At 64.2% G+C, this 112,164-nt stretch carries 104 protein-coding genes, 2 tRNA genes and 1 pseudogene (1 of these 107 only partly in view); 66 read left to right on the forward strand and 41 right to left on the reverse strand.

What is annotated here, in order from left to right:
* Nucleotides 1-238 precede the first annotated feature (238 nt).
* The 3 genes from HOP58_RS08000 to HOP58_RS08010 are packed head-to-tail and all read left to right on the forward strand — an operon-like array spanning nucleotide 239 to nucleotide 2,674.
* Entirely contained in the window at nucleotides 239-883 is a 645-nt protein-coding gene (locus HOP58_RS08000) for a hypothetical protein (protein ID WP_234260043.1), read from the forward strand.
* Nucleotide 884: 1 nt separating this feature from the next.
* On the forward strand, nucleotides 885-1,334 hold the full coding sequence (locus tag HOP58_RS08005; protein WP_234260044.1) for a hypothetical protein: 450 nt from the start codon (nucleotides 885-887) through the stop codon (nucleotides 1,332-1,334).
* Nucleotides 1,328-2,674 (forward strand): hypothetical protein, encoded by a 1,347-nt coding sequence (locus HOP58_RS08010; RefSeq protein ID WP_234260045.1) that lies wholly within the window; start codon nucleotides 1,328-1,330, stop codon nucleotides 2,672-2,674. Before HOP58_RS08005 ends, HOP58_RS08010 begins: the two co-directional genes overlap by 7 nt.
* Before the next feature lie 160 nt (nucleotides 2,675-2,834).
* On the opposite strand, the gene HOP58_RS08015 is transcribed toward HOP58_RS08010, so the two are convergent.
* The 3 genes from HOP58_RS08015 to HOP58_RS08025 all read right to left on the reverse strand — a co-directional run bounded on the left by HOP58_RS08015 (nucleotide 2,835) and on the right by HOP58_RS08025 (nucleotide 4,313).
* Complete coding sequence (locus HOP58_RS08015) at nucleotides 2,835-3,272, reverse strand: VOC family protein (RefSeq protein WP_010629822.1); 438 nt, start codon at nucleotides 3,270-3,272, stop codon at nucleotides 2,835-2,837.
* Nucleotides 3,273-3,353: 81 nt separating this feature from the next.
* Nucleotides 3,354-3,803, reverse strand: a complete 450-nt coding sequence (locus HOP58_RS08020) for a WYL domain-containing protein (RefSeq protein WP_234260046.1) — start codon at nucleotides 3,801-3,803, stop codon at nucleotides 3,354-3,356.
* A 12-nt stretch (nucleotides 3,804-3,815) separates the two neighbouring features.
* Nucleotides 3,816-4,313, reverse strand: coding sequence for an HTH domain-containing protein (locus HOP58_RS08025; protein WP_234260047.1), 498 nt, complete (start codon nucleotides 4,311-4,313; stop codon nucleotides 3,816-3,818).
* Nucleotides 4,314-4,428: 115 nt separating this feature from the next.
* Here HOP58_RS08025 and HOP58_RS08030 point away from each other — a divergent pair, with 115 nt between their 5' ends.
* Complete coding sequence (locus HOP58_RS08030; protein ID WP_010629820.1) at nucleotides 4,429-5,136, forward strand: glutathione S-transferase family protein; 708 nt, start codon at nucleotides 4,429-4,431, stop codon at nucleotides 5,134-5,136.
* 201 nt (nucleotides 5,137-5,337) lie between these two features.
* On the opposite strand, the gene HOP58_RS08035 is transcribed toward HOP58_RS08030, so the two are convergent.
* Together HOP58_RS08035 and HOP58_RS08040 are read right to left on the reverse strand one after the other, a co-directional pair.
* On the reverse strand, nucleotides 5,338-7,659 hold the full coding sequence (locus HOP58_RS08035; protein ID WP_158409665.1) for an autotransporter domain-containing protein: 2,322 nt from the start codon (nucleotides 7,657-7,659) through the stop codon (nucleotides 5,338-5,340).
* A gap of 450 nt (nucleotides 7,660-8,109) precedes the next feature.
* Complete coding sequence (locus HOP58_RS08040; protein ID WP_234260048.1) at nucleotides 8,110-8,472, reverse strand: antibiotic biosynthesis monooxygenase; 363 nt, start codon at nucleotides 8,470-8,472, stop codon at nucleotides 8,110-8,112.
* Between the two features lie 126 nt (nucleotides 8,473-8,598).
* Here HOP58_RS08040 and HOP58_RS08045 point away from each other — a divergent pair, with 126 nt between their 5' ends.
* Nucleotides 8,599-9,318 (forward strand): winged helix-turn-helix domain-containing protein, encoded by a 720-nt coding sequence (locus HOP58_RS08045; RefSeq protein WP_234260049.1) that lies wholly within the window; start codon nucleotides 8,599-8,601, stop codon nucleotides 9,316-9,318.
* On the opposite strand, the gene HOP58_RS08050 is transcribed toward HOP58_RS08045, so the two are convergent.
* Entirely contained in the window at nucleotides 9,294-9,713 is a 420-nt protein-coding gene (locus HOP58_RS08050; protein ID WP_234260050.1) for a VOC family protein, read from the reverse strand. The two genes, HOP58_RS08045 and HOP58_RS08050, sit on opposite strands and share 25 nt — an antisense overlap.
* 171 nt (nucleotides 9,714-9,884) lie before the next feature.
* Nucleotides 9,885-10,703: an alpha/beta hydrolase gene (locus HOP58_RS08055; protein ID WP_234260051.1), complete on the reverse strand. Its 819-nt coding sequence runs from the start codon at nucleotides 10,701-10,703 to the stop codon at nucleotides 9,885-9,887.
* A 273-nt stretch (nucleotides 10,704-10,976) separates the two neighbouring features.
* Here HOP58_RS08055 and HOP58_RS08060 point away from each other — a divergent pair, with 273 nt between their 5' ends.
* Nucleotides 10,977-11,390 carry a DUF2000 domain-containing protein gene (locus tag HOP58_RS08060; protein ID WP_234260052.1) on the forward strand — a complete coding sequence of 138 codons (414 nt, stop codon included), beginning with the start codon at nucleotides 10,977-10,979 and terminating at the stop codon, nucleotides 11,388-11,390.
* Between the two features lie 66 nt (nucleotides 11,391-11,456).
* Here the strand turns inward: HOP58_RS08060 and HOP58_RS08065 are convergent, their stop codons facing one another.
* Nucleotides 11,457-12,227 (reverse strand): SDR family oxidoreductase, encoded by a 771-nt coding sequence (locus HOP58_RS08065; protein WP_234260053.1) that lies wholly within the window; start codon nucleotides 12,225-12,227, stop codon nucleotides 11,457-11,459.
* A 241-nt stretch (nucleotides 12,228-12,468) separates the two neighbouring features.
* On the opposite strand from HOP58_RS08065, the gene ada reads away from it, so the two are divergent.
* Nucleotides 12,469-13,578, forward strand: a complete 1,110-nt coding sequence (gene ada / locus HOP58_RS08070) for a bifunctional DNA-binding transcriptional regulator/O6-methylguanine-DNA methyltransferase Ada (protein ID WP_234260054.1) — start codon at nucleotides 12,469-12,471, stop codon at nucleotides 13,576-13,578.
* Nucleotides 13,579-13,585: 7 nt separating this feature from the next.
* Here ada and HOP58_RS08075 read toward each other — a convergent pair whose 3' ends face one another.
* Nucleotides 13,586-14,128, reverse strand: coding sequence for an Lrp/AsnC family transcriptional regulator (locus HOP58_RS08075; protein WP_267963352.1), 543 nt, complete (start codon nucleotides 14,126-14,128; stop codon nucleotides 13,586-13,588).
* A gap of 67 nt (nucleotides 14,129-14,195) precedes the next feature.
* Between HOP58_RS08075 and HOP58_RS08080 the strand changes: the two genes are divergently transcribed.
* Entirely contained in the window at nucleotides 14,196-15,365 is a 1,170-nt protein-coding gene (locus HOP58_RS08080) for an MFS transporter (protein WP_234260055.1), read from the forward strand.
* Nucleotides 15,366-15,388: 23 nt separating this feature from the next.
* Complete coding sequence (locus HOP58_RS08085) at nucleotides 15,389-15,784, forward strand: VOC family protein (RefSeq protein WP_234260056.1); 396 nt, start codon at nucleotides 15,389-15,391, stop codon at nucleotides 15,782-15,784.
* Between the two features lie 78 nt (nucleotides 15,785-15,862).
* Here HOP58_RS08085 and HOP58_RS08090 read toward each other — a convergent pair whose 3' ends face one another.
* From HOP58_RS08090 to HOP58_RS08100, 3 genes are all read right to left on the reverse strand, one after another.
* A complete protein-coding gene (locus tag HOP58_RS08090) occupies nucleotides 15,863-17,827 on the reverse strand; it encodes a tripartite tricarboxylate transporter permease (RefSeq protein WP_010629809.1) in 1,965 nt (654 codons plus the stop codon).
* An 85-nt stretch (nucleotides 17,828-17,912) separates the two neighbouring features.
* Nucleotides 17,913-19,028 carry a tricarboxylate transporter gene (locus tag HOP58_RS08095; protein WP_234260057.1) on the reverse strand — a complete coding sequence of 372 codons (1,116 nt, stop codon included), beginning with the start codon at nucleotides 19,026-19,028 and terminating at the stop codon, nucleotides 17,913-17,915.
* 58 nt (nucleotides 19,029-19,086) lie between these two features.
* On the reverse strand, nucleotides 19,087-20,220 hold the full coding sequence (locus tag HOP58_RS08100) for a 4-oxalomesaconate tautomerase (protein ID WP_010629807.1): 1,134 nt from the start codon (nucleotides 20,218-20,220) through the stop codon (nucleotides 19,087-19,089).
* Nucleotides 20,221-20,364: 144 nt separating this feature from the next.
* Here HOP58_RS08100 and HOP58_RS08105 point away from each other — a divergent pair, with 144 nt between their 5' ends.
* A complete protein-coding gene (locus tag HOP58_RS08105; protein ID WP_010629806.1) occupies nucleotides 20,365-21,273 on the forward strand; it encodes a LysR family transcriptional regulator in 909 nt (302 codons plus the stop codon).
* Here the strand turns inward: HOP58_RS08105 and HOP58_RS08110 are convergent.
* Entirely contained in the window at nucleotides 21,268-21,846 is a 579-nt protein-coding gene (locus HOP58_RS08110; protein WP_010629805.1) for a TetR/AcrR family transcriptional regulator, read from the reverse strand. The genes HOP58_RS08105 and HOP58_RS08110 overlap by 6 nt on opposite strands.
* 128 nt (nucleotides 21,847-21,974) lie before the next feature.
* Between HOP58_RS08110 and HOP58_RS08115 the strand changes: the two genes are divergently transcribed.
* Nucleotides 21,975-23,003 carry an NAD(P)-dependent oxidoreductase gene (locus tag HOP58_RS08115; RefSeq protein WP_234260058.1) on the forward strand — a complete coding sequence of 343 codons (1,029 nt, stop codon included), beginning with the start codon at nucleotides 21,975-21,977 and terminating at the stop codon, nucleotides 23,001-23,003.
* Entirely contained in the window at nucleotides 23,000-23,998 is a 999-nt protein-coding gene (locus tag HOP58_RS08120; RefSeq protein WP_234260059.1) for an NAD(P)-dependent oxidoreductase, read from the forward strand. The genes HOP58_RS08115 and HOP58_RS08120 overlap by 4 nt, the downstream gene beginning before the upstream one ends.
* A gap of 106 nt (nucleotides 23,999-24,104) precedes the next feature.
* On the opposite strand, the gene HOP58_RS08125 is transcribed toward HOP58_RS08120, so the two are convergent.
* Nucleotides 24,105-25,004, reverse strand: coding sequence for a helix-turn-helix domain-containing protein (locus HOP58_RS08125; protein ID WP_234252634.1), 900 nt, complete (start codon nucleotides 25,002-25,004; stop codon nucleotides 24,105-24,107).
* A 196-nt stretch (nucleotides 25,005-25,200) separates the two neighbouring features.
* Between HOP58_RS08125 and HOP58_RS08130 the strand changes: the two genes are divergently transcribed.
* The gene (locus tag HOP58_RS08130; RefSeq protein WP_234260060.1) at nucleotides 25,201-26,196 is read left to right on the forward strand and encodes an EamA family transporter; all 996 of its coding nucleotides are present in this window, start codon (nucleotides 25,201-25,203) and stop codon (nucleotides 26,194-26,196) included.
* Here HOP58_RS08130 and HOP58_RS08135 read toward each other — a convergent pair.
* Nucleotides 26,183-26,974: pseudogene (locus HOP58_RS08135) on the reverse strand (helix-turn-helix transcriptional regulator). The gene HOP58_RS08130 and the pseudogene HOP58_RS08135 sit on opposite strands and share 14 nt — an antisense overlap.
* Nucleotides 26,975-27,095: 121 nt before the next feature.
* Here HOP58_RS08135 and HOP58_RS08140 point away from each other — a divergent pair.
* Nucleotides 27,096-28,685, forward strand: a complete 1,590-nt coding sequence (locus HOP58_RS08140; RefSeq protein WP_234252637.1) for an MFS transporter — start codon at nucleotides 27,096-27,098, stop codon at nucleotides 28,683-28,685.
* Here the strand turns inward: HOP58_RS08140 and HOP58_RS08145 are convergent.
* Complete coding sequence (locus tag HOP58_RS08145; RefSeq protein ID WP_234260061.1) at nucleotides 28,678-29,280, reverse strand: TetR/AcrR family transcriptional regulator; 603 nt, start codon at nucleotides 29,278-29,280, stop codon at nucleotides 28,678-28,680. The two genes, HOP58_RS08140 and HOP58_RS08145, sit on opposite strands and share 8 nt — an antisense overlap.
* Nucleotides 29,281-29,394: 114 nt before the next feature.
* Between HOP58_RS08145 and HOP58_RS08150 the strand changes: the two genes are divergently transcribed.
* On the forward strand, nucleotides 29,395-30,135 hold the full coding sequence (locus HOP58_RS08150; protein ID WP_234260062.1) for an SDR family oxidoreductase: 741 nt from the start codon (nucleotides 29,395-29,397) through the stop codon (nucleotides 30,133-30,135).
* A gap of 53 nt (nucleotides 30,136-30,188) precedes the next feature.
* On the opposite strand, the gene HOP58_RS08155 is transcribed toward HOP58_RS08150, so the two are convergent.
* Nucleotides 30,189-30,893 (reverse strand): NAD(P)H-dependent oxidoreductase, encoded by a 705-nt coding sequence (locus HOP58_RS08155; protein ID WP_234260063.1) that lies wholly within the window; start codon nucleotides 30,891-30,893, stop codon nucleotides 30,189-30,191.
* Between the two features lie 147 nt (nucleotides 30,894-31,040).
* Here HOP58_RS08155 and HOP58_RS08160 point away from each other — a divergent pair, with 147 nt between their 5' ends.
* Entirely contained in the window at nucleotides 31,041-31,970 is a 930-nt protein-coding gene (locus tag HOP58_RS08160; RefSeq protein ID WP_234260064.1) for a LysR substrate-binding domain-containing protein, read from the forward strand.
* Between the two features lie 74 nt (nucleotides 31,971-32,044).
* Here HOP58_RS08160 and trpA read toward each other — a convergent pair whose 3' ends face one another.
* On the reverse strand, nucleotides 32,045-32,890 hold the full coding sequence (gene trpA, locus HOP58_RS08165) for a tryptophan synthase subunit alpha (RefSeq protein WP_234260065.1): 846 nt from the start codon (nucleotides 32,888-32,890) through the stop codon (nucleotides 32,045-32,047).
* Complete coding sequence (trpB, locus tag HOP58_RS08170; RefSeq protein WP_234260066.1) at nucleotides 32,887-34,092, reverse strand: tryptophan synthase subunit beta; 1,206 nt, start codon at nucleotides 34,090-34,092, stop codon at nucleotides 32,887-32,889. Before trpB ends, trpA begins: the two co-directional genes overlap by 4 nt.
* A gap of 114 nt (nucleotides 34,093-34,206) precedes the next feature.
* Here trpB and HOP58_RS08175 point away from each other — a divergent pair, with 114 nt between their 5' ends.
* Entirely contained in the window at nucleotides 34,207-35,103 is an 897-nt protein-coding gene (locus HOP58_RS08175) for a LysR family transcriptional regulator (RefSeq protein WP_234260067.1), read from the forward strand.
* Nucleotides 35,104-35,178: 75 nt separating this feature from the next.
* Entirely contained in the window at nucleotides 35,179-39,516 is a 4,338-nt protein-coding gene (locus tag HOP58_RS08180) for a DEAD/DEAH box helicase (RefSeq protein WP_234260068.1), read from the forward strand.
* A gap of 3 nt (nucleotides 39,517-39,519) precedes the next feature.
* Here the strand turns inward: HOP58_RS08180 and HOP58_RS08185 are convergent, their stop codons facing one another.
* Complete coding sequence (locus HOP58_RS08185) at nucleotides 39,520-39,678, reverse strand: hypothetical protein (protein ID WP_160113364.1); 159 nt, start codon at nucleotides 39,676-39,678, stop codon at nucleotides 39,520-39,522.
* A gap of 560 nt (nucleotides 39,679-40,238) precedes the next feature.
* Between HOP58_RS08185 and HOP58_RS08190 the strand changes: the two genes are divergently transcribed.
* The 5 genes from HOP58_RS08190 to HOP58_RS08210 all read left to right on the forward strand — a co-directional run bounded on the left by HOP58_RS08190 (nucleotide 40,239) and on the right by HOP58_RS08210 (nucleotide 45,480).
* Nucleotides 40,239-41,348 carry a TRAP transporter substrate-binding protein gene (locus HOP58_RS08190; protein ID WP_234260069.1) on the forward strand — a complete coding sequence of 370 codons (1,110 nt, stop codon included), beginning with the start codon at nucleotides 40,239-40,241 and terminating at the stop codon, nucleotides 41,346-41,348.
* 124 nt (nucleotides 41,349-41,472) lie between these two features.
* Nucleotides 41,473-41,997, forward strand: coding sequence for a TRAP transporter small permease subunit (locus HOP58_RS08195; protein ID WP_010629791.1), 525 nt, complete (start codon nucleotides 41,473-41,475; stop codon nucleotides 41,995-41,997).
* Between the two features lie 3 nt (nucleotides 41,998-42,000).
* Nucleotides 42,001-43,326, forward strand: coding sequence for a TRAP transporter large permease subunit (locus tag HOP58_RS08200; RefSeq protein ID WP_010629790.1), 1,326 nt, complete (start codon nucleotides 42,001-42,003; stop codon nucleotides 43,324-43,326).
* A gap of 155 nt (nucleotides 43,327-43,481) precedes the next feature.
* Nucleotides 43,482-44,948, forward strand: a complete 1,467-nt coding sequence (locus HOP58_RS08205; protein WP_234260070.1) for a cache domain-containing protein — start codon at nucleotides 43,482-43,484, stop codon at nucleotides 44,946-44,948.
* A complete protein-coding gene (locus HOP58_RS08210; RefSeq protein ID WP_026038281.1) occupies nucleotides 44,857-45,480 on the forward strand; it encodes a response regulator transcription factor in 624 nt (207 codons plus the stop codon). Before HOP58_RS08205 ends, HOP58_RS08210 begins: the two co-directional genes overlap by 92 nt.
* Nucleotides 45,481-45,486: 6 nt before the next feature.
* Here HOP58_RS08210 and nfo read toward each other — a convergent pair whose 3' ends face one another.
* Nucleotides 45,487-46,335 carry a deoxyribonuclease IV gene (gene nfo / locus HOP58_RS08215; RefSeq protein WP_234260071.1) on the reverse strand — a complete coding sequence of 283 codons (849 nt, stop codon included), beginning with the start codon at nucleotides 46,333-46,335 and terminating at the stop codon, nucleotides 45,487-45,489.
* Nucleotides 46,336-46,449: 114 nt separating this feature from the next.
* Here nfo and HOP58_RS08220 point away from each other — a divergent pair, with 114 nt between their 5' ends.
* The 4 genes from HOP58_RS08220 to HOP58_RS08235 all read left to right on the forward strand — a co-directional run bounded on the left by HOP58_RS08220 (nucleotide 46,450) and on the right by HOP58_RS08235 (nucleotide 50,216).
* The gene (locus HOP58_RS08220) at nucleotides 46,450-47,073 is read left to right on the forward strand and encodes a DUF1571 domain-containing protein (RefSeq protein WP_234260072.1); all 624 of its coding nucleotides are present in this window, start codon (nucleotides 46,450-46,452) and stop codon (nucleotides 47,071-47,073) included.
* A 10-nt stretch (nucleotides 47,074-47,083) separates the two neighbouring features.
* Nucleotides 47,084-47,569: an SRPBCC family protein gene (locus HOP58_RS08225; RefSeq protein WP_234260073.1), complete on the forward strand. Its 486-nt coding sequence runs from the start codon at nucleotides 47,084-47,086 to the stop codon at nucleotides 47,567-47,569.
* Between the two features lie 93 nt (nucleotides 47,570-47,662).
* Nucleotides 47,663-48,673: a sensor domain-containing diguanylate cyclase gene (locus tag HOP58_RS08230; RefSeq protein WP_234260074.1), complete on the forward strand. Its 1,011-nt coding sequence runs from the start codon at nucleotides 47,663-47,665 to the stop codon at nucleotides 48,671-48,673.
* Entirely contained in the window at nucleotides 48,657-50,216 is a 1,560-nt protein-coding gene (locus tag HOP58_RS08235) for a PLP-dependent aminotransferase family protein (RefSeq protein WP_234260075.1), read from the forward strand. Before HOP58_RS08230 ends, HOP58_RS08235 begins: the two co-directional genes overlap by 17 nt.
* Here HOP58_RS08235 and HOP58_RS08240 read toward each other — a convergent pair.
* From HOP58_RS08240 to HOP58_RS08250, 3 genes are read right to left on the reverse strand one after another with little or no spacing between them, the layout of a single operon-like run.
* On the reverse strand, nucleotides 50,208-50,951 hold the full coding sequence (locus HOP58_RS08240) for a GNAT family protein (RefSeq protein WP_234260076.1): 744 nt from the start codon (nucleotides 50,949-50,951) through the stop codon (nucleotides 50,208-50,210). The genes HOP58_RS08235 and HOP58_RS08240 overlap by 9 nt on opposite strands.
* A complete protein-coding gene (locus HOP58_RS08245) occupies nucleotides 50,948-51,559 on the reverse strand; it encodes an FMN-binding negative transcriptional regulator (RefSeq protein ID WP_234260077.1) in 612 nt (203 codons plus the stop codon). The genes HOP58_RS08240 and HOP58_RS08245 overlap by 4 nt, the downstream gene beginning before the upstream one ends.
* Before the next feature lie 11 nt (nucleotides 51,560-51,570).
* Complete coding sequence (locus HOP58_RS08250) at nucleotides 51,571-52,035, reverse strand: GNAT family N-acetyltransferase (protein WP_234260078.1); 465 nt, start codon at nucleotides 52,033-52,035, stop codon at nucleotides 51,571-51,573.
* 159 nt (nucleotides 52,036-52,194) lie between these two features.
* On the opposite strand from HOP58_RS08250, the gene HOP58_RS08255 reads away from it, so the two are divergent.
* Complete coding sequence (locus tag HOP58_RS08255) at nucleotides 52,195-53,142, forward strand: AlkA N-terminal domain-containing protein (RefSeq protein WP_234260079.1); 948 nt, start codon at nucleotides 52,195-52,197, stop codon at nucleotides 53,140-53,142.
* 20 nt (nucleotides 53,143-53,162) lie between these two features.
* Nucleotides 53,163-53,690 carry a methylated-DNA--[protein]-cysteine S-methyltransferase gene (gene ogt / locus HOP58_RS08260; RefSeq protein WP_234260080.1) on the forward strand — a complete coding sequence of 176 codons (528 nt, stop codon included), beginning with the start codon at nucleotides 53,163-53,165 and terminating at the stop codon, nucleotides 53,688-53,690.
* A 22-nt stretch (nucleotides 53,691-53,712) separates the two neighbouring features.
* Here ogt and HOP58_RS08265 read toward each other — a convergent pair whose 3' ends face one another.
* A complete protein-coding gene (locus tag HOP58_RS08265) occupies nucleotides 53,713-54,204 on the reverse strand; it encodes a MarR family transcriptional regulator (RefSeq protein WP_234260081.1) in 492 nt (163 codons plus the stop codon).
* Nucleotides 54,205-54,273: 69 nt separating this feature from the next.
* Here HOP58_RS08265 and HOP58_RS08270 point away from each other — a divergent pair, with 69 nt between their 5' ends.
* Nucleotides 54,274-55,215 (forward strand): DMT family transporter, encoded by a 942-nt coding sequence (locus HOP58_RS08270; RefSeq protein ID WP_234260082.1) that lies wholly within the window; start codon nucleotides 54,274-54,276, stop codon nucleotides 55,213-55,215.
* 14 nt (nucleotides 55,216-55,229) lie between these two features.
* Nucleotides 55,230-55,871 (forward strand): nitroreductase family protein, encoded by a 642-nt coding sequence (locus HOP58_RS08275; RefSeq protein ID WP_234260083.1) that lies wholly within the window; start codon nucleotides 55,230-55,232, stop codon nucleotides 55,869-55,871.
* On the opposite strand, the gene HOP58_RS08280 is transcribed toward HOP58_RS08275, so the two are convergent.
* Nucleotides 55,868-56,179 carry a cupin gene (locus tag HOP58_RS08280; RefSeq protein WP_234260084.1) on the reverse strand — a complete coding sequence of 104 codons (312 nt, stop codon included), beginning with the start codon at nucleotides 56,177-56,179 and terminating at the stop codon, nucleotides 55,868-55,870. The two genes, HOP58_RS08275 and HOP58_RS08280, sit on opposite strands and share 4 nt — an antisense overlap.
* Before the next feature lie 166 nt (nucleotides 56,180-56,345).
* On the opposite strand from HOP58_RS08280, the gene HOP58_RS08285 reads away from it, so the two are divergent.
* The 4 genes from HOP58_RS08285 (at nucleotide 56,346) to HOP58_RS08300 (ending at nucleotide 59,367) form a co-directional block, all read left to right on the forward strand.
* Entirely contained in the window at nucleotides 56,346-57,215 is an 870-nt protein-coding gene (locus tag HOP58_RS08285) for a LysR family transcriptional regulator (RefSeq protein WP_234252665.1), read from the forward strand.
* A 96-nt stretch (nucleotides 57,216-57,311) separates the two neighbouring features.
* Complete coding sequence (locus HOP58_RS08290) at nucleotides 57,312-57,671, forward strand: YciI family protein (RefSeq protein ID WP_234252666.1); 360 nt, start codon at nucleotides 57,312-57,314, stop codon at nucleotides 57,669-57,671.
* Nucleotides 57,672-57,678: 7 nt separating this feature from the next.
* Nucleotides 57,679-58,926, forward strand: a complete 1,248-nt coding sequence (locus HOP58_RS08295; RefSeq protein WP_234252667.1) for a DUF6596 domain-containing protein — start codon at nucleotides 57,679-57,681, stop codon at nucleotides 58,924-58,926.
* Nucleotides 58,927-59,004: 78 nt separating this feature from the next.
* Entirely contained in the window at nucleotides 59,005-59,367 is a 363-nt protein-coding gene (locus HOP58_RS08300) for a DUF1428 domain-containing protein (RefSeq protein ID WP_010629769.1), read from the forward strand.
* A 7-nt stretch (nucleotides 59,368-59,374) separates the two neighbouring features.
* Here HOP58_RS08300 and HOP58_RS08305 read toward each other — a convergent pair whose 3' ends face one another.
* Complete coding sequence (locus HOP58_RS08305) at nucleotides 59,375-60,652, reverse strand: MgtC/SapB family protein (RefSeq protein ID WP_234260085.1); 1,278 nt, start codon at nucleotides 60,650-60,652, stop codon at nucleotides 59,375-59,377.
* Between the two features lie 183 nt (nucleotides 60,653-60,835).
* Between HOP58_RS08305 and HOP58_RS08310 the strand changes: the two genes are divergently transcribed.
* The 5 genes from HOP58_RS08310 to HOP58_RS08330 all read left to right on the forward strand — a co-directional run bounded on the left by HOP58_RS08310 (nucleotide 60,836) and on the right by HOP58_RS08330 (nucleotide 65,832).
* On the forward strand, nucleotides 60,836-61,768 hold the full coding sequence (locus tag HOP58_RS08310) for a CysB family HTH-type transcriptional regulator (protein WP_234252670.1): 933 nt from the start codon (nucleotides 60,836-60,838) through the stop codon (nucleotides 61,766-61,768).
* 101 nt (nucleotides 61,769-61,869) lie between these two features.
* Complete coding sequence (locus tag HOP58_RS08315) at nucleotides 61,870-62,925, forward strand: sulfate ABC transporter substrate-binding protein (protein ID WP_234260086.1); 1,056 nt, start codon at nucleotides 61,870-61,872, stop codon at nucleotides 62,923-62,925.
* A 67-nt stretch (nucleotides 62,926-62,992) separates the two neighbouring features.
* On the forward strand, nucleotides 62,993-63,826 hold the full coding sequence (gene cysT, locus HOP58_RS08320; RefSeq protein ID WP_010629765.1) for a sulfate ABC transporter permease subunit CysT: 834 nt from the start codon (nucleotides 62,993-62,995) through the stop codon (nucleotides 63,824-63,826).
* A 93-nt stretch (nucleotides 63,827-63,919) separates the two neighbouring features.
* Nucleotides 63,920-64,726 (forward strand): sulfate ABC transporter permease subunit CysW, encoded by an 807-nt coding sequence (cysW, locus tag HOP58_RS08325; protein WP_305037884.1) that lies wholly within the window; start codon nucleotides 63,920-63,922, stop codon nucleotides 64,724-64,726.
* A 26-nt stretch (nucleotides 64,727-64,752) separates the two neighbouring features.
* Nucleotides 64,753-65,832, forward strand: coding sequence for a sulfate ABC transporter ATP-binding protein (locus HOP58_RS08330; protein WP_191224758.1), 1,080 nt, complete (start codon nucleotides 64,753-64,755; stop codon nucleotides 65,830-65,832).
* A gap of 161 nt (nucleotides 65,833-65,993) precedes the next feature.
* Here HOP58_RS08330 and HOP58_RS08335 read toward each other — a convergent pair whose 3' ends face one another.
* From HOP58_RS08335 to HOP58_RS08355, 5 genes are all read right to left on the reverse strand, one after another.
* A complete protein-coding gene (locus HOP58_RS08335; protein ID WP_234260088.1) occupies nucleotides 65,994-66,842 on the reverse strand; it encodes a hypothetical protein in 849 nt (282 codons plus the stop codon).
* 78 nt (nucleotides 66,843-66,920) lie between these two features.
* Nucleotides 66,921-67,802, reverse strand: a complete 882-nt coding sequence (locus tag HOP58_RS08340; RefSeq protein WP_234260089.1) for an ABC transporter permease subunit — start codon at nucleotides 67,800-67,802, stop codon at nucleotides 66,921-66,923.
* Nucleotides 67,799-69,049: a threonine synthase gene (locus HOP58_RS08345; protein WP_234260090.1), complete on the reverse strand. Its 1,251-nt coding sequence runs from the start codon at nucleotides 69,047-69,049 to the stop codon at nucleotides 67,799-67,801. Before HOP58_RS08345 ends, HOP58_RS08340 begins: the two co-directional genes overlap by 4 nt.
* Nucleotides 69,046-69,879: an ABC transporter ATP-binding protein gene (locus HOP58_RS08350; protein ID WP_234260091.1), complete on the reverse strand. Its 834-nt coding sequence runs from the start codon at nucleotides 69,877-69,879 to the stop codon at nucleotides 69,046-69,048. Before HOP58_RS08350 ends, HOP58_RS08345 begins: the two co-directional genes overlap by 4 nt.
* A complete protein-coding gene (locus HOP58_RS08355; protein WP_010629759.1) occupies nucleotides 69,879-70,889 on the reverse strand; it encodes an ABC transporter substrate-binding protein in 1,011 nt (336 codons plus the stop codon). Before HOP58_RS08355 ends, HOP58_RS08350 begins: the two co-directional genes overlap by 1 nt.
* A gap of 227 nt (nucleotides 70,890-71,116) precedes the next feature.
* Between HOP58_RS08355 and HOP58_RS08360 the strand changes: the two genes are divergently transcribed.
* Nucleotides 71,117-72,040: a TauD/TfdA family dioxygenase gene (locus tag HOP58_RS08360; RefSeq protein ID WP_234260092.1), complete on the forward strand. Its 924-nt coding sequence runs from the start codon at nucleotides 71,117-71,119 to the stop codon at nucleotides 72,038-72,040.
* Here the strand turns inward: HOP58_RS08360 and HOP58_RS08365 are convergent, their stop codons facing one another.
* Entirely contained in the window at nucleotides 72,041-73,003 is a 963-nt protein-coding gene (locus HOP58_RS08365) for a chromate resistance protein ChrB domain-containing protein (protein WP_234260093.1), read from the reverse strand.
* Between the two features lie 82 nt (nucleotides 73,004-73,085).
* Between HOP58_RS08365 and chrA the strand changes: the two genes are divergently transcribed.
* The 3 genes from chrA to HOP58_RS08380 all read left to right on the forward strand — a co-directional run bounded on the left by chrA (nucleotide 73,086) and on the right by HOP58_RS08380 (nucleotide 77,406).
* Nucleotides 73,086-74,459: a chromate efflux transporter gene (chrA, locus tag HOP58_RS08370; protein ID WP_234260094.1), complete on the forward strand. Its 1,374-nt coding sequence runs from the start codon at nucleotides 73,086-73,088 to the stop codon at nucleotides 74,457-74,459.
* A gap of 93 nt (nucleotides 74,460-74,552) precedes the next feature.
* On the forward strand, nucleotides 74,553-75,428 hold the full coding sequence (locus tag HOP58_RS08375) for a bifunctional nuclease family protein (protein WP_234260095.1): 876 nt from the start codon (nucleotides 74,553-74,555) through the stop codon (nucleotides 75,426-75,428).
* Nucleotides 75,429-75,702: 274 nt separating this feature from the next.
* On the forward strand, nucleotides 75,703-77,406 hold the full coding sequence (locus HOP58_RS08380) for a methyl-accepting chemotaxis protein (protein WP_234252681.1): 1,704 nt from the start codon (nucleotides 75,703-75,705) through the stop codon (nucleotides 77,404-77,406).
* 170 nt (nucleotides 77,407-77,576) lie between these two features.
* Here the strand turns inward: HOP58_RS08380 and HOP58_RS08385 are convergent, their stop codons facing one another.
* Both HOP58_RS08385 and HOP58_RS08390 read right to left on the reverse strand, forming a co-directional pair.
* A complete protein-coding gene (locus HOP58_RS08385) occupies nucleotides 77,577-79,334 on the reverse strand; it encodes a methyl-accepting chemotaxis protein (RefSeq protein ID WP_234252682.1) in 1,758 nt (585 codons plus the stop codon).
* Between the two features lie 119 nt (nucleotides 79,335-79,453).
* Nucleotides 79,454-80,269, reverse strand: a complete 816-nt coding sequence (locus HOP58_RS08390) for an acyl-CoA thioesterase II (protein WP_234252683.1) — start codon at nucleotides 80,267-80,269, stop codon at nucleotides 79,454-79,456.
* A gap of 62 nt (nucleotides 80,270-80,331) precedes the next feature.
* Between HOP58_RS08390 and tadA the strand changes: the two genes are divergently transcribed.
* Nucleotides 80,332-80,823 (forward strand): tRNA adenosine(34) deaminase TadA, encoded by a 492-nt coding sequence (gene tadA / locus HOP58_RS08395; RefSeq protein ID WP_010629751.1) that lies wholly within the window; start codon nucleotides 80,332-80,334, stop codon nucleotides 80,821-80,823.
* Here tadA and HOP58_RS08400 read toward each other — a convergent pair.
* Nucleotides 80,800-82,776 (reverse strand): sensor domain-containing diguanylate cyclase, encoded by a 1,977-nt coding sequence (locus HOP58_RS08400; RefSeq protein WP_234252684.1) that lies wholly within the window; start codon nucleotides 82,774-82,776, stop codon nucleotides 80,800-80,802. The two genes, tadA and HOP58_RS08400, sit on opposite strands and share 24 nt — an antisense overlap.
* Nucleotides 82,777-82,785: 9 nt before the next feature.
* Entirely contained in the window at nucleotides 82,786-84,231 is a 1,446-nt protein-coding gene (gene mltF / locus HOP58_RS08405) for a membrane-bound lytic murein transglycosylase MltF (RefSeq protein ID WP_267963357.1), read from the reverse strand.
* 177 nt (nucleotides 84,232-84,408) lie between these two features.
* On the opposite strand from mltF, the gene purL reads away from it, so the two are divergent.
* Nucleotides 84,409-88,374, forward strand: coding sequence for a phosphoribosylformylglycinamidine synthase (gene purL, locus HOP58_RS08410; RefSeq protein ID WP_234252685.1), 3,966 nt, complete (start codon nucleotides 84,409-84,411; stop codon nucleotides 88,372-88,374).
* A gap of 132 nt (nucleotides 88,375-88,506) precedes the next feature.
* Here the strand turns inward: purL and HOP58_RS08415 are convergent, their stop codons facing one another.
* Nucleotides 88,507-88,998, reverse strand: coding sequence for a hypothetical protein (locus HOP58_RS08415; RefSeq protein WP_141638679.1), 492 nt, complete (start codon nucleotides 88,996-88,998; stop codon nucleotides 88,507-88,509).
* Nucleotides 88,999-89,325: 327 nt separating this feature from the next.
* Between HOP58_RS08415 and HOP58_RS08420 the strand changes: the two genes are divergently transcribed.
* Nucleotides 89,326-90,120 carry a crotonase/enoyl-CoA hydratase family protein gene (locus HOP58_RS08420; protein WP_234252687.1) on the forward strand — a complete coding sequence of 265 codons (795 nt, stop codon included), beginning with the start codon at nucleotides 89,326-89,328 and terminating at the stop codon, nucleotides 90,118-90,120.
* A 9-nt stretch (nucleotides 90,121-90,129) separates the two neighbouring features.
* The gene (locus tag HOP58_RS08425) at nucleotides 90,130-91,998 is read left to right on the forward strand and encodes a DEAD/DEAH box helicase (RefSeq protein WP_338073318.1); all 1,869 of its coding nucleotides are present in this window, start codon (nucleotides 90,130-90,132) and stop codon (nucleotides 91,996-91,998) included.
* A 29-nt stretch (nucleotides 91,999-92,027) separates the two neighbouring features.
* On the opposite strand, the gene HOP58_RS08430 is transcribed toward HOP58_RS08425, so the two are convergent.
* Nucleotides 92,028-92,621 carry a polymer-forming cytoskeletal protein gene (locus tag HOP58_RS08430; RefSeq protein WP_234252688.1) on the reverse strand — a complete coding sequence of 198 codons (594 nt, stop codon included), beginning with the start codon at nucleotides 92,619-92,621 and terminating at the stop codon, nucleotides 92,028-92,030.
* Between the two features lie 270 nt (nucleotides 92,622-92,891).
* Between HOP58_RS08430 and HOP58_RS08435 the strand changes: the two genes are divergently transcribed.
* From HOP58_RS08435 to nadA, 7 genes are all read left to right on the forward strand, one after another.
* The gene (locus HOP58_RS08435; RefSeq protein ID WP_234252689.1) at nucleotides 92,892-93,494 is read left to right on the forward strand and encodes a polymer-forming cytoskeletal protein; all 603 of its coding nucleotides are present in this window, start codon (nucleotides 92,892-92,894) and stop codon (nucleotides 93,492-93,494) included.
* Between the two features lie 66 nt (nucleotides 93,495-93,560).
* Nucleotides 93,561-94,580, forward strand: coding sequence for a ScpA family protein (locus HOP58_RS08440; protein WP_234260096.1), 1,020 nt, complete (start codon nucleotides 93,561-93,563; stop codon nucleotides 94,578-94,580).
* The gene (gene scpB, locus HOP58_RS08445; RefSeq protein WP_234252691.1) at nucleotides 94,577-95,476 is read left to right on the forward strand and encodes an SMC-Scp complex subunit ScpB; all 900 of its coding nucleotides are present in this window, start codon (nucleotides 94,577-94,579) and stop codon (nucleotides 95,474-95,476) included. Before HOP58_RS08440 ends, scpB begins: the two co-directional genes overlap by 4 nt.
* Nucleotides 95,473-96,339 carry a 23S rRNA pseudouridine(2605) synthase RluB gene (gene rluB, locus HOP58_RS08450; protein WP_010629738.1) on the forward strand — a complete coding sequence of 289 codons (867 nt, stop codon included), beginning with the start codon at nucleotides 95,473-95,475 and terminating at the stop codon, nucleotides 96,337-96,339. Before scpB ends, rluB begins: the two co-directional genes overlap by 4 nt.
* Before the next feature lie 111 nt (nucleotides 96,340-96,450).
* Nucleotides 96,451-96,526: transfer RNA gene (locus HOP58_RS08455), tRNA-Lys, on the forward strand.
* Between the two features lie 31 nt (nucleotides 96,527-96,557).
* Nucleotides 96,558-96,633 (forward strand) — tRNA-Lys (locus tag HOP58_RS08460).
* 229 nt (nucleotides 96,634-96,862) lie between these two features.
* Nucleotides 96,863-97,882 carry a quinolinate synthase NadA gene (nadA, locus tag HOP58_RS08465; RefSeq protein ID WP_010629737.1) on the forward strand — a complete coding sequence of 340 codons (1,020 nt, stop codon included), beginning with the start codon at nucleotides 96,863-96,865 and terminating at the stop codon, nucleotides 97,880-97,882.
* Nucleotides 97,883-98,086: 204 nt separating this feature from the next.
* On the opposite strand, the gene HOP58_RS08470 is transcribed toward nadA, so the two are convergent.
* The gene (locus HOP58_RS08470) at nucleotides 98,087-99,544 is read right to left on the reverse strand and encodes a M48 family metalloprotease (protein WP_234252692.1); all 1,458 of its coding nucleotides are present in this window, start codon (nucleotides 99,542-99,544) and stop codon (nucleotides 98,087-98,089) included.
* A gap of 134 nt (nucleotides 99,545-99,678) precedes the next feature.
* Here HOP58_RS08470 and HOP58_RS08475 point away from each other — a divergent pair, with 134 nt between their 5' ends.
* Together HOP58_RS08475 and HOP58_RS08480 are read left to right on the forward strand one after the other, a co-directional pair.
* Complete coding sequence (locus HOP58_RS08475) at nucleotides 99,679-99,927, forward strand: sulfurtransferase TusA family protein (protein ID WP_010629735.1); 249 nt, start codon at nucleotides 99,679-99,681, stop codon at nucleotides 99,925-99,927.
* Nucleotides 99,924-101,033: an AI-2E family transporter gene (locus HOP58_RS08480; RefSeq protein WP_010629734.1), complete on the forward strand. Its 1,110-nt coding sequence runs from the start codon at nucleotides 99,924-99,926 to the stop codon at nucleotides 101,031-101,033. The genes HOP58_RS08475 and HOP58_RS08480 overlap by 4 nt, the downstream gene beginning before the upstream one ends.
* Nucleotides 101,034-101,090: 57 nt before the next feature.
* On the opposite strand, the gene HOP58_RS08485 is transcribed toward HOP58_RS08480, so the two are convergent.
* On the reverse strand, nucleotides 101,091-101,567 hold the full coding sequence (locus HOP58_RS08485; RefSeq protein WP_010629733.1) for a peroxiredoxin: 477 nt from the start codon (nucleotides 101,565-101,567) through the stop codon (nucleotides 101,091-101,093).
* A gap of 191 nt (nucleotides 101,568-101,758) precedes the next feature.
* On the opposite strand from HOP58_RS08485, the gene dapA reads away from it, so the two are divergent.
* The 9 genes from dapA to HOP58_RS08530 form a co-directional block, all read left to right on the forward strand.
* On the forward strand, nucleotides 101,759-102,643 hold the full coding sequence (gene dapA, locus HOP58_RS08490) for a 4-hydroxy-tetrahydrodipicolinate synthase (protein ID WP_010629732.1): 885 nt from the start codon (nucleotides 101,759-101,761) through the stop codon (nucleotides 102,641-102,643).
* Between the two features lie 50 nt (nucleotides 102,644-102,693).
* Complete coding sequence (locus HOP58_RS08495; RefSeq protein WP_026038272.1) at nucleotides 102,694-103,665, forward strand: hypothetical protein; 972 nt, start codon at nucleotides 102,694-102,696, stop codon at nucleotides 103,663-103,665.
* Nucleotides 103,665-104,471: an MBL fold metallo-hydrolase gene (locus HOP58_RS08500; RefSeq protein ID WP_234260097.1), complete on the forward strand. Its 807-nt coding sequence runs from the start codon at nucleotides 103,665-103,667 to the stop codon at nucleotides 104,469-104,471. The genes HOP58_RS08495 and HOP58_RS08500 overlap by 1 nt, the downstream gene beginning before the upstream one ends.
* 43 nt (nucleotides 104,472-104,514) lie before the next feature.
* Nucleotides 104,515-105,228, forward strand: coding sequence for a phosphoribosylaminoimidazolesuccinocarboxamide synthase (gene purC / locus HOP58_RS08505; protein ID WP_191224820.1), 714 nt, complete (start codon nucleotides 104,515-104,517; stop codon nucleotides 105,226-105,228).
* A 249-nt stretch (nucleotides 105,229-105,477) separates the two neighbouring features.
* Nucleotides 105,478-108,468, forward strand: a complete 2,991-nt coding sequence (locus tag HOP58_RS08510; RefSeq protein WP_234260098.1) for a molybdopterin cofactor-binding domain-containing protein — start codon at nucleotides 105,478-105,480, stop codon at nucleotides 108,466-108,468.
* Complete coding sequence (locus HOP58_RS08515; RefSeq protein ID WP_234252696.1) at nucleotides 108,465-109,310, forward strand: FAD binding domain-containing protein; 846 nt, start codon at nucleotides 108,465-108,467, stop codon at nucleotides 109,308-109,310. The genes HOP58_RS08510 and HOP58_RS08515 overlap by 4 nt, the downstream gene beginning before the upstream one ends.
* Nucleotides 109,294-109,821, forward strand: coding sequence for a (2Fe-2S)-binding protein (locus HOP58_RS08520; RefSeq protein ID WP_095621648.1), 528 nt, complete (start codon nucleotides 109,294-109,296; stop codon nucleotides 109,819-109,821). Before HOP58_RS08515 ends, HOP58_RS08520 begins: the two co-directional genes overlap by 17 nt.
* A complete protein-coding gene (locus HOP58_RS08525; protein WP_234260099.1) occupies nucleotides 109,814-111,343 on the forward strand; it encodes an AMP-binding protein in 1,530 nt (509 codons plus the stop codon). Before HOP58_RS08520 ends, HOP58_RS08525 begins: the two co-directional genes overlap by 8 nt.
* A 35-nt stretch (nucleotides 111,344-111,378) precedes the next feature.
* Nucleotides 111,379-112,164 carry the 5' portion of an enoyl-CoA hydratase-related protein gene (locus HOP58_RS08530; protein WP_234252699.1) on the forward strand. 18 nt of this gene lie beyond the right edge of the window, so only the first 786 of its 804 coding nucleotides appear in the window; its start codon is at nucleotides 111,379-111,381; its stop codon lies off the right edge, out of view.

The raw sequence follows: 112,164 nt of genomic DNA on the forward strand, positions 1-112,164 counted from the left end.
GAGGGTAGAATCGGTCATGGCGTATCCACTCATGTTGATTGAGATCTTGGTCGTGATCAATCAACAGGATACGCCACCCTTCCTACCTCCTCCCATACACCAGAAATCACCATAGCTCGTGCGCATTGCCGATGTGCGTTTTTCTACTGAACGAGATCAGCGCACTAAGTCTTCGATACCTCCGACCTGGCACCTGCCCTTGCAGCACACGGACGCAGACCTGGCTCTGGACTTACCCATGCATGACCAGAATCTCGAGTACCATGAACTCTTTCTTCCCATCACCATGAGCTACACCTGCGAACTCCAGGTTGTGGGGGCAGATCGGCCGCTGCAATGGCGCCCGGTAGAGCGTTTGTTTGTCTACCCCTTAGACCGTTATGACGGAGATATAGAGGACTATCAGCAACGCCTGCCCGCCGAGTCGTACTTGCGCTATGCCCAACTGCCTGAGGAGTATCTCGGCCGCGTGCGCTGGGAGCTGCAAAGCATGGATGGCGAGCGGCGCTTCTTTCACGACCTTGAAGTGACGAGCGAGTTGCGTTGTCCCGCAGAGGTAACCTGGCAGCCCTTGACCTACCAGCAAAGTGAATTGCCATGGTTGGTGCCGCTGGAGGCACTGCCCGGGCCCAGCGTGGATCTGGCCCAACCCGCGCGCGAGTTCTTTGGTCGATTTCGCTTTCTCGATGCCAATGGCGAGGCACTGATGCCCATGGCGCGAGCCGCAGATCTGACGGACCCTGCCCTGGAGTCCTTCGTGTTCCCCGAGGGCCAGCTCAAGTTTCATGGCGAAGTGCGGCGTATAGAACAGTTGCAGATAGACGACTCTACTGCGCGTTCGCAACGCTGGACCTACCGTTTCATGTCCCTGGAGGCCTACTGACATGCGGCCTATTGCATTGGCGCTGCTGTTTTTAGCCCCAACCTGGTCAATGGCGGGCATCGCCCCTTCGTTGCTGGAAGAACTGGGGCCACCGACACTGGATGCGGATGGCTGCGTACTGAGCGAGGAAGAAGTTCAAAAGGAGCGCAATGAAGAGGGCGATCTGGTCGAATGCGGCCAGTACCTCGATGGCGCCAGAGAGGGTTATTGGGTACTCAGGGCCGACACCGACTCACGCTGGCAGGGCTGGTTTTATAAGGGCCAAGATAGGGGAACCTGGCTGGCCACATCGCCCACCGGGCAGCTGCTGGGCGTAGCGCGTTTCGACAACAACGGCCAGCGCCACGGGATCTCTTATGAGCTGGGACCCGATGGCCGCCTGATCCGGCATCACGTGCATGCACATGGCAGCACATTACACAGTTGTGGCATGTGGATAAGGCAATGTTAGCGCTGTTGGCTGCACCTGATTCGGTACTCAGGCTATCGCTCGCCCTGTTGGCCGCGGGCTATGTTTTCTGGTTGCTGGGACGTTGCTGCTCATGGGGCGCAATAGCCATGGCAGCAGCTCTGGCATGCGGCGTACTGGCTATTCTTGCCAGCAGCCACTATCTGCTGTTCCTATGGGCTCCGCCGCTAAGCGCGGGCCTACCCGGGCTGTTGTTGGGGTTACCGCTGGTCTACGGGTCGAGTTTGGGATTACTGGCGCTCCAAGGTACAGGCTCTCGGCTGAGCGCCTCGCTGGTATTGGCGAGTGTTTGCGCCGGGCTGTTGCTATGGGACGGGCAGCGCCTGTGGCCCGCGATTTTTTATGACCTCAAAGGCACCGCGCTGGGCTATCCGCCACTGGTGCTACATACCCCCGAAGATATTGGCGAGTACGTGCCACCGGCCGGAACCCGGCTCATTTTCAAGCCGACCGGAAATAAACTGTCTTGCGGCCTGTTTGCGAACCCCGAGCCATCAAGACCGGCGTTATCCTACAGCATCTCTTGCCGGGATTATTACTGGGGCCAAGCCATGGCTTCCCTTGATTACTCTGCCTACACGGATCTGCCTACGCTGCACTCATTGGCGGCGCTGTGGGAAGAAGAGTCCCCTGGGCGACTGTCATTGGGCTGGTTGTATAGTAGTTTGGATGGCCTGACAATTGCCGATCTTCAGCGTCTCTGCCCGCAAAGCGACGACTGCCTTGCCAGCAAGCAAATGATCACCTCGCTACTGGGCGTGCAAAGCTGGGCGGCGCTCACGAAAGACGAACCGACGGCCACTGCGTCTTTGCCGTTGTCGCTTAGAACGCTCGCTAACAACGATGTGCAAGCGTTGCTGCGCACGCTGGACGAGGACGTCCGCGCGCAGTTGGAAAGACGCGTGGCCGGAATAGTTGCGGTCTACGCCGATGCTCAGGCACGCAGTCTCACCTTGCGGGACATGACGCCGGATTACCCCTGGCCAGAGTACCGGTCATGGTCACAGGGCAACAGTGCAGGCCAGTGGCCCGCTTTGAGAGATATCGCAGATGAGCTCGCCATAGACGTGCCGGACACCGGTACCCTGAGTCGCTTGCAGAGGGCCGTGCTTATCGATGTCGAATCACGGTCAGATGGAGGCGCACGGCTGGTCTACCACACTGCCGTGGGGCTGCAATCTACGGCCGCTTTGCTGGCTTTCATCGCACCACTGGCATGGTTGGTCATCGTCATGTTGATGCTGCTGCGACGTAGCCCAAGACCAATGCGCCAGCGAACTGGTGCTGAGCCGGCCACCCTGGATGGGGCGAGCGGTCGGTAGCGTTTCTTGACTGAACGGTGAGGCAGTATCGGGGCAGGCGCTAGCTGCTGGGTCAGGGCGTCCGTGTGCCCGTGCATCGAGAGGGGCGCCGCCCGGCGGCCAAGGTGCGAGCCTTCATCGATCTGCTGGCCGGGCGGCTGAGAGAGGAAGCCGTGCTGCGCTAGGCGGCGGCCTGCTGCTCCTTGTCGTAGTTGATCATCCAGGCGACGCCGAACTTGTCCACCAGCATGCCGAAACGATGCGCCCAGAAGGTCTCTTCGAGGGGCATCTGCACGTTGCCGTTGTCGGCCAGCGCATTGAAGAGCTTTTCGGCCTGCTCAACGGAGTCGACTCCCACCGCGATGCTGGCGCCCTTGATGCCTTCGTAGGGCGCGGGGCAACCGGGGGAGTTATCCGATGCCATCAGCAGTTGATCGCCGATGCGCAGGCGGGCGTGCATGATCAGGTCGCGGGCTTCCTCGGGTATTTCCATGCCTTCACTGGCGGGCATTTCGCCATAGGTGGATACGGCTTCGAGCTTGGCATCGAAGCAGCGCTGGTAGAACTCGAAGGCTTCGCGACAGTTGCCGTCGAAGATCAGGTAGGTGGAAAGCTGCATGGTGAATCTCCAGGGGTTGTTGTTGGTACCGCTTCCCTACTTCGATTCAACATAGTCGCTTTCGACATGCCCCTTTATTTTTTAACGGCCAGTTGGCATGGCCAGACGCTGGAGGCGAACGGCCTGCTGGACAAGGGCATCGCAAAGCGCCGGTGGGTCGAGGATTTCGAAGTCGTAGGGCTGATGGGCGAGCTGGCGAGCGAACCAGGTCAGGCTGTCGGTTCGAGCATGCAGCAGCACGGCGTTGCCGTCGGGAGTGAACACGCCGATATGGCGACCCAGCTCTTCGACGGCATGAGCAAGATCGGTGTGCAGGCGCACGCTGACGGCGGTGGCGCGGGGCAGGTTGGCGATGCTGTGGGCTAGGTGTGCGGCCGGGTCGAAGTCGGCCGGCCTGTCGAAGCTGGCCTCGAGCGGTGTGGCCTCAATGATGCGGTCGAGGCGAAAGCTGCGCAGGTCGCGGCGTAAGTGGCACCAGCCGCTGACGTACCAGCGCCCGCCGCGGAAGACCAGGCCATAGGGGTTGAGCACACGCTGGGTGTGCTACTCCCGGTCGTCGCGGTAGTCGAGCCGCACGCGCTGGCGGGCCTGGGTGGCGGTGGCGAACAATAGCAGCAGGCGCTCGTCGCCCGGAGCCCTGGCCGAGGGCAATTCCAGCCGGGCGCTCTCGCTCAGTGCCTGTGCCTGCTGTTTCAGCCTGGCGGGCATGACCCGCTCCAGCTTGGCCCGCGCGGTGTCCAGCGCCGGGGCCGTTTCGGCAATGCCTAACCCTTGAGCGGCGAGCAGCCCCAGCGAGACGGCCAGCGCCTCTTCGCTGGTCAGCATCAGCGGTGGCAGCTTGAAGCCCGGCATCAGGCGGTAGCCGCCGTGCCGTCCCCGCTCGGTGGTGACGGGAATACCGAGCTCTTCCAGCGCCTGGATGTACCGCCTAAGCGTACGCCGGTCGACGCCCAGCCGTTCGGCTAGCTCCCGGCCGCTCATGTGGCGATGGGCCTGCAGCAGTTCGAGCAGTGTCAGCACGCGAACGGTGGGATTGGCCACGCTGAAGGTTCCTGTTTCCAATAGGACATGATTCGCCCTATTTAGCCATTACCTTGCTGACAAGGCCAAGCGCAGAGGGCGCTGGCTTTTCTCACTCTCAACAAGGAGCAAGACAATGGAACCCGTTCTCTTCTATGGCGTACCGCAAGGTTGTTCGTTCGGCTCTATCGTGGCGCTCGAGTGGCTGGGCAAGCCCTATCGCCTGTGCCGCATCGAGATGCTGGAGCAGCCCTGGGATGCGCTTTATGCCAAGATCAATCCTCTTTTCAAGACACCGGCATTGCTGCTGGAGGATGGCGAGCCTCTGACCGAGAGCCTGGCGATTCTGCAGCACCTAGCGGCACGCGACCTCGATGCGCGGCTGGGCTTCGCGCAGGGCAGCCGGGAGTTCGATCGCCTCAACCAGATGCTGGCCTACCTCAACACGGACTTCTTCGCCGCCTTCGGTCCACTCTGGACCCTCTACGATACGCAAGGAATGAGCGGTGTGGAGCAGGAAATGCTGCGCCGGCTGGGCCGCGAGTCTGTGGCAGAGAGCTGCGCTTATCTGGATAAACTGCTTGCCGAGCGGGAATGGTTGCTGGGCGATGCGCGCAGCATGGCGGATGCCTACTTCGTCGGTATTGCTCGCTGGGCCGAGTACCATCGCCTGTTCGACCTGAAGCAGGAATATCCCAACCTGGCGCGGCATCTGGCGAAACTCAAGGACGACCCGGCCGTGCGCTTCGCCGAGGCCATCGAGCGCGGCGAACTGCCGACGGGGGTGGGCCACTTCAAGGGGCACGTGAGCCTGCATGAATTGGAGTCGCGTCTGGCTGCCTAGGTTTGGCCACGCGCAGGCGATAGTCGTCGAAGACCACTTCGCGGCCCTGAGCCTGGGCCGCGCCGTGGTATTCGAGCTTGGGCATCGAAGCTGTCGAGGGGGGTTAGTGTCGATGGCATTTTCCAGAGGCCTGGTAGGTTGTCGCAAAGTGCCGTGGAATTGGATCAGGCAGCAACGTTGCTTACTTCGTCTGCTGCTATTCTAGAAGTTCCAGGTGATGCCGGCGGTGGCGCCGAGTGCTAGGGCCTGAGTTTCGCCGCTGCGGCTTGTGAGTTGGGCGTAGAGCTGGGCGCGGTCGTTGGCTTGCCAGACTGTGGCGAACGAGCCCTCTGCCCAGTCGCTGTCGCCAAGCCCCGGGGTCATGACCTGGGTCAGGCCCAGCGTGGTGGCGTTGACCGTTCCGGCGTCGCCGTCGAGGCGCCGGGCCCAGGCGGCGCTGGCCTGAACCTCTAACGTTGGAGACACACTGTGCGCAATCTCTGCGCCTAGACGGCTCACGGTCGAACGGCCGTCCTGATCGGAAACGCTAGCTGCGAAGGCTCCGCCGTGTTCTTCATAGCCCTTGAGCTCACTGCGCGACCACTGCACCTCGGCGAAGGGTGTCAGGCTAGTGGCGCTAGCGACGGGGAAGGCCCAGCCGGCGTTCAGTGCAAGACCGTAGCCTAGGCCATCGGTATCCCCTTGTGAGCTGTCGATGCCAGCGCCATTCTGATAACGCCGATCAGTGCGGACATCCAACTGTGCCAAGTAGGCAGCCGCGCCCAGGCGCAGACCGTTGGCTCCTTCATAGGCTGCAAAGGTCGAGCCGCCCAGCGCATCCAGGCGGCTTTCGCCGCCGAAGTCCAGGTCGAAGCGGCTGTAGGAGCCGATGACGCCGCCGCCAACACGCCAGCCTGGCGAGACATCGGCGGCGAGGCCCACTGCCCCATCGAGCCCCCAACTGCCGCTCTCGCCGAAATACCCATTGCCCAAGTTGCCGAGGGCATAGAACGACCAGCGCGAGGCCCGGGGCGCGCCGTAGGAGACGTTAGGGGCGAGCGAAGCCATCTGAACGTTGCCGGTGAGACGATCGGGCAAGGATTGAGAACCGCTGAACAGTCGCGCGACGGTTAGGGTTTGGCCCAGGCCGCCCATGACCGCGCCTTGCGCTTGCTGCCCGGCCGCACCGGTATCGGCCAGCGCTCGAGACAACCGCTCCGGCGTCGTCAGGCCAGGCGGAGGGCCGTCCTCATCGACCGGCAGGTACACGATGAAGCCTTGGCTGTCGGCGCCCGTCCAACCTGCGCCTACGATGATCTCGCCATCCCCGCTGACGCCGGTGGCGTCCGCCAGTTCCCAGCCGCTTATATCGACGCCCTGGGCTGTTAGCAGATCCTCCAGGCTTTGCATGCCGGTGCTTTCCATCCAGCGGAATGCCTGAGAATCCGTACCGTCCGGAGCTGTGGCGGCTCCCACGATGACCTGACCGTCCGCGTTTACGGCGTGGGCCATGCTTTCGCCTCTACCTGCGAAGAGGCCGAGATCTCGCATGCCGCCGCTTTCGGTCCAACGGAAGGCGCGAGTGCCGTCGCTGCTCTCGCTGAAACCAACGATCACGAGGCCGTTGGCGCTGATGGCGCTGGCCTCGCTTGCGGCGCCGCCATCGAGGACGCCGAGGCTTTCCATCCCGTCGGCCTCCGTCCAGCGGAAGGCGCGAGTGCCATCGCCGCTGGTGCTTCGGCCAACCACGATCTGGCCGTCCCCGCTTACGCCCCGGGCCGAACTGGTCCCGCCGTCCAGAGCGCTGAGGTGTTGCATGCCCCCAAAATCCGTCCAGCGGAAAGCGCGAAGGCCGTCGATGCTATCGCTCTCGCCCACTACGACCGAGCCATCGGCGTTGACGCCATAAGCGTTGCTTGTCGCTCCGCCAGGGAGTGTGCCGAGGATCTGCGTTCCACCATCGTTAGTCCAGCGTACGGCTTCTCGTGTTCCGAAGGACCCTTCGTATCCGACAACGACCGAGCCGTCGGAGTTAACGGCGTAGGCACGGCCAGCGCCTGGGCCGAGGCTTGTCATGCCGGCGACGCTTGTCCAGCGGAAGGCTCGGTTATCGCTGATCCCCACCACGACCAAGCCGTCGGCGCTTACACCCGCCGCATCGCTGTCGTTACCGGAAAGACCTCCCAAACCATCCAAGGACTGTCCCCAGCTCACCTGCGGCAGCAGCAGCGTGGGCAGCGCCAGCGCGAGAGCCAGCCTCAGGCACCGCTTTCCTTGGTTGATCGTGGTTAGAGCCTTTGCGGCGAACGGGCTTTTCTGATGAGTATCGGCAGTGGAAGCTACGCGCATGGCCGGCAGGGGAGCAATTATCGCAGATATAGCCCATGAAATCGGCTTGGAGCGTCGACCGCCAGGCGTTGGCGCCATAGAGTACCAAGTTGGATTGCTGGCACCTTGGTAGTGAAGACGTTTGCCATCATACTCATGCTGGAACGTGTTGCCACCGCGCTGGATTGCGCTATTCATCCGATGCTGTTTATACACTCCAGATCTCGTTTTTGGCTGTCGCATAGTGGCGCACCTGCTTTTTTCATTAATCTTGTAGGAGGCGCAGTAAGAGGCCGACAGTCCTCTGGATTGATTGAGCAATTCGCTTCGCGCAAGCTCCATCAAACAGTCATGCTGAACGTTGAGCTGTAGGTCATATGCTCTTTTTTGTTAATGTCGAACAATCAGTGATGTCGCAATGAAAGCGCCCGCATGGTACATCTGGTGTTTTGTTACTATGGCTCACTAAGTATTTCATCTTGATACCAGAATTAATACCATACCACTGTAAAAGTTTGTAGTGCCACCTTCCCTTTGGATTATCAAAGCTTTGATGAGTAAATTCTCTAGGCGCCAGGCCACCTGGGTCTTGCCGGACCTGGTACTGGTGTTCTGCCAGCCGGCAGCGGCGCCCCGGTAAGTAAGGGCTTACCGGGGCGATGTCCTTCATCCGGAAGCAGACGAAGAATCATGACGCTCGCGGCTGTCGGCAGGCGCCTGGTCGCGTTCGTGCATGCCGTAGTCGCGCATCACCGTGGCCACGCGCAGGCGATAGTTGTCGAACACCACTTCGCGGCCCTGAGCCTGGGCCGCACGGTGGCGCTCGAGCTGGCGCCACTGAGCGACTGCTTGTTCGTCGCGCCAGAAGGAGAGCGAGAGGACCTTGCCCGGCTGGGTGAGGCTTTCGAAACGTTCGATGGAGATGAATCCGTCAATTTCGTCGAGCAGCGGCCGCAGGCTGGCGGCGATATCGAAATAGGTCTCGTGGTGCTCGGGATTGGGAGTGGCTTCGAAGATAACGGCGATCATTGGGAATCTCCTGTATCTGCGGTTGAGCGACTGCCTGCTCTGCGCAAGATGTCCAAGGGGTGAAGTCAGATTGTGTCCCGTTGGCCTATGCTTGTCAGACATAAATAGTTAGGTGGAGAGCTAACGATGGTTGAGCCAGACCTGTCACGCCTAGCCCGCACCATTGGCGATCCGACCCGCATGGGTATGCTCGCCTTGCTGATGGAAGGCCGGGCATTGACCGCCAAGGAGCTGGCCTATGGCTGCGGCGTGCAGCCGGGCACGGCGACTGAGCATCTCAAGCGATTGCAGCGCGACAGCCTGATCGAGTCGACGGCCCAAGGGCGGCACAAGTACTACCGGCTGGCGTCGGCTGAGGTGGCGCATGCCGTCGAGGCGCTGATGGTAGTGGCCAAACCGATGAAGGTGGCGCCGCCGTGCAGGCGACCGGCAGGTGCCTTGGGGGCTGCGCGATTCTGCTATGACCACTTGGCCGGGGAACTGGGCACACGGCTGACGGCAGTACTGCTCGAAAGGGAGTACTTGGTCAACCATGGCGAGGCCATGGACGTGACGGAGCGAGGGAAGGTCTGGTTTGCCGACTTCGGCATAGATGTCACTTCCCTACGCAAGCGCCGTCGACGTTTTGCCTACCCCTGCCTCGACTGGAGCGAGCGGCGCGATCACCTCGGTGGAGCGCTGGGGGCCGCCGTGGCCGAGCGCATGCTGGAACTCGGTTGGATCGACCGGCAGAAGCACTCGCGGGTAGTGAGTATCAGCGAGCTGGGACGTCGGGCACTGGCGAGTGAGTTCGGGTTCGTGATCGACTCGCTGGCGAGCGATCAAACGGTCGCGATCTCATCGTAGCCGCGATTCAGGAACTGCACGAAACAGAAGCCGTGACCGAAGGGGTCGACCATCAGCGCAAGCTTGCCCCAGCGATCGGTCACGATGGGCTGCTCCTGGGTGGCGCCGGCGGCGATGGCCCGTTCCACCGCGGTTTCGATGTCCTCCACCACCACGTCGAGATGCACCGGTGTCCAGTGACGCCTGTAGTGGCGCTGTCCGCCGGGTACGGACTCTCCTGCAGCATAGGCTGATGAGCCGGTGGCCTTGACCAGCAGGTAGATGGGCGCCGGACCGCCGATCAGTTCGGCACCGTCGTCGCCGAAACGACGACCGACCTCGAGGCCAAAGGCGTGGACATAGAAGTCGATGCCGCGCTCCAGATCGTCCACGTCCAAGTTGACGAGAAAATCCATGCTCCCTCCTGCCAATGAGCCAGGCCAACTCGGCAAAGTACGAAGAGATAGGCCTTGACCGGTAAGTAAGTGCTTGCCGGGGCGATGGTCATTTTCAGATAAGGTAGCAGCTGTCCGGACTCTGGCGTCGTGATCTAGGCGCCTGCAGAGCTCAGCCAATGGCTACAAATCTTAGTGCTTGCCAATGAAGTCCAGGGCCAACTGGGCCCACTGGTGGGGGTGGGTCAGGTGAGGGGCGTGGCCAGCTCCCGGAACGGTGACGAGACGAGCATCGGGAATGAGTCGAGCTAGTCGCGCCATGGTGGGCGCGTACCAAGGTAGTCCATGGGTGCCTGTCGTCAGGCAGACCGGCACCCGGAGGTTGGAAAAGCGCTCCGGTACGATGTCAAGGCGCGTCGGATCGCGTGCTTGGTCCAACCAGGTTGGGGCATGGGCGATGAAGCTGGCACGCATATCGGCAGTCAGCACGCTATCCCAGAAGCCCGGGCCGAAGCCAATGTGATCGGCAAAATAACGTGCCCCCTCTGCGTCGCACTCTTTCTCGAGCATCGCCATGGCCTGGTCGATATGTCGTTGAATGATCGGCAGCAAACCCTTGTGCTCCTGGTCCTGCTTGAGCAGACCGAATGCTGGCGGTTCGTGGACCAGCACCGAGCCGACACGTTCAGGGCACTGATCGGCAGCCAATAGGGCGATGGTAGCGCCATAGGAGTGGCCGATCAGGTGCACGCCGGTATCAGTACTCATGGCCTCGATCAGCTGGCATAGATCGTCCACGTCTTCGCTGTAGCGCCCTTGGCCTGGCGGACACTCGCTTTCCCCATGGCCACGACGGTCATAGCGAATGACTCGCAGCTCTTGAGCCAGCTCGGGAGCCACCCGATCCCAGGCGGCATGGGTGTCCCATGAGCCGTGTACCAATATGACAGGCTGCCCCTGGCCCGACGCTGTCCAGGCGATATCGAGTTGATTGATGCGCATCCGGTTCATGGGTGTTGCCTCTTTGGCTGTTGCCTTGGAGACTCCATGCTAATGGTTCGTGACACCATCATCCGGTTGTTTTCTATGCGAACAGGAGTGATTCATATGGGAACCAACTCCGGCCAGGTGCGAAGAGATAGGCCCTGCCCGGTAAGTAAGTGCTTGCCGGGGTAGTGGTCGTTTGGGAAGAGTAGCAGGCCAGCGAAGTTAAAAAGGTCAATTTTTTTCAATACCCAAAGCGGTATTCCTTGCAGGCTTCAGAGCCAAAAAGGAGCCGCCATTATGTCCATGAAAACCGTGATCATCCTTTCTGACAGCTTACCTGCTGGCCTTGCAGTCAACTTTGCTGCCGTCCTTGGCATGAGCCTTGGGAAGCATGTACCCGACTTGGTGGGAAGCGATACCACCTCCGCCGATGGCATCCTGCTCAAGGGCATTACCACCGTGCCCCTACCTGTTCTCAGCGCTCCTGAAAGTGATCTGCCTGCTCTCTTTGATGCTGCAGAGGAATTACCGATTCGTTTTGCCTACATGCGCGCTGCATTCGAGGCGAGTGACTATGCGGATTATATGTTGCGCATCACTTCAACCTCATTCGGTGAGCAAGTACCCCAAGGAATCCTGTTGGCCGGGCCGAGGAAGGCGGTGGCTCGTATATGTGGTCAATTACCCTTGCTGCGCGCCCCTATTGGTTGAAGGGGCTAGCGCACAGTGGGGCTGCTCAGGTAGCGGTGCCGTAAGGCGGCACCGCTACCTGACGATTCATGTACGGCTGATGGAGACGCCACCGTCGACCAGCATTGCGGTGCCGGTAACGAAGCTTGAATCGTCGGAAGCCAGATAGAGCGCCGCCCGGGCGATCTCTTCCGGTACGGCCATGCGCTTGAGTGCGTGCAGGTTTTCGACGAATGCAAGGACTTCCGGCCCGGCATCGGGGGCGTTGGTGATGCTGGCCGGTGTGTCGGTGCCGCCGGGCAGCAGGGCGTTGACGCGTACTCCTTGGGACCCCAGCTCCGACGCCAGGCATTTCATCATGCCCAGCAGGCCGGCCTTGCTGGCGGCATAGGCGGACATGCCGGGCATGCCGACGGTGTGACCGACGAAGCTCGAGGTGAACAGCAGGCTGCCGCCGCCACGCTGCAGCAATGCCGGGATCTGGTATTTAGCCCCTAGAAACGCGGCGGTCAGGTTGGTATCCAGCACGCTGTTCCAGTCACTCGGCGCCATCTCCTGCAGCGGCCCCATCGACCCGATGATACCGGCGTTGTTGAAGGCGATGTCGAGCCCGCCGAAGCGCTCCAGGGCGGTAGCGACCAGGCGCTGCGCCAAGCGTTCGTCAGCTATGTCGCCGGCGACGGCAATGGCACGGCCGCCATCGTGTGCGATGGTTTCGACCAGGGCATCGAGTTCGCTCTGGCGGCGAGCGCTCACTATTACGCTGGCGCCTTCCTTGGCAAACAGGCGGGCAGTGGCATGGCCAATGCCCGAGCTGGCTCCGGTGACGATGGCGACCTTATCGGCAAGTCGTTTCATGGCACTATTCTCCTAGGTGTGGATATGAGATCGATGGCGACCCCATACCCACCTTGCCGATGCTGAGGTAAGCCCTCACTCCGCTTCTTGCCGTCAAAAAAATGAGCGGCTTGGTGATGCTATGCTGCGTTTGTCAGCGAATAGTCAGTTCACTTTGAAAGCAAGAGATGGAGTGTGCCAGGCGGGGATTGGGCTCATCCTGAACTCTCGGAGAACGCCGAAGCCACCGCGGGGGCCCGCCATGACCGAAACAGCCAGCGACTCACTTGCCGCCTTCGATTCCGATGAGGCGAAATGGGCGGCAGTGTCGAATCGTGATGCCAGCGCCGATGACGCTTTCGTCTACGCGGTACGCACCACGGGCATCTATTGCCGCCCGACCTGCCCGTCGCGTCGGCCACGTCGCGAGAACGTGGAGTTTCATGCCGACGCGGCGGCGGCCGAGCGGGCCGGCTATCGGCCTTGCCGGCGCTGCCATCCTCAGGAAGGCTCGCTGGCGCAGCGCAACGCCGAGCGCATTGCCCGTGCCTGCCGGCTCATCGAAGCCGCCGAGGACCTGCCTTCTCTCGATGAGCTGGCACAAGCCGCGGGGCTGAGCCGGTTTCATTTCCATCGGGTGTTCAAGTCGGTCACCGGGCTCACTCCCAAGGCCTACGCCGTCGCCTGTCGTGCGGATCGTGTGCGCCAGACCATGACGCAGCGTGAGACGGTCACCGAGGCGATGTACGAGGCGGGCTTCAACTCCAGCGGGCGTTTCTATGCCGGCGCCGACCGCATGCTCGGCATGACACCGAAGCGTTACCGGGCGGGCGGCCAAGGCGCCGAGATCCGCTTCGCGCTGGCCGAGTGCAGCCTGGGAGCGCTGCTGGTGGCGGCAAGCGACAAGGGCATTTGCGCCATCTCCTTGGGAGACGACCCTGAAGCTTTGCTGCGCGAGCTGGAAGACCGCTTTCCTACGGCCAGCCTGATCCCCGGCGATACCGCCTTCGATGAATGGGTGGCCACGGTAGCCGGCTTCGTCGAGGCGCCCGAGGGTGCGCTGTCTCTGCCGCTGGACGTTCGTGGCACTGCCTTTCAGCGGCGTGTCTGGCACGCGCTGACCGAGATTCCCATCGGGACGACGCTAAGCTATGCCGAGCTGGCGACTCGTATCGGTTCGCCCAGGGCGGTGCGTGCCGTAGCACGGGCCTGTGCGACCAACACCTTGGCGTTGGCGGTGCCCTGCCACCGGGTGGTACGTAGCGACGGCGCGCTATCCGGATACCGCTGGGGCGTGGAGAGAAAGCGCACGCTGCTCGAGCGTGAGGCGGCACTGGCGGAGGCCGCCGTAACGGAGAATCTACGGGAATGAAGTAAATTCATCGCGGAGCTTCGTCCATGGGCGGCTCTTCCAGTGCCTCGGTTATGCCCGCTTGAGGCGTGCGTTCCAGATAGGTGGAGAGCACCACATAGCTGCGCGTGGCCTTGATGCCCGGCATGGCGTAGAGCCTCGCGAGCAGGCCCTCCAGCGCCCGACTGCTGGCGCAGCGCACCTTGAGCAGGGTGCAGGTGTCGCCGGCCACCGAATGGATCTCTTCCAGTTCGGGCAGTTCGGCCAGCGCTCTGAAGGTGCGGCTCTTGCTGCCCCCGGTGGTATCGACATGCACGAAGGCCAGGAAAGGCTTGCCGGTGGCGGGGCCGTCCAGCACCGCCACCGTACCGCGAATGCGCCCCGTGGCGCGCAGCCGCTTGACCCTTTCATGTACAGCCGGTGCCGACAGCCCCACGCGGCTGCCCAGTTCGGCATAGCTGAGCCCGGCGTCCACAGCCAGCTCGCCTAATATTGTTCGGTCGAAGGTGTCCAGAGGGCGGGCTGCTGGTCCCTTGTCCCGAACGATTTCTGTTTCTTCAGAATTCGGCATTTTCGTGATTGCTCCGAACGTGATTCCTTTCTTCAATGTTAATCTCGAACCCTATATGGAGCGAGCCGTGATCTCTCGTCGCGTACTCCTGCTGACCGCCGCCATTGCCGTGATCGGTGCCAATTCGCTGGCGCTGAGCCCTATCGCCGCCACGGTGGCGGCATCGTTTGCGGGCCGCAGCGCCGCCGATGTGGTAACGGCCGCGGCGCTCTATGGCCTGGCCACAGCGTTTAGTGCACTGATGCTGGCTTCGCTGAGCGATCGTATCGGCGCCGAACGTGCCTTGATGTGGGCGCTGCTGGTGCTGTCGGCTTCCCTGGGTGCCGCTGCGCTTTCGCCGGCGCTGTGGATGCTGATCGTCGCCCAGGCGCTGGCCGGCCTGGCGGCGGGCGTGGCGCTGCCGGCGATCTATACCCTCACCGCTCAGGTGGCCGAGAAGGGACGCGAGAGCCAGACGCTGAGCTTCGTGCTGACGGGATGGACGCTGAGTCTGGTGGTCGGGGTCGGCCTGGCGGCGCTGTTGGCCGATCTGTTGCACTGGCGTGCCGTCTTCTCCCTCCTGGCGCTGGCTGCCGTGGGGCTGGCGCTGGGGATCTCGCGTTGCCACGATTGGGGCGTGAGAACGGTCGGTGAGGCGCCGAGCTCCACTCTCAAGGCCCTGCGAATTCCCGGCATTCATCCGGTGCTATTGAACGTAGCGGCCTACATGACGGCGTTCTACGGCTTGTACACCTATCTCGGCCCACACCTGGGCGAGGTGCTGCAGCTTCCCACGTCCTTCGCCGGGCTGGCGATTGCCGTCTATGGCCTGGGCTTCGGCGCTGCCGCACCGCTGGGGCGGCTGGTCGACCGTTACGGTGCGACCGCCGCCGCCTGTGTCACCTTTGCTGGCTTGATGCTGGTCTACCTGGGGTTGATGATAACCGCCGCTCTTCCACCGGTGTTGCTGGCGCTTTGTCTTGCCTGGGGCGTGGCCAATCATCTCGGCTTGAACCTGCTCATGCGCCAGCTCGCCGAAATAGACCCGGCGCAGCGGGGAGCCATCATGGGGCTGTATAGCGCCATCACCTATCTGTGCATGTTTGTCGGTGCGCTGCTCTATCGGCCGATCTTCACCCACTTCGGCTTTGCCGCCTGCGCCTGGGCCTCGGCAATGCTGGTGCTGCCGGCCCTGGGCTGGGCACTGGGCCAGTGGCGCAAAAAGCAGACTGCACTACGCTGCCATTCGGAAACATGAGTTGGTAAGGGAGGTATATCAGCATGATCGCCTACACCATGGTCGGAACCCGGGACCTGGAGCAAGCGCTGACATTCTACGATCCACTTTTCGCTGAAATGGGCTGGGACGTATGCTGGAAAGACGAGGCCTGCGTCTCCTACGGCAAAGAGAGTGACCTCGACTTCCCCAGGTTCATTGTCGGCTATCCCTTCGATGGTCATGAAGCCGGTGTGGGGAATGGCATCATGACCGCCTTCCAATTCGCGAAACCGGAGCAGGTCGACAGGCTGTACGAAATTGCCATCAGCAACGGAGGCAGTGACGAAGGCGCTCCCGGATATCGGCCTCAGTATGCCGAAGGCTTTTATGCGGCCTATGTGCGTGACCGTGATGGTAATAAATTGGCCTTCGTCGTCTATCCGAGAGAGGCGGAATAATTCAGTCTCATTGGCGATGCTTCCGAGAGAAAACGAACCGCCGCGCAATTGAGCGGCGGTTCGTTCTTGAGTGACACCTCAGCCGAACAGTAATGGATCGATCAGTCCGCTCGGGTAGGTCAGGGTTAGCAGTTTCGCCATGCCTACCAGGAAGATCGCCACCCCAGCAGACATGGCGATAGCCACCCACGGTTTGAGACGTGCGATGAACATCAGGAAAGCCAGACAAAACAGCGTTGCGGTGGTGACGAGGCCGAACGTCAGGATCGCTCCGACCAAGGCGAAGAAGCCTGCCAACCAGACGACTTGCTGAAGTAGAGGCTGGTGTTGCCACGCTGGCTTACGGACAAGGCTGCGCAGGATTTCCAGCAGACAGGCGACGCCCATGATTGCCAGGGCCAGTCGGGGCATGAGGCCACCAAGCAGGCTGAGGTCGGCAAGGTGGAACCAGCCATAGGTGGCCATTCCCAGCAGAGCAGTAAAGATCACCAGATCAATGCCACCGATGGTTATCGGCTTGCTGCCGGTCGCAGGTGCTTCCCCAACCGCAGGCGCTTGCTCGGTATCGGTCGACCGGAGCTTACGCCAAAGCTGACGAAACATGGGCAAGAACAGGGCGGCGAGGATCATGGCGCCGATGATCAACACACCTGGGCGCATGAAGGCAGCGCTGCCTTGGAACTGAACGGCTTGGTAGAAGTAGGCTTCAGCGCCAGGTGCCAGGACGAAGCCGATCAGGAAAGCGGGGCGTGACCAGCCGGCCTGCTTGAACAGGACGCCAAGGGCACCGATCGCGCCGAGGGCCAGGAGGTCTCCCGGGGAGCGTGTTGCCTGGAAGGCCGCAAACATGATCAGCACTGTGATCAGAGGGGCCAGGATGACGAAGGGCACGCGGGTCAAGCTGGCAACTGGACGCGCCAGGCCCAGGCAGAACGCTGCACCGATGATGTTGGCCAAGGCCAGCGACCAGATGATGGTATAGGTCAGGTCTAGATTGGTCTCGATCATGCTGACGCCTGGCTGCAAGCCTAGCAGCAGCAGACCACCCAGGAAGACGGCGGCGGTGCCCGAGCCAGGCACGCCGAACAGCAGAGTGGGCACCATGGCGCCAGAGGCGCAGGCATTGTTGGCGGCTTCCGGTGCGATGACCCCGCGGATGTCGCCGTGGCCAAACTTGGATTTATCCTTGGCGCTCTGTACGGCATGGCCATAGGTCATCCAATCCACCACCGAGCCGGCGAGGCCGGGAATCGTGCCCAGCAGGCTACCGATGCCTGCACAGCGTGCTACCAGGCCACGGTTCTTGCCGACATCTTGGAGGCCTTGTTTCCATCCCTTGCCGAGTCGGGTGCGTTCCCCGGCGATGGCGCCACGCTTGACCAGCAGGTCGATGATCTCGGGAAGTGCAAAGATCCCAAGACCGATCACTACCAGCGGTACGCCATCGAAGAGATAGTTGATCTCGAAGTTGAGACGGAACTCCCCGGTGGCTGGCGCCATGCCGATGGTACCGATCAGCAGGCCCAGGCCGCAGGCGGCGAGCCCTTTGAGCAGGTCGCGTCCGGAGAGCACCGCTACCATCGATAGCCCGAGCAGGGTCAGCATGAAGAGCTCGGAGGAGGAGAACGACAGCACCACCGGCCGGGCGATCAGAATGAAACCCGTCAACACGGCGGCGCCGATCAGGCCACCGATCATCGAAGAAAGGAAGGCACTGGAAAGAGCCCGTGCCGCCTGGCCGCGCTTGGCCAGGGAGAAGCCGTCGATGACGGTGGCCTGGGAGGCGCTGGAGCCGGGAATGCCCAGCAGCACCGAGGCAAAGGTATCGCCGGTGGGAATCACGGCGACCAGACCCATCAGCATGCCGAGGGCGACACTCGGCTCCATGCCGTAGAGGAAGGGCAGCAGCAGCGCCATACCTGCGATGCCGCCGAGACCGGGAATGATCCCAACCACTAGGCCTACCAACACGCCGAGGACCATGTAGAGCAGATGATCCAGAGTGAACAGCTGCCCCAGACTGGAGAGAAGAATATCGAACATGAAATGCGGCTCTCGTGTTATGCGGTGAGTTGAACCCAAAGGTATCGGCCCTTGTCGCCAAGGGACCGATGCCCGTTCTCACGCGTCAGATACTCGCGCCGTGCTTAGTTTTCAGCCAGTCAGCCAGCCACTCGCGAAGATCGTCATCCAGCGCCATGGCTTGTTCGAGATGTCTCTCGACGACATCGCCAACGATCGGGGTGTAGGGGCCCAAGTGGGCGTCAGCCTCCTGCTTGAACTGTTCGGTCTCGACGAACTCGAGGGCCGCTTCCCGGTAAATCTCGACGAGCTGATCAGGCGTGCCTTTGGGCACCATGATCAGCTTCTGCAGCGTGAAGCCTGAGGCGAAGAACTTCTCATAGGCTTCATTGGCGGTGCCGCTCGGGGCCTCACCGTTGAGGTTTTCATAGACTTCGGTAAAGGTCGGCAGGTCGGGGAACGCCGGATCGCGCTCGATCTGCCCTTCTTCGTTCAGTACACCGAGCGAGAAGAGCGGGACGGCACGGCCCGACTCCACCAGGGGGGCCACACTGCTCAGATAGGCTGAGGTGGTCTGGAAGTCGATGTCCGCTTCGCCACGCTCGAAGGCCAGGCGACCCTCGCCACGGCCTTGCATGCCGGAGACGGCCTGAACGTCGACACCCAGCATATCGAGAGCGATCAGCACCGGCAGCTCGAGTCCGGTGTGACTTTGCACCGCCAGCTTGACTCGCTTTTCCAGCAGGGCGGCAATTGCGCTCTCGCTTTCCTCACCCAGGCTGGGCTGGGCGTAGACGACGCCACCGGTCGGGGTTGCCAGGATCGGTGTCCAGGTGGAGTAGTCGTAGCGTACCCGCCGGTCCCCGAGCATGGCGGGAAACTGGGTCGAGGCGGAGGTGCCTAGCCAGTCACTGCCGTCGCTCCTGGCCCGCGTGGCAAAGAGGTTGGCACCGTTGATTGAGCCGCCGCCCGGCACGTTGTCGATTGAAATGGTGGGCTCACCTGGAATGTGTTCGCTGAGCCAGGGGGAGAAGAAGCGGGCCCAGACATCGGTGCCACCGCCGACGCCGAAGGGAATGGTCCACTTGATGGTGCTGGGCACGTTTGCGTCCTGGGCTTGCACGGGGGTGGTGAGCGTCAAACCAAGCCCGGCAATTGCCAGGCTAAGGACGGCGGCTTTTTTCAACCGGCCAAGTGAGTTAGTGGTCTTGTGAGTGTTCATGGCGTGCTCCTGGGTTGTTGTCGTTTGTGGGTGTCAGGTCACCCGTTGATGGTGATGATCAATTGGTCTGCAGTGCAGGCATTGTCTCACTGGGTGTCGTTGAGGCGGTGTAGAAGATCGTGCCGCTCATGATCTTTCTGGCGGTACGAATCAGCGATACACGCGCGATAACGTTGGCATTGCCTTGGCGGTGCTCGACGTCGAGGTCGATGTAGCCGGATGGATGCTCCAACCTCACCTGTGCCAGGCACTCACCCTCGGTCATCCGTCCACTTTCTACTGCGATGCGGTTGGCGATGGTGCCGGGAACGCTGACCGCCGAGGCGACGGCAATGGCTCCGGTAACGGCGATGGCTTTGTGACAGCGGTGGGGGACGAAGTAACGTGCGCACAGTGTGCTAACGCGGTCACGCGCTGCGGAGAGAAGTACTGGCTTGGGCAAGACACCGTTGCTGACGTCGCCCAGCCCCATATTCTGTCCTGCCTTGCGTCGAATGCTTTCGAGCTGCTCGAGAAAAGCGCTATTGGCATCCAGTTCGTCAGGGGGTTCAGCGCCACTTAGGCCGAGGTCCGCAGCGTCGAGCATGATGATCGGCGTTGCCGCGTCGAGACAAGTGACGGCGACGCCTTCGATCGAGTCGCAGGCCTTTCCTGTCGGCAGCAACGCGCCGGTCTTGGAACCCATGATGTCCAAGAAGCTGAGTTGAATCCCGGCGGCACTTCCGGGCACGCCGCTGATGGATGTGTTGCCCTCATAGCAGACCTGGCGGCCCGGCGTGGGGACGTGGCATTCGATCAGGCGTTGGGTGTTGAGATTGCGCACTCGCACCACGGTCTTGCCCTCCTGGGGTTCCACCAGGCCCGTCTCGATCGCGTAGGGGCCGACCGCCGAGAGCATGTTTCCGCAGTTCGGGCTGAAGTCGACGCGGCGATTGAGGACGTCGACTTGGGCAAACAGGTAATCGACGTCGGCGTCGGCATGGGAAGAGCGTTCCACGATGGCAATCTTGCTGGTCAGCGGATCCCCGCCGCCGATGCCATCGATCTGCAGGGCGTGGCCTGAGCCCATCAGGCTTAGCAGGATCTCGGCCTGGGCGTCCTGGCCACTGGGAAGGTCGCTCATGCGCAGGAAAGGGCCTCGGGAGGTGCCGCCGCGCATGATCATGCAGGGAATGCTATTCATCATCGTCATGCCACATCGCGTTTGGGAATCGTGATGTGAGCATGTCAGCGAGCAACTAATGCTTCAAATGCAAATAAATCCTTATATTGATTCTATATCTGCATTAATGTGTTATATTTATCAATACATATTATCCTATGCAAGAGTGCATCGATGACACATCGCCTGGAATTCCTTGATCTTCAAGCCTTTATATTGGTTGCAGAGCTGGGTTCATTCCATGAGGCTGCGCAGCGTCTGCATTTGTCTCAGCCGGCATTATCGCGACGCATTCAGAAGCTCGAGGAGCTTTTGGAAGTCGAGCTGCTCGAACGCACCACCCGCAGGACACACCTGACGCCGATTGGAGCGGATTTTCTGCCGCGCGCCAGGCGTATGATCGAGGAATATGAGTCGTCGATTCTGAACATGCGAGAACTGGCGACGCACCAGAAGGGCACGGTCACGATCGCCTGCCTACCCACCGCCGCTTTTTACTTCCTGCCAAGCGTAATTCGCGGCTTCAGCGAGGCTTGGCCGGGTATTCGCATTCGCATTCTCGACGTCAGTGCCAACGAGGGGCTGCAGCGGGTCATCAACGGCGAGGCCGACTTCGGCATCAACATGTTCAGTGCACAGAGCGCGGAGGTTTCCTTCACACCGCTATTACGTGATCCCTTCGTTCTGGCCCTGAGATCCGACCATCCGCTGGCGGCCAAGAAGAGTATTCAATGGGCGGATCTCGAGCAGGTCAGATTGATTACCGTCAGTCGCGACAGTGGAAATCGTACCCTGCTGGACAATGCACTTTCAGCCGAAGGCATTCGGCTGAACAGCTTCTACGAAGTTCAGCACCTCTCCACCTCACTTGGCCTGGTCGAATCCGGGCTTGGCGTGGCGATTCTGCCCAAGATGACAATGCCCGGCCCGGACCATGACACGCTCTGTTCGCGTGAACTTCCCGAACCCCGCATCCAGCGAACCATCGGTCTGGTCAGAAGCAGTTCCCACAGTATTTCCAGCACGGCTCAGTTGTTCATCGACATGCTTCTCGAGCACTGGGGGAATTCCACGGACTCATGATTTCAACCAGCACACGATGAGCGAGGCGAGGCAACTGGCGGCTGTCGCCATGTCGGTGTGGCCGCGGATCATCTCCTTCGATATCGCTTCGCCTGCGCCGATGATGCCGATGCAGCGCATTCGCAGCGTCCCTTCGTCAAGGTTGCAGTAAGGGCGTAGTGCCTCCTGGTAGAGATCTACATAGTGATCGAGCAGTTCTTGCTGCACTGCTTCCATCTCTTCGGCGCCCTTCAGAGCCGCCGATAGGGCATGCCATTCCGACCCGACATCCGTATAGCACTCCATATAGGCTCGTCCCACGACCTGGGCAATGCTCTCCAGGTGGCGTGGCGCCTTGTCGAGCGCAGCGAGAAAAGCCACCTCCTTGGCATGATCGAGCTGTCGGTACATGACGATGAGCAGGCCGGCTCGCGTGCCGAAGTGCTCATAGGCAATGGGCTTGCTGACGCCGGCGCATTCGGCCAGATAACCCAGGGTGAGAGCATCGGTGCCTTCTTTCTGCACGATGTCGAAGGCTGTCTCCAGCAGTTGCTCGCGGCGCTCGGCCTTCGTCAGTCTTCTTGGTTTGGTCATGCCTAACTTCCTGCTTCTCTCGAGTATCTCGCTTCCATGACGTCGCACAGCATCCTTGACGAGGATAACCTACCTTGCGTAACCTGCAAAAGGTAAGTTACTAATCGTAGGCTTTAGAGGGCACTGTCATGTCTCGACGAATCGAGGATCCGGTTCTGCTCATTGGTGGCTCCGGCGTGGTGGGAGAGAAAGCCGCCGGAACACTGCGGCGCTTGTATCCAGAATTGCCGCTTGCCATTGGTGGGCGTGACATGGCCAAGGCCACTGCCATCGCCCAGGCGCTGGGAAAGGCCGAGGCGACAAGAGTCGAGCTTGGAAAGGCTGGGCTGGGGTTGGCGGAAAGCCAGAGGTTCCGTGCCGTGGTCACCTTCCTGAAGGACGATACCCTGAGCTCCTTGCGCTATGCCCAGCAGCAGGGAGTGCCGCATCTGGGAATTTCGACCGCGGCGTTCGAGATAGCCCCGGAGGTTGCACTGCACATCAATGCTCCCGAGCGTTCGGCCATCCTCATGATGAGCAACTGGCTGGCTGGGAGTGCGACGCTTTCGCTGCTGCATTTGGTACGAGACTTTGCCACGGTTCGGTCTATCCGAATTGCCGCGGTACTCGATGAGCAGGACATGGGCGGGCCGGCGGCTCATGCCGATTACGTACGCCAGACCGGTGCCGTCACGAGTGCGATGATGCGCGAGTCGGGTAAGTGGCTATGGGTGCAAGGGGAGAGGGCACAACGTACGTTCACCATGCTGGATGGAACGCCCGTGACAGGAGCCGCCTTTGGCAATCTCGACCTGCTCAGCATGATGGGAGCCACCGACGCAGAGTCGATCCGTTTCGACTTTGCTCTCGGTGAAACCTCCAGCCGTCGCCGGGGTGAGCCATTTTCCACCGAGATCCTGCTCGAGGTCAGTGGACAGGGGCGGGACGGCAGCCCCCGCCATGTTCGGCAGGGCATCGTGCACCCCGCGGGTCAGGCGCCGCTGACGGCACTGGGCGTGGCGCTCGGCGTGGAGCGCCTGCTCGGCCTTGACGGTGCAACGCCGGTGGCACCGGGGCTCTATCTACCCAACAGCCTTCTCGATCCGGCTTATTTCGTGCAGCGCATGCAGGAGTTCGGAGCCCGCTTCCATGATCTCGAGCCGGAGGTTGGACCATGAACGCTTCAACCCTCGACCCCGTGCTGCTGATCGGTGGCGCCGGCCGTGTCGGATCACGAGCCGCCCGTTCGCTGCGCAGCATGCACCCTGAGCTGCCGATCGCCATCGCTGGGCGTGACCTCGGCAAGGCCCGCCAACTGGCCTCGGAGGTCGGGCATGCCTCGGCCGTTGCCGTCGACCTGGAGCGGGCCGACCTTGGGCTGGATGGGAGCGCCGCGTTCAGTGCCGTGGTCGTACTGTTGAAAGACGACTCGCTGAACGCGCTGCAATTCGCACAAGCGCATGGTGTGCCGTATGTGGCGATATCCGACTATGCCTTCGACATCGGCCCGGAGGTGGCAATGGCGATTGCACGGCCCACAGCGTCTCCCGTGCTGCTGCTCGGCCATTTTCTGGGCGGCATCGCCGTGCTGGCGACCTTGCATGCCGTACGCGATCTACAGCGAGTGGATAACATCGAGATGGCCGCCATTTTCTCACCGGCAGACATTGGTGGGCCGACGGCCCAGGCGGATATGGCGCGTGTCGCGGGTATTGCGCCCCATCCGCTGATGCTCGTAGACGGCCATTGGGTCTGGGCTGCAGGAGCGGAAGCCCAGCGTACCTTCACCGATATAGACGGTATGACTCTCCAGGGGCAGGCTTATCCGTTGCTGGATGTTGTCAGCTTGGCAGCAGTAACCGATGCCATGTCGGTACGTATCGATGCGGCCATGCGCGAGGATGAGGAGGCGTCTCCCGGCCATCGTCTGATCATCGATGTCGCAGGGGTGGGGAGGTGTGGCGAGTCGCAGCGTACCCGCTGGGTAATCGAGGATAGCGACTTTCACCAGGGCATGAGCGGCATGGGCCTGGCTTTGGCCATCGAACGCCTGCTGGGTCTGGATGGCGGCAAGCCGGTCGCCCCTGGGCTCCATCATCCGGAAACGATCCTGGATCCGGAATCGGTCATGAACCGCCTCAAGGAATGGGGTGTGAGGTTCCATTCTTACTAAGGGCGGGTTAACCAAGCTGCCAACGATGAGATCCGCCACTATGTCCACGGAATGCGACTGCTCACGCTGCTGAGCCGAACGGGAAGCTTGCCGACTTTCGGAACAGCTACGTTTCTGTCGGGGGCTCCGGTATCTGGGCAGGTGTCGACTCCCTCAGTCGAGAGGGGGCGATCCCCTTGGCCTGGCGAAAGCGACTGGCCAGGTGGCTCGAGGAGCTGAAGCCGCAATCCAGCGCAATCTCGGCTAGTGGTAACGGCGTCTCGTGCAGCAGTGTCTCGGCCCGCGCCAATCTGCGTTGGAGCACGTACTGATGAGGGGATAGCCCCTGGCTCTGCTTGAACATGCGGGCGAAGTGATACTCGCTGAGCTGAACCTGAGCGGCCAGCTCGGCGAGGGGCAGCGGCCGGTCCAGGTGGGCCTCGATATAGTCGAGCACCTGCCGCAGGCGGTAGGGCGCCAGCCCGCCGCGGGGGCTTGGCAGCACTCGTTGGCGCTGGCTGTAGGACCTGAGCAAATGCACGAGTAGCAGGGTGGTGGCGCTGTCCAGAGCCAGGCGGTCGGCCCGCTCCTGCCAGTTGAGGGCAAGCAGCCACTGACGATACAGGCTCGCGATCAACGGGTCGTCGGCGAAGGTCTTTTCATCCAGCAGCAGGCCGGTGGCGTCCTTGTCCCAAACCCGCTCTGCCAGTCCTGCCAGGTGCTTGTCGGTGAAATAGAGGTGAACGAACTCGAGAGGGCCGCGGACATCCCAGGTGGATTCGTGCTGGCTGGGCATCAGGCAGAAACGATCAGGAGCGCCGCCGTTGCGCCAGCCGGAGGAGGTCTTGCGGTAGGACTCGTAACCATCGGCCACGTAAAGGCTCAAGGTGTGATGGGTCGGCTTGTCGAGCGCGATGTGGTCATTGCAGTTGTACCACTGGGAAAGGCCGATTCCGCCGTCGAGTTGGGCGGCGCGTTTCAATTGGGCATGGTGTTGTCCCAGACGCTCGAAGACATGGTACTGCATGGCCCCTTTCTCCCTCGGCCGCTAACCGCTTGGCTCGATGCTTGGCTCGATAGTAGCTGGCCGCCTGGAGCGGGCCAAGCGAAGACCGGCAGGATCGCGAAAAAGCGCAAGAATCGAATGTCCGGCGCAAGAAGCTGAATGCCTGAGACCGCTGAGAGACGCACACTTGGTCGTTTGAATACCGAGGAGTGCGAGCATGAACCTGTTGCTCTATGCGACCACCGTGCTGATCTGGGGTACCACCTGGATCGCCATTGCCCTGCAAGTCGGCGAGGTGCCGGTGATGCTCTCGGTCTTCTATCGTTTCGCTCTGGCCGCCGGCGTATTGCTGCTATGGCTATCGGCCAGCGGTCGGCTGCATCGGCTAGGTGTGCGCGATCATCTGTTCTGCGCTTTGCAGGGCCTGTGTGTGTTCTGCCTCAATTTTTATTTCTTCTATACCGCCTCCGCCTATATCACCAGTGGTTTGATTGCGGTGGTGTTCTCCATGGCGGTACTGTTCAACGCCGTCAATGGTGTGCTCTTCTTTCGCCAAACCATCACGTCGCGGCTGCTGCTGGCAACCTCTTTGGGCCTGATCGGGATGGTCTGTCTATTCTGGCCGGACATCTACCGTGGTGGGCTGGATGCCAGCGTGCTGTTCGGCTTGGGCTGCGCGTTGGTAGGAACCTATGGTTTCTCCCTCGGCAATATGCTCAGTTTGCGTCATCAGCGGCGCGGCCTGGACCTGCTCTCCACCAACGCCTACGCCATGGGCTACGGCGCCCTGATCATGCTGGCGCTGGTCGTGATCAGCGGTACGCCCTTCGTGGTGGATACCTCGCCTACCTATGTCGGCGCCTTACTCTATCTGTCCATCTTTGGGTCGGTGATCGGCTTCGGCGTCTATTTTGCCTTGGTGGGCCGGATCGGCCCCGGTCCGGCGGCCTACGCGACCCTGCTGTTTCCTCTGGTCGCCCTGGGTATCTCCACTCTGGTGGAAGGCTATCAGTGGACGCCGTACGCCTTGGTGGGACTGATGACGATCCTGGTCGGGAATGGCGTGATGTTCTACAAACCGCGCTCCAAGTCGGTGGCGAAAGAGACGAGAGTCGCGGCAGCGATGAACCGTACCAGCAAGGCTGTGGTGGCCGGTTCGACTCTGGAAGGTGACATCGAAAGCACTGTCCGGTGCCCGGTCAGTCGGCAGTGAAGTAAACCACCATCCTGAGATGTCGGTGCTCATCCACCAGCAGCGTGGTGTGTTCATACGTCTGCGTAGCCGAGTCGGCGTCGATGAGCGTGCCGATGCCGTAGCGATAGGCTTCGTGGTTGGGCTGCTCCCACCAGCGCCGAAAGTCCGGCGACAGCTTGGCGAGCGCTTCGATCAGCTCCTGCATGGCGGGATCTTCGGGGGCGGCGGCCAGATCGCAGCGAAACTGGGCCAGTAGGCGGGAGGCGTCCTGACGCTAGTCGGGAAGGCATCTGCGCAGCGCCGGATCGGCGAACAGCAGACGCATCATGTTGTGCCCGCCGGGCGCCCTGTCGCTGAAGCCGAGCAGGGCATCGGCGGCGGCGTTCCAGGCGATGATGTCCCAGCGCAGGTTCATCACGTAGGCGGGCCTTGGCATGTCGTCCATCAGGCTCTGCACCAGGGGCGGAATTTCCTGCCACTGGTATGCTTCCACCGGCGGCGGGCGGCGATGGGCAAGCAGGAACAGGTGGCAGCATTCGGCGTCGTCGAGCTTGAGGGCCTTGGAGACTTTCAGCACGAAGCTCTCCGAGACGTTGATATCGCGCCCCTGCTCGAACCAGGTGTACCAGGTCAGTCCCACCCCGGCGAGGGTGGCCACTTCCTCGCGCCGCAGCCCGGGCGTGCGCCGACGCCCGGTGGAAGGCAAGCCGACGTCGGCCGGCGTCAGCTTGCTGCGATGATGAATCAGGAACTCGGTGAGTTCGCTGCGGGTTCTGTCGAGGCTGCGTCCGGCCATGGCAGTGCTCCAGGCAGTTACCTGTAGTAGTTACTCATAGTAATAGGATAACTGGCTATATTGTAACCCTATCAGTATGGGCCAAGACTACCATGCCAACCCTACGGAAAGGAGGCATGGCATGGTTTCCCTCGATGAAGCGTCAGGCTCGCGCATCGCCCGGCAGCGTGCGGGCATCAAGGAGTGGGCCGGTCTGGCAGTGTTGGCGCTGCCCACCGTGCTGCTCGGTCTCGACGTCACCATTCTCTATCTGGCCCTGCCCGCCCTGGCGGCGGATCTGCAGCCGAGCAGTACTCAGGCGTTGTGGATCATGGATGCCTACGGTTTCATGATCGCCGGCTTTCTGATCACTATGGGCACGCTGGGTGACCGTATCGGCCGCCGTCGGCTGCTGATGATCGGTGCCGTGGCCTTCGGCATCACGTCGGTGATCGCCGCCTATTCCACCAGTGCTGCCATGCTGATCGCCGCCCGCGCAGTGCTGGGCGTGGCCGGCGCGACGCTGATGCCCTCGACCCTGGCATTGATCAGCAACATGTTCGGCGACGTGCGCCAGCGCGCCCTGGCCATCGGCGTGTGGGCCACCATGTTCGCCCTGGGCATGGCACTGGGGCCGGTAGTCGGCGGCGTATTGCTCGAGCGCTTCTGGTGGGGGGCGGCCTTCCTGGTGGCGGTGCCCGTGGTGGCCGTATTGCTGATCGCGGCGCCGATTCTGCTACCGGAGTATCGCGCCAAGCGCAGTGGTAGGCTGGATCTCGCCAGCGTGGCGCTATCGTTGGCAGCCGTACTGCCGGCGGTCTACGGCATCAAGGAACTCGCCAAGTTGGGGCTCGAACCGGTTCCCGTTCTTGCCCTGGCGCTGGGTGGCTTGATGGCGCTCGTTTTCGTGCGCCGCCAGCAGCATCTAAAAGACCCGCTGCTCGACATGCGGCTGTTCGGCAGCCGCACCTTCAGCGCCGCGCTGATCGTATTGCTGGTGGGGCTGGTCGGCGTGTCCGGCGTGATGCTGCTGGTGACCCAGTACCTGCAACTGGTGGCGGGGCTCACACCGCTGGCGGCGGGGCTGTGGATGGGGCCGCCGGCGCTCGCGATGGTGCTGGCGGGCATCATGGCGCCGCTGATTGCCCGACGCATTCGTCCCGGCTACGTGGTGGGCGCCGCCTTGGCGCTCTCCACCCTGGGCTACTGGCTGCTGGCCGCCGTCGAAGTGAACGCCAACGGGGTGGGCATGGCGATAGCCGGGTTCTCATTGGTCTATCTCGGCCTTGGCACTATCGCCGCCCTGGGAACCGATCTGGTGGTGGGTGCCGCACCGGCGGAGAAGGCCGGCTCGGCCTCGGCCATGTCGGAGATGGTGCAGGAGCTGGGAGTGGCGCTGGGTGTGGCCCTGCTCGGCAGTCTGGCCACCTTCGTCTATCGCGCTCAGGTCAGCGCGACGATGGCCGGTGGCGAAGCTGCCGAGGCGGTGGGAGTCGTGGAGGAGAGCCTATGGGCCACCGTCTCGGCCGGCGATAGCCTGCCTGCCGGCGTACTGCTGGAAGCCCAGCAGGCCTTTACCGCGGGGCTGAACGTGACCGCCACCGTGGGCGGCATCGCCATCCTGGCGCTGGCGGTGGTTTCCATCGTCAGCCTGCGCCATGTCGGGGCGATAGGCGGAGACGTACAGGAACAGCCAACTGGGAAAGGTGAGCCCTGCTCGCCGGTCAGCTAGTCAGTGCTTCCCAGCTCGCCATGGCGCAGTCGGCAATGCGCAGCAGGGTCTCGCGCGAGGCGCCGTCGCGGGCCTGGATCGACATGCCGTGCTGCACGGTGACGAAGTAGCTGGCCAGGGCGCGGCAGTCCGTCGAGGCGGGTAGCTCGCCTTCCTCGACGGCACGCCTCAACCGGCGCTCCAGCAGGCAGCCGTTCTCCTTGCGGTGGGCCTTCAAGGCATCGCAGACCTGGGCATTGGCCCCCTGCATCTGCGGGGCGGCAAGCACGATCATGCAGCCGCGAGGCGTATCGCCGCGGGTGAATGCCTCGGCCGTGGCATGCAGTACGTGCGCGATGGCGGCATGTGCCGTCGGCGCCGTCTCCACTTGCTCCCAGATACCGCTGCCTTCCGTCTGGACGTAGAGTGCCACCGCTTCGTGGAACAGTGCCTCCTTGCTGCCGAAGGTGGCGTAGAGACTGGGTGCTTTGATGCCCATGGCCCGGGTCAGGTCGGCGAGCGAGGCGTTGTCGTAGCCCCGGGTCCAGAAGACTTCCATGGCCCGGCGCAGGGCCTCTTCCCTGTCGAAGCCGCGGGGTCTACCGCGCTGAGGCATGTCTTGCTCCTTTTTTGTATCGATAACTACAAAATATCTTGACAGCGGCTTGGCTGTCTAGCCATCTTGTTTGTGTATCGATCACTACATAAATTGCTTGAACGGAGACGAGACATGCAGCAACTCAGCGGAAAGGTAGCGATGGTTACCGGTGGCAGCCGCGGCATCGGTGCCGCCATTGCCCGGCGTCTGGCAGCGGAAGGGGCAAGCGTGGCGGTGACCTACGTCAACGGAGAAGCCCAGGCGCAGTCGGTGGTGGACGAGATCGTCTCGGCAGGTGGGCGGGCCATGGCGATTCGTGCCGACAATCGTGACGACGCGGCGCTTAAGGCCGCCGTCGAACGCACGGTGGCCGAGCTAGGCGGGCTCGATATCTTGGTCAATAACGCGGGCATCTTCCCGTCCGGGACGATCGAGGAAGTCACCTTGGAGGAGCTGGATCGCACCATCGCGATCAACCTGCGGGCGCCGGTAGTGACCGCCATAGCGGCGGTGGGGCATATGCCGGAGGGTGGGCGCATCATCACCATCGGTAGCAACCTTGCCGTTCGGGTGCCCTGGTCCGGCATCAGCCTCTATGCCATGAGCAAGGCGGGCCTGGTGGGGCTGACCAAGGGGCTGGCGCGTGATCTTGGGCCAAGGGGCATCAACGTCAGCATCGTGCACCCAGGCTCCACCGATACCGACATGAACCCCGCCGATGGCGAGCTCTCCGACCCCCAGCGTAGCTTGATGGCCATTCCCCGCTACAACGAGGCCGACGACGTGGCCGGCCTGGTGGCCTGGTTGGCCGGCCCGGAGGGCCGTTCGATCACCGGGGCGGAGTTCACCATCGACGGCGGTGCCAATATCTGAAGAGTTACCCTCTACTAGCTTGTGTGCCGACCCGGTGGGCCGGCACACGCTAATCAAGCGGGGTTGGTAAGGAGGGTTTTCATATCCAGGCTCGCCGTCAATTCTTCCACCAGAGCGTCGATCTCTCTCTCGGCCTGGGCCAGCGAGGCCTGCAGGCGCTCGCCGCCGAACTCGTCGTATTCCGCCGCGATGCCGTGCACGTCGTCGACGCCCAGGTAGCCGAATACGGTGCGAATGTGCGGCTCGACATGATTGGCCTGGGCCATGCGCTCGCCCGGTTCGTAGCCGTAGTCGCCGCGGGAGCTCAGCACTACCAGTTTCTTGCGCATCTCGGTCAGCATCGGCCAGTAGGGCAGCCCCTGGCGTGAGCGGTCGAAGCCGAAGGTGCGCCCGACCCGTACGATATTGTCGATATAGGCCTTGAAGCCGGCCGGGACGCCGAAGTTGTACATTGGCACGCCGGCAACGATCAGGTCCGCCTCCAGCAGTTCGTTGACCAGAGTATCGCTCTCGGCAAGGGCGTCATGCATCCAGGGTTCACGCTCCTCCGGCTTGGTGAAGGCGGCGTGAATCCATTCGCCGGTCACGGGGCGCGGCGGATACTGGCCCACGTCGCGATAGAGGATGCGATCGCCGGGGCGGGCCTTCATCCATTGCGCGACGAAGTGCGCGCTGAGGCGCCGGGAGTGGGAGCCATGCGGATCGATACCGGAACGGCCGGAGCGGGCGCTGGCGTCGAGGTGGAGTAGTGTGATCATGAACGTCTCCTGACAAGAAGAACTCAACTCGGATGATGCGTGGGAGACAGGATCGGTTCATGATGCAAGGCTGACAAACGACCATTTCTTGAAGGATGGAATAGCTGGGCTTGTCCATAGGCTGGGCTTTTCGATAAGGAGATGTCGGTGAACCGACGCACGCTGCCGTTATCCCAACTGCGCGCCTTCGAAGCGGCGGCGCGTCATTGCAGTTTCAAACGGGCCGCCGAGGAGCTGGCCGTCACGCCGGCGGCGGTCAGCCATCAGGTGCGCGATCTGGAAGCGCTGCTGGGAGTGGCGCTATTCGAGCGCCGCGTTCGCCAGGTTGTGCCGACCCCGGTCGCCATGCAGCTGCTTCCTGTGCTGCAGCGTGGCTTCGATGCCTTCGGTGAAGCGCTGGAGGCGCTGCGGGAGCAAGGTGATGGCGGTAGCGTAACGCTCTCCTGCACGCCGGCCTTTGCCAGCCAATGGCTGTTGCCGCGCCTGGCCGACTTCCATGCGCGGTGCCCCGATACCGATCTGCGCATCCACGCCAGCGAGGCGCCGCTGGATCTATCACGTAGCGCGTCGCTGGCGATTCGCTATGGCATGGGGCCTTATCCGGAGCTCGAAGCCGAGGTACTGGCCGAGGATGCCTTTGCTCTAGTGGCCAGCCCACGGCTGGCACTGACAGGGTATGAAGACCTGAAGGTAGTGCGTCACATCGTCTTCGACTGGCACTGCTCCACCTTGGGACTGCCCTCTTGGCAGCACTGGTGCCAGGCGGCAGGCCTGCCCCAGGCCGACCTCGGCGCAAGCTTGAGCTTCTCTGACGAGAGCCATGCCATCCAGGCCGCCATTGCCGGTCAGGGGGTGGCATTGCTGAGTCTCACACTGGTGAAAGCGGAGCTTGAGCGCGGCGTGCTTCAGGTGCCCTTCGGGCCGAGGCTGCCGGGGCTGCGCTATCAACTGGTCCGGCATCACCGGTTTGCCGGGCATGCGGCGCTGGAGCAGGTTGCGGCGTGGCTGCGCGAGGAATTTGCCCGAGACTTCGGCGGGGGGAGCGAAGCCATACTGGACAGGCCTGCCCACCACTGATTGGGTCAGGTCGGGGCAGGACTTTTCCGGTGGGATGCAGCAGGAGCCGCGCTGCTTAGTCTTCCCGAATCGCTCTAGGTGTCGGCCGCCCGGCGCACGCCTTCGGCCAGTTCACGCACCAAGCCATGAACCGCCTGAACGGCACCATGTCGAGTCTCTGCGCTATTGATGGCTTCTACCAGCGCCGAGCCGACTACGACGGCGTCACTGAATCGGCCAATCGCCGCTGCCTGTGCTGCATTGCGAATGCCGAAACCGACGGCAATCGGCAAGCGGCTACGCTCGCGCAGCTGGCCCACCATGCGCTCGACGTCGTGCACGACAGGTTCGCGCCCGCCCGTTACACCGTTCATCGAGACGCAATACAGAAAGCCCGAGGCGTTATCCAGCACCCGGGGCAGCCGCTTGGCATCGGTGGTCGGCGTGGCGAGGCGGATGAAGGCAATGCCGTGTCGCTTGGCCGGAAGGCATAGCTCTTCATCGTGCTCGGGTGGCAGATCGACCACGATCAAGCCATCGACACCGGCGCGGGCAGCGTCCTCGAGGAAGCGCTCCACGCCGTAGCGGTAGATGGGGTTGTAGTAGCCCATCAGCACCAGCGGCGTTTGCGACTCCCGTTGGCGGAAGGCGTGCACCAGCTCGAGTGTCCGAGCCATCGTATGCCCACCCTCGAGGGCGCGTAGCGTCGCCTTCTGGATGGCAGGGCCATCGGCCATGGGATCGCTGAACGGCATGCCGAGCTCGATCACGTCGGCGCCTGCCGCTGGCAGCCCCTGGAGGATTTCCAGCGAGGTCTCGAAGTCGGGGTCGCCGGCGGTGACGTAGGTTACCAGGGCAGGCCTTTTCTCCGCCCTGAGCGCGGCAAAGCGCTCGTCCAGGCGAGTGGTGTCGTTCATGGGGCTCTCTGTGGCGGCGTTCATTGAAAATTCTCCCCGAGATGTTTGGCTACGCTGATCATGTCCTTGTCGCCGCGTCCGCTCAGGTTGACCACCATCAGGTGGTCGCGGGGCAGCGTCGGTGCCCGCTTGGCGACTTCGGCCAGGGCGTGGGCCGATTCGAGCGCGGGAATGATCCCCTCCTGACGACAGCAGAGCTGGAACGCCGCGAGCGCTTCGTCGTCGCTGATCGAGACATAGTCGACGCGGCCCTGCTCATGCAGCCAGGCGTGCTCCGGGCCGATGCCGGGATAATCGAGCCCGGCCGATATCGAGTGGGCGTCAATGATCTGGCCATCCTCATCCTGCAACAGGTAGGTGCGATTGCCATGCAACACGCCGGGCGTGCCGCCGCTGAGGCTTGCCGCGTGCATGCCGGTGTCGATGCCCTTGCCGCCGGCCTCGACGCCGATCATCTGGACCGACTCATCGGCGAGGAAGGGATGGAACAGGCCCATGGCGTTGGAGCCGCCACCGATGCAGGCGACGAGAGAGTCGGGCAGGCGTCCTTCCATCTCGAGGATCTGTGCGCGGGTCTCGCGTCCGATCACCGCCTGGAAGTCACGCACCATGGCGGGGTAGGGGTGTGGTCCGGCCACGGTGCCGATGATGTAGAAGGTGTCGTCGACGTTGGTCACCCAGTCGCGCAGCGCCTCGTTCATCGCATCCTTGAGCGTGCCGGTCCCCGTCGTCACCGGAATGACCTCGGCGCCGAGCAATTTCATGCGAAACACGTTGGGCTGCTGGCGTTCGATATCGGCCGAGCCCATGTAGACGACACAAGGCATGCCGAAGCGTGCCGCGACGGTGGCAGTGGCGACGCCATGCATGCCGGCGCCCGTTTCGGCGATGATGCGGGTCTTGCCCATCCGCTTGGCGAGCAGGATCTGGCCGATACAATTGTTGATCTTGTGAGCTCCAGTGTGGTTGAGCTCCTCACGCTTGAGATAGATCCGGGCACCGCCAAAGTGCTCGGTAAGACGCTCGGCAAAGTAGAGCGGGCTGGGCCGGCCAACGTAGTCGCGCTGAAAGTAGGCGAGCTGGCGCTGGAATTCGTTGTCCTGCCGGGCCGCATCGTATTCGGCCTGAAGCTCGTTAATCAGCGGCATCAACGTCTCGGGGACGAAGCGGCCGCCGAAACGGCCGAACATGCCATGGGCATCGGGCTGCATCGAAAGGTCGGTCATAGGTTGCCTCGAAGGTTCAGGGGAGCTTTCGACGAAACTAACGCAGACAGGCGGGGCGAAAAATCGATAAGATGGCGGCCATATGTGAGCTAGAGTCACAAATCGATGCACTCCATGCCTTCCCTCAGCGCCCTGCGCGCTTTCGAGGCCACCGCGCGGTTGGGTAGCGTCACGGCCGCGGCGCATGAACTCAGCGTGACTCACGGTGCGGTGAGCCGTCAGCTGCGAAGCCTGGAAGAGCACTTCGGCGTGGCGTTGTTCACCAAGGCGGGGCGCGGCCTGCAGCTCACCAATCACGGGGAGCGGCTGCAGCACGGCGTTGGCGAGGCGTTCCTGCGCCTGCGTGACAGCTGCACGCAGTTGAAGCGTGACGTCGAGTCGGCGCCGTTCATCCTGGCCTGTCCGGGTAGCCTGCTGGCACGCTGGCTCATTCCACGGCTCGATCGTCTGCATCGTGCGCTGCCGGAACTCAAGCTGCATGTCGTCGCCAGCGAGAGTGAAGCTACCCCGGGAAGAGGCGAGGTAAGCGCAACGCTGACGTTTGCCGAACCGCCATGGCCGGCCGACCTGGAGGTGGTCGAGTTGGCAGCGGAACACATCGGTGCGGTAGTGAGCCCGCAGCTGGCCGCTCGGTTCGATCCGCAGCGGCCGGCGACGCTTTTTGACATCAAGCTGCTGCATACCGCCTCGCGCCCACAGGCCTGGCCGCACTGGGCGCGTGCGCATGGACTCGATTCGGCGCGTCTCGACCGGGCGCTGGCCGAAGGGCAGGGCTTCGATCATCTCTATTATCTGATCGAGGCGGCAGTGGCCGGATTGGGGGTGGCGATAGCCCCCCGGCTGTTGGTCGAGGACGAGCTGCGTCAGGGACGGCTGATCGCTCCCTGGGGCTTCGTCGAGACGCCTGCCCGGCTGTGTCTGTGGCTTTCACCCACGGACAATCGACGCTGCAGCGCTCGGCTCATCGAATGGCTCAAAAGTGAGCTGAACGACATGCTCTCATCGCGGTAACCGGAGACTGCCTGGGAACATCGCGTATCTCCCCGCACTCGATTACGTTGTAGAAAAGCGATTTCCGGAGCGCCCATGCCGCTCGATGCCTTTCATCCCGCCGTCAGCGACTGGTTCGCACGCGACCTCGGTACACCTACCGAGGTGCAGGCGCGCGCCTGGCCGGCCATCGGCGCGGGCGGCCATGTGCTGATCGCCGCGCCCACCGGCTCGGGCAAGACGCTGGCGGCCTTTCTCGCTGCCATCGATGGCCTGGTGCAGCGTGGGCTCGACAGCAAGCTGCCCGACGAGACGGTGGTGCTCTACATTTCGCCGCTGCGCGCGCTCTCCAACGACATCCAGCGCAACCTGCAGGCGCCGATTCGCGGTATCGCCGAGGGGCTCGCGGCAGACGGTCGGGAGCCCCCGGAGATACGCGCCTGGGTGCGTACCGGCGACACCACCTCGTCGGAGCGCGAGCGCATGCGCAAGCGTCCGCCGCATATCGTGGTCACCACGCCGGAGTCACTCTACGTACTGCTCACCTCCGATTCGGGGCGGCGGATGCTCTCCAGCGTGCGCACGGTGATCGTCGACGAGATTCATGCAGTGGCCGGCACCAAGCGCGGCTCGCACCTGGCGCTTTCGCTGGAGCGGCTGGCCGGATTGACGGAACGCCCGCCGCAGCGCATTGGGCTCTCGGCCACCCAGAAGCCGGTGGCGGCGATGGCGGCGTTCCTCACCGGTGGCAATGAGTGCACCATCGTCGACACCGGCCACGTGCGCCGGCGCGACCTGGCCATCGAGGTGGCCGGCTCGCCGCTGACTGCGATCATGGCCAACGAGGTGTGGGAGGAGGTCTACGACCGCCTGGCAGAACTGGTGAGAGAGCATCGCACCACGCTGATCTTCGCCAACACCCGGCGGGTCTGCGAGCGGGTGGCGCGTCACCTGGCCGACCGCCTGGGGGATGAGTGGGTGACCTCGCATCACGGCAGCCTGGCCCGCGAGCACCGCCTGGACGCCGAGCAGCGCCTCAAGCAGGGCGAGCTGCGTGCGCTGGTGGCCACCGCTTCGCTGGAGCTGGGCATCGACATCGGCGAGGTGGATCTGGTCTGCCAGCTCGGTTCGCCGCGCTCGATGTCGGCCTTCCTGCAGCGGGTGGGGCGCTCCGGTCATGGCGTGGGGCGGGTGCCCAAGGGGCGGCTATTCCCGCTGACCCGCGACGACCTGGTCGAGTGCACCGCGTTGATGGGCGCGGTGCAGGCCGGCGAGCTCGACCGGCTGCACATCCCCGAGGGGCCGCTCGACGTGCTGGCGCAGCAGATCGTCGCCGAGGTCGCCGGGGCGGGCGAAACCGAGGAGAGTGTACTGTTCGCACGCATCCGCGCCGCCTGGCCCTACCGTGCGCTGAGCGAGGAGCGCTTCGACGCAGTGGTGCAGATGCTCGCCGATGGCTACACCACTCGGCGCGGGCGACGCGGGGCCTACCTGCATCGCGACCGGGTCAACGGCCGTCTGCGCCCGCGGCGCAATGCACGGCTCGTCGCCCTGACCAACGGCGGGGCGATTCCCGACCACTTCGACTACGACGTGATCCTGCAGCCCGAGGAGATCCGTGTCGGCACCGTCAACGAGGACTTCGCCTTCGAGAGCATGCCGGGCGACATCTTCCAGCTTGGCAACCAGGCCTATCGCATCCTCAAGCTCGCCACCGGGAAGCTCTACGTGGATGACGCCCGCGGGGCGCCGCCGAGCATCCCGTTCTGGTTCGGCGAGGCGCCGGCACGTACGGCGGAGCTGTCACAAGCGGTGTCGCGGCTGCGCGAGGGTATCGACCGGCAGCTGGCCGAGGGCAACGAGGCCGAGGCCCAAGCGTGGCTGGAAACCGAGTACGGCCTGGCGCCAGCCGCCGCCGAGCAACTGGTGCGCTATCTGGCCGTGGCGCGGGCGGCGCTGGGCGTGATTCCCAGCCAGCACCATCTGGTGCTGGAGCGCTTCTTCGACGAGGCCGGCGACATGCACCTGGTATTGCATTCGCCGTTCGGCTCCAAGCTCAACCGCGCCTGGGGGCTGGCGCTGCGCAAGCGCTTCTGCCGCAAGTTCAACTTCGAGCTGCAGGCGGCGGCGCTGGAGGACAGCATCGTGCTGTCGCTGGGGCCGACTCATAGTTTCCCCCTCGATGAGGTGTGGGGCTATCTCAACGCCAAGACGGTGCGCGAGGTGCTGATCCAGGCGCTGCTCGATGCGCCGATGTTCGGTCTGCGCTGGCGCTGGAACGCCTCGGTGGGGCTGGCTGTGCCGCGCACCCGCAATGGCCGGCGGCGCCCGCCGCAGCTGCAGCGCCAGGACTCCGAGGACCTGCTCTCGGTGGTCTTTCCCGACCAGCTTGCCTGCGCCGAGAACCTGGCCGGAGCGCGGGAGCTGCCTGATCACCCCCTGGTAGACCAGACCCTGCACGACTGCCTGACCGAGGCCATGGACATCGACGGCCTGGAGCGTCTGTTGGCGCGCCTCGAAGCCGGCGAGATCGTCGTCAGCGGGCGCGACCTGGCGGTGCCTTCCCCGCTGTCGGAAGAGGTGGTCAATGCGCGTCCCTACGCCTTCCTCGACGACGGTGCCCAGGAGGAGCGGCGCACCCTGAGCGTGCGCACCGGCGGCGCGCTCGACGTGGCCGAGGCCGCCGCATCTGCGCGCTACGCCCCCGAGGTGATCGACCGGGTGTGCGAAGAAGCCTGGCCCGCACCGCGCGATGCCGATGAGCTGCACGACGCGCTGGTGATGAGCGGTTTCATCACCATGCACGAAGCCGAAGAGGAGTGGCGGCTCTGGTTCGATGCACTAGCCCGGGACAGGCGTGCTGCGGTCGTTACGCCATCCAACGGTGAGGCGCTGTGGACGGCGGCGGAGCGCTTGGGTGAGCTGCTGGTGCTCTATCCTGAAGCCGTGCTCAAGCCACCCATCGAAGCCCTGGGCACGGCCCCGGCGTCGTCCGATGAGGCACTGACCGAGCTGCTGCGTTCACGGCTCGAGACGCTGGGGCCGGTCACGGCGGCAAGCCTGGCCACGCCTCTTGGCGTATCACTGGAGCGCTGCATGGGGGCGCTGGCGCGCCTCGAGGTCGAGGGCTTCGTGCTGCAAGGAGCATTCCTCGGCGGTAGCCAGGTGGCCTGGTGCGAGCGGCGCCTGCTGGCGCGCATGCATCGCTACGCCATCGATCGCCGTCGTGCCGAGATCGAGCCGGTTAGCATCCAGCACTACCTGCGCTTTCTGCTCGACTGGCACGGCCTGACCGAGCGGCCGGAAGGGCCGGAGGCGCTGGCCGCGGCGGTGGAGCGGCTGGAGGGCTTTCCCGTGGCGGCGGGCGCCTGGGAGAGCGACGTGCTGCCGGCGAGGGTGGCCGATTTCTCGCCGCACATGCTCGACCAGCTGCTCGCCAGTGGGCGTTTCATCTGGCTGCGCCTGCTGCCGCCCAGAATCGCCGAAGGCGACGAACGCCAGCGCCCTGGCCCACTGCGCAACACGCCGATTGCCTTGATCGAGCGTCAGGCGTTGAACGACTGGCGTCAGGCCGCGCCGGTACCCGATGCCGAGGAACTACCGCTCTCCGGCGGGGCGCGCCGGGTGCTCGAAGCGCTGCAGGCCGGTGGGGCGATGTTCTTCGCCGACCTGCTCGGCCCCGCCCACATGCTGCGCACCCAGGTGGAGGAGGCGCTGGGCGAGCTGGCCTCGTGGGGGTTGGTCACTTCCGACAGTTTTACCGGCCTGCGGGCGCTGATCGCCCCGGCCAGCAAGCGTCCGCCCATTGCCGCGAGCGGGCGTCGGCGTCGGCGGCACGCCCCGGGAGTGGACGCCGCCGGGCGCTGGTCGTGGCTGCCCGCGCCGGAGCGCGACGATACGCCGGAAAAGCGCCGCATCTCGACGGACATGGAGAGCCTGGAGCATATCGCCTGGGTGCTGTTGGAGCGCTATGGCGTGGTGTTCCGTCGTGTGATTGAGCGCGAGCCGGCACTGCCGCCCTGGCGCGAGCTGCTGTATGTGTATCGCCGGCTGGAGGCGCGCGGCGAGATTCGCGGCGGGCGTTTCGTGCAGCAGTTTGCCGGCGAGCAATTCGCCCTGGCCGAAGCGGTGGGGGCGCTCAAGGCCATGCGCCGCCGGGAGCCGGACGGCACCCGCGTGGTGGTGGCTGCCGCCGACCCGCTCAACCTGGTGGGCATTCTTGCCCCCGGGCAGCGACTACCGGCGGTGTCGGGCAATCGCCTGCTCTATCGCGACGGGGTGCCGGAGGCGGTGCTGCAGAACGGCGAAGTGCATTTTCTGGAGACGCTATCCACCGGAGCGAAGTGGCAGGTGCAACAGCTGCTGCGGCGTGGGCCGGGGCATGAAAAAACCCCGACACCAGAGGTGCCGGGGGCTGCGATATCGATGCGCTGACGCTCAGTCGTGCCGCGAGCGTTGCCGGTGAGGAACGCGTTCATCCTCCTCGATACGCACTTCCTTGCGGTTGGGGTGCCTCTGCTTCTCGCTCATGGTGTAGGCCAGAGCCGAAAGCGCCACTGCGGCCACGCTCACGGTTAGCATTTCGATGATACCCATGCGCATGTCCTCCTGCGGGTGAATGGGGCGACCCTCGGGACCTCACTGTCCCTACGAGAGGCGTGCCTATGAATTGAGGGTGGCAGCTTTCTCGCCGGCCGACAAATGCTTTGACCTGAAGGCGTGGACTAAGTTTTAACGCTCCGCGAGAAAAAGCGGGCACGACGCCTCGCATGAGGCTGGCGTTAGCCGCCGGCCCGGCGATCGGCCATCGAGCGGCTGATGTCCTGGATGGAGATGCCTACCGGAGCTCGTGTTGCCGTGCGGAACCGTGTCGCTATTGCTTTTTTATCGGAATTATTGAAATATATTTCCAGGTATATACTTCTGGCTAATATCCAGTGCAACGTTGCGTAATTCTACGGAGGCATTATCCGTATTTCTGACTAAGGGATGGCCGCAGGGTAAATTACGCAGCTCTCCGGATTTAATTTGATAGCCACCGTTTTATTCTCCCCAGGTCAGTTTTCTGACCAGCTCGCGATTCAATCATTAAAACAAACGAGGGCATTGCTCGATAGCGCGCTACTTCATCGAGCACGCCGGGAGTCAATATAGCCATGAGCGTCAACAGGCGTAATTTCCTCAAGTATGGCGGTGCCGCCGCAGTGGGTACCGTGATGGCACCGAGCATCGTCAAGGCTCAGGAAACCTTCAACTGGCGCATGACCACCAGTTGGCCATCCGGTTTTCCGTTCTTCCAGTCGGGCCCCGGCTCTGCGACGGACTTCGCCAGACGAGTCGAAGATATGTCCGGCGGGCGCATCAAGATTCGCGTCTACGGCGCGGGTGAGCTCATTCCCGCCTTCGACGGTTTCGATGCGGTATCCCGCGGGCAGCAAGTGCAGCTCAACCATGCCTGCTCCTACTACTGGGCCGGGGAGTCGTTTGCCGCTCAGTACTTCACCACCGTGCCGTTCGGCATGACCTTCCAGGGCTTCAATGCCTGGCTGGCCCACGGCGGCGGCTACGAGCTGTGGAAGGAAACCTACGAGCCCTACAACCTGATCCCGCTGGCGGTGGGCTGTACCGGTGCGCAGCCGGTGGGCTGGTTCCGCGAGCCGGTGACCAGCGTGGCGGATTTCCGCGGCCTGAACATCCGCATGCCGGGGCTGGCCGGCGACGTCTACAACGCCATCGGTGCCAACGCCCGGCTGTTGCCCGGCGGCGAGATCTTCTCGGCGCTGGAGCGTGGCGCCATCGATGCGGCGGAGTGGGTCGGCCCCTACCTCGACCGTGCCCTGGGCCTGCACAACGCGGCCAAGCACTACTACTCCTCGGGCTGGCACGAGCCCTCCACCACCACCGAGGTGATCGTCAACAAGGACGCCTACAACTCCTTGCCCAGCGATCTCCAGGCCGTGCTCCACAACGCCGCTGCCGCCTGCAACATCACCTCCCACACCTGGATCGAGGCCCAGAACGGCGACGCCCTTGACGACTTGGTCAACAACCACGGCGTGGCGTTCGAGACCCTCCCCGACGACGTCATCCGGGCGCTTTTCGAGGCCACCCGCGACATTCTCACGACCGAAGCCAACAAGGACCCACTGGTCAAGCGCATCAACGACAGCTTCTGGGCGTTCAAGAAGAAGCACGACGGCTGGCATGCCAACAGCGAGGCCGTCTTCGCCAACACCATCAGCCGCTACGGTCAGGGCATGATCTGACGTCGGCCGGGCGCTCGGCCGAGCGGCATTCCGTAACGCCGAGCGCCCTCCTGCCAGACCCATCCGGGTCGCGCTTACCCCACCTTTGACGTCCGCTGGGCGCCCGCCCAGAGGGGGAGTTGAGATGCTGCGTTTGTGTACCTGGCTCGAGCGTGCGCTCGAGCGAATAACCGGCCTGGCCGGTTTCATCGGCTGTCTGGCCATGCTCATCATGATCGCGCTGATCTTCGGCAACATGCTGAGCCGCTATGCCTTTGGCCTGGGCGCGGTGTGGGCCCAGGAGCTGGAGTGGTACCTGCTGTCGGTCATGGCGATGATGGGCATCGCCTACGCCATGAAGTTCGACGATCACGTGCGCGTGGACATCCTGTCGAGCCGCTTCAGCCCGGTCGGCATGATGTGGCTGAACCTCATCGCTGCGCTGCTGGTGGCGCTGCCCTGCGCGCTGCTCATCATCCATTACAGCTTGCCGTTCGCCGAGACCTCGTTCATCCGCGGCGAGCGCTCACCCAATTCTTCCGGTCTTCCCTGGCGCTGGATACCCAAGGCCATGGTGGTGGTCGGCTTCGTCTTCGTGGCGGCCGAGTCGCTGCGCCAGGCGCTCGAGAACGGTCGGCGCCTCGTTCAACACTACGCTGGGAGAGCCTGAGCCATGCCCTTGGAATATTACGCGCTGGCCATGATCGTGGCTTTCTTCGTGCTGGTGATGACCGGCATTCCGGTCGGCTTCGTGGTGGCGTTCGTCGGCTTCGTGTTCGGCTTCATCGGCTTCGACGGCTGGTTGTTCGAACTGCTGCCCTCGCGTATCTACGGCGTGGTGGCCAACTACACCCTGCTGGCCATCCCGCTGTTCGTATTCATGGGCGTGATGCTGGAACGCTCGAAGATCGCCGAGCGCATGCTCGACGTCATCGGTCACCTGTGTGGCGGTCTGCCCGGCGGCATGGCCCTGGCGGTGATCATCGTCGGTGTGCTGCTGGGCGCAGCGACGGGCATCGTCGGCGCAGCCATCGTCACCCTGACGCTGATGGCGCTACCGACCCTGGTGCGACGCGGCTACAAGAAGACGGTGGCCTGCGGCACCATCTGTGCGGCGGGCACCCTGGGGCAGATCATCCCGCCCAGCCTAGTGCTGCTGGTGCTGGCCGACATCATGAATCTGTCCGTCGGCAGCCTGTTCGCCGCGGCGCTGGTGCCCGGCCTGCTGTTGGCCGGCATGTACCTGGCCTATCTGCTGGTGCTGGCCTTCTTCTTCTCAGCCGACGTGCCCGCCATCGACGAGCAGGAGCGCGCCGCGGTCAGCAAGCTGGAGCTGGGCAAGGACTTCGTCAAGGTGGTGGTGCCGCCACTGTTGCTGATCTTCGCCGTGCTCGGCTCGATCATCGGCGGGGTGGCCGCGCCCACGGAGGCGGCGTCGGTAGGTGCCGTGGGAGCCTTGCTGCTGACGGTCGTGTCCGGGCGCCTGACCTTGGGAGTGCTCTCCGATACCGTCAAGACCTCGCTGCGCATCAGCTGCATGATCTTCTTCGTGCTGATCGCCTCGCAGGTCTTCGCCCTGGCGTTCCGCGGGCTGGACGGGGAATTCCTCATCGAGGCGATGTTCGAATGGGTGCCGGGCGGCATGTACGGCACGCTGATCTTCATGCTGCTGCTGATCTTCTTCCTGGGCTTCTTCCTCGAGTGGATTCAGATATCCTACATCGCCGTGCCGCTGTTCCTGCCGTTCCTGGCAAGCCAGGGCGACATGTCGATGGTGTGGGTCGCGATCCTGATCGCCATGAACCTGCAGACCTCGTTCCTGACGCCGCCCTTCGGCTGGTCGCTGCTGTTCATGAAGGGGGTGGCGCCGCCGGGGATCACCACAGGTGACATCTACAAGGGGGCCGTGCCTTTCGTGCTGATCCAGATTTTGGCACTGGCACTGATCATCGTCTTCCCCGATGTGGTGCTGTGGTTGCCCCGAGTGGTAGGATGGTGAGTCGGGGTTTTTACTTTAAAACTTCCTGATAAAGGCTCTGTCGACTGCAATCGGCCAACTGCAACAAGCTGGCCGTGATTAGCCAAAAGTCGACAGGGCCAAAAGAATAATAATTAAGTAAAGGTAACGCGCCAGTGTTCACGTTCAGAACCAAGTTGACACTGCTGACCTTGCTGCCTCTTTTGATACTCAGTGCAGGTGTGACGTTTCTTGCCATTCATCAGAGTGCGCGATTGAGCGGGGCGCAGTCGGAAATACTCAAGGACGGATTGCTGGAAGCCAAGCGGGCTGAACTCAAGAACTACATGGAACTCGCCTACACGGCGATTCGAGACATCTATGAGGACCCCGAGCTGCCGGTAGACGTGGCGCAAGGGTTGGTAGCGGATGCCTTTCACCGTATGGAGTATGGCTCCGACGGTTACTTCTTCGTCTATGACTACGATGGGCTGAACATCGTCCACCCACGGCTCGAGCATCTGGTCGGGCAGGATCTGTGGAACTTTCGTGACGAGGATGGCAAGTTCCTGATCCAGCGGCTCATCGAGCAAGCCCAAGAAGGCGGCGGTTTCACCGAATATCGCTGGGACAAGCCTTCAGGCGGCGAATCGGTACTCAAGCTGAGCTACTCCATCGCCCTGGAGAAGTGGGGCTGGATGGTGGGCACGGGGCTCTATCTGGATGACATCGAGCAGGTGGTCGGCCAGATGGAGCATCATATGGTGGAGAACGCCCGCAGGACCATCCTGCTGATGGCCTTCTTCACCGTTTCCTGCCTGCTCGTCATCGCCGTGATCGGTCTGGCGGTCAACCTCAGCGAAGCACGGGTGGCGAATCGCCGGCTGGTCACGATGGCGCAGAAGACCTTCAGCTTCCTGGAGAAGGAGCGGCGGCGGATTTCCCGCGAGCTGCACGATGGCATCAATCAGCTGCTGGTATCGGCACGCTTCAAGCTCGAGCGCATCGACGATGCGCTGGGTCGCGGCGATCATGTCGATGCCTCATCCACCCTGGCAGCGGCAGACCGCATTCTGGAAACGGGCATTCAGGATCTGCGGCGGCTGGCCTACGACCTGCGCCCCAGCGTGCTCGACGATCTGGGGCTGGTGGCGGCCCTGGAGAGCCTCTGTTCGGACCTGGTAGAGCGCAAACCCGTCCGCATTCACTTCGAGTCCAATCTCGACAGCGGCGAATGCCAGCCGGTGCTGGCCACGGCGCTGTATCGTATCACTCAGGAAAGCTTGCACAACATCGAAAAGCACGCCGGTAACGTTGGCCAGGTCAGGGTGAAGCTGCGGCGCCGTCGTGGCTGGGTCTATCTCGAGATCGCCGATGACGGCGAGGGCTTCATCTGGCGCGCCGAGCAGAGCCATGAGCAGGGCGGGGCCGGTATGGGACTGCGCAACATCCAGGACCGGGTGGATCTGCTGGGGGGGCGGCTAGCGATCGAGGCGGCCCCCGGCAAGGGCGTGCGCATACGCATCAAGGTGCCGTTTCAGCGCGCTACCGGAACGAGTCGGGAGAGAGTCGATGGCAGGGTCTATACGCGTACTTTTGGCGGACGACCATCCGCTGGTTCTGGAAGGGCTGCGTTACCGACTGGAGGCGCAGCCGGGCATTGAGCTCGTCGGCGAGGCAAACTCGGGCGAGGAACTGCTGTCGCTGGCTCAGGCGCTTGCGCCGGACGTGGTGGTGACGGACATCACCATGCCCGGCCTGTCCGGTCTCGAAGCGTGCAAGGTCTTGCATGACACCTGCCCCGAGATTCGGGTCCTGGTGCTCACCATGCACGACAACGAGGAGTACATTCGCCGCGCGGTGGCCTGCGGTGCGGCCGGCTACGTGCTCAAGGACGCCTCGGCCGAGCAGATGGTGTTCGCCCTGCGCGAGGTGGCAGGTGGACGCAGCCATTTCGGCTCCGGCGTGTCCCGGGTGCTGCTGGAAGAGAAGCAGGAGCGCCTGACTCCGCGTGAGACGGCCATCCTCAAGCTGATGTTCGAGGGCATGAGCAGCCGCGACATCGGTGAGGCGCTGAGCATCAGCACCCGTACGGTGGAGTCGCATCGCAGCAACATCTACCGCAAGCTCAACACCAACTCCCTGGCAGGTCTGTTTCGCTACGCGATGCGCCATGGCCTGGTCGAGTTGGAGTGACGGCGTTCACTCTTCTTCGACCTGGGCGCGCAGCCAGGCGATCTCCTCGGCCCAAATCTCGGGCTCGATGGTTTCCAACACCATGGGGATATCGTCGATGCGCGGGTCGCGCATGATGGTGGTGAAGGCGTCGAGGCCGATGTTGCCCTGACCCAGGCTGTGGTGGCGGTCGACACGGCTGGCGTATGCGCTCTTGGCGTCGTTGAGATGCATGCCGCGCAGGTACTCGAAGCCGACCACCTTGCCGAACTCGTCGAGGGTGGCGGTGCAGGCCTCCGGGGTGCGCAGGTCGTAGCCGGCGGCGAAGGCGTGGCAGGTGTCGATGCATACACCGACCCGCGACTTGTCGTCGACCTGCTCGATGATCTCGGCCAGGTGCTCGAAGCGCCAGCCCAGGTTGGTGCCCTGGCCGGCGGTGTTTTCGATCACCGCGACGACGTTGCGGGTCTCGGCCAGGGCATGGTTGATCGAGTCGGCGATGCGGGTCAGGCACTCGCTCTCGCTGATTTTCTTCAGGTGGCTGCCGGGGTGGAAGTTGAGCAGGGTGAGGCCGAGCTGCTCGCAGCGCTGCATCTCATCGAGAAAGGCGGCGCGCGACTTTTCCAGCCCTGCCTTGTCCGGGTGGCCGAGGTTGATCAGGTAGCTGTCGTGGGGGAGGATCTGGCCGGGGCCGAAGCCGTGCTCCTTGCAGGCGCTGCGAAAGGCCTCGATGGTGGCGTCGTCGAGAGGCTTGGCACGCCACTGGCGCTGGTTCTTGGTGAACAGGGCGAAGGCGTCGGCACCGATTTCGACGGCGCGCAGTACGGCCTGGTCGGGTCCGCCGGCGGCACTGACATGGGCGCCAAGGTATTTCATCTGTCCTCTCCGAGGGTTGGTTGACGCCACTACGATAGCACGCACGCTGCTGCTCCACCTCGCCAAGCCTGTAGGCCCTGCTAGGCTCAAGTCAGAGCTCGCTGGAGACGCCGTATGCTGCCGCTGTTACTGCTTGCCTTGAGCGATGTACCCGGACCGGACCCTGTGGCCGAGGCGCTGGCACGCATCGACTCGCTCTCCGGCTATCGCCTGACCCTGCGCAGTCAGGGTAGCGGTGGCGAGGAGATCATCCATTACAGCTACCGGCGTCCCGGCGACGTACGCATGGACATGGAAAACCCCTATCGCGGCGCGGTGCTGATCTATCGTCACGATACGGGCAAGGTGCAACTGTGGCCCTTCGGCTCGCCGGGCAGGCGCCCGGCCCTGTCATTGCGGCCCACCAATCGCATGGTGCGCAGCTCGCAAGGCCATCGCGTGGACCAATCGGACGTCGGTACGCTGCTGCGCAACGTGCAGCGCCTGCAACATCATGGCAGCACGCGTCGCCTGGAGCCGGCGACCCACGAAGGCCGCCCGGTGCAGCATGTGGTGGTAGAGGCCGAGCCCGGCCGGGCCGTGCATGAGGTGGCGCGCTACGATCTATGGCTCGATGACGAGACGCTGTTTCCGCTGCGGGTGGCGAGCTACGACCGGCGGGGGCAGCGAATGGAGAGCGTGCTGCTGGAGGACGTGCAGCTCGGTCCCGACTTCCCGGCCGACCACTTCGATCCTTAGGCCCTGGGCCATGGCAAGATTCGAGTTCACTACTACCTGGCACTTCGAGGCGCCGGTCACCGAGGTCTTCGACGCCTTGACCGATTCGCTGCACTGGCCCGAGTGGTGGCCTGGGTTGGTGAGCGTGGAGCAGCGTGAGGCCGGTGACGAGGGCGGCATCGGTCGGGTGCAGCGCTTCGTCTGGAAGAGCCATCTGGGCTATTACCTGTGGTTCGATATTCGCATTACCCGCGTTTGCGAGCCGTGTCTGATCGAGGGCGTGGCCGATGGCGACGTGGCCGGCATCGGCCGCTGGCGGCTGTGTGAGGAGAGCGGTGGCACCCGAGTGAATTATCTGTGGCAGGTGTGTACGGTACAGCCCTGGATGAGCCTGTTGGCCCGCGTGGCACGTCCACTGGTGGTCTGGAATCACCATGCCATGATGCGGGCCGGCGCCGTCGGCTTGTCGCGCTACCTGAGACGGTTGCCGACGCCTAGCGGGCAATTCGTGGAGTAAGACAGTGCTGTCAACCGTTCAAACAACGTTGGTCAACATGTGGGCCAAAAGGTATGCTTTCCATAGCTGTTTCGCAACCGCCGCAGAGATGTCATGAAGGGCTCGCACAACCGTATCGATGATGGGAGCTCCCCTGAAGAGACGCATGGCAGCGGCTCTGGCGGCGGCTCGTGTCAGCGTATTCGTCGTGAACTCGAAGAGGCGCGCGAGGAGATCGCGCACCTCAAACGCACCCTGCATCGCGTTCAGCAAATCGCCCGGCTGGGCTACTGGCGGCTGAGCCTCAAGTCCAACGAGCTTTACTGGTCCGCTGTCATCTACGACATCTTCGGCGTCGACCCCAAGACCTTCACTCCCAGTCTCCAGGCCTTCAAGGCCATGGTGTATCCCGAAGACATAGAAAGCATCGAGTCTGCCATCGTGCGCGCTCAGCAACAGGGGCAGCACGATATGGAGCATCGCATCATCAGGCCCGACGGTGAGATTCGCTGGGTGCACGAACTGGCCGATTATATGCCCGAGGGCGACGACCAGATCCTGATCGGCACGGTGCGAGACATTACAGAGCAGAAGAGGCTCGAGCTGCGCCTGCGTCAGCTTTCACGTACCGATGAGCTCACCGGGCTGTTCAATCGACGCTACTTCATGCAGCGCCTGCTCCAGGAACTGGCCCGCTATCGTCGCTACGGCAGACCGACCTCAGTGGTACTGTTCGACTTCGATCATTTCAAGCGCATCAACGACACCCACGGCCATCCCGCCGGCGACCAGGTCCTGGTAAACGTGAGCAAGCTGCTGCGGGAGCGGCTGCGCACGAATGACATTCCGGCGCGGCTCGGCGGCGAGGAGTTCGCGCTGCTACTGCCGGAAACCGATCTCGAGGAAGCCGTCGGGGTGGCAGAAAAGGTGCGTCAGATGGTGCTCGAGCAGGAGTTCACCTCGGAGGAAGGGCATCGCTTCGAAGCCTCGATCACCTGTGGCGTATCGGCGTTTCACGGTACCGAGGAAACGGTCGAGGCGATCCTGCATCGTGCCGATCAGAATCTCTACCAGGGCAAGCGCACGGGGCGCAATCGGGTCATCGCGGATGAATGGAATAGCTGACAGGGTGCTGTCTGCCGTACCTGCCAGCCCCGGTCAGGCCGATTGGCTGGCCGATGCACTGGGCTTGGCACTGGCAGGAGGCTCGCCCCAGCCCCTGGCCACCCGTCTCTATCAGCAGCTGCGCGAGTGGATTCAGACGGGGCGCCTGGCTTGCGGCCAGCGACTGCCCTCTTCGCGTCAGCTGGCACGCGAGCTGGGGTTGGGGCGCAACACGGTGCTGGCCGCCTTCGATCAGCTGCTGGCCGAAGGCTTCCTGGTGACGCGCCATGGCTCGGGCACCTTCGTTGCCGACCTGCCTTTTCCCCACGCAACGCAGCAGCCAGCTCGACAGTCATCGCGACAGGCCGTGACGGCCGGGCTCGCTACGTCGCAGACGTTTCCGACACGAGCAGATGCGCCGCCGCTCTCCACACGCGGCACGTCGCTGCTGGCGTTCTGTCATGCCAGCCAGGAGCGCCCCATCCTGGCCCCCGGCCTGCCGGCGCTGGATCGTTTCCCCCATGGCCCTTGGCAGCGGCTGGTACGCCGCCATCAACAGCGCATGCCACGGGACTGGCTGGCCTATCAGGCCCAAGGCGGTGTGCCGGCGCTGCGTGAGGCGCTGGCCGATTATCTGCAGCTCTCGCGCTCGGTGCGTTGTCGTCCCGAGCAGATTCTCATCGTGCAGGGCGCCCAGCAGGGCTTCGAGCTGATCGCCCGGCTGCTCAGCGATCCCGGCGACAAGGTATGGATCGAGGAGCCGGGCTACCCTGGCGCTCAGGCCTGCTTCGCGGCCGCCGGACTCGATTTGCAGGCGGTGGCGGTGGACGACGAGGGGATGAGCGTTGCGGCTGCGGCGTGCGCCGAGAGCCCGAGACTGATCTATGTGACACCCTCGCATCAATACCCCAGTGGCGTGACCATGAGTCTGTCCCGCCGCTTGGCGCTGCTGGAAGCGGCGGAGCGGCACGGCGCCTGGGTCGTCGAGGACGACTACGACAGCGAGTTTCGCTATGAGCAGCGCCCCATCGCTGCCCTGCAGGGGCTCGTCGACGATGGCCGCGTCATCTACGTGGGCACCTTCAGCAAGGTGATGTATCCCGGGCTGCGCCTGGGCTATGTGGTACTGCCCGAGCCCTTGATCGAGCCGTTCCGCCGGGCTAACGCGCGGCTTCACCGCGAGGGGCAGTACCCGGTACAGGCTGCCTTGGCGGAGTTCATCGTCAGCGGCCAGTTCTCACGTCACATCCGGCGCATGCGTGACTGCTACCGCCGACGTCAGGCGCTGCTGCGCAAGGCCCTGGCCCCTGCCGTGGCGCGCGGCCTGCGCCTTTCCGACGGGCAGGCGGGCATGCACCTGGTGGCCTGGCTCGACGAGGCGGAACATGAGCGCCAACTGCTCCGGCGGGGCGCGGAGCAGGGCATCGCGCTCTCGCCGCTGTCGAGCTACTACCTCGAGGCACCCGCTCGCCCCGGCCTGGTGCTGGGCTATGCTGGCACCGTGGAGGCCGAGATCGAGCGGGTCGGGCGCTGGCTGGCTCGCGAATGGCTGAACTTAGGCTGACAGCGCGGAAAGCGCGGAAAGCGCGGAAAGCGACGACCTCTGACGACCCTCATCATCGAAGTTCTCCGCCGCTAGCCAGCGCTCAAGCTGCGTTTCGACGGCGGGCCATTCGCCGTCGAGCAGCGAGAACCAGGCGGTGTCGCGGTTGCGTCCGTTGACTACACGGTGCTGACGGAAGATCCCTTCGAAGCGAAAGCCCAAGCGCTCGGCGGCACGCCGCGAGGCGGCGTTGAGCGCATCGCACTTCCATTCGTAACGCCGGTAGCCCAGGGCGAAGGCGTGTCGCATCATCAACAGCATGGCTTCGGTGGCCGCCGGCGTGCGTCGCAGCGCGGGCGTGAAATGGATATGCCCAACCTCGATGCTGCCATGTTCCGGCACGATGTTGAGATAGCTGGCCAGCCCCAGGGCCCGCCCGGATTCCGCTTCGACGATGGCGAAGAAGAGCGGATCCTCACTGCGCGCCCGCTCGGCCAGCCAGGCATGACACTGCTCGGCATCGGAGAACGACATGCCGCCGGAATAGGCCCAGCGTGCTTGCGGTGTGTCGTGGGGCCCCTCGCCGGGTAGCTGAAAAGCGGCGAACAGTGAATCGCCATGGCGCTCGGCCGACAGTGGCTCGAGGCGAACCCGCTCGCCCAGCAGAGGTGTTCGCTGCGGCCGGCTTGCCGGCTGCCAGTCGGGCAGAGTGGCCCCGAGAGGCCGGGCATCTGCGGGCTGCGTGACCGTGTTCATGCTTGCCGCTCCTCGTCTGTCAGTTTCTGCATGTAGCGCCAAAGCTGGCGCGCCTGCGGGTCGGTGCTCTGCGCCAGGGCCGCTTCGACCCCTTCCTGATCGGCCTGGGAGCGCTGTCGGCCGAGCTTGGCCTTGCCCTCGAGCGCTTCGATGCGCAGGCGAAAGCCGACCACGCCGGCCTGCATCTTCTCCAGGTAGTCGTGCTCACGGCCCAGCGAATCGAGCAGGGCGGGCTCGAAGTGGTCCAGGCTGCGGTCAAGCAGCTCTCGCGTGGCCGTAGCGTCCAGCAGCTCCAGGCGCCCCGTGGCGTGCACGGCCAGGTAGTTCCAGGTGGGCACGGCAGGTTGGCTGGCGTACCAGCTCGGCGAGACATAGGCGTGAGGGCCGCTGAAGATCGCCAGCGCTCGGTTGCCGTCCAGTGCACGCCAGTGCGGATTGGCCCGGGCGAAGTGGCCGTAGAGCGCCCCGAGCTCGCCTTCGCTTCGTTCCAGCGTCAGGGGCAGGTGGGTGGCCTGCAGATCGGCGCCGACCAGCGTGGCGAAGGCGTGCCGCTCGACCAGCTCCCAGGCCTGCTCACGCGATAGCCGCATCGATGGGGGAACGTACATGGCGCCTCCGCTCAGCCTTGGTCTGCCTGGATGTCGAACAGCAGGCCGTAGTGATAGAAGGTGGTATCGCGCTGCCAGCCGAGCGATTCGTAGAGTGCCTGGGCCGTGCGGTTGTCGATCTCGGTGGCGAGCTTGAGATGGCCGACGCCATGGGCGTGGGCCAGCTCCCTGGCAGCCTGCATCAGGGCGCGCCCGACGCCGCTGCGACGAGCCACCGGGGCGACGAACAGATCGTTGAGCAGCCACAGCGGCGCCAGGCGCACGGTGGAAAGCAGAGGATAGAGCTGTACGAAGCCCTGCAGGTCTCCCTCACCGCCTGTATGGACCAGGATATGCGAATCGCCGTGCTCGAGGCGTGCCTGCAGGAACTGCCGGGCACCCTCGAGATCCGACGGCTGGCGGTAGAACTGCCGGTAGCCGTCGAGTAGCTGACTGAGTGGCTCCAGGTCGTTGCGGGTGGCTTGGCGGATGGGCATGGGTGGCTCCTCTGCGTTGCGATGGGTGAGGACCAGTGTGAAATGAATCTGGTACCTTGCTAAGAGCCATTTTTTTGTTATTCGTTAGGGCCACTTTTCGTTGGCGCGAGCGCTGCAAAAAACAGCGGACGTCTTCCATGAGCGGGCTAGAATGGAGCGATGACTCTCTCGACCGAAACGCGCCGTGCGGGCGGCGCGGCCCCAGCAGCCGAAATGACGCTGCGCTTGCCGTACCGGCCCCCCTACGACTGGCAGGCCATACTCGGCTTTCTGGCCCGGCGCGCCATTGCCGGCCTGGAACGCATCGACGGCGAGGGCTACCACCGTCTCTTTCAGGAGGCGGGGGCGATGGGATCCGTGAGCGTTACCCACGCCCCGGCCGATACGGCGCTGCATGTCACGCTGCGTCTGCCCGAGCCTATCGATCCGTCCGCCGTCGTCGCTCGGCTGCAGCGGCTCTTCGACCTGCACGCCGACCCCGAGGCAATACGCCAGGGGCTCGGTCGCGACCCCACCCTGGCGCCCTTGGTCGCGCGCCGCCCAGGGCTGCGTGTGCCGGGCGGCTGGGACCCGTTCGAGATCGCCGTGCGCGCGATACTCGGTCAGCAGGTCAGCGTCGATGCCGCTACACGGCTTGCCGGGCGCCTGGTCGAGCGCCTGGGCGAGCGGCTGGCAGAACCGTTCGCCCCCGGCCTGGACCGGCTGTTCCCCGCACCCGAGCGCTTCACCTTTGCGGAGATCAAGGCCCTCGGCATGCCCGGCGCACGCGCCAGCGCCCTGGCGGGACTGGCCTTGGCCTACCGTGAGCAGCCACAGCTGTTCGAGCGGCGTGGCGAGCTCGACGACAGCGTGGCGCAGCTGTGCGCGCTGCCCGGTATCGGTGCCTGGACGGCGCACTACATCGCCATGCGCGGGCTGCGGGAGAGTGATGCCTTCCTGCCCTCGGACGTGGCCGTACAGCGGGCGCTGGCGGAGCAGGGCAAACGCCCCACGCCGCGTGAGCTGCTGGCCCGCGCCGAGGTCTGGCGGCCCTGGCGTGCCTATGCCGTGATGCACCTGTGGCATGCCGACGCAGCCACGACGCAGGCTGAAGCGAGACAGGGCTAAAGCGAGACAGGAGAAAGGCGATGCAACTCTGGCTTGATCTGATGTCGTCCCCAGTGGGCGAACTGAGTCTGGTCGGCGACGAACAGGGAGCGCTGCGGGCGCTGGAGTTCGACAGCAATGACGAGCGCCTGCATCGCCTGCTGACGCGTCACTACCGCGATTATCATCTCTCCCGGGGCAGAGCACCCGTGCTCGTGCGCGAGGCCCTGGAAGCCTACTTCGCCGGCGACCCGTCCCATCTCGATGGGCTACCGGTGGCCACCGGCGGTACGGAGTTCCAGCGTCTGGTGTGGCAGGCGCTGCGCGGCATTCCATTCGGCACCACCATCAGCTACGGCGAGCTTGCCGCCAGGATAGGGCGGCCCGGTGCCAGCCGTGCCGTGGGCCTGGCCAACGGCGCCAATCCGATCTCCATCGTGGTGCCCTGCCATCGGGTGATCGGCGCCAACGGCACTCTGACCGGCTATGGCGGCGGGCTGCCGCGCAAGCGCTGGCTGGTGGAGCATGAGCGGGGGCTGATGCAGGGCGAGCTGTTCACCCTGGCCTGACGCCACGGCCATTAGCGCAGCGTCAGGCCTGATCGGCCAACCCATCCAGCAATTTGCTCAACAGTTCTCCCAATGCCTGCTGCTCTTCACGGCTGAGCGCGTCGAGCATCCTGGCCTCGTTCTCGACGTGCTCGGGGATCATGCGTTCCATCAGCGCCAGCCCTTTGTCGGTCAGCGAGACCAGCGTGCCGCGGCGATCCTCGGGGTTGGGCGAGCGTACGATCAGGCCCGCCTTCTCCAGCCGGTCCAGCCGGCTGGTCATGCCACCCGAAGAGATCATCAGCGTCTCGAACAGCTGCGTCGGCCCCAGGCGATAGGGGGCGCCCGCGCGTCGCAGAGTCGCCAGCACATCGAACTCCCCGGCCTGTAGGCCATGTGACTTGAAAAAGACCTGCAACCGCTCTTGGGTGAGCAGCTGCGTGGTCTTCAGATACCCCACCACCTCCATCGGCAGCAGGTCGAGATCGGGCATTTCCCGCTGCCATTGCGCAACGGCGTGCTTGACACGGTTCATGTGGATATTTATCTTTCCATCAAGATACTTTTCGGCAAGATTCTTGTTGCCGCGCTATAGGAGGCGATCATGACCAATTCCACGCTATCGAGCAACCGTGCCGGCTGGTATGCCTTGGGTTGCCTGCTGCTGGTCGGCAGCCTGCTGGCGCTTTCGCTGGCCGTGGCCAAGCTTGCCGACGACGCCGGCGCACCGCGCCTTGGTTTCCTGATGGTGGCGGTCACCGGTGCCGGCGTGCTGCTGCTGGCGCTCGCGGCGGTACAACGCCAGCCGATGAAGCTCGACCGGCGCATCATCGAGTACGCGCTGGTGTCGGGTGCGCTGTTCGCCTTGCCCAATGCGCTGGGTTTTCTGGCGGTACGTCACGTGGGGGCGGGCTTCGTTTCGCTCAGCTTTGCCTTTCCGATCCTCGTGACCTGGATGCTCGCGGTAGGCTTGGGCATGGAGCGCATGAACCCGCTGCGACTCAGTGGTGTGCTGCTGGGGCTATCGGGCGGGGTGCTGCTGGCGTGGGCCAAGGCGGGTGGCATGTCGGGTGCCCAGGGCTGGGTCGCGCTGGTCCTGGCGATTCCCTTGATCATCGCGCTGGGCAACATCTACCGCACCCTGCGCTGGCCCGGCGAGGCTGGGCCGGTCTATCTCGCCGCGCTGATGCTGCTGGGCGGCGCCCTGGCGCTTGCACCCTTCGTGCTGGCATTCGAGGCGCGTCAATTCACTCAGTTGCTCGGCTCTGCCGATGTGCTCCGGCTGCTGTTCGCCGAAGTTGCCGTCTTCACTGTGCTCTACGTCTTCTACTTCGTGCTGCAGAAAATCGCCGGCCCCGTCTACCTCAGCCAGATCGGCATGGTGGCGGCGCTGGTCGGTACCCTGATCGCCGTCTTGCTGCTGGGTGAGTCGGTGCCGCCCTTCCTCGGCTTGGCGGGGGTACTGGTGGCCCTCGGTGCCGGGCTGTTCCACCGTGGCGCTTCGCACCACACCTCACCGCCGACGCTGGCCTTGGCCAAACCTTGAACCGGGAGAACATCATGTCCGTCATGGAAGCCCTGCACTGGCGCTATGCCGCCAAGCGCATGAATGGTACGAAAGTGGCGCGAAAAGCGCTGGACGACATCCTCGATGCGGCGCACCTGGCGCCATCCTCCTATGGCCTGCAGCCCTACAGCGTGCTGGTGATCGAAGAGCCGGCACTGCGCGAGCGCATCCGGCGCACTGCCTGCGACCAGCCCCAGATCAGCGAATGCTCTCATCTGCTGATCTTTGCCGCCTGGTCCGAGGTGGATGGACGGCATGTGGATGAGCTGATCGAACTGACAGCCGCCTCCCGCGGCCTCGACCCGAATGAGTTGGAAGGGTATCGGCAGGCACTGCATGGCGCCGTCGCCGGCTTCGCCACGCCGGAGGCCCGGCACCATTGGGCGGCTCGACAGGCCTATATTGCCCTGGGTACGGCCTTGACCGCCGCAGCAGCACAGCGGGTCGATGCCTCGCCGATGGAAGGGTTCGACCCGCAGGCAATGGACGACCTGCTGGGGCTCGAAGAGCAGGGCTTGCGCAGTGTGGTGTTGCTGGCGCTCGGCTATCGCGATACGCAACAAGATCGCCTGGCTGGGCAGGCCAAGGTGCGCTGGCCCAGGGAGCGCTTCGTGGTGGAGTTGAGCGGAGCCTAGACGCTGCCTTCCTTCTCGACAACCAGCACCCGGGCTTCGCCGACCGGGCAGGCGACATGCTCGGTGCCTACCGAGGCATAGAAAATGTCGCCCACTTCCAGCAGTTGGCTATGTTCGACACCGTCGCGGCGATAGCGCATTTCCACCTGGCCATCGAGAACCACGAAGACTTCCTCACCGTCGTTGACGTGCCAGCGGTAGGGCTGGTCGGTCCAGTGCAGGCGGGTGGTGATGCCGTTCATGTTGGCGATGTCCTGGGCGCCCCAGGCACGCTCGGCGGTGAAGTCCCGGCTGCGGGTGATTTTCATGAATTGAATTCCTTGGAGTCGGTCCGAGTTTTTCAGCCGTATCGGTGCAGAGTTTAAGCGGAGTTACTGCTTCTTTCTGCTATATTTTTTGGTTGAAGATGCTGCGGTGTTTCAAAACACCTCATTAATAATAGCCGAGTCATTTTATTTATAGCGAAACTTTATAATGCTCGATCTCCTGCTGCTCCGTAGCTTCGTGTCGGTCGTCGAAGAGAGAAGCTTTACGGCTGCCGCCAATCGGCTGCACCTGACACAGCCCGCCATCAGCGGACACTTGCGCCGCCTGGAGTCCCAACTGGGCAAGGCGTTACTCGAACGAACCACCCGCAGCGTTCAGCTGACGCCGGATGGAGAACGCCTGCTGGGCTATGCGCGTGCAATTCTGGCGTTGAATCGGGATGCCATGGAAGAGGTTTCCCGCTCTGCCGAGCAGCGCAGCATTCGCTTTGGAGTGTCAGAGGATTTCGCCAATGAACGCTTGCTTACGCTATTGAAGCGTTTCATGCAGTGCCACCCCGCTGTGGATATCGAAGTCCGCGTCGGCATCCCAGGGGAGTTGCTCGGTGCCATGCGTCAGGGTTACGTCGATATGGTGCTTGGGGCGCAATGTGGCGAGCCTGTCACGGGAACCCGCCTATGGCAGGAACCCTTGGTGTGGGCCTGGAGTGAGCATGCGGAACAAGAGCTTCCTTCGCCCTTGCCTCTGGCGCTCTTCCCTGAACCCTGCCCCTATCGGGAGATTGCCTTGGCTCAACTGGCCATGGCAGGCATTGCACAGCGCACTGCCATACTGTGCATGAGTGGGGCCGGTCTGCGTGTCGCCGCCGCAACCGGATTCGCCGTCGCTCCCATGCCGGCCAGCCAATTGAAGCCGGGGCTGATTGCTTTGTCCGCAGAGCATGGGCTGCCGGAATTGCCCGCCGCGGAAATCATGCTGGTCAGCGAAGCGAGTCATTCAGAGTGGGGCCTTTTGAGGGCATTGGCGGATGCCCTGTTGGCTGGCATGCGGCCGGTTCGAGCGGTCGAGACTGCCTGATTCGTGATGTTCATTAGCACGCCCTGTCGATTCACGGCGTGCTGGTTCGATCCCTTATCAGGCAGCCATGAGGCTGCGTTTACTGGAGGAAGTCCCATGCAATACATGCTGATGTGCTGTATCGACGAGGCGCTGTGGAATGGCCTGCCCGATGCCGAGCGCGATGCCGTCATGCACGATTACAACGCCCTGATCCAGGAGATGGTTACCAGCGGACACTATCGGGGTGGGGCTCGACTGCAGTCGGTGGAGTCGGCCACCACGCTGCGCGAGCAGAACGGCAATACGGTGATGCTGGACGGCCCCTTCGCCGAGAGTCGCGAGCAACTGGGCGGCTTTCACGTGGTGGAGTGTCGCGACCTGGACGAGGCCTTGGCGCTGGCCCGGCGTATCCCGCCGCTGCGGGTCGGCGGTTCGGTGGAGGTGAGGCCGGTGGATCCCGCCTATCGATTGTGAGGACTGCGTGTCTCTGGATGAGCTGTATCGTCGCGAATATGGCCGCGTACTGGCCAGCCTGATTCGCCGCTTCGGTCACTTCGAACTGGCCGAAGATGCCGTGCAGGCGGCCTTCGAGGCGGCAATGGTGCAGTGGCCGGCCGAGGGCTGGCCGCCGAACCCGACCTCGTGGCTGATCGCCACCGCGCGCCACAAGGTGGTCGATCAGCTGCGCCACCAGCAGATGCGCGAGCGCAAGGGCGACGAGCTGCGTCAGCACCTGGAACTGCTGCTGGACAACGACCTCGAGAGCGAGCCCCTCGACAGCCTGCGCCTGATCTTCGCCTGCTGTCACCCGGCCCTGGCCCGGCCCGCCCAGGTTGCGCTGACGCTGCATACCGTGGGTGGGCTGCGTACTGAGGAGATCGCCCGCGCCTTCATGGTGCCGGTGCCGACTCTGGCCCAGCGCCTGGTACGGGCCAAGGCCAAGATTCGCGATGCCGGCATTCCTTTCGAGGTGCCCGACGACACCGCCCTGGGCGAGCGCCTGGAGCCGGTACTTGCGGTGATCTACCTGATCTTCAACGAAGGCTATGCGGCCAGCTTCGGCGACGATTGGGTACGCAGCGACCTGTGCCGCGAGGCGATTCGATTGGGACGCATGCTGGTACGACTGCTGCCGGCGGAGCGTGAGGCGCGAGGCCTGCTGGCGTTGATGCTGCTGCATCATGCCCGGCGCGATGCACGCACCGATGCGGCCGGCGATATCGTGCTGCTGGATGAGCAGAATCGCTCGCGCTGGCATGCCGATGAGATCGAAGAGGGTAGTGCCCATGTGGGTATCGCGCTGCGTGGCGGCCTGCCCGGCGGCTATGCGGTGCAGGCCGCCATCGCCGCGTTGCACGCCGAGGCGGCGACTCCCGAAGAGACCGACTGGCGGCGCATCGCCGCGCTCTACAGCCTGCTTTACGCCATTCAGCCTACGCCGGTAGTGGCGCTCAACCGGGCCGTGGCGGTGGCCATGGCCGATGGGCTGCAAGCGGGCTTGGAGCAGCTCGACAAGATCCATCTTCCCGGCTATCACCTGCTGCCCGCCACGCGCGCCGACCTGCTGCGTCGGCTGGGGCGCCCTGGCGAGGCGGCCGAGCATTACCGCCAGGCCCTGGCATTGGTGACCCAGGGCGCCGAGCGGCGCTTTCTCGAGCGGCGCCTGCGAGAGGTCACGGCAGCGCACATCACTGTCGATTTTGCCGCTGCTGAATCGAAGACCCCATGAGCTTGGCCATCCGGGCCGGCTCAATGACTCACTCCATGTCTTACTCAACAACTGACTCGACAACAGGGAGACAAGACCATGAGCTATGTCGATGGATTCGTATTACCGGTGCCAGAAGGCAATCTCGATGCCTATCTGGAGATGGCCCGAAAGGCCGGGGAGGTCTGGCGCGATCACGGCGCGCTGGAATATGTGGAGTGCGTAGCCGACGACGTCAAGCCGGGGGTGCACACTTCCTTCCCCCAGAGCGTCAAGCTCGAACCGGGGGAGACGGTGATCTTCTCATGGATTCTCTATGCTTCGCGGGAGGAGCGCGACCGCATCAATGCCAAGGTGATGGAAGACCCGCGTATGGCGGACATGATGGATCCGGCCAATCACCCCTTCGATGGCAAGCGCATGATCTGGGGCGGCTTTCGTGAGGTGGTGAGGCTGCCTTGACGCAGCGTCAGACCAGCCAGGCCACGGCGAGCCCGAGCGTGGCCGAGGCCAGCAGCGGGCCGACCAGGCAGCGCGTCAGGCGGGCATTGCCCGCGCTGAAGGTCAGCACGACCTTGAACAGGTTGTTCACCGAAGCTGCCAGCACGATACCCGTCACGGCGGTGGCGGGTGTGATGGTGTTCGCCGCCATGCGACCCAGCGACAGGGCGATGGCATGCACGTCGGCGATGCCGGCGGTGGCGGCCAGCAGGTACAGGCCGGCATCCCCAAGCCAGGCGCGTAACCATTCGCCCAACACCATGACCGCCGCCAGCAGGGCGCCTAGCAGCAGTGCGGCGCGCAGCTCCAGCGGGTTCTGGCTCATCGGACGTTCCGCCTTGAGATCGTGGCGGTGGCGGCGCCACAGCCACAGCGCAGGCAGGAAGAGGGCCAGCCCCATGGCCGCGAGCGGTGCCAGCATCTGAGGCAGCATGGCCGGGCCGACGAGGGCGGCATAGAGCAGCAAGCGGGGTAGCATGGTGCCGCAGGCCAGCAGAATGCCGGCGGCGAGCATCGGGGAGAACTGGGGTTCACGACGCGCCTGCCGGGCATATTGTAGGGTCAGGGCGGTGGAGGAGCTCAGCCCGGCGAACAGGCCGGTGAACAGGATGCCCTTCTCGGTGCCACCGAGACGCACGGCAAAGTAACCGATGAACGAGATCGAGGCGATCAGTACCACCAGCCACCAGATCTCGTAGGGGTTGAGTACGCCGCCGGGGCCCATGTCCTCGTTGGGTAACAGCGGCAGTACCACCACGCTGATCAGCAGAAGCTTCAAGGCGGCATCCAGCTCGTTGGCATGGAGTTTGTGCAGCAGCCCGTGAATCTCGCGCTTGTTGTCGAGAATCAGCGCCGTGACCACGGCGCAGGCCGTCGCCAGGGCGATATCCACGGAAACCGCCAGGGCGCCGAAGCAGAAGGTCAGCAGCAGCCCGATCAGGCCGGTGATGCTGTAGTCGCCGCTCTTCTCCATGCTGGCTCGATAGCCGGCCAGCGCAATGCCGGCGACCGCCAGGAAGATCAATGGAAAGGCCCATGGCGTGAGTACCTCCGAGAGCAGCGCGGCCACGCCACCGAACAGACCGATCAGCGCATGGGTGCGCACCCCCGCCACGCGTTCGCCGGACTCCCGTTCGCGGGCGGACCAGCCTCGTTCGATACCGATCAGGGCCCCCAGCAGCAACGCCACGGCAAGCTCCATGAGTATCAGGTTATCGGCGAAAAAGTCGCTGACGAGGTCGTCCATGGCGCTTCCTTGTTCGTGGGCACGCCCTAAGAGTGGAACCTCGTCGCGTTGGCTTCAACCGCCCGCTCATGAAGGGGGAGTCTCTCCTGCTTGGCTGATATCCATATCGCATAAAATTACTTAAGAGAATAAAAAAAGGAATTTATATTCCCAAATATGATTATCTGATGCGGCAGCGAGACCATGAATTTTCAGCAATTGCGTATCATTCGCGAGACGGTGCGTCGAGGCTTCAATCTCACGGAAGCCTCAAATGCGCTCTATACCTCTCAATCCGGTGCCAGCAAGCATATCCGCGACCTGGAAGAGGAGCTTGGCGTCGAGCTTTTCGAGCGGCGCGGCAAGCGCATCCTGGGACTGACCCAAGGCGGAGCCGCACTGGTCGAGATCATCGAGCGCATCCTGCTGGATGCCGAGAATCTCAAGCGCTCGGCGCATCAGCTCACGCACGAAGATCAAGGTAGCCTGGCCATCGCCACCACCCATACCCAGGCCCGTTATGCGCTACCGCCGATCATTGCCCGCTTCAAGCAGATCTTTCCCAAGGTCCATCTCGAGCTGCACCAGTGCGGACCCGATGAGATCGTCTCGCTGCTCAAGGCCGGCAAGGTCGATATCGGCATCGCTACCGAAGCGCTCCACGAGGAGGGGCAGCTGTTTGCCTGCTTTCCCTTCTACCACTGGTATCACGGCGTGATCGTGCCCGAGGGGCACCCCTTGGACAATGGCGAGTCCTTGACCCTCGAGCGCATCGCCGAGCACCCCATCGTGACTTACCATGAGGGTTTTACCGGGCGGGCACGTATCGATCGGGCCTTCTCCGCGGCCGAAGTGATGCCCGATATCGTGCTGACGGCACTGGATGCCGACGTGATCAAGACCTACGTGGAGCTCGGGCTCGGTGTCGGACTGATCGCCTCGATGGCTTATCACGAGGAGCGCGACCGGGGGCTGACCCTGCTCGATGCCAGTAACCTGTTGCCACGCAATACCACCTACCTGGCGTTGCGACGCGGTCATTTCCTGCGCGCTTATGCTTATCGCTTCCTTCAGCTATGCCGCGAGGATCTCGACGAGGCTACCGTGCAGTCGGTACTGGCAGGAAAGGCAGCGTAAGCACTATTCGTGATAAGCAATCCATTTTATATTCGTTAATGTGCTTAAGCCGCGAGGGTAACCTGAGCGTATCACCTCATCAATGCCTCAGGAGTAACGCCATGACCCAACAGGCCATCCGCCCCCAACGCCGCCTTCTCCCGCTGACCGCCGCCGTGCTGCTGGGCGGCGCCCTGCTCACTGGCCTCGCTGGCAGCGTTACCGCTCAGGAGCGGGTCGAGCTGCTCAACGTCTCCTACGATCCCACCCGCGAGTTCTATCGCGAGTACAACCAGGCCTTCGCCGAACACTGGCGAGAGGAGGCGGACCAGCAGGTCAACGTGCGCCAGTCCCATGGTGGCTCCGGCTCCCAGGGGCGGGCAGTGATCGATGGCCTGGACGCCGATGTGGTGACCTTGGCACTGGCCTACGATATCGATGCCATTCACGACCGCGCGGGTTTGATCCCCGAGGATTGGCAGTCCCGCCTGCCCAACAACAGCTCCCCCTACACCTCCACCATCGTTCTGCTGGTGCGCGACGGCAATCCCAAGAATATCCAGGACTGGGACGACCTGGTGCGGGATGACGTCGAGGTGATCACCCCTAACCCCAAGACCTCCGGCGGCGCGCGTTGGAATTACCTGGCCGCCTGGGGCTATGCCCTGGAGAAATACGACGGCGATGAGGAACGGGCCTACGAGTTCGTGCGCGACATCTACGCCAACGTGCCGGTGCTTGACCCCGCCGCTCGGGGTGCCACCAACACCTTCGTGCAGCGGCGCATCGGCGATGTATTCATTGCCTGGGAAAACGAAGCCTTCCTCTCTGTAGAGCAGCTTGGCCAGGGTGAGTACGAGATCGTGGTGCCGTCGCTGAGCATCCTGGCGGAGCCGCCGGTCACCGTGGTGGACGCCAACGTCGATCGCAAGGGCACCCGCGAGGTGGCGGAAGCCTACCTGGAGTTCCTCTACACCGATGAGGCCCAGCACCTGGCCGCCAAGCACTACTACCGGCCCAGCAATGAGGAGATCCTCGCCGAGTACGAGGAGCAGTTCCCAGAGCTGGAGCTGTTCACCATCGACGACGTTTTCGACGGCTGGAAGAACGCCCAGGAGACCCACTTCAACGACGGCGGCATCTTCGATCGCATCCTCGAGGAGATCAACGCCGGCTGAATGCTTGGTACCGCCGACACATGAAGAGGCGCCCTTGCCGGGCGCCTCACGACGTTGAGGATTCATCATGTCGATTGCCTTGCCCCGCCGCCGGGTCATTCCGGGCTTCGGGTTGACCATGGGCTTCACGCTACTTTATCTAAGTTTGGTCTTCCTGATTCCGGTGGGCGCCTTCCTACTCTACACCGCCACCATGAGCTGGGAGACCTTCTGGAACGCCGTGACCCAGCGCCAGGTCGTGGCCTCCTACAAGCTCTCCTTCGGCGGCTCGCTGATCGCCGCCACCATCAACCTGGTATTCGGCGCCCTGGTCGCCTGGGTGCTGGTCCGCTACCGCTTCCCGGGCAAGCGCCTGGTGGATGCCCTGGTGGACCTCCCCTTCGCCCTGCCCACGGCCGTGGCCGGCATCGCCCTGGTCACCCTCTATGCTAGCAGCGGCTGGGTCGGGCAGTACCTGGAGCTGTTCGGCATTCGCGTCGCCTACACCCAGTTGGGGGTGATCGTGGCGCTGACCTACATCGGGCTGCCCTTCGTGGTGCGCACCGTGCAGCCGGTACTGGAGGACCTAGAGGCCGAGTGGGAAGAGGCCTCGGCCAGCCTGGGCGCCGACCGCCTCACCACCGTTCGCCGGGTCATTCTGCCGGCGCTAATGCCGGCGCTGCTCACCGGCTACGCCCTGGCCTTCGCCCGCGCCCTGGGCGAGTACGGCTCGGTGGTCTTCATCTCGGGAAACCTGCCGTTTCGCACCGAGATCACCCCGCTGCTGATCGTTGCCAAGGCCGAACAGTACGACTACCACGGCGCCGCTGCCATTGGCACGGTGATGCTGCTGGCCGCCTTTCTCATGCTGCTGGTCATCAATGGCCTGCAGTGGTGGACCAGCCGCCGGTACGGACAATAACAGGAGCCCCTCGTGACCACTGCGACCACCGTTCTGGAAACCCAAGACACCCTCGCCAAGCGCTGGCGACGGGCTACCGAAGAGCCCGTCTGGCTGCGCCTCACGTTGATCGGCACGGCGCTCACCTTCCTGGCCCTGTTTCTGGTGCTGCCCCTCTCCGTGGTGCTGTATGGCGCCTTCGAGCAGGGACTCGGTGTGTGGTATGCCGCCATTCGCGACCCCGACGCCATGGCGGCGATTCGCCTGACCCTGCTGATCGTGGCGATCGTGGTGCCGCTCAATACCCTGTTCGGCATCGCCGCTGCCTGGGCCATCGCCAAGTTCGAGTTCCGCGGCAAGCCGCTGCTGATCTCACTGATCGACATGCCCTTCGCCATCTCGCCGGTGGTGGTGGGGCTGATCTTCGTGATCCTGTTCGGCTCCCAGGGCTGGCTTGGCCCGTGGCTGTCGAGCCACGACCTGCGCATCATCTTCGCCGTGCCCGGCATCGTCATCGTGATCGCCTTCGGCACCCTGCCGTTCATTGCTCGGGAGCTGATCCCGCTGATGCAGCAGCAGGGCAAGGAGGAAGAGGAGGCCTCGCTGACCCTCGGGGCCAGCGGCTGGAAGACCTTCTGGCATGTCACCCTGCCCAACATCAAGTGGGGGCTGATCTACGGCATCATTCTCTGCAACGCCCGCGCCATGGGGGAGTTCGGCGCCGTGGCGGTAGTCTCGGGCCGTATCCGCGGCGAGACCAACACCATGCCGCTGCACATCGAGGTGCTCTACAACGAGTACATGTTCACCGCGGCCTTCGCCGTCTCCTCGCTGCTCACCGGCCTGGCCCTGGTCACCATCGCCATCAAGAGCCTGGTCGAGTGGCATGACGAACGTCGTCAACGCCTCGCCGTCCTCTGACACGCACGCTTCAGGAACTCACCGCCATGAGCATCGAGATCGATCACGTCAACAAGCACTTTCGCGACTTCGTCGCCGTCGACAACGTCAGCCTGACCTTTCGCGAGGGTGAGCTGACCGCCCTGCTCGGGCCCTCGGGGTCGGGCAAGACCACGCTGCTGCGCATCATTGCCGGCCTGGAGCAGCCCGACACCGGGCGCATTCGCTTCCACGGCGAGGACACTACCGATCTGCACGTCAGCCAGCGCGGTGTCGGCTTCGTCTTCCAGCACTATGCATTGTTCAAGCACATGACCGTGTTCCAGAACGTCGCCTACGGGCTCACCGTGCGCCCGCGCCGCGTTCGACCCGGCAAGGCCGAGATCAAGCGCAAGGTCATGGAGCTGCTGGAACTGGTCCAGCTCGACTGGACCGCCCACCGCTACCCCCATCAGCTTTCCGGCGGGCAGCGTCAGCGCATCGCTCTGGCCCGTGCCCTGGCGGTGGAGCCCAAAGTGCTGCTGCTCGATGAGCCCTTCGGTGCCCTGGATGCCAAGGTGCGTGCCGAGCTGCGGCGCTGGCTGCGTCGCCTGCACGATGAGATCCATGTCACCAGCGTCTTCGTCACTCACGACCAGGAAGAGGCGCTGGAGGTCTCGGATCGGGTAGTGGTGATGAACAAGGGGCGCGTGGAGCAGGACGGCTCCCCCGAGGAAGTCTACGATCACCCGGCCAACCCCTTCGTCTATCAGTTCCTGGGCAACGTCAACCTCTTCCATGCCCGCGTGCATGACGGCGTGGCGCGCATCGGCGACGTGGCGCTGCCCGCGCCGGAGTACGAGGGCTATCGCAACGAACAAGGCCAGGCCTACGTACGCCCCCATGAGATCGAGGTCTTCGCCGATGCACAGCATCGAGATGCCCTGCACGCCAAAGTCGAGCTGGTCTCGGTGGTCGGCCCCACGGTTCGTCTGGAGCTGCGCACCGACAACAGCGAGGCGTTGGTGCACGCCGAACTGCCCAAGTACCGCTACCGGGCGCTGGGGCTCCAGCAGGGCGGTGATGCCTGGATTCGCCCCATCCACAGCCGGGTATTCCTGCCCGACTCGCAAGTGAGCAATGGATAAGCGCAATGGATAAACAAGGGCGCCGTCGAAGCGTTGTCCATGCCCTTTGGCAGGGATGCCTGCGCTGGTGGCGAGCGCCTGGTGGGAGCCAGTGCGGCGGCAAGCCGTGGTTCGGCCCGCTGGATATCCGTGATTGGGTCGACGGGCCTTGAAACCCAGCGTCAAGCGCGTTGGCTGACTGCGCTCGCCCCCCCATCTAGCATCTCGCCCATTAAGTTGCCACTGACCAGAGTTGGCTCCAGAGGCGTGACGATACCGAGATCTCCTGGGTTGTCGACCATCGGCCACCAAACCGTCAAGCCCGCTGTACGCGCCTCGCGATTCCACTGCGTGAGCCTTGCCCAGTGCTGGCGCCCCTGGCGGGCCAGGCTCATGGCATGGGGTTCGGGCGTGACCCACTCAACACCAGCGTCCAATAGCTGGCGCCAGGCCGAGGGCTCGGTATCCAGCGGTACTCCATGAGCCAGCAGGTGGTAGCCATGTGCGTGAAAGCTTCGGCTTGCATCATGCGCGTGAGCGTCCGTCAACAACCGTAGTGCGCTCAGGCGCAGCACGACCTGGCGTGGGTATAACCCCAGGCGAGCCAACAGCGCCTCGAAGACCGTCCCATGGGAGGCTTCCACGGCTTGGAGATGGCGCCAATGCACGTCGACGATCAGCGGGGCGGCATCGACCCCATGGCGCGAGAGGTGGTGCAAGGCATGTAATACGCGCAGGAAACGGTCCAGAAAGATCACATCCTCCCTATCCCAGCTCAGGAAATAGAGCGGGTCGGTCGTCTGTTGGGCACTATGCTGGTCAAGCAGTTGGATATGGCTGTCGTGGGCCACCGCCGAGAGACCGGCCAGCTCGAAGATAGGCTGCTGGCCTGGTTGTACGCGCTTGCCCGCCAGTTCGGCAGACACCCTGCCGTTCTCATAGAGAAAGCGGGCATGTCGACGCAGGCTGGCTTGGGGGTTGAAGGCCTCTAGATGGGCATTGAAGTAATCGATCACTTGGGTGAGGGGCATGTCGGCTCTCCTTGTCAGATGACGATCAGGGTGGGCGTGCCGCGGTCAGAAAAGAGCGCGCCCGCTTCGAGGTAGCGCTCAGTGCACCATGCCCCAGCGCTTGACGGTGATGCGTTCCAGGCTATTGAAGATAAGGTTCTCCACCAGCAGGCCGATCAGGATCACCACTACAAGACCGGCGAAGACGTTGTCGGTATAGAGCTCGTTGCGGTTCTGGAAGATGTACCAGCCAAGCCCGCCCTGCCCGGAGGAGGCGCCGAACACCAGCTCGGCGGCGATCAGGGTGCGCCAGGCGAAGGCCCAGCCGATGCGTAACCCGGCCAGCAGCGCCGGCAACGCGGCGGGGATCAGGATATGCGCCACGTAGCGCAGGCCGTGCAGCCCATAGTTGCGACCGGCCATGCGCAGCGTCTCGGAGACCCCCTGGAAGCCTTGGTGAATATTGACGGCCATCGGCCACAGCACCGAGTGCACCAGCACGAAAACCAGGCTGGCCTCGCCAAGGCCGAACCATAGCAGCGCCAGGGGCAGCAAAGCGATGGCCGGCAGTGGACTGAACATGGATGTCAGACTGCTGAGCAGGTCGCGCCCCAGGCGGGTGGAGACCGCCAGCGTGGTGAGTGCAAGGGCCAGCACGGCGCCCAGGGCGTAGCCCTTGAGCAGCACCGAGAGCGACACCGCACTGCGCTGGATCAGGGTGCCGGAGACAAGCCCCTGCCAGAGAGCCGTTGCGGTATCGCTGGCACCGGGAAGCAGCAGAGGGTTGGCCTGATAGCGGGCGGCCAGCTCCCACAGGAGCACGAGTGCAAGCAGGATCATCCCTTTGCGCACGGCGCTCAGATCCCAGAGGCGTTGCCAGAGGGGGCGAGCCACCGCCAGCTCGCCGGGCTCGACAGGGGGTAGGTCGTGTATTCGGTCGGGCCGGCTGTCGCGACCGAGGCTCAGGGTATGCAGGCTCATGACGGCCTCCTTGCGGTCGAATCAGGGGTGGGAAGCGCCTCATCGGCAGCCAGTCGCGGCACCCCGAGGTCGCGGTTATCCGGATACTTGATGCCGGCGCCGGTGTTGAGGGCGACGACCCTAGCATCGGCGGGAATCTCGCCCAGGCTGCTCAACTCCCGGGCGGCGGCCAGTACGGCAGCCCCCTCGGGGCAGACGAAAGTGCCCTCGAGCTGTGCGGCGCGACGCTGCTCCCAGTCGATGGCGGCTTCGCTGACGGCGATGGCCCGTCCCTCGGTGGCGTAGAGGGCTTCCAGCACCAGGAAGTCGCCCAGCGCCTTGGGCACATTGATGCCGAAGGCCCGCGTTCTGCTCTGTTCCCAGAAGCGCGACTCGCGAGCGCCCTCCTGCCAGGCGCGCACGATTGGCGCGCAGCCCTTGGCCTGGACGGCGACCAGTCGTGGCAAGGGCCCCGACACCCAGCCGATGGCCTGGAGCTCTTGCAGCGCCTTGTAGATGCCGATCAGGCCCACGCCGCCCCCGGTGGGGTAGAGAATCACATCGGGCAGCTGCCAGCCGAGCTGCTCGGCCAGTTCCAGTCCCATGGTCTTCTTGCCTTCGATGCGATAGGGCTCCTTGAGTGTGGAGGCATCGAAGACGCCGGTGGCTGCGACGAAGCCTGCCACCTGACGACCGGCATCGCTGATCAGGCCATCGACCAGCGACAAGTGGGCACCGGCCAGGGCGCACTCTTGCCGTGTGATATATGGCGCATTCTCGGGCATGGCGATGGTGGCCTGGATGCCCGCACGGGCGGCGTAGAGCGCCCAGGCGGCCCCGGCATTTCCGTTGGTGGGCATGGCCAGGTGAGTGACGCCCAGCTCCCGGGCGCGGGAGATGCCGACCGCTGCGCCACGAGCCTTGAAGGAGCCGGTAGGGAGCAGTCCTTCGTCCTTCATGACCAGCCTTGGCAGCCGCATGTCGTCGCCCAGTCGAGGAAGTTCGACCAGCGGGGTCACCACCTCGCCAAGGCTGACGATCGCTTCGGGCCGGGCCAGCGGCAGCAGTTCGTGATAACGCCACAGGCTCCAGGGGCGCTCGGCCAGCTGCTCAGGCCGCCAGGTCGCCGCCAGACGCGTCAGGTCGTAGCGCACCAGCAGCGGTGAGCCGCAGGCGCAGAGCTGCCGGAGGCTGTCCAGTGCGTAGTCGGCCTCGCAGCGTGGGCAGGCCAGGTGCGTGGCGTAGCGATAAGGACGGGGTTCGCTCATGACGGCCTCTCGTGCTCGAACAACAGCCGGTGAATCTGCTGGGTGCGCGCCTTGGTGGCGGCGCTGCCGAGGCTCGACAGGCTATCCGTCTCGCAGCCCAGTTCGGCGCGAACGCGTCCGGGGTGAGGTGAAAGCAGCAGCACCCGGTTGCCGATGATCTGCGCCTCCTCGATGGAGTGGGTGACGAACAGCAGGGTGAAGCGGACCTCTTCCCAGAGGGCCAGCAGCTCTTCCTGCATCTTGCGTCGGGTCAGCGCATCCAGCGCGGCGAAGGGCTCGTCCATCAGCAGGATACGCGGCTGCATGGCCAGCGCCCGGGCGATGGCGCCCCGCTGCTTCATGCCGCCGGAGAGAGTGTGGGGATAAGCATCGGCGAAGGCGGCGAGCCCCACCTTTTCAAGCGTCGCCAGGGCTCTTTGTTCCGCTTCGCGGCGCCCGAGGGTGCGCGAGGCCAGCAGGGGGAACATCACGTTCTGCTTGACCGTCTTCCAGGGCGGCAACTGGTCGAACTCCTGGAATACCACCACTCGGTCGGGCCCCGGTCCGGCGACCCGCTGGCCATCGAGCCGGATCTCTCCCTCTGCCGGTGAGAGAAAACCGGCCACTGCCTTGAGCAGGGTCGATTTGCCACATCCCGAGGGACCCAGCAAAACGTAGCGGTCTCCTTCCTGCACATCGAAGCTGACCCGCTGGGTGGCCTTAACCACCTGGCGGGGCGTGCGGTACTCCAGGGTGACGCCATCCACCGCCAGGCGCGGTGTGCCGGTTTGTGGGTGCGGTGTGGTGCTGGCTTGCCGCCTGGCCAGTGAAGTTGCCGTAGCTGCCGTCATCAGCTTCCCTCCCAGGCATGAGCCTCGTCGAAGAAGTACTCTTGCCAGCTTTGCGGCAAGTGGCCAATCGCCTCCACCTGATGCAGAAACTCCGCCAGGGGGTAGGTGTTGCGCGGCACCAGCGAGAAGCTCACCTGCTCGTCGGTGATCAGGGTCGTTAGAAAGTCATTGTCCAGTTGGCTGCCGGTGACGCGGCGGTATGTCTCTGCGGCGCCGGCCGGATCTTGCTCGATATAGTCGCGGGCCTCGGCCAGGGCCTCCAGAAAGACGGCATATACCTCGGGGTTCTGCTCGCGGTAGCGCTCGGTGGCATAAAGCAGTGTGGGAGAGATCGGTCCGCCGAAGATCTCGTAGGAGTCGGTCACCTTGTGGATGCCTTCTTGCTCCAGCGCCTGATACTGGAAGGGGATGGCCGAGAAGTGAGCGCTGATCTCGGTGCCGTTGGAGAGCAGGGCGGCCGTGGCATCCGGGTGCGGCAGTGAGACGGTATTGGCTTCCAGCCGATCATAGGACTCGAGGCCGAAGGTATCGGCCACCGCTTTCTGCAGGAAGCGCGACTGCACCGACACCCCGACGGCGGGTACGGCGATGCGGTGTTCGGGGCCGAAGTCCTCGAGCGAGGACACCGCGGAATCGTTGGTCAGCAGAAAGTTGGGAAATTCGCCCAGCGAGGCCACGCCCTTGACGTTGGCACTTCCTCGGGTGCGATCCCATACCGTGAGCAGCGGGCCCACGCCGGCACTGGCAATATCGATCGCGCCGGAGAGCAGCGCGTCGTTGACCGCCGCGCCGCCGGAGAGCTGGCGCCACTCCACCTCGATGTCGAGGCCCCGTTCGGCCCCGAGCGTCTCGATCAGTTCCTGGTCGCGGATGACGTGCAGCAGCAGATAGGTAATGCCGAACTGCTCAGCGATGCGAATGCGTTCGTTGGCTTCTACGGGCTGTCCGCCGGCGGTAGTGGCCAAAGCCAACAGGGCGATTGCGGCGACACGAGAGTGCTGTATTGGCATGGAAGGCTCCCAGTTCCAGGATGAATCAAGGAACCGTCACCTTGCCGACGCCGCAAAGTGCTCGCCAATGAGTTGTCCTGCTGTGCAAATCACTTAACCAGTGAAATGTTTTTCAGCTCTTGTCGAATCCGCTTATCGTGATGTGTTAAGCGGGAATTGCCATTGGGAAACTGCCATGGCCACTGCTTGTATAGGGCAGCTCAATCCCTGAAATACGGAGAACTCTCATGCCCGAACAAGCGCCCAAGGTGAGGAAATTAAGCGGCCATATCGGTGCCGAGATCAGTGGCCTGGATCTGGCTAGACTGGACGAACGGGAGTTTAAACGACTGCATGACCTGTTTTTGGAGCATCAGGTTCTCGTGCTGCGCGACCAGATGCTGACTCGCGACCAGCATATCGCCCTCGGGAAGCGCTTCGGCGAACTCCATGTCCACCCCATGGCCAAGGGGCCAGAAGGCTATCCGGAAATATTCCCTATCGAGGCGGGGGCCAACTCCTCCAACGATCCCAAGGCGATCCGCGCAGGCAAGAAAGCCGTCAATGGTGGGCATTGGCATTCGGATGTCTCCTGCGATCCGGAGCCGCCGTTGGGGAGCATCCTCTACCTGCGCGAGGTGCCAGAATTCGGTGGCGACACCCTGTTCTCCAGCGGTTATGCCGCCTATGATGCGCTGTCGCCCGCCATGCAGAACTTCCTCGAGGAGCTGACCGCCGTGCACTCCGGGGAGGCCACCTACCGACTTCACTACGGCGATCAACGCGCTCAGGACCGCAGCCGCTTCGGCATCAAGAGCGAGACTCCCTACCCCGAGGCGTTGCACCCGGTGGTCCGCCGCCATCCAGAAACCGGGAGAAAGAGCCTGTTCGTCAATCGGGGGTTCACCCGTGAGATCGTCGAGCTGGGGCATGCGGAGAGCCAGGCCCTGCTGGAGTTTCTCTATCGTCATCAGGAGACACCGGAGTTCCAGGTGCGCGTGCAGTGGACTGCCAACACGGTGACTCTCTGGGACAATCGCTGCACCCAGCACCGTGCCGTCTTCGACTACGCTGGCCAGGTGCGACGGGGAGAGCGAGTGACGGTCAAGGGTGATCGCCCTGAGCCCGTGTTGCGACATGAGTCGCTGCCATGGGCGCTGGCGGGAGCCTGACTAGAGGCTTCCGTCAGTACTTCGGTAGGCCTGATAGAGATCATCCAGCAGCGGCCCCACATGGGCCAACAGGGTATCGTCATCCGAACAGCGTTCCCGGGCGCCGCTGAGCATCAGCTGAAGCCCGGCCGCTTCCGGCACGGGGGCGCCGCCGACATCTAGGTAGTGGACCAGTTCGCCGAGCCGGGCCAGGGCGGTATCGCCTTCCAGCGCAAAGCTCACCAGCAGTACCTCAAAGGTGACCTTGTCATCGACATGGGTGAAGGCGGCCCCGTCGAAATCGAACCCCAGCGCCTCAGGCGGGCACTCCCCCGGGGTTTCCAACCACAGGAAGCGCGCCTCGGGGTCGATAAAGCGCTGGATCAGCCAGGCTGACGCCACGCGATCCACCCACAGGTGTCGCCGCGTGGCCCACAGCCGCCCGCGATATGCTTGCCGGTCGAGGCGGGGTATCGCTGCTCGGGTGGCTTGGGGCTCGTCGGGTACGAAGCGGCGATTGAAGGCGGCTTCGGCGTCGGCCAGCGCGGCGGCGGCTTGCTCCCTTGCCGCCCCCGGGAAGAAGTCGATCTCGACGATGGCCTGAAAGCGCCGCTGCAGTTGCTGCAGGCGGCGCTGCGCCTCGCGTGCGTTGAGACGGGGGAGCTGCCGATGCCACGCGGCCAGCGGCTCCTGCAGCTCAGCATATTCCTCGACTCGCTCGAACAGTGCAGGCAATCCCTCGGTGCACGTCATGGCGGCTTCATCCGCTGCCAGCAGCAGGACTTTGCCGCCCATCTCCTCGATGGCCTCGGCCTGCTGTCGCAGCGCGATGAAGCGGTCTTCGCTGGCCGGCAGCAGGTAAACGCCATCGCGCAGCACGGCGGCCCCCAAGGCGCGAAGCGCCCGCCAGACTCGCATGCGTGGCGTGCCTGCTCTCCCGCTCAGGCTCATGACCAAAACCAGCCAGCGTCTGTCGTCTGTCATGTCATCTCATATCGTTGTACGCGTAACATGAGTGTTATACGCTCTACATCCCAATGCTGCCATCATCTTCGTGAGCGTATCCATGCCCCCTGTCAACGAAACGCCCCATCAGGTTCCCTTCCGCGAGGCCGTGATGGTCTGGCTACGGGTGGCCATGCTGAGCTTCGGCGGCCCGGCCGGCCAGATTGCGGTGATGCATCGCATCCTCGTCGAGGAGAAGAAGTGGATAGGTGAGAAGCGTTTTTTGCATGCGCTCAACTACTGCATGATGCTGCCGGGGCCGGAGGCCCAGCAGCTGGCCATCTACATCGGTTGGCTGATGCACCGCACCAAGGGCGGCCTGGTGGCGGGCAGCCTGTTCGTGCTGCCCGGCTTCATCGCCATTCTGGCGCTGAGCTACCTCTATGCCGCGCTGGGCAACGTGGGCCTGGTGGAAGGCCTCTTCTTCGGCCTCAAGGCCGCCGTGCTGGCGGTGGTGCTCCACGCCGTAGTGCGTATCGGCAAGCGGGCACTGCGTAATCGGGTAATGATCGGCCTGGCGGCGGCAGCCTTCGTGGGGATTTTCTTTCTCGAACTCGCCTTCCCGCTGATCATCCTGGGAGCCGCCTTGATCGGCTTCTGGGGCGGCAAGCGCGGCATGACCGCCTTCCAGGCGGGAGGCGGTCACGGGGAAGGTGATGCTCATGGGCTGAGCGACCGTGATTCTCTGCTCGGGGAGGGGCTGCCGGCCCATGCGCGCCCAAATCGCAGCTGGTCGCTGCGCGTCTCGGCAATCTTCCTGCTGCTGTGGCTGACGCCGGTGGCGCTGCTGCTGGTCATGCTGGGGGGCGACAACGTGTTCAGTCAGATCGCCACCTTCTTCAGCAAGATGGCGGTGGTCACCTTCGGTGGCGCCTATGCCGTGCTGGGCTATGTGACCCAGGAGGCGGTGCAGAACTACGGCTGGCTGGCCCCGGGGGAGATGCTCGACGGCCTGGGCATGGCCGAGACCACGCCGGGCCCGCTGATCCAGGTGGTGCAGTTCGTCGGCTTCATGGGCGCCTATCGCGAGGCCGTCGGGCTCGACCCCATGCTTGCGGCGACCCTGGCGGCGGTACTCACTACCTGGGTGACCTTCGTGCCCTGTTTCCTGTGGATCTTCCTCGGTGCCCCCTACGTGGAGCGGCTGCGTGACAACCGCGCTCTCAGTGCTGCGCTCTCGGCCATCACCGCCGCGGTGGTGGGGGTGATCCTCAACCTGGCGATCTGGTTCGGTCTTCACGTGATCTTTGCCGAAGTCGTCGAGCGGCATCTGCTCGGGGTGCGCCTGCTGATTCCGCAGTTCGGCACGCTGGATCCTCTGGCCCTGCTGCTGGCCGCCGGCGCCATGGCCGCCATCTTCCACTTCAAGATCGGCATGCTCAAGGTACTGGGCGGCTGTGCGCTGTTGGGTGTGCTGTTCTCTTTGGTTTTCTAGATGCCAGCCGGAGCAGGAGGAGTAACGGCATGGCGGGCCGGCGCCATGGGTGCCATGCTGAACCCATGACCTGCAGCCTTGCCGGAGAAATCTATGTCGTTGCCAAAACTCGGGAGTTACCTGCTGTCGTTGCTGTGCGGTGTCGCGCTGCTGGCGGCCTCGATGGGTGCCGCCAGCGCACGGGAGCTTGCTGCCGAGATTGGCGAGATGGTCGAAGTAGAGATCGCCACGGTGGGGGTGGCCGGCTTCGGCGGCCCGCCCGTGGTGCTGCTTCGGGAGCCGGGGGCTCGCGAGGTGATCCCCATCTTCATTGGCGTCAACGAGGCTGGTGCCATCCTGCGCGGCCTCGCCGGAGAGCGTTCGCCGCGGCCCATGACTCACGACCTGCTGAGCGATGTGCTGGGTGAGATGGAAGCCACCCTGGAGCGTGTGTATGTCGATGCCATCGTCGACCACACCTTTCTCGGCATGCTCGAGCTGAGCCTGCCGGGGCGCGACGAGCGGGTGCGTATCGACAGTCGCCCCAGCGACGCCATCGCTCTGGCCATCCATGCCGGGGCGAGTATTCATGTGGCACCTCAGGTGCTCGAGGCGGCACGGGACATCGAGTACGAAGGTCTGGACGATCAGGTGGTGGTGGCGCTCGGTATCACCGTGGCGCCGGTCACTGCCGATCTGCGCGAAGCGCTGGGGTTGCCCGACCAACCTGGCGTGCTGGTCAGTGACGTGCGTGGCCCAGCGGCCGACGCCGGCCTGGAGCTGGGCGCGCTGCTGCTAGAAGTGAACGGTGAGGTGCCCGAAACGCCGCTGCGCTATCTCGAACTGGTGCGCGACACGGCCGTGGACGAAGACGCCCGGCTACGCTACTGGCAGCAAGGCGAGGAGTACGAGATCGAGGTCACCACCGACGTGCCGCCGCGTGAGCCCATGCCGAGGCCCAGGCAGGACGTGCCTGGTATTCGTACATGAGACCTTTAAAGAAACCTTTCAGGTGAATTATAATGCTCTAATTATAATTAATTAAATTCTCCTAAAGTTACTTATACTGAGGCCGTTAAGTGTATTGAGGCCGCAGTTTTCTTCATTGGATATTCCGCTCAGGTGAAGCATGAGTTAGAGCTTTTGCCCTTTGTGATGGCATCGCCAAATCAGTTGTGACGCTTGTTGCTAGAGCGCTGCCCTGAAGGAATGGCTCATTGAGGAAATTGTCGGCTGTGTGTACGACATAGACACGGAGACGGCAATGACGATTACCATAAAAGCAAGACTCATCATGTTCAGCATCATGTTTCTTGCCTTCCTGCTGCTGGTAAGTGGGTTTGGACTAAGTGGCATGAATACCAGCAATCGGGCCATCCAGACCGTATACGAAGATAGGCTCATTCCCACTATACAGCTAACTCGAATAGACGAGCTCATGCGTGAGAATCTCATTGCCATGAGCCAAATGGTGCTGAATGATCCCCGCTTGGAGCGAGGCGGTGAAGAGGCCCGTTCATTTGGCGACATACAAGCCGACATAGAAAACAATGCCGAAGAGATAGACGTCACTTGGCAAGCGTTCACCGCGCATCGACTGACAAATGAAGAACGTCAGCTCGCTGAAATGTTCGAAACCCGTCAGGGAGAATTTGTTGCCACAGGGCTCGAGCCAGCACTGGAGTATTATGCGGATGGTGATTTTTCGGCCGGTAATCGCGTATACCAGCAGCTTACGCTCCCTCTCTTCCAGGCTGCCAACGATGTGGCTCATGAATTGATCGACTTGCAAGCGGCAGTTGCTCAGGATGAATTTTCCAGCGCCCTGGATTATTACGTGTTCGAGCGAAACCTCATCATTGGCGCCTTTCTTCTCGCTTTGCTGGTTTCGGTTGGCATGAGTTGGTGGTTGATTCGCGCCATCGGGCAGCCGCTCAAGCGCATGATGGAGCATTTTTCGCTCATGGCCAAAGGCGATCTCAGCCAGCCTATCGTGACCGGCGCGAAGGACGAGGTAGGGCTTGCCTTGAGAGCACTGGCTGACATGCAGGAACAGCAGCGCGAGCTGATCGTCTCGATCCAGCAGTCGGCAGGAAACATAGCCACGGGCTCAGGGCAGATAGCCTCGGGAAATACCGATCTTTCCCAGCGAACCGAAGAGCAGGCTTCCAGTCTGCAGGAAACCGCAACCAGCATGGAGCAGGTTGCCGCTACGGTTAAGCAGAATACCGAGCATGCGGCCCAGGCTAACCAGCTGACCCGCGAGGTGAGCCAAAGTGCCGAAACCGGGGGTGAAAAGGCCGACTTGGTGGCGGGAAAGATGCGCGAGCTCAACGAGAGTTCGGAGAAGATCAGTGGCATCATCGAAGTCATAGATGGCATTGCTTTCCAAACCAATATCCTCGCCCTCAACGCCTCGGTGGAGGCGGCTCGTGCCGGCGAGCAGGGCCGTGGTTTTGCCGTCGTTGCGCAGGAAGTACGCAATCTGGCTCAGCGCTGTGCCGATGCGGCGCAGGAAATTCAGTCACGGGTGGATCAGAATGCTGGGATCGTCAAGGAAGGAAGCCTGCTGGTCGATGAGGCGGGTACGGCGATGGATGAGATCGTGACAGGCGTAAAGCGCGTGACCGAATTGATGGATGAAGTGGCACGCGGCTCTCAGGAGCAGAATGCTGCCGTCGAGCAGGTGAGTGTAGCGGTGAATCAGATGGACCAGGTGACCCAGGACAATGCGGCTCTGGTTGAGCAGACGGCCAATGCCTCGGCGTCATTGGAGCAGCAGGCGAGGGAGCTGAGCGAAGCGGTGGCGTCCTTCAAGATTCATCGACAGGACATGCGCCAGGCTGGCATCTCAGGTCGTATCGTTGCCAAGAGTAAGGCTACCCTGGTCGCGCCACCCGCTGAGAGTCATGACCCCCGGCCGAGTCAGGCGAAGCGACAGATGGAACCGGAGTGGGATAGTTTCTGACACGCTGGTAATGCGTGCTCCTCAAGATGGGAGCTCGCTTGCGCCGTTCAATGTCCTGTCGCCGCCAGAGTCTGCCAGGAACAGCCGGGAGCGGTCTTTGCGGAGCAACGGGCAGTGCAAGTGACTGGCCAGGGCGGGCATTAGCCCGCCCTGGCTGCTGTTGGACCGACTCAGAAGGTTTCCCACTCCTCATCGGCCTGGCGTGCCTGGTGCGGCTTGGGATCTGTGGCAGGGCGAGGCAGTGCGGCACGCGGCTTGGCCGCTGTGGCAGGCCGTCGCATCGCAGCTTGAGCATGACCATCTTCGCCGAGTACGAAGGTGCCAATCAGCTCGCTCAGGTGCTGAGTGTGGCGTCGCATCTCGCCGGCGGTGGTGCTGGTGTGCTGCACCATGGCGGCATTCTGCTGGGTCATGGTATCCATTTCTGCCACGGCAACGTTGATCTGGCCGATGCCGGCGTTCTGCTCCCGGGCCCCGGCGCTGATCTCGGCAATGACGTCATTGACCCTTGCGACGCTGGTAACGATCTCGCGCATGGTCTCGCCGGCACGCTGAACGATGGCGCTGCCGTCGCGGGCATGGCTCACGGAAGTGTCGATCAGAGCGCGGATTTCCCGGGCGGCTTCGCCCGAACGGCTGGCCAGTGAGCGGACTTCCTGGGCCACCACGGCAAAACCGCGACCGTGCTCACCGGCCCGTGCCGCCTCGACCGAGGCATTCAGCGCCAGAATGTTGGTCTGGAAGGCGATTCCGTCGATCAGGCCGATGATCTCGGCGATACGCTGCGAGGAGGTGTCGATGTCGCTCATGGTGCGCTCGACCTGCTGCATTGCGGCTTCCCCTTCGCGGGCGACCTGGGAGGTGGCAATGACCAACTGATTGGCCTGCTCGGCCGACTCGGCGCTGTGGTTCACCGTGGCAGTAATCTCCTCCATCGAGGCGGAGGTCTCCTGCAGGTTGGCGGCGGCCTGCTCGGTACGAGTGGCCAGCTCGTCGCTGCCCTGGGCGATTTCCTCTGCGGCCTGGTGCACGCTGGTGGTGCTGCGCCGCACGTCGCGCAGGGTCTCCTGCATGCGTGAGACGAAGGCGTTGAACTGGGCGGCCAGCTCGCCGATCTCGTCGCGGCTCTCGATTTTCAGACGACGCGTCAAATCGCCCTGGCCCTTGGCGATGTCGCGCATGGCCTCGGCGGTGCGGCGGATGGGCTGCACGGTGCGACGTACGAGCCACACCGAGACCGCTGCTACGATGATGAAGATCGCAAGTCCGGTGAGGGTGGAAATCACGATAGAGCGACGCAGCTCTGCCGCTGCCAGCACTCCGGCTTCGGCCATGGAAGCGTCGATGTCGGTGATATAGACGCCGGCACCCAGCATCCAGTCGAACTCGGGCACGTTAGTGGCATAAGAGTACTTCGGCTCGATGTCGTTGGTGCCGGGATACTCCCAAGGGTAGGCATAGAAGCCGCCACCCTGCCGCGCGACGTCGATCAGATCGCGAATGATGTAGGCGCCGTCCGGTGCCTGAACGCCGAGCATGTTGGTGCCTTCGCGGTGGGGCATGGGGGCGGTGGCGACATTGAGCCCGTCGTACTGGTAAGCGAAGACGTAGTTGTTACCTTCGAACTGGATGGCGCGCACGATTGCCGCGGCACGCTCGCGCTTCTCGCCATCGCTCAGGCTGGCATCCTGCAGGATGGGTCGTATGGCCGTGCGGGCGCTCTCGACGACGTCGCGAACGCCGGCTTGGCGAGTCTCGATCAGCAGCTGTCGCTGGCGGTCTAGCGCATCCTGGCTGCTCTGGATGCGGCTATAGGCATCCAGGGCCACCAGGCCGACGGTCGTCAAGAGCAGCGGAACAAGTACCAACAGCAGGATACGGGCCTGCAGGCCCAGCGCAGAGGAGGCTTTTATGGCCGATTCTTTCATGTTTATGATCTCGGGACTAAGTAAGGCTTGTACGGGAGGCAAGCACTTACTTACATCGGCCGAAAACCATGAAACTTGACGCTAAAATGTTCTTAACCTTAGTCGTAATGTTCTTAACTTTAGTTGTGTAGCCGGGTCAGCCCCTCCTGGGCGGTGGAGGCGACCAGCCGGCCGCTGCGGTCGTAGATACTGCCGCGGGCGAACCCTCGGGCAGCGCCGGCCCAGGGGCTGTCCATGTCGTAGAGCAGCCAGTCGTTGATCTGCACATCGTGGTGGAACCACAGCGCGTGGTCGAGGCTGGCGATCTGCAGTTTGGGGTCGCGGAAGGTGATACCGTGGGGCACCAGCGCCGTAGTCAGCAGGTTGAAGTCGGAGCTGTAGGCCAGCAGGTAGCGGTGCAGGGCAGGATCGTCGGGCAGCTCGCCGGTGAGACGGAACCACAGCCGTTTGCGTGAAGGCTGCCCCGGCTCGGCTTCGTCGCCCAGGTGCAGGAACTCGATGGGGTGACCGGGAAAGCGCTCCAGGCGGGCGCTGGGGTCCTGGGCCAGGGCCTCGGGCGTTGCCAGTTGGGGCATCGCCATCTGGTGCGCCATGCTCTCTTCGCGGCCATGAAAGGAGGCGCTGCAGAAGAAGATCGGGCGCCCCTTCTGAATGGCGGTGACACGCCGGGTGGTGAAGCTGGCGCCATCGCGTACGCTGTCGACCTGATAGACTACCGGGCGGTGAGGGTCGCCTGGACGCAGGAAGTAGCCATGCAACGAATGCGCCTGGCGCGAGGCATCTACCGTGCGGGTGGCCGCCGAAAGCGCCTGGCCGAGTACCTGGCCGCCGAACAGCTGTGGCAGACCCAGGTCCTGGCTGCGGCCGCGGAACAGGTTCTCCTCGATCTCTTCCAGGCCGAGTAGGGCGACGAGCTGGTTCAGGGCGTCGGACATGTGGCTTCCTCAGGGCGTATCATACGATTGTTTCAGGCATCAGCATAACGGAGTCCACGCCGATGCGCAGTGACGAATTCTACATGCATCGGGCGCTGGACCAGGCCCGTGAAGGGCTGGCGGCCGGCGAGGTGCCGGTGGGGGCGGTGGTGGTGAGCCCGGCCGGAGAGATCGTGGGAGTGGGCTTCAATGCGCCCATCTCGGGTCACGATCCCAGCGCTCATGCCGAGATTCGTGCCCTGCGCGATGCCGCCCGGCGGCTGGGCAACTATCGTCTGGATGGGTGCACGCTCTACGTCACCTTGGAGCCCTGCCTGATGTGTACCGGGGCGATCATCCATGCGCGCATCGCCCGGCTGGTCTACGGGGCGGCGGAGCCGCGCACCGGCATGGTCGAATCGAAGGCCAACCTGTTCGCCCAGCCCTGGCACAATCATCGGGTCACGGTTGAGGGTGGCGTGCTGGCCGCGCGCGCCGCCAAGCTGCTCAAGGCCTTCTTCGAGGCCCGGCGAGAGCGTGACGAAGCGGCATCAGGCCCGCTCGGCGATCACTAGTGGCGGAGCCGCCTTGACCCGGTTGCGGCCCTCGGCCTTGGCGCGATAGAGGGCGTCGTCGGCGGCCTGCATGATGACGGCAACGTCCAACGGGCCGTCGATCAGCGTGACCACGCCTATGCTGGCGGTCAGAGGTTGGCCGTCATGGTGCAGCAACTTGGCATCCACGAGATGTCGGCGCAGCGTATCGGCGATGTCCAGCGCCTGGATGGCATCGACCTGTGGCAGGCAGGCGACGAACTCCTCGCCACCGTAACGGGCGAACAGTCCGCCTTGCGGTTCGATCAGCTCGCGCCCTATCTGGCCCAGTTCAATCAGGTAGCGATCTCCCACCAGGTGGCCCTGGTGATCGTTGATGTGCTTGAAATGATCCACATCGCAGATCAATACGCTCAGCGGACGCTGTGCTCCATTGGCCTCGAGCGCCTCCATGAACAGGCGCCGGTTGGGTAGTCGTGTCAGTTCGTCATGCCGGGCAAGCCACTCGACCTCCTCCTGAAGTTGGCTACGCATGCGAATTTCGCGCCGCAGCACCCGGTTGGTGTCGCGTACCCGCCGATGCTGGCGTGCCAGGCGGGTGTAGCCGTGCAGCACCAGGTAGAGCAGATAGGCCAGGGTAAGCCCGGTGATCAGCGTGACCACCGGGTGGCGCGGCAGGCGCTGCAGCAGCTGGGCATGACTGGGTTGGACGCTGAGCAGCAGCGGTGTGCCTGCCACGTCGAGCTGTGTCTGGTGGTGCCAGGGCGCGAGCCGTGTGTCAGGCATTCGGTTGGCCAGGATTTGCTCTCCCTGGCTGAGAACCAAGCCAAAGTGACGGCCATCTACCTCACGAAACAACGCCTCGGCCAGCATCGGTAGCCCGATGACCATGGCGACGGCGCCGAGAGTACGCTGCCCATCAGTGGGAATCGGCAGGTAATGAATGATGCCGGGTACGCCCTGCAGCAGCATGATTACGTCGGTTCGGCCGATGCGCTGTTCGAACAGCGCCCGGTTCACGGCCTCGCGCCCGGCGGGCTGTACATCGAAGAGGCGCGCACCTAGCACTTGAAGGTTGATGTCGCTGGGTGGGTAGACGCGAGTAAGGCGACTGTCGGGATCGATGAAGGCGATATTGAGCAGATAGCGAAAATCGCGATGATACAGCGTTGCCTGGCGCGACCATTCTTCCTGGCTGGGAGGCGCATCGAACAGCGTCCAGACGTTGGCGAAGCGCTCCACCGCCGTCAAATGATCCTGAATTTCACGCGTGAGGCGCTGGCCGAGCTGCCTGGCTTCCGCCGCGACGGTGCCGTGCAGCTCCCGCTCGGTCACGTTTTTCTGGTGATACCACAGCAGCAGCACGGCCAGCACGAGAGCCAGAGAGGGCACCAGAGCCCGCCTGAGTGGAGCGGCGTGAAGTCGCCAGCCCGGCAGCGCAGCCACGCTCAGACCGGCCAGCAGTAGCCCCAGGGACAGCGTGGTCCAGAGGCCGGCTGCCATTCGCAGCAGTGGCGCCTCCGGAGCGGCAGCGTCGAGCAGTCCTTGTGCACTCAGCAGCACGGCCATGACCAGCAACAGCGGGCCGCCCAGCGTGGACTGAGAGTGGGTGGCGATGAGTACGGCTACGAGAATCAGGCTCAGGGTCGTCAGTAAGGCCGGACGCCATACCTCCAGCGTCAACCCCTGGGCCAGACCGTGGCTCATGGCGTCCCAGCTTTCCAATGTCACCCAGTATTCCGGCAGGGCATAGCTGGCCAGGGCCAGGGTCAGCGGCAGCATCACGGCACCTACCACCCCCTTGGCCAGCGACCGCCCACCCAGCAGCATCATCAACTGAGCCAGGATGAGCAGTCCGGCAAGGCCCAGCGTGACGATCTCGTGCAAGGGGGCCTGGTCGCCGCCCACGCCGACGAGCCCCAGGGTAAGGGGAACGAATGCCAGGCTGGTCAACAGGGTGGCATGGCGGGACATGGGTACCCTCTACTGGTGGAGGGGGGAGATGATATCGAACAACGGGAATTCCTCATCCACGCCATTTGGCGCTTCGTTCAACTGCAGATACTGCTGCTGGCTGCGGTCGACGTACGACAGGATCTCGTAGTAGCGGCGAATGTTGCGCACGTAGATCACCGGCTCGCCGCCCCGCGCATAACCATGACGGGTCTTGCTGTGCCATTCGCGCTTCTGCAGCAGCGGTAGCGCCTCGCGTACGTCTTCCCAGCTGTTGGGGTCTCCACCCAGTTCCTCGGCGATACGGCGGGCATCGTACAGATGCCCAAGCCCGACGTTGTAGGCTGCCATGGCCATGTAGAGGCGGTCGTCTCCTTGTATCGACTCGGGCAGCCGATCCTTTAACTGACGCAGGTAGCGTGCCCCACCGTCGACGCTCTGCACCGGATCGAGGCGGTCACTCACGCCCATCTCACCGGCGGTGGGCAGGGTCAGCATCATCAGCCCCCGCACGCCGGTAGGCGAGGTGGCCTCGGGGTCCCAGTGCGACTCCTGATAGCCCAGCGCAGCCAGCAGCTTCCAATCGAAGCCCGTGTTACGCGCTGCTTCGCGAAACAGCTCGGCATAGGTGGGCAGGCGCTCGTTGAGGTGCGCGATGAAGACCCGCGCGCCGACGTACTCAAGGTAATCGTCATGGCCGAAGTGCCGGGCCACCAGTTCGTCGAGCACGCCTGCCTGTTTCAAGCCGTACAGGAAACGGTTGGCCGCCTGTTGCAGCCCCAGGCCGCCGCTGGCAGGAAAGGCCCAGGCCATGGAGAGTGGCTTGCCCAACGGAAAACCTCGCTCCACGCCGGGGAAGAAGATCCGGTTGATGCGGAACTGATGCTCGAAGACCACGGCGGCATCCAGGTAGCCACCTTCCACCTGACTCAACAGCTCGGCGACTTCCACCTCCGAGGATTCGCGCCACCCGAGCTCCGGATGTTCCGCCTGCAGCTCGCGCAGCACGCGATCGGTGCCCGAGCCGCGGATGGTGCCGATGGTCAGGCCGGCGAGAGCTTCCGGGTCTTTCACCGGCGGCAGGCCGCGACGATAGACCAGCAGCGGTTGCAGGTCGAGGATCGGGCGACTATAGATAAGGTCGGGTTGAGTCAGATCCAGTGGCAGGGCCGCCGCCGCCAGATCGCCCTCCTGACGCACCGCGTCCAGCGCGCTTTGAATGTGGTGCCGGGCATCCAGTGTCAGGCTGACGCCGAGATACTCGGCGAAACGGCGCATCAGCTCGTACTCGAATCCGGTCGGGCCGTGACGCCCCTCGTAATAGGTGGTTGGCGTATTGCGCGTATGGATGCTTATGAAGTCGCGCTCGCGCACCTCTTCCAGCAGTCCGCTGACAGGCTTGAAATGGCGGTAGGGGGTCAGGCACAGGACGACCCCCAGCAGCAGTATGGCGGCCAGGCGCAGACGGCTCAGCAATATACGATTCGCGAACTCGGGCATTCAGCTGACGATCGGCGATGAGAGCTTCACGATAACGGCCCGAGACACGGCTGTCATCCGCTGCATTTCGTCTGCCCGCTGCTTTCCAGTATCATAGCGCCTTTCTTCGCCGCCGCGCGGCCCTTCCTCCGCTTGCTTCAGAGGCTTCAAGACATGCTCGAACTTCGAGGCGCGCCTGCCCTTTCCGCTTTCCGTCACGACAAGCTGCTGGCTGCCCTGCGCGCACGGGTTCCCGAGGTCGAGTCCCTGCACGCTTCCTACGTGCACTTCGTGGATATCGACGGTGAGCTATCCGACGATGAACGGAGCCTGCTCGGCCAGTTGCTCGACTATGGCATCAAAGACGACGGCGTCAAAGACGGTGCCCAGGGAGATGCCGACGGCCAGCTGTTCCTGGTGGTGCCGCGTATCGGCACCCAGTCGCCGTGGTCGTCCAAGGCCACCGATATCGCCCGCAACTGCGGCCTGGCGCGGGTGCGCCGCCTCGAGCGGGGTGTCGCCTATCGCGTAGCGCTCAAGGCGCCGATGTCGGAAGCGGCCTTCATGGCGATCCGCGAGACTCTGCACGACCGCATGACTGAGAGCGTGCTGGTCGATGCCTCCGATGCCGCCCAGCTGTTCGCCCATCACGAGCCGGCCCCGCTGGGGCGGGTGGACATTCTCGAGGGCGGCCGGGCGGCGCTGGAGCAGGCCAACGTCGCGCTGGGTCTGGCCCTGGCCGAGGACGAGATCGACTACCTGGTCGAGGCGTTCCGCGAGCTTGCGCGCAACCCCACCGACGTCGAACTGATGATGTTCGCCCAGGCCAACTCCGAGCACTGCCGGCACAAGATCTTCAACGCCGACTGGGTGATCGACGGCGAGGCGCAGAGCCATTCGCTGTTCAAGATGATCAAGAACACCTATCAGACCTCGCCGGGCGGCATTCTCTCCGCCTACAGCGACAACGCCGCGGTGATCGAGGGCAGCGAGGCGGGGCGCTTCTTCGCCGCCCCGCTGACCGGCAAGGCCGCCGAGCGTGCCGTTTACGCCGCGCATCGCGAGCCGATCCATATCCTGATGAAGGTGGAAACCCATAACCATCCCACCGCCATCGCGCCCTATCCGGGGGCGGCCACCGGCGCCGGCGGCGAGATTCGCGACGAGGGGGCCACGGGCATCGGCTCCAAGCCCAAGGCGGGCCTGACCGGCTTCACCGTGTCCAACCTGCGCATTCCCGAGTTCGTCCAGCCCTGGGAAGCCTTCGACTACGGCAAGCCCGAGCGCATGCAGTCGGCGCTGGCCATCATGCTCGAAGGGCCCATCGGTGGGGCCTCGTTCAACAACGAGTTCGGCCGCCCCAATCTGACCGGCTACTTCCGCACCTACGAGCAGGACACCCTGGGTGCCGGCGGCATCGAGCGGCGCGGCTATCACAAGCCGATCATGCTCGCCGGCGGTTACGGCAACATTCGCGATGGCCACGTCCAGAAGGGCGAGATTCCGGTCGGCGGCAAGCTGATCGTGCTGGGCGGCCCGGCCATGCTGATCGGCCTGGGCGGCGGCGCCGCCTCGTCGATGGCCTCCGGCACCTCCAGCGCCGATCTCGACTTTGCCTCGGTACAGCGCGACAACGCCGAGATCGAGCGCCGCGCTCAGGAAGTGATCGACCGCTGCTGGGCGTTGGGCGAAGCCAACCCCATCCGCTTCATTCACGACGTCGGCGCCGGCGGGCTCTCCAATGCCTTGCCGGAGCTGGTCAAGGACGGCGGGCGCGGCGGCCTGTTCGACCTGCGTGCGGTGCCCAACGCCGAGCCGGGCATGAGCCCGCTGGAGATCTGGTGCAACGAAGCCCAGGAGCGCTACGTGCTGGCGGTGGCGCCCGAGGATCTCGACACCTTCGATGCGCTGTGTGCCCGCGAACGCTGCCCCTACGCGGTGGTCGGCGAGGCCACCGAGGCGCATCACCTGGAGGTGCGCGACGGCCACTTCGAGGCCCAGTCCATGGCCAGCAAGCCGGTCGACCTGCCGATGAGCGTGCTGTTCGGCAAGCCGCCGAAGATGCAGCGCGAGTTCCAGCGCCAGTCGCTGGAGCTGCCCGGCGTGATGCTCGACAACCTCGACCTGCGCGAGGCCATGGAGCGCGTGCTGCGCCTGCCCACGGTGGCCTCCAAGAGCTTTCTGATCACCATCGGCGACCGCTCCATCACCGGCATGGTGGCCCGCGACCAGATGGTCGGTCCGTGGCAGGTGCCGGTGGCCGACGTCGCCGTGACCACGGCGAGCTACGACACCCATGCCGGCGAGGCGATGGCCATGGGCGAGCGCCCGCCGGTAGCGCTGATCGATCCGGGCGCCAGCGCCCGCCTGGCGGTAGCCGAGACCATCACCAACCTGGCAGCCGCGCCGATCGCCAAGCTGTCCGACATCAAGCTTTCCGCCAACTGGATGAGTGCCGCGGATCACGTCGGTGAGAACCAGGCGCTGTTCGATGCCGTTCACGCCGTAGGCATGGAGCTGTGCCCGCAGCTCGGCATTGCCATTCCGGTGGGCAAGGATTCCATGTCCATGCGCACCGCCTGGCAGGCCGAGAGCGACAAGGGCGAGAGCGAAGAGAAGAGCATCACCGCACCGCTGTCGCTGGTGGTCACCGGCTTCGCCCCGGTCACCGATGCGCTGAAGACCCTGACGCCGCAGATCAACCTGGAGCAGGACGAATCCGATCTGATCCTGATCGATCTGGGCGGCGGCAAGAACCGTCTGGGCGGCTCGGCGCTGGCGCAGGTCTACGGTCAGCTCGGCAACGAGTGCCCCGACCTCGACGATCCCGAGGATCTCAAGGCGTTCTTCGCCGTGATCCAGGGGCTCAACGCCGACGGCAAGCTGCTGGCCTACCACGACCGCAGCGACGGCGGCCTGCTGGTCACGCTGCTGGAGATGGCTTTCGCCGCCCATGCCGGTCTCGAGATCAAGCTCGATTGGCTGATCGACGAGCCGACCCAGGCGGTGGATGCGCTGTTCGCCGAGGAGCTCGGTGCGGTGATCCAGGTCAATCGTCAGTACACCGAAGAGGTGTTGGCCCAGTTCGCCGCTGCGGGTATCGAGACCTGTGGCGTCATCGCCCGGCCGCGCTACGATGACCAGGTACGCGTGACCCTGTTCGAGGAGCCGCTGCTCGAGACCACCCGGCTGCTGGCCCAGCGTACCTGGGCCGAGACCAGCTATCGCATGCAGGCGCTGCGCGACAACCCCGACTGCGCCAAGAGCGAGTTCGACGGCCTGCTCGACGGTCGCGACCCGGGCCTCTCGGCGAGCCCCGCCTTCGACGTGAACGAGGATGTCGCGGCACCCTTCGTCAACACTGCACGCCCGGCGGTGGCCATTCTGCGCGAGCAGGGGGTCAATGGCCACCTGGAGATGGCCTGGGCCTTCCACCACGCCGGCTTCGAGTCGGTGGACGTGCACATGAGCGACATCCTCGCTGGACGTGTCGATCTCGCCTCGTTCAAGGGGCTCGTCGCCTGCGGTGGCTTCTCCTATGGCGACGTGCTGGGAGCTGGTGGCGGCTGGGCCAAGTCGGTGTTGTTCAACCCGCGGGCGCGGGAGCAGTTCGCGGCATTCTTCGAGCGCGACGACAGCTTCGGCCTCGGCGTGTGCAATGGCTGCCAGATGTTCTCCCAACTGAAGGAGCTGATTCCCGGCGCCGACAGCTGGCCGCGCTTCGTGCGTAACGAATCCGAGCAGTTCGAGGCTCGGGTGGCGATGGTTCAGGTGGAGCAGAGTCCCTCGATCCTGCTTGCCGGTATGGAAGGCTCGCGGCTGCCGATCGCCGTGGCTCACGGCGAAGGGCGCGCCGAGTTCCGCGACAGCGCCCACCTGCGCAGCATGCAGGGCAGTGCCCAGGTTGCCCTGCGCTATGTCGACAACTATGGCCAGGTTACCACCCACTATCCGTCCAACCCCAACGGCTCGCCTTCCGGCATCACCGGACTCACCACGCCGGATGGACGGGTGACCATCATGATGCCGCACCCCGAGCGTGTGGTACGGGCGGTCACCAACTCCTGGCGGCCTGCGGAATGGACCCGCGACGGGGCCTGGATGCGGCTGTTCCGCAATGCCAGGATATGGCTGGGCTGATCTTGCCCCGGTCTCGAATGGGAATCGAGGCGGGCAAATGAAAGAGGCGGCCTCGGGCCGCCTCTTTGCTTCATGCTGTTCTGGCTGATCCCTGCCTTGGCCTCACAACTCCGAGGGGCGGGATTGACGCCCTCAGGCGCGCTGTTCCATCTGCCTCGGTTCGCTGCGTGAGGCGACGAAGCCCTCCAGTACCACATGCTCTGCCTGCTTCTGCTTGATGATCGCTGTCTGCGCCGGGTACAGCGCCGTCACGGTGCTGGCTTCGCGCAGATGCTTGTGGAAATGCAGAGAGTGCTCGGCATCGATGATCGCCTGGGTCAGGGTCTCGTGTGCCTGAAGCGGTGTATCGATGAACAAGGGCGGTGACATGACCTGTGCTGCCTGTTTGGCAGGGTCGTCCGGCAGGCCCAGTTGATGCGAAAGACGGCGCAGCTCCTCGACACGCATTTCGCACTGGATGCCGAGTGAGGCCATCAGGCGGCTCACGGAGGTGTCGAAGGGTAGAAAGCTGAAGGCAAGCCTTCGGTACCGGGTCACCTCGGCGCGTTCATGGGCATCGGCGAGTGCCAACAGCTCATCCAGCACCAGGGTCCGCCTGGCGATCGTTATTGGTCTTTCTGGCATGGCAGTGTCCTCTTGTCGGAGGCTGAGCATCGGCTGCATCCCTGCTGATTCCGCAGCGCTGGAATGATGCTCGGATAGTGCCCCCAGTTTGCATGACCTTCATCAAGTTTCGCGACGTTTAGGTCTGAAGAACCAGTGATTCCATCCACCGGTGTGACGCGAACCACCCGTATCCCCATCGCCCTTGGGTGGTCTCGTCCGACACGGCACTGAGTTTTCACTATAGTCGAACTACGGAAGAATCCATCGAAGAAAAATGAAACGAAGGTTTGACAACTGTAGCCGTCGCGCCAGACTGCCGGGACCAACGACAAGAGGCTGCGAGGCATGACCAGAGAAGTCTTTCATGAGCGGGTGACGCTGGAATTTCAGGATCATGTCGCCGAGGTGACGTTGGTGCGACCCCGTGAGCACAACGGCCTCGATTGGGCGATGATCGACGCCCTGCTGGCGGCGCAGCAGTACCTGGCCGAACTCGAGGGGCTGCGCGCCGTCGTGCTGCAGGGCGAGGGGGAGAGCTTCTGCGCCGGGCTCGACATGGCCACCATCATGTCTCGTCCCGAACGGCTGCCCTCGCTGCTGGCACCCGATGAGCACGGCATCAATCCGGTACAGCGTCTGGCGCTGGGTTGGCGCGATGCCGGCGTGCCGGTGATCGCTGCACTGCAAGGACACGTCTACGGCGGCGGGCTGCAGATCGCCCTGGCCGCCGATGTTCGCGTGGTGCATCCCGAGGCCCGGCTGGCACTGCTGGAGATCGTCTGGGGCATCATTCCCGATATGGGCATCAGCGTGACAGGCGAGACGATTCGTAGCGACGTGCTGCGAGAGCTGGCCTGGACCGGGCGCAAGGTGAGCGCTGAGGAAGCCGTTGCGCTGGGTCTCGCCACGCGTCTGGCCGATGACCCGCGGCGTACCGCGCGAGACATCGCCACGGCGGTGGCGGCGCGCTCGCCCAGAGCGGTGGCTGCAGCGCGAGAGCTCTTCATCCGCGCCCCCGCCATGTCAGAGCGCGAGCGCCTGGCGCTGGAGGCCAGCCTGCAGCGCGGCCTGCTCGGCGGCGAGGAGCAACTGGAAGCGGTGGCGGCCAGGATGGCCGGCCGCGAGCCGCGCTTCACCTGACCTGAGCACGTGACAACCGCCACTCCACCTGACACTGCCGCCCCTTCGCTGCGCCCCTACCAGCAGGAGGCGGTGCGCCGCGTGGTGACCCATTTCCGTACCAGCGACGAGCCGGCGGTGGTGGTGCTACCCACCGGCAGCGGCAAGTCGCTGGTCATCGCCGAGCTGGCGCGGCTCGCCCGCGGGCGGGTGCTGGTGCTGGCCCACGTGCGCGAGCTGGTGGAGCAGAACCATGCCAAGTACCTGGCCTATGGCCACGAGGCGGACATCTTCAGTGCCGGCCTGGGGCGCAAGGAGAGCACCCGCCAGGTGGTGTTCGGTTCGGTACAGTCGGTAGTGCGCAACCTGGGGTTGTTCGACGACAGTAATTTCACTCTGCTGGTGATCGATGAGTGCCACCGCGTCGCGCCGGACAAGGACGCCAGCTATCGTCGCGTGATCGAAGCGCTCAGGCAGGCCAATCCGCGGCTCAAGGTGCTGGGCCTCACTGCCACGCCCTATCGCCTGGGCCAAGGCTTCATCTATTACCGTCACCACCACGGCATGGTGCGGGGTGACGACGACTGCTTCTTTCGCGACTGCGTGTTCGAGCAGCCGCTGCGGCTGATGGTCAAGCAGGGCTATCTGGCCGAACCCAGGCGCGTGGATGCCGCCGTCGAGCGCTACGACTTTTCCGCGCTGGTGCCGGGGGCGGGCGGTTTGTTCCGGGAAGAGGAGCTCAACCGGGTGGCGGCGGGCAATCGCGCCACGCCGGGTATCGTCGCCGAAATCGTCGAGCGTGCCCGCAGCCGTCAGGGCGTGATGCTGTTCGCCGCCAGCGTGGCCCATGCCGAGGAGGTGCTTGGCTATCTGCCGGCCGCCGAGGCAGCGCTGATCACCGGCGAAACGCCATTGCGGGAGCGCGAGCGCATCATCGCCGCCTTCAAGGCCCGTGAGCTCAAGTACCTGGTCAACGTGGCGGTGCTCACCACCGGCTTCGACGCGCCACATGTCGATCTGATCGCCATTCTGCGGCCCACCGAGTCGGTGAGTCTCTACCAGCAGATCGTCGGTCGCGGCCTGCGCCTAGCCCCTGGCAAGCGCGACTGTCTGATCCTCGATTACGCCGGCAACCCGTGGGATCTCTACGCGCCGGAAGTGGGCAGCCCGCGCCCGGCCTCGGACACCGAGCCGGTACAGGTCGAATGCCCCGCCTGCGGCCACGCCAACCTGTTCTGGGGCCGCAAGGAGGGCGAGATCGTCATCGAGCACTTCGGGCGGCGCTGTCAGGGGCTCGTTGAACGCGAAAAAACAGCAACGACAGCGGATGGCGCTGATAGAAAGCATGGCGCGGCTTCGGGCGCCGATAGAAAGCAGGGCGCGGCTTCGGGCGCCTGTAAACAGTATCAGTGCTCGTTTCGCTTCCGCTTCAAGGTGTGCGGCGAGTGTGGTGCCGAGAACGACATTGCCGCGCGGCGCTGCCACGGCTGCCAGACCCTGCTGGTCGACGCCGACGACAAGCTCAAGGAGGCGCTGCGCCTCAGGGATGCCCGGGTGCTGCGGGTGGCCGGCATGCAGCTCGAGGCCACCGTCAACGGCCGCGGGTTGCCGCGGCTCAAGGTCACCTACCACGACGAGGACGGGACGAGCCTGAGCGAGTGGTTCGCCCTGGAAACCCGGGCTCAGCGCGCCGCCTTCGCTGCGGTGTTCCTGCGCCATCACCTGCGTGCGCCAGGCACGCGCTGGCAGCCGCTGAGCGCCGAGGAGGTCATCGCCGAGCGTCGGCGCCTGCGCCATCCCGATTTCGTGGTGGGGCGCAAGGTGGGGCGCCACTGGCAGGTGCGCGAAAAGCTGTTCGACTATACCGGGCGCTATCGCAAGGCCGAGGAGGTGGAGTGAGGCCGGCACTCACGCCGCGGAAGGCGCGATCAGGTCGAGCTTTCCGCCTGCCGGGCATCGTCCGCCAGCTCCGGGGCGCTGTAGGGCTCATCGGCGACGCTTGCCGCTGCGCCGCCTTCATCGATCTTGAGCGATGGGGTGGAGCGAGGCTGTCGGCTGGCGGCGGGCTCGCCGAATGCTCTCTTGAGCAGCTCGTGCTCGGGATCCATGTCGATACTGCCCTGGAAGGTGCTGCCGTCTTCGAGCATCAGGCATGGCGCGACGATCATGCCTCTGACACTGGCGCCCTTGTGAACCGTGGCGCGATGCGACGCCACGAGGTTGCCCTCGACTTCGCCTGAAACGTGCAGCGTGTGGGCGTAAACGTCACCGTTGACGCAACTACCGCTCCCCAGGGTGACGGTGTTCTGCTTGCAGGTGATGGTTCCCTGCACGTATCCCGCCACGGTCAGATCCTCATCGGCATCGATGTCGCCGTGCACGCGGGTGTGGCTACCGATGACCGACACGCTGGAGCGTGTCGTCGAGGTCTCCTGCCGAGCTGAGAGAGATTGGCCGCTGGCGGAGGCGACGACGTCCGCCGCGACGGCTTCCGGTTGACGAGTCTTTGTCTTGTGGAACACGCAAACCTCCTGGAGGTGAGAGTCTCGATACCCGGCGCCGTGAATCACGCTGCCCCTGGGTTCGGTATTTCCCCTATACTCGACCGATTCTCGTTCGTCGTCGTACCGAGCCCTTGGCGGGCATGGGGGCTGATCGAACATGGGTCGAACGAGCCTACCTCGCTTTCGGTGTCGGCAAAGCGTGGAGCTGGGCGGGATCCAAGGGGTATTTTTCGCTACCGTCCCCGCGGGCGGGGATCTATAAGAAAGCTCCAAGGTATGGAGAAGGGCATGGGCATTCAGACATGGTTCATCTTTCTCGGCGTGGCCGCCATGACGCTGATCGTCTGGGATGGCAGACGGCGCAAGGGCCGGCGCCGTGCAGCGGACGCCGGCTCGTCGACGGAGCTCGCAGCGCCCCTGCCGGTTGTTCAGGCAAACCAGCAGGCGGCTGTACCGGTGAGCGAACCGACGGACGGGGCGGTCAGGGCCGAGGTGCGGAGAACGGTCGTGCCGCATGTTGAAGAGGGCAGCCGCATCGGCATGGCAACTCGTGTGCTGGGCAATCTTATCGCTCGCGAGCCGGTCGTGATCAAGGGCAGCATAGAGGGCGCCGTCATCGCCCAGGACCATCATGTCATGGTGACGATGAGCGGCAGGGTATCCTCACACTTGGAAGGTCGCGAGGTCAGCGTCGATGGGCAGGTGGCGGGCGTGGTCAAGGCCGGGGACAAGCTCACGCTGCTGTCGCGGGCTCGCGTCGAGGGGAGCCTGGCGGCCGAGCGTCTCGAGTGCCTCGCCGGTGCCCACATCCGAGGGGAAGTCGCGGCGCTGGGGCTGTCCGGTGGGGCAACGCTGGTGGCCTGTGCCCAGGCCGAGCCGGGCTTACCCTGATCCTGCACTCTTGCTAGACTGAGTGATCGACCTTCAGACCAGCCCAGCCGAGAGGCCAGCCCCCGCGTGAGCGAGACGCCCCCCACGGCTGTTGCCGAGCAGCCGGCCGCGAGCGACGCCGAGACCCAGTCGGCGGTGATGGCGCGGCTGTTCGACGAGCCGATCACCGAGCTTCCCGAGGATCTCTACATCCCGCCGGAGGCGCTGCGCATCTTCCTCGAAGCGTTCGAGGGGCCGCTCGACCTGTTGCTCTATCTCATTCGCCGCCAAAATCTGGATATCCTGGCCATCGACGTGGCAGCCATCACGCGCCAGTACATCGAGTACGTGGAGCTGATGAAGGCGATGGAGATCGAACTGGCAGGGGAGTACCTGCTGATGGCGGCGATGCTGGCCGAAATCAAGTCGCGCACCTTGCTGCCGCGCCCCCCGAAAGAGGGGGGCGACGAGGCGGAGGAGGACCCCCGCGCCGAATTGATCCGCCGCCTGCAGGAATACGAGCAGCTCAAGAGTGCTGCCGAGGCGCTGGCCGAGCTGCCGCGGGTGGGGCGCGACTGGTTCCCGGCGCGGGCGGCGCTGCCGCCATTGCAGGCCCGGGTGATCCATCCCGAGGTGGAGCTCGACGAGCTGCTCGGTGCGCTGGCCGGCATCCTGCGTCGTGCCGAGCTCAACCAGGCTCACCAGGTGGGGCGCGAAGTGCTCTCGACCCGGGAGCGCATGTTGGCCATCATGGATCGCCTGAACCACGAACACTACACCCCCTTCGAGGCACTGTTCACGCTGGAGGAGGGGCGCGCGGGGGTGATCGTCACCTTCATGGCCATACTCGAGCTGGCCAAGGAAGCAATGATCGAGATCGTGCAGAATGCGCCGCTGTCGCCGATCCACGTGCGCGCCCGGGCGCCGCGGGAGTACAGCGAGGAAGCGGCCTTTGACGACGATGGGGCCGACGTCGAAAGTCCCTTTGCCGAAAGTCCTTTTGTCGAGAGTCCCTGTGCCGAAGGGCCCGATTTTGAGGAGCCCGGTTTTGAAGAGTCAGGCGCCGAAAGGGAGGAGAGCATGTCCCGGGGAGATGACTGCTCATGACCGCCATGGAGCTGCCCGACAGCCTCGATGAAATTCTCGAGGCGGCACTGCTGGCAGCGGCCGAGCCGCTGTCGCTGGAGCGGCTCGAGGGTCTGTTCGACGACCATGAGCGGCCTCAGCGGCGCAGCCTGCGCGAGGCGCTCGAGCGGGTGGGGCTGCGCCACGAGCGGGGGGCGCTCGAGCTGATCGAAACCGCTTCTGGCTACCAGTTGCGCATTCGTCCACGGCTTTCGCCCTGGGTGTCGCGGCTGTGGGATGAGCGCCCGCAGCGCTATTCCCGGGCGCTGCTGGAGACTCTGGCGCTGATCGCCTATCGTCAGCCGGTGACCCGCGGCGATATCGAGGAGGTGCGCGGTGTGGCGGTGAGTAGTTCGATCATGCGCACCCTGGCCGAACGCGGCTGGATTCGCGTGGTCGGACAGCGTGACGTGCCCGGGCGGCCGGCGGTTTACGCCACCACGCGGCAGTTCCTCGACGACTTCGGTCTCAAGACCCTGGACGAGCTGCCGCCCATGCATGAACTCAAGGGCATGGCCGAGCCGCTGTTCGAGGACGAGGCGCCGCCACCGCCCAGCCCCCTGCTGGAGCAGGCCGGCGAGGCGGCGAGCGGTGACGAGGATGAAACCGAGGACGTTACGCTCGACGACATCGAAGACGATTCGTTCGACGACGAGGCGTTCGACGACGAACCCATGGACGAGCGTATCGCCGCAGAGGCTACGCTTGACCCAACGACGGCCGGGATGGCCGACGAAACACACGCCGGGAAGGCGTCCGACAGGCCGGGACTGAGCTTCGCCGATCTCGAAGCGCGCCTGGCCGAACGTGCCCGCACCAGCGTCGACGATGACGGCGGAGCGGGGGCGGAATCCACCGTAGACGAGAAGTCAGAATGACGAGCAACACGGAAAAACTGCAGAAGGTTCTGGCCCGCGCCGGACTGGGCTCGCGCCGCGAGATGGAAGCGGCCATTGAGGCCGGTCGCGTCAAGGTCAACGGCAAGGTCGCCACTCTCGGCGACCGCATCGAGATGCGCGACCGCGTCAGCTTCGACGACCGCCCGGTGACCCTGCGCGGGGCCGAGGAGACGCCGCGCCGCGTGATCATGTACAACAAGCCGGAAGGCGAGCTGTGCACGCGCAAGGATCCGGAAGGCCGCCGCACGGTGTTCGAACGCCTGCCGCGCCTGAAGGGCGAGCGCTGGATCGCCATCGGCCGTCTCGACATCAACACCAGCGGCCTGCTGCTGTTCACCACCGACGGCGAGTTGGCCAACCGGCTGATGCATCCCAGCACCCAGGTCGAGCGCGAGTACGCCGTGCGCGTGATGGGGGAGGTGCGCAAGGAGCACGTGGTGGCCATGGTCGAGGGCGTGATGCTCGAAGACGGGCCGGCGCGTTTCACCGACGTCCAGGAGTTCGGCGGCGAAGGTATCAATACCTGGTTCCACGTGGTGATCACGGAAGGGCGCAACCGTGAGGTGCGGCGGCTGTGGGAGTCCCAGGGACTGACGGTGAGCCGGCTCAAGCGGGTGCGCTACGGCAACATCTTCCTCGACAAGCGGGCCAAGGCGGGGGAGTGGGTTGAGCTGTCCCAGGACGAGATCGACGACCTGGCGCTCTCCGCCGGCATGGAACCGCGCAAGGTGCCCGAGCTCACCCCGGATGAGAAGAACCGCTGGAGCCGCGACAAGAACAAGCGGCGCCCGGTGCAGGCGATGCGTAAGCCCAAGAGCACCAAGAGCCCCAAAGGGCGTTAGGCCTTGCATGAGAGCATGCCCGCGCTTTCCCGGCGCGGGCATGCTCGCCTAAAGTCAAAAAAGTCCTTGCCAGTGAAGGGTGTGATCAGTAATATCTGCACCCGTTCGGAAGGGTCGTTAGCTCAGTTGGTAGAGCAGTTGGCTTTTAACCAATTGGTCGTAGGTTCGAATCCTACACGACCCACCATTCCGGACCTGGAAGCTTGTTTGCAAGTGCTGGGTCGTTAGCTCAGTTGGTAGAGCAGTTGGCTTTTAACCAATTGGTCGTAGGTTCGAATCCTACACGACCCACCAGATTCCACGCCCCCGGCTCTTCGAGTCGGGGGCGTTTTTGTCATGGCTCTACCCTCGATAGTGTGATGTAGGCCAAGAGGTGGTGTAGAATAATAGGATGGGCTGCGATGGCGAGAGACGCCGACGACAGCCTCAGGCGCATCGCCCGTACGGAGCGTACGGTTCACGGTGCACCCGGTACACGCAGGGGGAGCCCCTGCCAGTCACGGTGGTAGACACGATGACGATCATGACTTCCCGAATCGAGGTGCGTGAACACCTCGCCCGCGCCTACTGTCCGACCCGTATTCCGGCCGAGGACGAGGCCCGTATCGACGAGATCAAGCGCCTGCTCGAGCTGCACAACGCGGTGCTCGTCGCTCATTACTATACCGACGATGCGATTCAGCAGCTGGCCGAGGAGACCGGCGGCTGCGTGGCCGACTCGCTGGAGATGGCCCGCTTCGGCGCGCGTCACGACGCCGACACCCTGGTGGTGGCCGGTGTGCGTTTCATGGGCGAGACAGCCAAGATCCTGTCGCCCGAGAAGCGTGTGCTGATGCCCACCCTGGAAGCGACCTGCTCGCTCGACATCGGCTGCCCGGCCGACGAGTTCAGCGCCTTCTGCGACCAGCACCCCGATCGTACCGTGGTGGTCTATGCCAACACCTCGGCGGCGGTGAAGGCACGTGCCGACTGGGTGGTGACCTCCTCCATCGCAGTGGACGTCATCGAGCATCTGCAGGCGCGCGGCGAGAAGATCCTGTGGGCACCGGACAAGCACCTGGGTGGCTACATCCAGCAGAAGACCGGTGCCGACATGCTGCTGTGGGACGGTGCCTGTATCGTCCACGAGGAGTTCAAGGCCAAGGGTATCGAGGACCTCAAGGCCCTCTACCCCGAAGCCGCCGTGCTGGTACACCCGGAGTCGCCGGCTTCGGTGGTGGCGCTGGCCGACGTGGCCGGTTCGACCTCGCAGCTGATCAAAGCGGCCAAAGAGCTGCCGAACGACAAGCTGATCGTGGCCACCGACCGCGGCATCTTCTTCAAGATGCAGCAGATGGTGCCCGAGAAGACCCTGTTCGAGGCGCCCACCGCCGGCAACGGCGCGACCTGCAAGAGCTGCGCCCACTGCCCGTGGATGGCGATGAACGCGCTCGACAACCTGGCCGGCGCCCTGCGCGAGGGCAGCGGCGAGATCTTCGTCGACGCCGAGCTGCGCCGGGCCGCGCTCAAGCCGCTGGAGCGCATGCTCAACTTCCAGAAGTAAAAAGACACGCCGCTTCCTGCCTTACGACCTCGAGGCCCGCGCACCAGCGCGGGCCTTGGCGTAAGGAGCGCTGAACAACCGCCGAGCGAGATGAAGCGCAAGGCGCACGGAGCACAGGAGCCGGAGCATATGGGGTATATGTGAGGATTCCGAGCACCGCGCAACGCAGCGATTCGCTCGCGCAGGCACTTGTGCAGTGTCTCCTTACCTGAATTTTTCCATTGTTTCGCGGTAACCAACAAAGGCCTCGCGCCGCTGCTCGATGCGCGCCAGGGCGTTGCTGTCGCCGCTTTGCTCGGCAACCTGACGCGCCACGTCGAGCTGGCGAATGGCGCGCTGGATGTCGCCGGTGAGCTGCATGTGCTCGGCCCGGGCCAGATGCCCCCAGGCCTCACGTCCGCTACGCCCGGCGGCTTCGGCAAGCAGGGCGAAGACCTGCGGATCCTCGGAGCGACGCTCGGAGAGGTCGCGCAGGATGCGATAGGCTTCGTTGGGGTCATGCTGCAGCAGCGCCTCGCCCAGGGTGCGGGTGGCCGGCATGTGGCCCGGCATCAGTCGCAGGATGCGTCGGCTGCGCTCGATGGCGTCTTCGTAGCGACCGGCCTGGAAGGCCACGTCGGCGGCGCTGGCAGGGATGATGGCCAGGTCGGGCAACTCCCGGGCGATGGCATCGAGCTGGCTGAGGGCGGTATCGGTCTGACCGTTGTGGGCGGCGATCAGTGCGTCCAGGTAGCGCCGCACAGCTTGGGGGGCGTCGCCCTGGGCCAGGCGGGTCGCCGCCTGCTGCGGATCGCGCTGATTCACCGCCAGCAGAGCCCTGGCGCGCACCAGGTGGTAGCTCGGGTCGCCCTCGCGAGGGCGGATGGCCTCGAGCTGCGAGGCGCGGGCTTCGGCGTCGCTGATACGCGATTCGGTCAGCGGGTGGGTGAGCAGGAACTCCGGCGGATTGCCGCCTTGCAGGCTCACCTGACGCTGCATGGCGCGGAACATCCTGACCATGGCTTCGGGGTCGAAGCCGGCCTGAGCCATGGTCTGCAGGCCGAGGCGGTCGGCCTCCTGCTCGAAGCGCCGCGAGTAGGCCAATTGATCTTGAATGAAGGCGGCCTGAGAGCCCATGGCGGCAGCGATGCCGGCATCGCCGCCGCCGCTGGCAGCGATCAGCATGCCGGCCAGCATCGCGGCCATGGCTGGCAGTTGGGTCTGCTCGGCGCGGGCCTGGCCGCGGGCATAGTGACGCTGCGACAGGTGGCCCAGCTCGTGGGCCAGCACCGAGGCGACTGCATCCTCCTCATCGGCGAAGGCGAACAGGCCGGCATTGACGCCGATCACCCCGCCCGGCACGGCGAAGGCATTGAGCGTCCGGCTGTCCACCAGTACCACCACCGAGCGAGTATCGGACAGGCCGCTGTGGGGCATCAGCCGGCCCAGCAGTGTTTCCACGTATTCCTGGGCGATGGGGTCTTGCCAGATAGGCGCCCGGGCATGGAACTGGCGCAGCCAGGCGCGACCCAGGCGAAACTCCTCGCCGGTCATGGCCTGGCTGGTGCCGGTCAGGCTGGGTAGACCATAGTCGTCCGTAGCAGTGGCAGGAGCGCCCAGGGTCAAGGCCAGCGTCAGGGCGGCAGCGCCAGCGGTCAGGCAGGTTCGGGTCTTGCGCAGCATGTGCCAGTCTCGTTCGAAGCGTCGGTCGGTTTCTCTCCGACATTGATTCGGCCTGCAAAGTGCCTTTAAATCTCAAGGGTTTTACGCTTTCCTGCAAGGCAGCGTGAACCATCGGCATTTTCCCGGGAGACGACATGGCTGTGCAACCTGATGATGTACTCGATGCCTGCGGCCTACCTTGTCCGCTGCCTCTGCTCAAGGCGAAGCAGGCGCTGGCCCGGCTGAAGCCCGGCCAGGTGCTCGAGATCATGGCGACCGATGCCGGCTCCTGGCGCGACTTCGAGACCTTTGCCGACAACAGTATTCATGAACTGTTGCAGCGCGAAGAGCGCGGCGAGGTTTACCACTACTGGCTGCGCAAGGGCGAGGAGCTCGCTTCATGACCTTGCGTGAGGTGTTCAAGGGCTGGATCGAGCACTACTTCTCGGACGAGGAAGCGGTGATCCTGTTGGTCCTGCTGGTGCTCGGCTTCGCCGTGGTGATCCTGTTCGGCCGCATGCTGGCGCCCTTCCTCACGGCGCTGGTGATCGCCTTTCTGCTGCAGGGCGGGGTCAATGCCCTGACCCGACAAGGCGTGCCCCATCTGCTGGCCGTGACGCTGATCTTCCTGGCCTTCATCGGGGTATTGCTGGCCCTGGCGTTCATCCTGATGCCGTTGATATGGAACCAGCTCGTGGGGCTGGTGCAGGAGACGCCACGTATCGTGGCCAGCGGGCAGCGCTGGCTCGATGACGTTCAGGAGCGTTATCCCACCCTGGTCACGCCGGATCAGGTGCAGGAGTGGATCGCGGTGGCGGGGCGTGAGCTGACCCAGTTCGGTCAGCGTGCCCTGACGCTTTCGCTGGCCTCGCTGGGCAACGTGCTGGCGCTGATCATCTACCTGGTACTGGTGCCGATTCTGGTGTTCTTCCTGCTCAAGGATCGCGAGCAACTGGTCGACTTCACGCTCTCGCTGCTGCCGCAGCAGCGTACGCTGATGACGCGCATCTGGCAGGAGATGGATACCCAGATCGCCAACTACGTACGCGGCAAGTTCGTCGAGATCATCATCGTCGGCACGGTGTCGTTCTTTACCTTCGCCTTCTTCGGCCTGCCCTATTCGGCACTGCTGGCCGTGCTGGTAGGGATCTCGGTGCTGGTGCCCTATATCGGTGCCGCCGTGGCCACCTTGCCGGTCGCCGCCGTGGCGGGGTTCCATTTCGGCATGAGCGAGCAGTTCCTCTATGTGCTGATCGCCTACGGCGTGATCCAGGCGCTGGACGGCAACGTGCTGGTGCCGATCCTGTTCTCCGAGGCGGTCAACCTGCATCCGGTGTCGATCATCGTGGCCGTGCTGTTCTTCGGTGGTATCTGGGGCTTCTGGGGCATCTTCTTTGCCATTCCGCTGGCGACGCTGCTCAAGGCGCTGGTGTATGCCTGGCCAAGGGGCATCCGGCAATACCACGACTCACAGCAGTCGGTGGAGCTGGAGCAATCCGCCGAGGAGTGATGGGCCAATGTCCGCCCGGCCACCGGCCGGGCGGAGCAAAACGCCCCTTGCGCTGTCTCACTTGCTGGCGTGGAGTTCCCGGGCGGCTTCCAGCACTTCCTGAGCGTGCCCATTGACCTTGACGCCGCGCCACTCGCGGGCGAGCTTGCCTTCGGCATCGATCAGGAAGGTGCTGCGTTCGATGCCGAGATGCTCCTTGCCGTAGAGCTTTTTCAGCTTGATGACGTCGAACAGCTTGCAGACTTCCTCGTCCTTGTCGGAAATCAGCTCGAAGTTGAAGGCCTGCTTGGTCTTGAAATTCTCCTGGGCGCGAATGCCATCCCGGGAAATGCCGAGGATGACCGTGTCGACGGCATCGAAGTCGGCCTTGCGGTCGCGAAAGTCGCCGCCCTCGGTGGTACAGCCGGGCGTGCTGGCCTTGGGGTAGAAGAAGATCACGACCTGACGCCCCTTGAACTGGCTGAGGGAGAGGGTGGTGTCGCCGGTGGCGGTGGCAGTGAAGTCGGGAACGGGCTGTCCGATGGCAAGCGTCATGACGCCTCCTGTGGTCGTTTGAAAGCGTTTCATTACACGCAGGTCGGCGTTCGCTGTCAAAGAGCCCGTCGGCGTGCTGTACAGGCCTGTGCGGCCTGAGTACCATTTACCCTTTGCTCGCGGCCGTGTCGAGCCATGGTCGTGGGTGCGGCAGAGCGCTATTGCGTGCTATTGCGTAGAGGAACGAGAGGATGATCACTGGCAGTATCGTCGCCCTGGCGACGCCGATGAAGGCCAATGGCGACATCGACTGGGAGGCGTTGCGCCGCTTGGTGAACTTCCACCTGGAGAACGGTACCGATGGCATCGTGGCAGCCGGCACCACCGGTGAGCCCACTACCATGTCGTTCGCCGAGCACTTCGACGTGATTCGCGCCGTGGTGGAAGAGGTCGACGGTCGCATTCCGGTGATCGCCGGCACCGGGGCCAACGCCACTTCCGAGGCCGTCGAGCTGGCTCGCTATGCCAGCGAAGTGGGTGCCGATTACTGCCTCTCGGTATGCCCCTACTACAACAAGCCAACCCAGGAAGGGCTCTATCGCCACTTCAAGGCCGTGGCGGAGGGCAGCCGCCTGCCGGTGATTCTCTACAACGTGCCCGGCCGCACCTGTTCCGATCTCTACAACGAGACCGTGATGCGCCTGGCCGAGGTCGACAACATCATCGGCCTCAAGGACGCCACCGGTAACCTTGAGCGCGCCGAGGATCTCATTTCACGGCTCAAGGGCAGCGGTTTCATGCTCTACTCCGGCGACGACAGCACCGCCTGCGAGTTCATGCTGATGGGCGGCAACGGTGACATCTCGGTCACTGCCAACGTGGCGCCCAAGGCCATGCATGAGCTGTGCGTGGCGGCGGTGGCCGGCGATGCCGACCGTGCGCACCAGATCAACACACGACTGATGCCGCTGCATACCAACCTGGGCATCGAGTCCAATCCGATACCGGTCAAATGGGCGCTGCACCGCATGGGGCTGATCGACCAGGGCATTCGTTTGCCGCTCACCTGGCTGTCCGGCAAATACCATGCGACGGTGGACGAGGCCCTGCAACTGGCCGGCGTGATCGACGATTGAGGCGAGTGGGAAGCCCCGCCGCCCTGAGAACCTGACTGCAAGGTGACTGCATGAATTCTGCGCTGAAATGGATGCCGCTGGTGGCCGTGGCCGCCCTGGCCACGGCCGGCTGCGCCCGCGAAGGCTTCTACGACGACCGCAACATCGACTACGTGAGCGCCCAGCGCAGCGCGCCTCTGGTATTGCCCGAAGGGCGTAACGAACAGCGCTATCGCGACGCCATGCCGGTGCCGCAAGCGCAGGGCAGCTTGCGCCCCAGCGACGATCGTTTCCGCGCCCCCAGCCCCACGCGCCTGGCTTCTGGCGGCGCGGTGGAGCGCGATTTCGTCGAGCGGCGTGAAATCGGTACCGACCAGTGGCTGGTGGTGGCGGCCGACCCGGGCATGGTGTGGCCGCAGCTGCAGGACTTCACCCGCGCTCGCGGGCTGCAGGTGCAGGCGAGCGACGATGCGCGCGGCGTACTGGAAACCGCCCAGGGCCGCCTGAGCGTACGTCAAGGGCTGCGCGCCGGTGACAGCGAAGTGCGCTGCGACCTGAACGGCCGTCCGGTGGCCGCCTGTCTGGATGCGCTGGAACAGCACTTCAGTGCCCGTAGCGCTACTGCCAGCGCCGCCTCCCTGGCCGGCCAGCAGATCGCCAGCGAAGACCGCCTGAGACTGGAGCAGCTTTCCAGCGGAGAGTGGGTGGTGCGCATTCCGCTCGACGTCGACCGCGTCTGGGCTGAACTGAACCACCAGTTGCAAGCCGACTTTGCCGTCGAGGGGCGGCGCGAGCTGCTCGAGCAGAACCCGCAGCAGCACGACTTCCTGGTCAACTACATGACCGTCTCGGAGCGTGGTCGTGGCTTCCTGCAGATCGCCTTGAGTCCCGACGTGCGCCAGATGCCCCAGGAGATCCGCCTTGTGCTCGAGGCCGAAGGTCCCGAACGCACCACCCTGCGGGCCGTCAACGAGAGCGAGCGACGCTTCAACGAAGAGGACGCCCGTGAGCTGCTCGAGCGGGTGTCGGGCCTGCTGCGCTGATGCCGCAAGGCAAGGGCGATACGCCGTTGTCGAGCGCTGGCAAGCTCAGCTTTGCCTCGCTCGGCAGCGGCAGCAAGGGCAACGCGACCCTGGTCAGCGACGGCGAGACCTCGGTGCTGGTGGATTGCGGTTTCGGCCTGCGCGAGACCGAGCGCCGGCTGGCACGTCTTGGTGTGCATCCGCGCCAGCTCGATGCGGTGCTGGTCACTCATGAGCACGGCGACCACCTGCGCGGCGTAGGGCCGCTGGCACGCCGCCATGGGGTGCCGGTCTACCTCACGCCGGGTACCTGGCTCTCCGGGCGTCTCGGCGAGGTGCCCCAGCGCCACTGGATCACGCCGCAGGCGCGCTTTGCCGTGAAGAGCCTGGTGATCGACCCGATCACGGTGCCCCACGACGCCCGTGAGCCGGTGCAGTTTCGCTTCGAATCCCGTGGCTGCCATCTGGGTGTATTGACCGATCTGGGCCATCCCAGCGAGCACGTCATCGAGGCATTCCGTGGTTGCGATGCCCTCATTCTCGAGTGCAACCACGATCGCCACATGCTCGAGATCGGCCCTTATCCGCCGCAGCTCAAGCGGCGCGTGGGCGGCAACTGGGGGCATCTGGCCAACATCCAGGCCGCGGCGCTGCTGCAGCATTTGGGGCTCGATCGCCTGCAGCGCATCGTCTGCTCGCATCTGTCCGAACACAACAACCGCCCCGAGCTGGCTCTCGAGGCACTCACGCCGCTGCTCGACGGCGATGCATCACGCCTGACGATTGCCGCCCAGGACAGCGGGCTGCAGTGGCAGGCGATCCGCTGAATTGCCACGCTAAGGTCATTGCCTTCACCTTCTGGAGACCCCCATGGAAAAGCGTCAAGAACTCTACGCCGGCAAGGCCAAATCGGTGTACGCCACCGACGACCCCGATCTGCTCGTCTTGCATTTCCGTGACGACACCAGCGCCTTCGACGGCGAGCGCATGGAGTCGCTGGCACGCAAGGGCATGGTCAACAACCGCTTCAACGCCTTCATCATGGAGAAGCTGGCCGCGGCGGGCATTCCCACCCACTTCGAGAAGCGTCTCTCCGACACCGAGAGCCTGGTCAAGAAGCTCGAGATGATTCCGGTGGAGTGCGTGGTGCGCAACATCGCCGCCGGCGGCCTGGTCAAGCGCCTCGGCGTGGAAGAGGGGCGCGAACTCACGCCGCCCACCTTCGAGCTGTTCCTCAAGAACGACGCGCTGCACGACCCGATGATCAACGAGTCGCTGGCCGAGACCTTCGGCTGGGCCACGCCCGCACAGCTCGCCGAGATGAAGTCGCTGACCTTCAAGGTCAACGAGGTGCTCAAGCAGCTGTTCGCCGACGGCGGCCTGCTGCTGGTGGACTACAAGCTGGAGTTCGGGCTGTTCAAGGGCCAGATCGTGCTGGGCGACGAGTTCTCGCCGGACGGCTGCCGCCTGTGGGACGCCGAGACCCGCAACAAGATGGACAAGGACCGTTTCCGTCAGGGCCTCGGCGGTGTGATCGAGGCCTACGAAGAGGTGGGGCGTCGTATCGGCGTCGAGTTCGACTGAGCCACTGCTGACGAGGGACTCCAGCATCGTGACAGGAAGGCGGCCCAAGGGCCGCCTTCCTGCGTTCGAAAGCCGTGTGTGTGCACTGGCGACGGCTCCTTATCCTTTAGTTGCAATTCAGACTCTCGGGTAAAAGTGCCGATGATGGGGCCAAACTCCATCCCGCCGAGCAAGGCCGATCGGCGAGCGACTCCATAGACTTCTCTCCAGATGGCAACCGATTCCGACACGGCCATCGCGGAGGAGTGAATGAACGCTTTCGAGCCAGCCTTGCGGGAGGGGCAGTCGGGCCAAATTGGCCGCCGGCAGCCGCGCATCGAGGACGATGCCCTGCTGCAGGGGCGTGGTCGCTATGCCGACGACCTGGCGGTGGCGCCAGGCACCCTGCATGCCGCCGTGCTGCGTTCACCCCATGCCCATGCCCGGCTGGTCGGCCTGGACGCCTCGCCGGCGCTGGCCATGCCTGGCGTGCATGCCGTCCTGACCGGCGAGGACGTCAAGCGCTGGGCGCGGCCCTTTCCGGTCGGCGTGCGCCAGCCCATGGAGCACTGGTGTCTGGCCGTCGACAAGGTGCGCTACGTCGGCGAACCGCTCGCCGTGGTGATGGCCGAGAGTCGCTACCTCGCCGAGGACGCCCTCGACGCCATCCGCGTCGACTACCAGACGCTGCCCGTCGCGGTGGATACCGAGGCGGCCATCGCAGCCGACGCCCCGCTGCTCCATGAGGCAGTCGGCAGCAATGTGGTCAGCGAGCGCCACTTTCGCTATGGCGACCCCGAGCAGGCCTTCGCCGAGGCCGAGCATCGCGTCGCGCTCAAGGTGCGCGTGCCGCGCAGCTCCTGTACGCCGATGGAGTGCTACGTGGTGCTCGCCGAGTATGACCCAGCCAGTGCCAGCTACGATGTACTCGCCAACTTCCAGGGCCCCTATGCGCTGCATACGGTGATGGCTCGTGCCCTCAAGGTACCCGGCAACCGCTTTCGGCTGCGTACCCCGCCGGACTCCGGTGGCAGCTTCGGCATCAAGCAGGGGGTCTTTCCCTATGTGGTGATGATGGGGTTGGCCGCCCGCAAGGCCGGCGCTCCGGTGAAATGGGTGGAGGATCGCCTCGAGCACCTTCAGGGGGCTTCCTCGGCTACCAATCGGATGACCGAGATAGAGGCTGCAGTGACCCGCGATGGGCGTGTCACCGCCCTGTACTGGGATCAGGTCGACGACTGCGGCGCTTACCTGCGTGCGCCGGAACCGGCCACTTTCTACCGCATGCACGGCAACCTGACCGGTGCCTATGCGATCCGGCATCTTGTCGTGCGCAACCGCGTCGCGCTGACCAACAAGACGCCCACTGGACTCAACCGCGGCTTCGGCGGGCCTCAAATCTATTTCGCCCTCGAGCGGTTGATGCAGCGCATCGCCGTGGAACTCGACCTCGATCCTCTCGAGGTGATCCGTCGCAACCTGGTGCCGACCGGCAGCTTTCCCTATCGGGCCGCTGCCGGAGCATTGCTCGACTCTGGTGACTATCCCGCCGCTGTGGAACAGGGCATTCACGAAGGTGGGTTGGAGGAACTGCTGGCGCATCGTGAGACAGCCCGCCGCGAGGGACGGCTCTACGGCATCGGCTACACCGTGGCGGTGGAACCCTCGATCTCCAACATGGGCTATATCACCACCGCCATGACGCCCGAGGAGCGGCGTAAGGCCGGCCCCAAGAACGGGGCGGTGAGCACCGCCACGATCAGCGTCGGTCCGCTAGGCGACGTCAGCGCTCATGTCTCGTCGACGCCGCAAGGGCAAGGGCATCGCACGGTGGTCGCCCAGGTGATCGCCGAGGTGCTCGGGGTGCCGCTTGAGTCGATCAGCGTCAATGTCGAGCTCGATACCGGTAAGGACGCCTGGTCGATCGCCTCGGGCAACTACTCCAGCCGCTTCTCAGGCGCCGTGGCCGGGGCGGTCTACCAGGCGGCGGTGAAGGTGCGCGATCGCCTAGCCGGTATCGCCGCCGCTCGGTGGCAGGTGGAGGCCAGTCGCATCCGCTTCGCCGAGGGGCAGGTGATAGTGAACGACAGTGAGCTGTCGATGCCCTTTGGCCGCCTGGCCGGCGCCACCCACTGGGCGCCGGGCACACTGCCCGAGGACGAGCCGGGCGGGTTGCGCGAGACGGCGTTCTGGTCGCCGCCTCAGCTCGAGGCGCCGGACGAGGACGATCGTATCAACAGCTCGCTCTGCTACGGCTTCATCTTCGACTACTGCGGGGTGGAGGTCGACCGCATCACCGGCCAGGTGAGACTCGACCGCTATGTCACCCTGCATGATGCTGGCCGCCTGCTCAATCCCGATCTGGTCGATGGACAGGTGCGTGGGGCCTTCGCCCAGGGGCTCGGTGCGGCACTGATGGAGGAATTTACCTACGGCGACGATGGCAGCTTCCAGTCCGGCACCTTCGCCGACTATCTGGTACCGACCAGCGTCGAGGTGCCTGAACCACTGATCCTGCACAGGGAGACGCCGTCGCCGTTCACCCCGCTGGGTGCCAAGGGGGTGGGTGAGGGCAACAACATGAGCACCCCGGTGTGCATCGCCAATGCCGTGGCCGACGCCTTGGGCATCGCGGACATCGAGTTGCCGCTGACGCCGTCCAAGGTGCGCACGCTGATCGGCATCGAGGAACCTGCGCGGCCCCAGGGAGTGGGCGAGGATCAGACGGCTCCCGCAGCAGGTGGCGGCTCGCGGCTCACCGCCAGCGACTCGGTGACGCTGCCGGGCAGCCCCCAGGCGGTCTTCGACACCCTGCTCGATCCCGAGACCCTGCAGGCGATCATCCCTGGCTGCCATGCCCTGGAGCTTACCGGCGAGAACGCCTACCGAGCCGATGTCACCGTCGGCGTGGGGATGATCCGCGCGCGCTTCGATGCGCAGGTGGCACTCTCCGACCTCGACCCCCCGCACGGTCTGCGGCTTTCCGGGGCCGGCACCAGTGCCATGGGCTCGGCGGAGGGCAGTGCGCAAATTCGGCTGACCGAGGTCGAGGGCGGCCAGACGCGACTCGACTACGACTACGACGCCGCCGTGGGCGGCAAGGTCGCCTCGGTGGGCGGGCGCATGCTGCAAAGCGCCTCGCGGATGATCATCGGCCAGATTTTTGCGCGCCTGGCCCAGCGCATGGGCGGCGCCGCACCACGGCTGTCACTGTGGCAGCGCCTCAAGGGCCTGTTCGCCGGCCGGGGAGGTCGCTCATGAAACCTGCTGCATTCGATTACTGGCGGCCGAGCAGCCGTCGCGAGGCCTGTGAGTTGCTTCACGAACATGGAGATGAGGCGCGACTGATCGCGGGTGGGCAGTCGCTGATGGCGGTGCTCAACATGCGCCTGGCCCAGCCCAAGCACCTGCTCGATATCGCCGGTATAGAGGATCTGCACTACATCGAGCGGCGTGACGATCACCTGGCGGTGGGTGCCGGGGTGACCCAAGCCGAATTGCTGCAGTATCCCGGTCTCGCCGAGGCGGTCCCGTTGCTGGCCCTGGCGATGCCCTGGATTGGCCATTGGCAGACCCGTAACCGCGGCACGGTATGCGGTTCGATCGCGCATGCCGATCCCAGCGCCGAGCTGCCGCTGTGTCTGGCCACCCTGGGAGGGCAGGTGGTACTCGAGAACCGCCGCGGCAAGTCGCGCCGGGTCATGGCGGAGGACTTCTTCCAGGGGGTACTGACTACCGACCGCCGTCAGGACGAGCTGATCACCGAAGTGCGCTTTCCCCTGGCGAGGCCGGGCGCGGAGTACCGATTCCGCGAAGTGGCCATGCGCCACGGTGACTTCGCCATTGTCGCGCTGGCGGCGGTGGTCGACAGCAACCGCGTCACTCTCGGCGTGGGTGGCGTCGCCGACCGCCCAGTGAGTCGCGAACTCGCCCGCCACGCTGACCCGAGCGAGGCCCTTAACGCCCTCGCCTGGTCCTTGGGCGCCGAGGATGATGCCCATGCCACGGCGGCCTATCGCCGCCAGTTGATCCGCGAGCTCGGCCGGGAGTTGATCGCCGGCGGGCCAAGAGACGAGGAGAACGCCCATGCACGCCAGGGCTGACCAGCGCATTCGCGTGACCCTGACCCTCAATGGTCGCGAGCGCAGCGGCTACGCCGAGCCCCGCACCCAGCTGTGTGACTTCCTGCGCCACGAGCTGGGGGCCACCGGCACGCACGTGGGCTGTGAGCATGGCGTGTGCGGTGCCTGCACGGTGCGCGTCGACGGTCGTGCCAGCCGCAGCTGCCTGATGCTCGCGGTACAGGCCGAGGGTCGGCGGCTCGACACCGTCGAGTCGCTGGCAGGAGAGGAGGGCCTTTCCGATCTGCAACAGGCTTTCCGGCGTCATCACGCCCTGCAGTGCGGCTTCTGCACCGCAGGCATTCTGATGTCCTGCGAGGAGTTCCTGGACCGTGTGGCCGACCCCAGCGAGGCCCAGGTGCGCGACATGTTGTCGGGTCATCTGTGCCGTTGCACCGGCTATACCGGCATGGTCCAGGCGGTACTCGACGTGGCCCGGACGCGCCGCGAGGCGACCGTGCCTGACAGTCAACAGGAGAACAACGATGTTTGATCTTGGTCGCAGTTTTCTTGCCTCGGTGGAGCGTCGCCCCCGGGCGATTGCCATTTCCGATGGCGAGCTACGCAAGACCTATGCCGAATGGTTCGCCGATATCCAGAGCGTGGCCAGGAGCCTCGAAGCGATGGGCCTGGCCAAGGGGGACCGTCTGCTGGTGGTGATGCAGAACCGCTGGCAGATGGCGACCCTGCACTGGGCCTGCCAATTCGCCGGGATCGTGGTCACCCCCCTCAACTGGCGATCCACGGCCCGGGATCTGAGTTACTGCATCGAGGATGCCGAGGTCAAGGCGCTCGCCTATGACGATTCGGTGACCGAAGCGGTGAACGGCTGTCCCGAGGCACAGCGGCTACCACGCATCACTGCCGGAGGGGTCGAGGACATCGGTGCCCATGACTTCGACGCCCTGCTCGGTGTGGACGGTGAGCTGGTATTGCGTGCCGACGCCGAGGATGTCTCGTTGATGCTCTACACCTCGGGTACCAGCGGCAAGCCCAAGGGTGTGCCACGCCTGCATCGCGCCGAGCGTGCCGCAGCGCTGGCCCATGTGGCACAGAACCTCTATCGCCACGACGAGTGCACCCTCGGCGTGATGCCGCTCTATCACACCATGGGCGTGCGCTCGCTGCTGTCGATGGCACTGATCGACGGCCACTTCGTCTGCGTGCCGAAGTTCGATCCCGCGGCGACGCTGGACGCCATTGAGCGTGAGGGCGTCACCAACCTCTACCTGGTGCCGACCCTCTACCACATGCTCATCGAGCACCCCGAGTTCTCACCGCCGCGGGTAGCCGGCGTCGACAAGCTGGGCTTCGCCGGCGCGCCGATGAGTGCGGGGCTGATGGCCCGGGTTCAGGAGGCCTTCCAGCCCAGCCTGTTCGTCAACCACTACGGCAGCTCCGAGATCTATACCTTCACCATCGACCAACGGGCCAGTGACAAGCCGGGCTCATCGGGTCGGCCTGCGCTCAACCAACGCATCCGGGTGGTCAGGGTGGGCGCCGAGTCGCCGGACGAGATCCTGGGCGTGGGGGAAGAGGGCGAGATCATCGCCGACATGGCCGGCGACGAGGCCTTCCAGGGCTACTGGCACCGCCCCGATGCCGACCGCAAGGCGCTCAAGGAGGGCTGGTACTTCACCAGCGATACCGGCTACTTCGACGCCGACGGCGACCTGTTCGTCACCGGCCGTGTCGACGACCTGATCATCACCGGTGGCGAGAACGTCAGCCCGGTGGAGATCGAGAATGTGCTCTCGGTGCACCCCCAGGTGGAAGAGGTCGTGGTGGTGGGGCTGGCCGATGAGCAGTGGGGCGAGGTGGTCACCGCCTTCGTCAAGGCCCGACAGGCCCTCGACGAGGGCGCACTCGATCGGCACTGCGTCGATTCCGGCCTGGCCCGCTTCAAGCGCCCGCGGCGCTACGTCTTCGTCGACGAGATTCCCAAGTCCCCCGTGGGCAAGATCCTGCGCCGCGTGCTGCGCGAACAGGGAAGCCCCAGCACACGACCTCACTGACAACCGAACAACCGAACCGATAAAGGAACCATGACATGACCAGTACCGACGTGAACACCATTCTGGCCAGCGACTTCGACGGTTTCAGGGTCCAGGTCGATGCCGAGGCCGAGCGTGCCGACATCATCCTCGACCGTCCGCCGCTCAACGTGATCTCGATGCCCCAACGCGACGAGCTGCGTCGCGTGTTCGAGGCGCTGGACGCCCATGACGGCGTGCGCGTCATCGTGCTGCGTGCCGAGGGCGAACACTTCTCCAGTGGTGGCGACATCAAGGGGTTCCTCGAGGCCTCACCCGAACATGTCTCGAAACTCGCCGACAACGTGGCTGCCCCGGCGCGTTGCTCGAAGCCGGTGATCGCCGTCAACCGTGGCTATACCTTCGGCGTCGGCTTCGAGCTGTCATTGGCCTGCGATTTCCGCATCGCCTCCGAGACGACTCTCTATGCTCTGCCGGAGCAGAAATTGGGGCAAATCCCGGGGTCCGGAGGCTCTGCCCGCCTGCAGAAGATCATCGGCATCGCCCGGACCAAGCACATGGTGATGCGTGCCAAGCGCATCGGCGGTGCACAGGCGCTGGCGTGGGGTATCGCCAGCGAGTGCGTGCCCGATGACCAGCTGGAGAGCGCTACCCAGGCCTTGGTGGACGAACTGCGCGGCTTTTCACCGCTCGCTCAGCGCACCGCCAAGCGCCTGATCAACGACAACGAGGATGCTCCGCTGTCGGTGGCCATCGAAATGGAAGGCCACTGCTACAGCCGGCTGCGAACCTCCAGCGACTTCCGCGAGGGTGTCGAGGCCTTCCATGGCAAACGTCGAGCC

The organism is Halomonas sp. MCCC 1A11062, from assembly GCF_021404355.1.
Lineage (GTDB): Bacteria > Pseudomonadota > Gammaproteobacteria > Pseudomonadales > Halomonadaceae > Halomonas > Halomonas aerodenitrificans.

Coding starts and splice junctions, on each gene's coding strand:
- HOP58_RS08270 (WP_234260082.1), top strand. CDS start 54,274: ATGACCAATTCCACGCTATCGAGCAACCGTGCCGGCTGGTATGCCTTG.
- HOP58_RS08130 (WP_234260060.1), top strand. CDS start 25,201: ATGAACCTGTTGCTCTATGCGACCACCGTGCTGATCTGGGGTACCACC.
- HOP58_RS08360 (WP_234260092.1), top strand. CDS start 71,117: ATGCCCGAACAAGCGCCCAAGGTGAGGAAATTAAGCGGCCATATCGGT.
- HOP58_RS08085 (WP_234260056.1), top strand. CDS start 15,389: ATGATCGCCTACACCATGGTCGGAACCCGGGACCTGGAGCAAGCGCTG.
- HOP58_RS08285 (WP_234252665.1), top strand. CDS start 56,346: ATGCTCGATCTCCTGCTGCTCCGTAGCTTCGTGTCGGTCGTCGAAGAG.
- HOP58_RS08245 (WP_234260077.1), bottom strand. CDS start 51,559: ATGTACGTTCCCCCATCGATGCGGCTATCGCGTGAGCAGGCCTGGGAG.
- HOP58_RS08350 (WP_234260091.1), bottom strand. CDS start 69,879: ATGACGGCAGCTACGGCAACTTCACTGGCCAGGCGGCAAGCCAGCACC.
- HOP58_RS08175 (WP_234260067.1), top strand. CDS start 34,207: ATGCCTTCCCTCAGCGCCCTGCGCGCTTTCGAGGCCACCGCGCGGTTG.
- HOP58_RS08315 (WP_234260086.1), top strand. CDS start 61,870: ATGACCCAACAGGCCATCCGCCCCCAACGCCGCCTTCTCCCGCTGACC.
- HOP58_RS08230 (WP_234260074.1), top strand. CDS start 47,663: ATGAAGGGCTCGCACAACCGTATCGATGATGGGAGCTCCCCTGAAGAG.
- HOP58_RS08340 (WP_234260089.1), bottom strand. CDS start 67,802: ATGAGCCTGCATACCCTGAGCCTCGGTCGCGACAGCCGGCCCGACCGA.
- HOP58_RS08055 (WP_234260051.1), bottom strand. CDS start 10,703: ATGAACCGGATGCGCATCAATCAACTCGATATCGCCTGGACAGCGTCG.
- HOP58_RS08225 (WP_234260073.1), top strand. CDS start 47,084: ATGGCAAGATTCGAGTTCACTACTACCTGGCACTTCGAGGCGCCGGTC.
- HOP58_RS08415 (WP_141638679.1), bottom strand. CDS start 88,998: ATGCCAGAAAGACCAATAACGATCGCCAGGCGGACCCTGGTGCTGGAT.
- HOP58_RS08420 (WP_234252687.1), top strand. CDS start 89,326: ATGACCAGAGAAGTCTTTCATGAGCGGGTGACGCTGGAATTTCAGGAT.
- HOP58_RS08140 (WP_234252637.1), top strand. CDS start 27,096: ATGGTTTCCCTCGATGAAGCGTCAGGCTCGCGCATCGCCCGGCAGCGT.
- purC (WP_191224820.1), top strand. CDS start 104,515: ATGGAAAAGCGTCAAGAACTCTACGCCGGCAAGGCCAAATCGGTGTAC.
- rluB (WP_010629738.1), top strand. CDS start 95,473: ATGACGAGCAACACGGAAAAACTGCAGAAGGTTCTGGCCCGCGCCGGA.
- HOP58_RS08145 (WP_234260061.1), bottom strand. CDS start 29,280: ATGCCTCAGCGCGGTAGACCCCGCGGCTTCGACAGGGAAGAGGCCCTG.
- ada (WP_234260054.1), top strand. CDS start 12,469: ATGACCGAAACAGCCAGCGACTCACTTGCCGCCTTCGATTCCGATGAG.
- dapA (WP_010629732.1), top strand. CDS start 101,759: ATGATCACTGGCAGTATCGTCGCCCTGGCGACGCCGATGAAGGCCAAT.
- HOP58_RS08500 (WP_234260097.1), top strand. CDS start 103,665: ATGCCGCAAGGCAAGGGCGATACGCCGTTGTCGAGCGCTGGCAAGCTC.
- HOP58_RS08010 (WP_234260045.1), top strand. CDS start 1,328: ATGTTAGCGCTGTTGGCTGCACCTGATTCGGTACTCAGGCTATCGCTC.
- trpA (WP_234260065.1), bottom strand. CDS start 32,890: ATGAACGCCGCCACAGAGAGCCCCATGAACGACACCACTCGCCTGGAC.
- HOP58_RS08185 (WP_160113364.1), bottom strand. CDS start 39,678: ATGGGTATCATCGAAATGCTAACCGTGAGCGTGGCCGCAGTGGCGCTT.
- HOP58_RS08115 (WP_234260058.1), top strand. CDS start 21,975: ATGTCTCGACGAATCGAGGATCCGGTTCTGCTCATTGGTGGCTCCGGC.
- HOP58_RS08495 (WP_026038272.1), top strand. CDS start 102,694: ATGAATTCTGCGCTGAAATGGATGCCGCTGGTGGCCGTGGCCGCCCTG.
- HOP58_RS08045 (WP_234260049.1), top strand. CDS start 8,599: ATGGTTGAGCCAGACCTGTCACGCCTAGCCCGCACCATTGGCGATCCG.
- ogt (WP_234260080.1), top strand. CDS start 53,163: ATGCAACTCTGGCTTGATCTGATGTCGTCCCCAGTGGGCGAACTGAGT.
- HOP58_RS08475 (WP_010629735.1), top strand. CDS start 99,679: ATGGCTGTGCAACCTGATGATGTACTCGATGCCTGCGGCCTACCTTGT.
- HOP58_RS08265 (WP_234260081.1), bottom strand. CDS start 54,204: ATGAACCGTGTCAAGCACGCCGTTGCGCAATGGCAGCGGGAAATGCCC.
- HOP58_RS08275 (WP_234260083.1), top strand. CDS start 55,230: ATGTCCGTCATGGAAGCCCTGCACTGGCGCTATGCCGCCAAGCGCATG.
- HOP58_RS08075 (WP_267963352.1), bottom strand. CDS start 14,128: ATGCCGAATTCTGAAGAAACAGAAATCGTTCGGGACAAGGGACCAGCA.
- HOP58_RS08280 (WP_234260084.1), bottom strand. CDS start 56,179: ATGAAAATCACCCGCAGCCGGGACTTCACCGCCGAGCGTGCCTGGGGC.
- scpB (WP_234252691.1), top strand. CDS start 94,577: ATGACCGCCATGGAGCTGCCCGACAGCCTCGATGAAATTCTCGAGGCG.
- HOP58_RS08480 (WP_010629734.1), top strand. CDS start 99,924: ATGACCTTGCGTGAGGTGTTCAAGGGCTGGATCGAGCACTACTTCTCG.
- HOP58_RS08030 (WP_010629820.1), top strand. CDS start 4,429: ATGGAACCCGTTCTCTTCTATGGCGTACCGCAAGGTTGTTCGTTCGGC.
- HOP58_RS08095 (WP_234260057.1), bottom strand. CDS start 19,028: ATGAACACTCACAAGACCACTAACTCACTTGGCCGGTTGAAAAAAGCC.
- HOP58_RS08090 (WP_010629809.1), bottom strand. CDS start 17,827: ATGTTCGATATTCTTCTCTCCAGTCTGGGGCAGCTGTTCACTCTGGAT.
- HOP58_RS08125 (WP_234252634.1), bottom strand. CDS start 25,004: ATGCAGTACCATGTCTTCGAGCGTCTGGGACAACACCATGCCCAATTG.
- HOP58_RS08310 (WP_234252670.1), top strand. CDS start 60,836: ATGAATTTTCAGCAATTGCGTATCATTCGCGAGACGGTGCGTCGAGGC.
- HOP58_RS08250 (WP_234260078.1), bottom strand. CDS start 52,035: ATGCCCATCCGCCAAGCCACCCGCAACGACCTGGAGCCACTCAGTCAG.
- HOP58_RS08355 (WP_010629759.1), bottom strand. CDS start 70,889: ATGCCAATACAGCACTCTCGTGTCGCCGCAATCGCCCTGTTGGCTTTG.
- HOP58_RS08105 (WP_010629806.1), top strand. CDS start 20,365: ATGACACATCGCCTGGAATTCCTTGATCTTCAAGCCTTTATATTGGTT.
- purL (WP_234252685.1), top strand. CDS start 84,409: ATGCTCGAACTTCGAGGCGCGCCTGCCCTTTCCGCTTTCCGTCACGAC.
- HOP58_RS08335 (WP_234260088.1), bottom strand. CDS start 66,842: ATGCCCCTCACCCAAGTGATCGATTACTTCAATGCCCATCTAGAGGCC.
- HOP58_RS08110 (WP_010629805.1), bottom strand. CDS start 21,846: ATGACCAAACCAAGAAGACTGACGAAGGCCGAGCGCCGCGAGCAACTG.
- HOP58_RS08120 (WP_234260059.1), top strand. CDS start 23,000: ATGAACGCTTCAACCCTCGACCCCGTGCTGCTGATCGGTGGCGCCGGC.
- HOP58_RS08400 (WP_234252684.1), bottom strand. CDS start 82,776: ATGTCCCGCCATGCCACCCTGTTGACCAGCCTGGCATTCGTTCCCCTT.
- HOP58_RS08510 (WP_234260098.1), top strand. CDS start 105,478: ATGAACGCTTTCGAGCCAGCCTTGCGGGAGGGGCAGTCGGGCCAAATT.
- chrA (WP_234260094.1), top strand. CDS start 73,086: ATGCCCCCTGTCAACGAAACGCCCCATCAGGTTCCCTTCCGCGAGGCC.
- HOP58_RS08235 (WP_234260075.1), top strand. CDS start 48,657: ATGAATGGAATAGCTGACAGGGTGCTGTCTGCCGTACCTGCCAGCCCC.
- HOP58_RS08290 (WP_234252666.1), top strand. CDS start 57,312: ATGCAATACATGCTGATGTGCTGTATCGACGAGGCGCTGTGGAATGGC.
- HOP58_RS08345 (WP_234260090.1), bottom strand. CDS start 69,049: ATGAGCGAACCCCGTCCTTATCGCTACGCCACGCACCTGGCCTGCCCA.
- HOP58_RS08155 (WP_234260063.1), bottom strand. CDS start 30,893: ATGATCACACTACTCCACCTCGACGCCAGCGCCCGCTCCGGCCGTTCC.
- HOP58_RS08005 (WP_234260044.1), top strand. CDS start 885: ATGCGGCCTATTGCATTGGCGCTGCTGTTTTTAGCCCCAACCTGGTCA.
- HOP58_RS08520 (WP_095621648.1), top strand. CDS start 109,294: ATGCACGCCAGGGCTGACCAGCGCATTCGCGTGACCCTGACCCTCAAT.
- HOP58_RS08470 (WP_234252692.1), bottom strand. CDS start 99,544: ATGCTGCGCAAGACCCGAACCTGCCTGACCGCTGGCGCTGCCGCCCTG.
- HOP58_RS08190 (WP_234260069.1), top strand. CDS start 40,239: ATGAGCGTCAACAGGCGTAATTTCCTCAAGTATGGCGGTGCCGCCGCA.
- HOP58_RS08000 (WP_234260043.1), top strand. CDS start 239: ATGCATGACCAGAATCTCGAGTACCATGAACTCTTTCTTCCCATCACC.
- tadA (WP_010629751.1), top strand. CDS start 80,332: ATGCGCAGTGACGAATTCTACATGCATCGGGCGCTGGACCAGGCCCGT.
- HOP58_RS08015 (WP_010629822.1), bottom strand. CDS start 3,272: ATGCAGCTTTCCACCTACCTGATCTTCGACGGCAACTGTCGCGAAGCC.
- HOP58_RS08435 (WP_234252689.1), top strand. CDS start 92,892: ATGGGCATTCAGACATGGTTCATCTTTCTCGGCGTGGCCGCCATGACG.
- HOP58_RS08100 (WP_010629807.1), bottom strand. CDS start 20,220: ATGACGATGATGAATAGCATTCCCTGCATGATCATGCGCGGCGGCACC.
- nadA (WP_010629737.1), top strand. CDS start 96,863: ATGACTTCCCGAATCGAGGTGCGTGAACACCTCGCCCGCGCCTACTGT.
- HOP58_RS08210 (WP_026038281.1), top strand. CDS start 44,857: ATGGCAGGGTCTATACGCGTACTTTTGGCGGACGACCATCCGCTGGTT.
- HOP58_RS08240 (WP_234260076.1), bottom strand. CDS start 50,951: ATGAACACGGTCACGCAGCCCGCAGATGCCCGGCCTCTCGGGGCCACT.
- HOP58_RS08060 (WP_234260052.1), top strand. CDS start 10,977: ATGTCCATGAAAACCGTGATCATCCTTTCTGACAGCTTACCTGCTGGC.
- HOP58_RS08365 (WP_234260093.1), bottom strand. CDS start 73,003: ATGACAGACGACAGACGCTGGCTGGTTTTGGTCATGAGCCTGAGCGGG.
- HOP58_RS08375 (WP_234260095.1), top strand. CDS start 74,553: ATGTCGTTGCCAAAACTCGGGAGTTACCTGCTGTCGTTGCTGTGCGGT.
- HOP58_RS08065 (WP_234260053.1), bottom strand. CDS start 12,227: ATGAAACGACTTGCCGATAAGGTCGCCATCGTCACCGGAGCCAGCTCG.
- HOP58_RS08305 (WP_234260085.1), bottom strand. CDS start 60,652: ATGGACGACCTCGTCAGCGACTTTTTCGCCGATAACCTGATACTCATG.
- HOP58_RS08180 (WP_234260068.1), top strand. CDS start 35,179: ATGCCGCTCGATGCCTTTCATCCCGCCGTCAGCGACTGGTTCGCACGC.
- nfo (WP_234260071.1), bottom strand. CDS start 46,335: ATGAAATACCTTGGCGCCCATGTCAGTGCCGCCGGCGGACCCGACCAG.
- HOP58_RS08380 (WP_234252681.1), top strand. CDS start 75,703: ATGACGATTACCATAAAAGCAAGACTCATCATGTTCAGCATCATGTTT.
- HOP58_RS08390 (WP_234252683.1), bottom strand. CDS start 80,269: ATGTCCGACGCCCTGAACCAGCTCGTCGCCCTACTCGGCCTGGAAGAG.
- HOP58_RS08515 (WP_234252696.1), top strand. CDS start 108,465: ATGAAACCTGCTGCATTCGATTACTGGCGGCCGAGCAGCCGTCGCGAG.
- HOP58_RS08050 (WP_234260050.1), bottom strand. CDS start 9,713: ATGGATTTTCTCGTCAACTTGGACGTGGACGATCTGGAGCGCGGCATC.
- HOP58_RS08195 (WP_010629791.1), top strand. CDS start 41,473: ATGCTGCGTTTGTGTACCTGGCTCGAGCGTGCGCTCGAGCGAATAACC.
- HOP58_RS08300 (WP_010629769.1), top strand. CDS start 59,005: ATGAGCTATGTCGATGGATTCGTATTACCGGTGCCAGAAGGCAATCTC.
- HOP58_RS08150 (WP_234260062.1), top strand. CDS start 29,395: ATGCAGCAACTCAGCGGAAAGGTAGCGATGGTTACCGGTGGCAGCCGC.
- cysT (WP_010629765.1), top strand. CDS start 62,993: ATGTCGATTGCCTTGCCCCGCCGCCGGGTCATTCCGGGCTTCGGGTTG.
- trpB (WP_234260066.1), bottom strand. CDS start 34,092: ATGACCGACCTTTCGATGCAGCCCGATGCCCATGGCATGTTCGGCCGT.
- HOP58_RS08200 (WP_010629790.1), top strand. CDS start 42,001: ATGCCCTTGGAATATTACGCGCTGGCCATGATCGTGGCTTTCTTCGTG.
- HOP58_RS08525 (WP_234260099.1), top strand. CDS start 109,814: ATGTTTGATCTTGGTCGCAGTTTTCTTGCCTCGGTGGAGCGTCGCCCC.
- HOP58_RS08385 (WP_234252682.1), bottom strand. CDS start 79,334: ATGAAAGAATCGGCCATAAAAGCCTCCTCTGCGCTGGGCCTGCAGGCC.
- HOP58_RS08485 (WP_010629733.1), bottom strand. CDS start 101,567: ATGACGCTTGCCATCGGACAGCCCGTTCCCGACTTCACTGCCACCGCC.
- HOP58_RS08220 (WP_234260072.1), top strand. CDS start 46,450: ATGCTGCCGCTGTTACTGCTTGCCTTGAGCGATGTACCCGGACCGGAC.
- HOP58_RS08255 (WP_234260079.1), top strand. CDS start 52,195: ATGACTCTCTCGACCGAAACGCGCCGTGCGGGCGGCGCGGCCCCAGCA.
- HOP58_RS08040 (WP_234260048.1), bottom strand. CDS start 8,472: ATGATCGCCGTTATCTTCGAAGCCACTCCCAATCCCGAGCACCACGAG.
- HOP58_RS08330 (WP_191224758.1), top strand. CDS start 64,753: ATGAGCATCGAGATCGATCACGTCAACAAGCACTTTCGCGACTTCGTC.